The following is a 112,373-nucleotide window of genomic DNA, read 5'->3' on the forward strand; positions in this document are numbered from 1 at the left end:
ATCCAGACCATCGACCTCAATGCAAGCCAACGATAGGATGGCAAACTGTTCGCGATGTCCTCGCACACCTGTTCGCGATGTCCCCGGTCCAAACACCCCCTTGAGGGGGAGATGGCCGCGAAGCGGCCAGAGGGGGTCGGTCCGACCGGGCTCGGCCCCTTATCGCAGGCGCAAGAGGTCGGTGCTCCATGCGAGACGACCCCCTCTGTCGCCCCCGGCGACATCTCCCCCTCAAGGAGGGAGATTCGCCATCCTGTTGATGTCAGAAAACCTTCATCGTTTCGAAATGTGCCTGAAACATTGAAGCTGGAGCTTGGCGGCGACGTTCAACGCCATCCAGGAGACAGCCATGAACAAGATTTCGATGACGCGGCGCGCTTTCGTCACGTCGGCCAGCGCCGTTGGCCTGGTCGGCGCGTCGGGCCTCGCGCTTCCCTATTACTCGCGCGCCAATCAGCGCCCGGCCTTTACCCACGGTATCCAATCCGGCGACGTCGACGCGACCAGCGGCATGGTCTGGGCGCGCACGGACCGGCCGTCGCGCGTCATGTTCGAAGTGTCGCCGACGGAGAGCTTCGCCAATGCCGTCCGCCTGGCGCCGCTCGATAGCTCGCCGGCCAGCGACTATACGGTGAAGCGGCTGCTTACCGATCTCGCCTCCGACCAGGACATCTTCTACCGCATGGTCGCGGCCGATCTTTCCGATATCAACGCCGTTTCCGAGCCGATCATCGGCCGCTTCCGCACGGCACCTGCCTCGAAGCGCGACATTCGTTTCGCTTGGTCGGGCGACACCGCCGGCCAGGGCTGGGGCATCGACGACACCGGCATGAAGACCTACGCCACGATCGCCAAGCACACGCCGGACTTCTTCCTGCATTCGGGCGATACGATCTATGCCGATGGCGCGATGAAGGACGAGGTCGACCTGCCCGGCGGCGGCAAGTGGAAGAACACCGTGCTGATCGACGAAAAACGCAAGGTTGCCGAGACGCTGGATGAATACCGGGGTCAGTGGAAATACAATTTGATGGACAGGAACGTGCTGGCGCTGAACGCCATCTGCCCGACGTTCTACCAGTGGGACGACCACGAGGTGGTGAACAACTGGTCGGATTCGAAGGATCTGAGCGCCGACGACCGCTACACCGAAAAATCCATCCATGTACTGGCGGCACGCGCGGCGCGCGCCTTCCACGAAATGACGACGATCCGCTACGAGCCGTCGGAGCCCGGCCGTGTCTACCGCAAAATCGCCTATGGGCCGCTGCTCGACGTGTTCTTCCTCGACATGCGTTCCTATCGCGGCCCCAACGGTCCGAATATGCAGGAGACGATGACGCCGCAATCGCGCATCCTCGGCGAACAACAGACGAAATGGCTGAAGCGCGAGCTGGCGAATTCCAATGCAACCTGGAAAATCATCGCCGCCGACATGCCGCTCGGCCTCGTCGTCTGGAACGACGGCACCAAGAAGGTCGGGGCTGAGGCAATCAGCAATGGCGACAATGGCCCGGCCAAGGGGCGCGAGCTGGAAATTGCCGACCTCCTTCGCTATATAAAGAACGCGGGGATCAGCAATACCGTCTGGCTAACCGCGGACGTGCATTACACAGCCGCGCATTATTACAATCCGGACAAGGCGCAGTTCCAGGACTTCAATCCGTTCTGGGAATTCGTTTCGGGTCCGATCCACGCCGGCACATTCGGACCGAATGCTTTCGACATGACTTTCGGCCCGGAGCTGAGGTTCATCAAGGCACCGACCGCCGAACAGGGTCAGAACCTGCCGCCGTCGGCCGGCCTGCAGTTCTTCGGGCTCGTCGACATCGATGGAGCCACCGAGCAGTTGACGGTGCGGCTGATGGATCGCGACGACAGCGAACTCTATAAGGTCACGCTCGATCCGGTGCGGTCGGCGTGAGATTGCCTTTTAGGACCACCCCGAAGGTGGATGTGCATCAATCGGGATAGCAGACGACGGGAATCTTGGGCCAGACGGCGCTGTCGCATCCGGCGTTTTTTTGCCTTTGCTTGAAGGCGGTGCTGACCGGTCCGGTCACCACCGGGTCGACGCCGTCCGGAGCATCGGCAAAAAGCTGCTCTGCCGAGCGCTTGTCGGACGGCAGAGCAGACCGCGTCTCCTTGGACGGCGCGGCCGATTGCGCCGCGCTTGCCGCGAGGAGGACGGCGAGCGCGGTACATGCCAAAATCGGCCGGAGTTTGATGCCTGTCTCGATCATGAAATTCGAACTGTCCGGACCACGAAAGGTTCCGCCTTGGTTAATAATTCCACTTCACACCAAGATATTTAAGATTTGGTGACTTTATTTGGTGGCTCGCCTCCTCTTTCGCAAATGCGAAAAACCCTGTATGAGCCGCCCAACCGAAAGAGGCAGCGCCTTTTGGCCTGCTGCCTGCAACGCTCCCGAGACCGAAACATGAAAATCCGCAATATCGCGATCATCGCGCACGTCGACCATGGAAAAACCACCCTCGTCGACCAACTCCTGAAACAGTCCGGCTCGTTCCGCGACAACCAGCGCGTCGCCGAGCGCGCCATGGATTCAAACGATCTTGAAAAGGAACGCGGCATCACCATCCTGGCCAAGGCGACCTCGGTCGACTGGAAGGATACCCGCATCAACATCGTCGACACGCCCGGCCACGCCGATTTCGGCGGCGAGGTCGAGCGCATCCTGTCGATGGTGGATTCGGCCATCGTGCTGGTCGACGCCGCCGAGGGCCCGATGCCGCAGACCAAATTCGTCGTCGGCAAGGCGCTCAAGGTTGGACTGAAGCCGATCGTCGTCATCAACAAGATCGACCGGCCGGATGCCCGCCATGTCGAAGTGGTCAACGAGGTGTTCGACCTTTTCGCAGCACTTGACGCCACCGACGAGCAGCTCGACTTCCCTATCCTTTACGGTTCAGGCCGCGACGGCTGGGTCTCGGAAAACCCCGAAGGCCCGAAGGACCAGGCTCTGGCGCCGCTGTTCGACCTCGTCATCAAGCACGTGCCGGCGCCGACCGTTCATCCCGGCCCGTTCCGCATGATCGGCACCATCCTGGAAGCCAATCCGTTCCTCGGCCGCATCATCACCGGCCGTATCGAATCCGGCACGCTGAAATCCAACCAGGCGGTCAAGGTGCTGCACCATGACGGCACCCAGGTCGAAACCGGCCGCATTTCGAAGATCCTCGCCTTCCGCGGGCTCGAGCGCCAGCCCATCGAGGAAGCGCAGGCGGGCGACATCGTCGCCATCGCCGGCCTGTCGAAAGGCACTGTCGCAGACACCTTCTGCGACCTGTCGGTGACCGAGCCGCTGCACGCGCAGCCGATCGATCCGCCGACGGTGACGATGTCTTTCCTCGTCAACGATTCGCCGCTGGCCGGTACCGAAGGCGACAAGGTGACCAGCCGCGTCATCCGCGACCGCCTGTTGCGCGAGGCCGAAGGCAATGTCGCGCTGAAGATCGAGGAATCACCTGACAAGGATTCGTTCTTCGTTTCCGGCCGCGGCGAATTGCAGCTGGCCGTGCTGATCGAGACGATGCGCCGCGAAGGTTTTGAGATCGCCGTGTCGCGGCCGCGCGTCGTCATGCAGAAGGGCGATAACGGCGAATTGCTGGAGCCGGTCGAGGAAGTCGTCATCGACGTCGACGAGGAGCATGCCGGCGTCGTCGTGCAGAAGATGTCGGAGCGCAAGGCCGAGATGGTCGAGTTGCGCCCTTCGGGCGGCAATCGCCAGCGAATCGTCTTCCACGCGCCGACGCGCGGCCTGATCGGCTACCAGTCGGAACTGTTGACCGACACGCGCGGCACCGCCGTGATGAACAGGCTGTTCCATGCCTACGAGCCTTATAAGGGTGAGCTGCCGGGTCGCACCAACGGCGTGCTGATCTCCAACGAACAGGGTGAATCGGTGGCCTATGCCATGTGGAACCTGGAAGACCGCGGCCCGATGGTCATCGATCCCGGCGTCAAGGTCTATCAGGGCATGATCATCGGCATCCATTCCAGGGACAACGATCTCGAGGTCAACGTGCTCAAGGGCAAGAAGCTGACCAACATCCGCGCCGCCGGCAAGGACGAGGCGGTGAAGCTGACGCCGCCGATCCGCATGACGCTGGAACGCGCGCTGGCCTGGATCCAGGACGACGAGCTGGTCGAGGTGACGCCGAAGACCATCCGCCTGCGCAAGCTCTATCTCGACCCGAACGAGCGCAAGCGTTTTGAGAAGTCGGCGAAAGTGGTCGGCGCGGCATAAAGGGCAATACCGCGCAGTGAGCGGTAAACTCGTCACGGCTGTCATATACGACAATCGACGCGAGGCCGAAGTTTGCGTGTCGATGCTCGACGCGTATGGAATTTATGCTCTCGCGAATTATCTTCTCGACACGGGCAGGCTCGGCTTGATCCATGTGCAAGTCGCCGACAGCGATCTCGATGCAGCCAAGGGTTTGATCGGCTCGGCCTCCAAAGAGGGCGATTGACCCCTGGCCGCAACTGTCTCCGATTGCGGATGCCCTTGCCGTCGCCTCATCCGCCGGCAGCCGAAATGATGTCGTCCCGGTCTGGTTCGCCAGACAGGTGGATGCGGATCGCCGTTCCCGTCCGCGCCGGCCTGCGCAAGGCTTTGGCTCCGTCCGGACTAATGACCAGCAATCGTTTCTCTTCCCAAACCTGAAGCCGCGATCGCGAGACACCGAGTTCGCTGGCGAGCAACCGGTCGAGCCGCAGCGATGTCGGCGTTTCGAGCCAGAGCTGGAGTTCGAGAGCGGTGGTGTTTCCCAGCCTGTCGCCGAGCACCTCCTTTTGAACGGCGGCTTCGGCGAACTCCTCAACGCGCCCGATACTGCTTCGCAATGCGGCAACATCGAAGGCATGGCGCCGCGCCAGGACCGGATCGTTGCTTTCGAGCGCCTGCAATATTGCCGGTTCGATATCCCGGCGGCTGCAGCGCTCCAGAATGCCGAAATTCCAGGAATTGTCGCAGTCGATGCAGCGGTAGATCAACCAGGCGTCAATGCGCTTGCCATTGGCATTGACGCGGAATTTGCCGCTGCAGCGATAGGCTTTCAGGCCGCCGCAGCGATTGCAGTTGAGGTGAGGTCGAGGTGCGGTTTTGGGCGCGATCGCCCAGCGGATGAGCAGTATCGAAGGCATGCCGAAAAGCCCTTCCCGTCGGGAAGTTCGTCAGATCGGCGATATCGAGAACCCCTTGCGGGCACGGCGTGGCGAGAGACTGCGGCAGTTGGAAATCAGGTGTCGCGGGTGGTTATGCGCGACAGCGGTTCAGCAGTGCCAAACCGGTCTCGAACCGCCACCCTGAAGAACAGGTCATGTGAAAACAGGCACCGCGACTGCGACGCCCTGCTCTGTGTTGGGGGAGTTGACGAGACCGGCGGTTACGTAGGCAAAGTGAAGCTCGGAAAGGATTTCGGAACGACATCTCTAGCCGTGAGGTGCCTGGCGGACAAGCCTTCTTTCGGTAGACGCTACCGTCGCCGGAACAGTTGGGTTATGTTGAACACCCCAAACACTTCAAACGAGACCCCGTCATGCATTTCACGTCGCTGCTGATTTTTGCCGGCGCCCTGCTTGTTGCCGCCGGCTCGCCCGGCCCGTCGATTGCCGCTCTTGTGGCGCGGGTCATCGCAAAGGGCTTCCGCGACGTGTTTCCGTTCCTGCTTGCGATGTGGATCGGCGAAGCGATCTGGCTGTCTCTGGCGGTGTTTGGCCTCGCCGTGGTGGCGCAGACGTTCCATTATGCCTTTGTCGTCGTGAAGTGGGCCGGCGTCAGCTATCTCGGCTGGCTTGCCTGGAAGATGTGGACGGCACCGGTCGAGGCGAAGGAAGGTTCGCTGCCGCGCGAAGATTCTCCTGCCAAGCTGTTCTTTGCCGGCATGGCTGTGACGCTCGGCAACCCCAAGATCATGATGTTCTATCTGGCGCTGCTGCCGACCATCATCGACCTCGGTTCGGTCAGCGTGGTCGGCTGGGTCGAGCTGACGGCGACCATGGCAGTGGTCCTGGTCGCCATCGATTTGACCTGGGTGCTCGCCGCATCGCAGGCGCGCAAGCTCTTGAGAAGCAAGCGGGCGATGAAGATCGCCAACCGCATCAGCGCCGGCACCATGGCCGGCGCTGCGGCGGCGATCGCGGCGCGGTCCTGAGCCGGCGCGTCAACCCATTTCGATGATCGGCGCGATCTCGATACTAAAGGCTGGGTCGGTCAAGATAGGACAATCCTTGGCCTTGCCGACGGCATCGTCGATGTCTTTTGCTTCGATGATGGTGTAACCAGCGGTCGGATTGCTGCCGCCGTTGTTCTCGACCTTGCCGCCAGGCAGCACGGTCTTCGACATGCCGACTGGATTGCCACCGTCGACCACCGCTGAGCCGAGCTTGCCGTACCAGCCGGTCCAGGCATCCATCGCTGCCTTCCGTTCGGCCTCCTCGGTCGGCATCTTGCCTGAGCCATGATAGACGTAGAGAAATTTCGCCATGTTCTCCTCCTCTGATCGGCGGCATCGAACCGGCATGCGGTCATGCCGCATGCCGATCATCTGACCAAACCGGCAAACAAGCAACGAGAATGCGAAGTAGCTAATATAATGTGCGGTTGGCTCGCAACAGCGGTGCCCTATCGCGCCATCGCGTGGTATTCATCGTTCGGCCGCATATCGATTGCCGATGCCAGCCGGTTCGACATGTTGAAGAATGCCGCGGTCGAGGCGACATCCCATATGTCGCGGTCGGAAAAGCCGACTTGCCGCAGCGCCGCCCGGTCCGCTTCGACGATCTTTGCCGGTTGCTCGGTCAGCTTCACCGCGAATTCGAGCATGGCGCGTTGCCTGTCCGACAGCTTGGCGGCGCGAAAATTCATCACCATCATCTCGCCGAAGGCGGGGTCGCCGGAAAGCTGGCGCACCGCCGCGCCATGCGCGGCCAGGCAATAGTAGCAATGGTTGACCGAAGAGACGGCGACCGCGATCATCTCGCGCTCGAGTTTCGACAGGCCGGATTCACCCAGCATCAAATCATTGTACATGTCGGTGAAAGCGCGCAGCTTCTTCTCGTCGAAGGCATAGGCGAGTAGCACATTGGGAACGAGGCCGAGTTTCTCCCGGCATTTGGCGAAATAGGCCTTGGTCGCGTCGCTCAGCTCCGCCGGTGCCAGGTCAAGCGCGGTGATTTTGTCCGTCATGGCGGATTTCTCCTCGTTTTTCGCCAGGCTGCCGGTGAATTCCGACATTTCGTCGCAAGCCGTCAAACCTTTGTCGCCAAATACCCTCATCTGTTAGCATAGCCGCAAAAACATGCGACGGGAGGGACTCATGGCCAGTGTAAAGTCAGCGAGCCGGTTGAAAAAAGCCGGCCTGACGAGGGGTGAAGCCGCGGGTGGCGAAAAGCCCGGCAGGCTTGCCGACTACCTGCTGGCCCGAGCTCCGGCCGAAGATGTCGCCGCCTACGACGTCATCGATCTCGAACGCGCTGCCGAACTCGCCGGCCGCGCAGTGGCCAGGCACAAGAAGGACGACTGCGTCGTTGCTATAGACGTCGATTCCGGTGTCGTCCGCCAGGGCCGGCCGATGACGGTGATCACCGTCGTCAACGACAACATGCCGTTCCTGTTTGATTCCGTCCTCGGCGAAATCACCGAGAGCGCGGGCGAGCCGCTGCTGGTTACCCACCCGGTCATAGTCGTCAGGCACGGCAAAAACGGCGTCGAGGAAATCCTCGGCGACGGGGGTTATGCCAAGGGCGACCACAGCCATGACCGGCTGAGCGTCATCCATGTCCATATCGGCCGCCTTTCGGCCGAGCAGGCTGAAGGTCTGGCCGCACGCCTGACCAAGCTGCTCGGCCAAGTGCGCGCCGCCGTCACCGACTGGAAGCCGATGCTCGCCCGCCTCGACCAGGCGATCTCGGAATTCCGCTACTCGCCAGTGCCGCTCGACAAGGCCCATGTCACCGAGGCGATCGCCTTCCTCGAATGGCTGCGCGACGACAATTTCACCTTTCTCGGCATGCGCGAATTCAACTACACCGGCGGCGAGACGAGCGGCATGCTCGAGCGGGCCGAAAAGCCCGGCCTCGGCATCCTTTCCGATCCCGACGTGCTGGTGCTCAGGCGCGGCACCGAAGCGGTAAGCACGACGCCGGAAATCCGCGCTTTCCTGCATGGGCCGGAACCGCTGATTGTCACCAAGGCCAACGCCAAGTCATCGGTGCACCGGCGCATCTACCTCGACTACATCGGCGTCAAGACCTACACCGGCAAAGGCGTGCTTTCGGGCGAGCTCCGCATCGTCGGCCTGTTCACGTCGACTGCCTATACGCGCTCGGTGATGAAAATCCCCTATCTGCGCTCGAAGGCGGAAACCGTCATCGCCAAATCCGGCTTCAATCCAAGCGACCATTCCGGCAAGGCATTGATCAACGTGCTGGAGAGCTATCCGCGCGACGAGCTGTTCCAGGTTCCGGTGCCGATCCTGCGCAAGCATGCCGAAGCCATCCTGGGCTTGATCGAGCGGCCGCGCGTCAGGGCATTGGTGCGTGTCGACCAGTTCGACCGCTTCGTCTCCGTGCTCGTCTTCGTGCCGCGCGACCGCTACGACAGCGTCGTGCGTGAGAAGATCGGCACGTATCTGAAGACCGTCTTCGAAGGCCGGCTGTCGGCCTATTATCCGGCGTTCCCGGAAGGCGGGCTGGCGCGTGTCCATTTCATCATCGGCCGCTCCGGCGGCAAGACGCCGAAGGTCGAGCAGGCGACGATCGAGGCGGCGATCCGCGACATCGTACGGACCTGGGACGATGCACTGCGCGAGACCGCGACAGAGACCGGCGCCGATGCGAGACTCACGGCCATCGCCTCGCGTTTTTCGGAAAGCTATCGCGACAGTTTTCCGCCGGCCGTGGCGCTGGCCGACGCCGGGCGCATCGCCAAGCTCGATGCGTCAAATCCGATCGCCATCGACTATTACCGTCACGCCGTCCAGAAGCCGCATCAGGCTGCGCTGAAGATCTATCACCACGGCAGCCCGGTGGCGCTGTCGCGGCGCGTGCCGGTGCTGGAAAACATTGGTTTCCGCGTCATCAGCGAGCGCACTTTCGAGGTCGGCGACAATCAATCCGGCATGGTCTTCATCCACGACATGGAACTCGAGAACAGCTACGGCAGGCCGATCGACCTCGGCAATGGCGGCGCGCTGTTCGAGGATGCGTTCCTTTCCGTCTGGCGCGGCGATGTCGACAATGACGGCTATAACGGCCTTGCCCAGACCGCCGGCCTGTGGTCAGGCGAGATCACCGTCCTGCGCGCCTATGGCCGCTATCTGCAGCAGGCCGGTATCCCGCAGAGCCAGGATTTCATCGCCGCCGCGCTCAATCGCTATCCCGAGATCGCCCGCGGCCTGCATGCGCTGTTCGTCGCCCGCCTCGGCCCGACGGCGGAAACGGAAGGTGTCGTCCAGGCCAAACATTTGAAGGCCAAGATCACGGATGCGCTGGAAGACGTTCCCAACATTGATGACGACACCATCATCCGCCGTTATCTGAACCTGATCGAGGCCTCGCTGCGCACCAATCATTTCGTTGCCGATACGAAAGAGAAAGGCCAATCGCTGGCGATCAAGCTCGATTCGCAATCGGTGGACGGGCTGCCGGCGCCGCGGCCATGGCGGGAGATCTTCGTCTATGGCTCTGAGGTCGAGGGTGTGCATCTGCGCTTCGGCCCAGTCGCGCGCGGCGGCCTGCGCTGGTCGGACCGTGCCCAGGACTATCGCACCGAAGTGCTCGGCCTGGTCAAGGCACAGCAGGTCAAGAATGCGGTGATCGTGCCGGTTGGCGCCAAGGGCGGTTTCTACCCGAAAAAGCTGCCGATGAGCGCCGGGCGCGACGCCATTTTCGAGGCCGGCACAGCCGCCTACAAGAATTACGTTTCCAGCCTGTTGTCGATCACCGACAATATCGGCCTGGACGGCGTCATCCCGCCGGCGGGCGTGGTGCGGCGCGACCAGGACGATCCCTATTTCGTCGTCGCCGCGGACAAGGGCACGGCGACCTTCTCGGACATCGCCAACGCCATCAGTGAAAAGCACGGCTTCTGGCTCGACGACGCTTTCGCCAGCGGCGGTTCGGCCGGTTACGACCACAAGAAGATGGGCATCACCGCCAAGGGCGCCTGGGAAGCGGTCAAGCGGCATTTTCGCGAGATGAACCGCGACATCCAAACCACTCCGTTCACCGTCGTCGGCGTTGGCGACATGTCAGGCGACGTGTTCGGCAACGGCATGCTGCTGTCGGAGCAGACCCGACTGATCGCCGCCTTCGATCATCGCGACATCTTCATCGATCCCGATCCCGACATGGCGGCTTCGATGGCCGAGCGCCGGCGTATGTTCGCTCTCGCCCGCTCAAGCTGGCAGGATTACGACAAGACGAAGCTGTCCGAAGGTGGCATCATCGTCTCGCGCAGCCAGAAGTCGATCACCTTGCCGGCCGCCGCGGCTGCAGCGATCGGCCTCGGCAAGACAACGGCCACGCCGGTCGAGATCATGAGTGCCATCCTCAAGGCGCCGGCAGACCTTTTGTGGTTCGGCGGCATCGGCACCTATGTCAGAGCATCGGGCGAGACCAACCAGGATGTCGGCGACCGTGCCAATGACGCGATCCGCATCACCGCGCTCGACCTGCGCGCCAAGGTGATCGGCGAGGGCGCCAATCTCGGCGTCACGCAGCGGGCGCGCATCGAATTCGGATTGAATGGCGGCCGCTGCAACTCAGACGCGATCGACAATTCGGGCGGCGTGAACTGTTCCGACGTCGAGGTCAACATCAAGATCGCGCTGGCTTCCGCGATGCGCAAGGGATCGTTGACCCGGCCGGCGCGCAACAAATTGCTGGCCGAGATGACCAATGAGGTCAGCGCCCTGGTGCTGTCCAACAATTACCAGCAGACGCTGGCGCTGTCGCTTGCCCGCAAGCGGGGCCTCGCCGACATCGCCCATCAGAGCCGCTTCATGGCGGCGCTGGAGGCGCGCGGACTGCTCGACCGTGCCGTCGAGGCGCTGCCGTCGCCGGCGGCCCTTGTCGAGCGCGAGACGCGCGGCGAGCCGCTGACCCGGGCCGAGCTCGGCGTGCTGCTTGCCTATGCCAAGATCGCGCTGTTTTCCGATATCGTCGCCAGCGACGTGCCCGACGATCCGCATTTCGACCGTGATCTCATGGGCTATTTCCCCGATCGCATGGCAAAGAGATATGCGGGAGAAATCCACGGCCATCGGCTGCGCCGCGAGATCATCGCCCGTGTCGTCGCCAATGATCTGGTCAATCGCGGCGGTCCGTCCTTCGTCAACAGGCTGCAGGAAACAACCGGCCGCAGTGCCGCCGATGTCGTGCGCACCTTCGCCGTGGTTCGGGATGGATTTGCGCTGCCGGCGCTCTATCGCCAGATCGACGCGCTCGACAACCAAATCGACGGGCAGATCCAGCTCGACCTTTATCAGGCGGTCAGCCGGCTGATCTATGTGACGAGCGGCTGGTACCTGAAGAACGATGCCGGCACCGCGCCGCTCGGGCAGCGGATCGCCGAGTTGCAGGACGCGCGCAAGGCGCTGGAGTCGAAGCTGGTTTCGCTGCTGCCGGCCTTCTCGCGCGAGCGGATCGAAGAGCGGCGGCACAATCTGTCGAAGGGCGGCGCGCCGGGGAGCCTTGCCGAACAACTGGCGTTGACCGATGTGGCGGAACTCATCCCCGACATTGCCCTGACGGCGCGGACGGCGAATGCTGGCATCGTCGCTGCTGCCAAGGCGTTTTTCGCGGTCAGCGATGTCTTCCGCATCCCGCGCGTCGAAGATGCGGCGCGCTCGATCACCCCCTCGGATTATTACGATCAACTGGCGCTTTCCCGTGCCACCGACACGATCGGCGCGGCCAGGCGCGGCATCGCCGTGGCGGCACTCACCGGCCATGCCGAGGCGGCGGATCCGGTGGCGGCATGGCTGGAGGCCGGCGGCGAACGGGTCGGACGCATCCGCGAGCGGCTGCAGGCGCTGACCGAGGGCGGCGACATCACCGTGTCGCGGCTGTCGGTGGCGTCCGGCCTGATGAGCGATCTGACGGGGCTGTGAGACGTCTTCCATATCGCGCGGGATTGCCGGGAAGAACTGCGCAATAGAGCGAACGGCGCGCTGCTTTTGGGAGCGCCGGAGCATGATGCCGAACCTAACGATCGGCTTTTGGACAAGATCGTGCTCAACAACAAGGTGGAAGCGTCATTCCGATTCGATCAGTATTGAGCAAGCTCCAGCGGAGGGGACATGGCTGAGATGGCAGTGCAGCGGGCGTCGGGACGCGGCATCTGGGGATGGATGCTGTTCGACTGGGCGGCACAGCCGTTTTTCACGGTCGTCACTACCTTCATCTTCGGTCCTTATTTCGTCTCGCGCATGGCCAGCAATCCCGAGACCGGGCAAGCGGCCTGGGGCTACGGCATTGCCGCCGCCGGCCTCGTCATTGCCGTTTTGTCGCCGGTCCTCGGTTCGATTGCCGACCAGACCGGACCGCGAAAGCCGTGGATAGCCTTCTTCGCCGCGGTCAAGATCACCTGCCTCACCCTACTGTGGTTCGCCGCGCCCGGCTCTGATCTTTTTCTGATCGTGGCGTTGTTCTCGCTGGCGTCGGTCGCGGCGGAATTCTCGACCGTGTTCAATGATTCGATGATGCCCCGCCTGGTGCCGAAGAGCGACATCGGCAGGATCTCGAACATGGCCTGGGGGCTCGGCTATCTCGGCGGCATGATCGCACTGATCTTCGTCGTTACCGTCATGGCCGGCTCGCCTGAAACCGGCAAGACCGTTGTTGGGCTGGACCCGATCTTCGGCCTCGATCCCAGGCTCGGCGAGGACGCGCGCGCCACCGGACCGTTGTCGGCGGCCTGGTATTTCCTGTTCATCCTGCCGATGTTCTTCTTCACGCCGGATGCAATCAAAGGCATTCCAATCGGGCCGGCGGTGCGCGAGGGACTGTCGGAACTCAAGTCGACGCTGGCCGAAGTGCGCAAGCGCAGCGGCATTTTTCGCTTTCTCGTCGCCCGCATGATCTATCAGGACGGCGTCAACGCGCTGCTGGCGTTGGGCGGAACGTTTGCGGCGGCAATGTTCCATTGGTCGATTACCGAGATCGGCCTGTTCGGCATCATCCTCAACGTCGTCGCCATAGTCGGATGCCTGGTTGCCGCACGCCTCGACACGGCGCTGGGTTCCAAGTCCATAGTGATGATTTCGCTGGTCATGCTGAGCATCGCCACGCTCGGCATCGTCTCGACCGGCCCGGGCTATACGCTGTTCGGCGCCTGGGTGATGCCCGGCCTGGACGGCGGCGGATTGTTCGGTACGGCGGCGGAAAAAGCCTACATTTTCTACGGCCTGCTGATCGGGCTTGCTTTCGGGCCGGTGCAGGCTTCGTCGCGCTCCTACATGGCGCGCAGCGTCTCCGCGGCCGAATCGGGCCGCTATTTCGGCATCTATGCGCTGGCCGGCCGAGCGACCAGTTTTGCCGCACCTTTCATGGTGGCCACGATCACCCTGGCTAGCGGCTCGGCGCGGCTCGGCATGGCGGCGATCGTGCTGTTCCTCGGCGCGGGCATGGCGATCCTGATCGGCACGCCCTATCCGGCGGATCGGCCGGCGGAGTGATCTGCTCGTCCCTTCTCCCACAGAGGGAAGGGAGGGAGTTCAATGCCTGAAATGCCTCACGCCGGTAAACACCATGGCGATGCCGTGAGCATCGGCGGCGGCGATGACATCGTCGTCGCGCATCGAGCCGCCGGGCTGAATGACGGCGGTGGCGCCGGCTTCGATTGCCGACAAAAGCCCATCCGCGAACGGGAAAAAGGCATCCGAGGCGACGACCGAGCCTTTGGTCAAAGGCTCCGTCAGACCGGCAGCCTCGGCCGCGTCGAGCGCCTTGCGCGCGGCGATGCGCGAGGAATCGACCCGGCTCATCTGGCCGGCGCCGATGCCGACTGTAGCGCCATCCCTGGCATAGACTATGGCGTTCGACTTGACGTGCTTTGCCACGCGAAAGGCGAATTTCAGATCGGCCAATTCAGCCGGCGTCGGAGCGCGGCTGGTCACCACTTTCAGGTCGAGGTCATCGACCACCGCATTGTCGCGGCCCTGGACCAGCAAGCCGCCGGCAACCGATTTCAAGCCAAGGCCCGCCGCGCGCGGGTCGGGCAGGCCGCCGGTAACCAGCAGGCGTAGATTCTTCTTGGCGGCAATGATGCGGACTGCTTCCTCGGACGCCTCTGGTGCGATGATCACTTCGGTAAAGGTCTTGACGATCTCTTCGGCGGTTCCGGCGTCGAGGATGCGGTTCATGGCGACGATGCCGCCGAAGGCAGAGACCGGATCGCAGGCCAGCGCCTTGGCATAGGCCGCGTGCAGCGAAGCGGCTTCGGCGACGCCGCACGGGTTGGCGTGCTTGATGATGGCAATTGCGGCGGAGCGGGTCGGATCGAATTCGCCGACCAGCTCGAAGGCGGCGTCGGTGTCGTTGATGTTGTTGTAGGAAAGCTGCTTGCCCTGAAGCTGGCGCGCCGTAGCGACGCCCGGCCGCCTGTCGCCATTGACATAGAAGCCGGCGCCCTGATGCGGGTTTTCGCCATAGCGCATCACCGATTGCAGCTTGCCGCCGAAAGCGCGCCATGTCGGATGCTCGATCTCGAGCGCCTCGGCGAACCATCCCGAGATCGCCGCATCGTAGGTGGCAGTACGGGCAAAGGCCTTGGCTGCCAGCTTCTTGCGGAAATCCAGCGACAACGAGCCGAAATTCATCTCCAGCGCGTTGAGCACCGAGGCATAGTCGTCAGGGTCGGTGACGATACCGACATAGGCGTGGTTCTTGGCCGAGGCACGGATCATCGCCGGGCCGCCAATGTCGATGTTCTCGACGATCGCCGCGTAGTCGGCGCCGGAGCGGCGCACCTCTTCGAATGGATAGAGATTGGAGACGACGAGATCTATAGGCTCGATGCCGTGGTCGCGCATCGCAGCGACGTGCTCGGGATCGTCGCGCACGCCGAGCAGTGCGCCATGCACCGACGGGTGCAGCGTCTTGACGCGGCCGTCCATGATCTCGGGAAAGCCGGTGAGCTCGGATACGTCGCGCACGGCCATGCCGGCCTCGGCGATCGCCTTTGCGGTGCCGCCGGTCGAAACCAGCTCGACGCCGGCCGAAGCCAGCGCCTTGCCGAAGTCGATCAGGCCGGTCTTGTCGAAGACGGAGAGCAGCGCGCGACGGATCGGAACAAGGTCGGGCGCGGGAATGTTCTTGGCGGCGACGGCCATGGGCTGGCGGCCTTTCCAGTTCTGGTTGGAGAGCGTCCGCGGGCCGTAGCACATGAGGCCCGGAAATCAAGCAGCAAGGCTTGATCAGTGTTTGCCGTTGCCACTGGCTTCAGCTTTTTCCGGATGACCACCGATAGTAGTCCGCGTCAATTGCCAGTGGACCTCGGAAATCTCCGAGGCTTTGAACGCAAGCACGATCTGCCAGCTGCGGCGCGGGCCGCCGAGCCCGGCGAAATAGATCGATTCCTCGACCTCGGGTGCCACTTCGGTGGAGGTAAACACCCAGGTGTCGGCATGGTCGGCGGCCAGCACCAGACGGTCATGCTCATCCTGGAGCAGGTTTATGTCGGGATGGACATGGAAACGCACCGTGACGAAATCACGGCCATTGTTGCGGATAGAGGCGCCGCCCGGCCGCAGGAAGCGGTCCCTGCCGGCAAGCACATTGCCTTCGGTCGATAATTTCAGCTCGCGCTCATGCAGGAAGCCGAAGCGCGCCACATAGCCGTCATGGCGGGCGATGAAGCCCTGGCTGCCCTTCTGGTCGGTGCGCTTGCAAGGCACATGCTGCGGTCCGCCGATCAAAGGCGTGCCGAGCAGGTCGTTGACGCGCAGGGAGTGGTTGAAGCGCGCCGACGACGTGTCGTTGATGGTGGCGGTCGAATGGGCGGCGGTGGCGCGGGCAAGCGGCCGGAACTCGGCGGCGCCATAGGTGTCTATGCCGGCGTTGACGATATAGTGCTGGCGGCCCGACGACAATTCGAAGGCGAGGCACCCGGCGTGAGCGGCATTGGACACGTCGACGGGCGGCGGTGGTCCGGTATCGGCGATCACGGTGACACCCCCCATCGACAGGCGCTCATAACCCGAATGCGGCGCGTGCAGCAATGGTGCGCCGGCGGTGTCGTCGTGATGCAGGATGCTGGCGATACGGTCGTGGATGGTGGCGCCCATGCCGTTGAAGCGGGCAAGGCTGCCATCCTGATGGCGAAAGAAGCGCAGCGCCGGCAGCATCCGGTCGATGGCGCCGATCAGGGCGGCCGGCGGTGTCTCGGCCTGATTGGCGTATGTCTGGCGCAACGGCAGAAGGTCGGCGAGGATTTCAAGCACGACCATCGGATTGCGCGAGATATGGCCGCCGTCAGGCAGGATCTGGCGGTCGATCTCCTCTGCGAGACTGCGGGTGGCACCGCGCAGCGCCGAGGCCGGCGCCGGCAGCGACAAAGCGGCAAAGGCCAGCGCAATGCGCGCGCGCAGCCTGTCCTTGCCGTCCGGCATCTCGCGCGCCATGGCGCGCAGATAGCGGATCTGGACGGCAAGCGATTTCAGGAAGGCGCGGTAGAACGGAAATTCGGCGCCCTGCAACACGATCGAGGAATGCTGCAGCCAGGCAATGACGCGCTTGGCCGTCGTGCCGGGCTCCCAGGCGACGCCGGAAATATGGCTGCCATGGATTGCAATCCAGTCGGAAACCAACGCCCGCGCGTTGGCGGCGGCGAGCTCGGTACCCGCGGCACGCATGTGGCGCAGCCAGCGAAAGCCATGCAGCGTCTTTTGCCAGCCGGGATTGGGCACGTCGATCTGGAAGGGCGATTTGCCGCCGGTCTCGACCAGATGCCCCGAAAGCGGATAGCGGCCGTAATAGATCTCGAGCGCGATCTGAGGATCGGCGAAGCGCAGGTCCGGCGGGGCGATCAGGACGCGCTCCGGCGTGCGGCCTGAGTAGCGCCAGCGATAGAGTGGTCCGGCACGCAAGCGCCGGCGCGCCTTGCGCCAGAACTCCCTCGCGACAAGCGTCCACAGACGCGTCGTGTTACCGGCAGCGATTGCCAAAATCTCTCCTGATCGTCCTCACCCAGGCACAAGTTTATATGATTCAAGAACTTGTGCGAAGGCGAATTCCGCGGCAGCGTGGCCGTTCAGCCTGTTTTCCGTGCCTCCTTGCTCCAAAAGGCCGGACGCGCTTCGATATCTGCCCTTAGCCGGCTCTGCGCATGCGGGCGGCGAAGAAGCCGTCCAGCCCGGAACGGGCAGGGGAGCCAAGCTCCAGGTCGGCAGGCGTGGTGCGCAACGTGCCTTGCGGCGTCAGGAACGGGTCGATGCCGGCGATCTCACCCGGCCGAAGCGGGTCGTCGATGATTTCCGCATTGCCGGCGATAAAGCCGCGATAAAGCTCTTCGCCTTCGAGCGGATCGAGCGAACAGTTGGAAAAGACGATGCGTCCGCCAGGCTTGACCAGGGTGACGGCCCGGGCAAGCAGCCGGCGTTGCAGGTCGGCCAGTTTTTCGACGTCGGCCGCCGTCTTCGTCCAGGGAACGTCGGGATGCCGCCGTACCGTGCCTGTCGAAGAGCAAGGTGCGTCGAGGAGCACGCCGTTGAAGAGCTCCTTCGGCTCGTATTTGAGCAGATCGACGTGGGCGATCTCCGCGGACAGGCCGAGCCGTTCGAGATTCTGCGTCAGCCGCGCCAGCCGTGTTCTGGACATGTCGAGTGCGGTGACGTGGGCGCCGGCGAGGATCAGCTGGGCGGTCTTGCCGCCCGGCGCGGCACAGAGGTCGGCGATTCGCAAACCATTGATGTCGCCGAACAGCCGGGCCGGCAGGCTGGCCGCTGCATCCTGAACCCACCAGGCGCCTTCCCCAAAGCCGGGCAGTTCGGTCACGGAAGCGCTGAGCTTTTCCACGCGCACCGTGCCGGTCGGCAGGACGAAGCCGCCGAGCCGTTCGGCCCACAGCGCCGGGTCCGACTTGACGGTGAAATCGACCGGCGCCTCATGGCGATGGGCGAGCAGTATCTGCCTGGTCTTGTCGATGCCGTAGACGGTTTTCAAACGGTCGGAAAACCATTTTGGCGCCTCGTCGGTGGCCGCAACCGCCGCCGCGAGCTCATCCTGCTTGGCCCGCGCCAACGTACGCAGTACGCCGTTGACGAGGCCGGAAAAGCGCGCCGTGCGCGGATCGGACTTGGCGTGGGTCACGGCGAGGTCGACGGCGGCGCTGTCGGGAACATCGAGGAACAGGATCTGCGCCGCCGCCACATGCAAGATGTGCGAAAGCGCCGTGGCGTTGGGCGGCAGCGGCTTTTCCAGGCGGCGGGCCAACAGGCCTGATATGGTCATGCGGTAGCGCAGGGCGGTGACCAGAATGGCGCGCACCAAGGCGCGGTCGCGCAAGTCGAGCGCCTTGTATTGCGGATGGCCGTTCTCGTGGTCGGTCAGCCCGTCGAGTGGCGTTTTCGCGTCAACGACGGCGGCAAGCAGGCGCGCGGCTGCCTTGCGCGCGGCGAGACCGCGAGCTTCTGAAGCCTCACTGTGAGTTGGCCTCATTGTGTCGGCGATCGGTTGACTAGTTTAAATATGGCGCTGACAAAATCTTCTTTGCTTCCTAGGGGTGAGGTCACCTGAATGTAGTCTTTCTCAACCGTGTCAACATAGTCTGCGACTTGCTTTGGAGATGCACCATCCCCTACAAATCGAATGATGTGGTGGAGATAGGTGTCATATTCGTTTTCAGGAAGCGGACGAAATTCCAGTTCACTTGATGTTTCCATGTTCGCCATCGGTATGCCGATAGGGTTCCAGTGCCTTGCACAAAGATCGCGTATTTCCGCCAGCGAGATCCCGCCTTTTTTGTCTGTCGCGCTCGTCACGACCACGGACCTTTAGGCCCGGTCGGATTGCGTCCCCAGGGATTGGGTTTCGGCCTGGCCGGCTCGGCCGGCCTTTCGGGCCGGGCGGCCCTTTCCCACGGACCCGACGGCTGCTGCCCGATCCCGTCCGGCGCGGGGCTTGGCGTCGCGGCCGCTTCGGGTGCGCCGGCCATCTGTTGCGCCATCCGCTGCAGAGCGGCGATGCGGTTTTCGGTGCTCGGGTGGGTGGAGAACAAATTGTCCATGCGCTCGCCGGAAAGAGGATTGATGATGAAGAGATGGGCGGTTGCCGGATTGCGCTCGGCATCCGGGTTGCGGATGCGTTCGGCGCCACGGGCGATCTTGTCAAGCGCCGAGGCGAGCCACAGCGGGTGTCCACAGATTTCGGCACCGCGCCGGTCGGCCTCGTATTCGCGAGTGCGGCTCACCGCCATCTGCACGATCATGGCGGCCAAAGGCGCGACGATCATTGCCACCAGCACGCCGACGATGCCGAAGGAATTGTTGTTGTCGCGGTTACCGCCGAAGAAGAAGGCGAAATTGCCGAGCATCGAAATTGCGCCGGCGAAGGTGGCGACGATCGTCATGGTCAGCGTATCGCGGTGCTGCACATGGGCGAGCTCGTGCGCCATCACCGCCGCGACTTCTTCATGCGATAGCCGCTCGAGCAGGCCAGTGCTGGCGGCGACAGCGGCATTTTGCGGATTGCGGCCGGTGGCGAAGGCATTGGGCTGCGGATTGTCGATGAGATAGGTCCTCGGCATCGGCAGACCGGCGCGTGGGGCGAGGCCCTGCACGATGGCGTAATATTCAGGCGCGTTGCTTTCGTCGACCTCGATCGCTCGGTGCATCGCCAGCACCATCTTGTCGGCGTTCCAATAGCTGAACAGATTGGTGCCGGCAGCGATCAGCAAGGCGATCATCATGCCGCCGGATCCGCCGACCAGATAACCGACGCCCATGAACAGGGCCGTCATTGCGGCCAAAAGCATGGCGGTGCGAAGGGTGTTCATTGTCTGCTCCGTTCTGCCCAACAAAGGGGTCGATCCCTTGTGGACCCATCGCTATATGATGGGAAACAGCGGTTCTCGTTTCAATCGGGGGCCTTTTTCAATCTACCGGAAGATCGCATGATCGACGAATCCAACCAAACACAGGCTCACCACGCGCCGCAAAAGGCGCTGACGCCGGCAGCCCGGCGCGCTTTGGCGGAGGCCGAGGCCCGGCGGCAAAAATATCGCGAGACGGAAGCCACGCTGCCGAGGGAGATCGGCGGGCGCGGCGGCAAGGAGCCTGGACGCTACGGCGACTGGGAGGTCAAGGGCCTGACCAGCGACTTTTAGCCCACGCAGCGGCGCCAAACTACGCGGGCTGCGCCGTCCGCTCCGCTTCGATGGCGATCCAGCCGCTGGCATCGACGGCGATGCCGATCGCGTCATAGCCGCCGATAGCGGCATGCGGCGTCTGCAAGGGATGCCGGTGCGTGGCGCTGATCACCACGATTGCGGCACCCGCGGCTTCGGCTGCCGCTATGCCGGCCGGCGCGTCCTCGAAGACGAGGCAGTCGCGCACATCGACGCCGAGCCGTTCGGCCGCCAGCCGGAAGCAGTCGGGCGCCGGCTTGCCGCGGGCCACGTCCTCCGCCGCAACGATCACGGCGGGAGCCGGAATGCCGGCGGCCTGCAGGCGCAGCAGGGCGAGTTCCCGCGGCGCGGAGGTGGCGATCGCCCAACTCCCAGGCGGCAGCGATGCGAGGAACGCCGCGGCGCCGGCGATCGGGCGAATGCCCTCGACATCGGCTGCCTCGGCCTGCAAAAGCGCATCGGCTTCGCGGGCAGGATCGACGCCTGGCAGCGCCAGCCGGCCGATGGTCTCGATCGCCCGCACGCCGTGGATGGTCGGCAGGAATGCGGCGACGTCAAGACCTTGCCGATGCGCCCAAGCTGCCCAGACCCTTTCCGCCGCGGCAATCGAATTGAGAATCGTGCCGTCCATATCGAACAGGAAGGCCGCAAATTTTCTGCCTGCAAACATCGGTTTTCCCGGGTCATCCTGGAGGGATTATTTTCGAAGGACGCGTGTCGATCGACCGTAACGTTACCGCGTCCGTATGGGAAGCCGCGAGGCGTCGTTTTCGACGTTCGCAAGGAACCGCCGCGCACTCTCCTGCGTTGACCAGCACTATCTTCCATGACGATCGTAGGGGGACGGCGATGCTGATCAGGCTCGGCTATGAAATTGGCATTGAATGCGCTGCAGCCACGCCGATTGTTTCGCTGCTCGAGATCCACACGGATCGCCAGGTCGACATCAAGCGTCAGACCCGCGTGCTGACCTCGCCGTCGGTCCCGACCAGGGTCTACCACGATCTTTTCGGCAATAGCTGCCGCCGCTTCACGGCGCCGGCCGGAAGCTTTCGCATCCTCTATGACGCGGTGGTCGAGGACAGCGGTGAGACGGACGAAGTCAACACGCTGGCCAGGGAAGTTCCGGTCGCCGAATTGCCGGACGAGGTGCTCGGCTATCTGCTCGGCAGCCGTTACTGCGAGACCGACCATCTCGGCGACCTGGCCTGGCAACTGTTCGGCCAGCTTCCGCCGGGCTGGGCGCGGGTGCAGGCGATCGTCGACTATGTCCATAACCGCCTGTCCTTCGGCTACGGTTATGCGCGCTCGACCCGCACGGCGGCGCAGGCGCATGAGGAACGCGTCGGCGTCTGCCGCGACTTTGCCCATCTGGCGATCACGCTCTGCCGCTGCATGAATATCCCGGCCCGCTACGTGAACGGCTATCTCGGCGATATCGGCGTGCCCGCCGATCCGGCGCCGATGGACTTCTCGGCCTGGATGGAAGTGTTCCTCGACAGCAAGTGGTACACGTTCGATCCTCGCCACAACGTGCCGAGAATCGGCCGTGTCGTCATTGCGCGTGGCCGCGACGCCACCGACGTGCCGCTGTTGCACAGTTTCGGCCCGCACCGGCTCAGCCTGTTCAAGGTCTGGACGTACGAGCAGGAAGGCAACCTGTTCAAGCCGCCCTATCGCGGCCTCGACAGGACCGTCACCGCACGGGTGCTGGCCTAATCCTCCCGGAGACGTTCACAGCCCATGTTTCCACGTCCCGTCATCGCGGTCGTGCTGATCCGGTTCGAGACATCTCGTCTGTACCGGATCGGGACGCAGTCCGGCCGTTCCGAATTGCGAGCCGGATCGTGGTAAGCGCTTTGTGAACAAAGCCGCGCCGACGCGGCTTTCGTTTACCCGCTGTTTACCTTGTCGCTGCTCGAAACCGTTTGGAAACAATGCCCTGAGCGGGGGGCGCTCGCTTTCCCGCGCCCGGCGGCGCGATCCGGCCGGATTCCTGCAATGCGCGTTCGGACAGCTGCAGGCTGTAGCGAATGGAGGCGGAAGGAATGCGGCGTTTCGGGGGTCTTGTTCAGGCGATCGGCGGGTTTGCCGGGGATCGCAGCGGAAATTTCGCGGTGCTGTTTGGTATAATCGGCTCAGTACTGGCGCTGAGCGTCGGCTTTGCCGTCAACGTCTCCCAACTCTACAATGTGAAATCGAGCCTGCAAGGCGTCGTCGATGCTGCGGTCACCTCGACGGCCCGCGACCTGACGACCAGCGTCATCAGCGAGGCTGACGCCAGCAAATCGGTGCAGGCCTTTCTCGATGCCAACAGCACGGCGGGTATCCTGCAGGACAATCAGATCGTTCTCGACAAACTGACTGTCGACCGAATCGCCAAGACCGTTCAGGCGGACGTTCATGTCAATGTCAGCTATTATTTCCCGCTTTTCAGCACGGGTAGCATGCAGCGCGTTCCCGCATCGACGACGGCTCTCTATTCGGACAAGCAGATCGAAGTCGCGATGATGCTCGATGTTACCGGCTCGATGGCAGGCCAGAAAATCATCGATCTGCGGACGGCTGCGGCGAATGCTGTCGACAGCTTCCTGGGCGGTCAGGACCCGTCCAAACCGCGCGTGCGGGTTGCCATCGTGCCTTATGCCAATTCGGTGAATGCCGGTACACTTGCCACCAGCAGCGTCTATGTGGAAACCACCGCCAGCCAACGCAAACAGGCGCCGGCCAATGACGCCGTGCAGTATGTCTCGGGCTTCATCCGTCCCGATAATTGCGCCACAGAACGCAAGGGGACCTACCAGTATTCGGACGCAGGCCCCGACGCCAGCATGGTCAACCGCGACTACCTGCTGTCGTCCTTCGCCTGGCAAACCGGCACCGCCGCCTGCCCGGCCGCCACGCTGATGCCGCTGACGGCCGATGCGACGGCGCTCAAGACGGTCATCAAGAATTTCGTCGCCTCCGGCGGCACTGCCGGCCATATCGGCGTGCAGTGGACCTGGTACATGCTCTCGGAGAGCTGGGGGAGCATAATGAGGACTTCGCAGCGGCCGGCCAAGATGGATCCAAAAAAGGTCGCCAAAATCGCGATCCTGATGACCGACGGCGAATTCAACCTGTCCTACTTCGATGCGAGCACGGTGAGCGACGTTTACAATGACGCCGGCAAGGAGCCGACCCGCACGGCAGCCAAGAAACTTTGCGCTGCCATGCGCGACAAGGGCATCGAGATCTTCACTATTGGATTTGACCTAAACGAAACGAATGCCAAGGCGACGCTCCAGGATTGCGCGAGCCCGGACACCACCAAGATCAAGCACTTCTACCAAGCTGCCAATGGAACCGAACTCAACCAGGCTTTCCAGGACATAGCGCGCAACGTCGAGATGTTGAGCGTAACCAAATAAGGGACAACAGCCCAAAAAGGAAAAGGCCGCCGCTTCTTGCGAAGTCGGCGGCCTTCCGTGTTTCCGTCCATGGCGCGGCTCCTGGCTGCGACGGTTGGTCGCCAGCCGCGCATCTCGCGCCTTAACGGGAAGACTGCTTCCCGAAAGTGCGATCCGCTGAGGCCACGTTCTGGAAAACGAAATCACTCGACATCGGATCACCTCCTTTCGATTTGTTGAACACTTGCTCATGATGGGGTGTCATCCGGCAAATGGCAAGGCGGGGCACTCGAAAATCCTGAACAAGCGTGCTTGTGCACTCGGGCGGCTTGCGGCCGGCCGATCCGGCAGGCAAGATCGAGCCGCGATTGTTCCGGGCCGCTTTTTGCCGGGTAAGGGAGGATGGGGATGGAGGCAGCCGAAAGAGCGGCCCGGATTGTTCGGACGGTCATCGAAACGCTGAAACCGGGTTTCGCGGTGAGGCTGTGGACAGGCGAGCGGATCGGCCCGGCTACCGGCCCGGTGCTCACTATCAACGACCAGGACATCGTCTGGCAGATCGTACGTCGGCCCTCTTTATCGACGCTGATCGAGATGTGGATTGCCAAGGCGGTCGACGTCGAAGACGGATCGCTGTTTGATTTCTACGCCTTGCCCACGCACGGCAAGCTCAGGACGAAGCTCAAGACGTTGCCGAAGCTGGCGATCCTGCGCGACCTGCCGGCGGTGCTGTTTTCGCGAAAACAGATGACGGCGCGAACCGATCTTTCCGGCCGCAATCCTTTCGTCAGCGGTTCGAGCCGGGAGGCAATCCAGCATCACTACGATATTTCCAACGCATTCTACCGGCTCTTCCTCGACGAGCGCATGGTCTATAGCTGCGGCTATTTCAAGGATTTCGCCAACGATATCGATCAGGCCCAAAGAGACAAGCTCGACCATATCTGCCGCAAGCTTCGGCTGAAGCCCGGCGAAAAACTGCTCGACATCGGCTGCGGCTGGGGAGCGATGCTCATCCATGCGGTGAAGAATTATGGCGTCGTCGGCCACGGTGTTTCGCTGTCGGAGGCACAGACCGAGCTCGCCCGCGAACGCATCCGCGCCGCGGGGCTGGAGGACCGCATCACCATCGAGATCAAGTCCTATGCCGAGCTGTCCGGCTCCTTCGACAAGATCTCGTCGATCGGCATGTTCGAGCATCTGGGGCTTGCCAACCATGCGGCCTATTTCTCGAGGATCCATCGCCTGCTCAAGCCCGGCGGCATCTATCTGCACCACGCCATCACCCGGCGCGACAAGGGCAGCTTGAAGAAGACGCTGCGAAAGGGGCCGGAATTCAAGGCGCTGATCAAATACATTTTTCCGGGCGGCGAACTCGATACGATCGGCATGACGCTCGGCAATCTCGAGGCGCACGGCTTCCTCGTCTACGACGTCGAAAACTTGCGCGAGCACTATGCGCGCACCTGCAGGCTATGGGCAGAGCGTCTCCACGCACGTTTTGACGAAGCCATCGCTGAGGTCGGCGAAGCCAAGGCGCGGCTCTGGCTGCTTTATCTCACCGGCTGCTCGATTACTTTCGAACGTGCATCGGCGCAGGTTTTCCAGACCGTCGCCACAAGGCGCGCGCGTGGGCCGAGCGGCCTGCCGCCGACGCGGGCGGATTTGTACCGATAGCTACAGGAGGCGCATCGTGGCGCCGATCTCGACGCGGGCCGGTCGATCGACGGTGCAGTAGACGCCGAGATTATGGGCGTTGTGGCGGACCAGGCTGCGCAGGATTGCCGGGTCGTGGTCCAACCCGTCCTGGCCAATGATGGTGAAGCCGCAGCGGCGGCACGGCTCGGAGATGGTCAGGAGCAGGTCGCCGATTGCCAGCTTGCGCCCGATCCATTCCGTCTCGGGGAACGACCCCTCGACCTCCGGCATATCGACGACGATGTTGGGGCGGAAGCGGCGCGCGTCGGCGGTGCCCTCTGGATGCAGCACTTTCAAACGCGCCAGTGAGGCGGTGGTCAGCAGATGAATAGGGGCTTTGACATAGCGTTCCGTCAGCAGAGGGCCGGCGTAATCCGGAGCCGCATTTTCCCGGCGGAACGGCCGGATGGAAGCCGCAAAGCCGAGATACGCGGAAACCGCGCGATCACTTTGCGCGCCAGGTGCCGAAAGCCAGCGTCCGTCGGGGATGGCGACCTCCAGCCTGCCGGCCTGCGACAGCCGGGTGCGGATGCGGGGCACCTTGTGCCATTTCGCTTCGCGGTCGGGCCGTGCGATTTCATCGGTCGAGGTATCGACAAGACCAAACAGGCGGTCGCCTTCGACGGTATACCAGTCGACGGAGATCGCCTCCTGAAACTCGCCGGCGAGCGAGCTCGCGGGATAGCGCCAAAGCTCGGTGACGGCGCCCAATGCGGGTTGCATCAGCCCTTCTTGTTTTGCCGGTTGGCGATCAGGTCGTCGACGACTGCCGGATCGGCGAGCGTCGAGGTGTCGCCGAGCGCGGCAAAATCATCCTCGGCGATCTTGCGCAGGATGCGCCGCATGATCTTGCCGGAACGGGTCTTCGGCAGGCCGGGCGCGAACTGGATCTTGTCGGGCGAAGCGATGGCGCCGATCTCCTTGCGGACATGGACGACGAGCTCCTGGCGCAATTCCTCGCTTGGCGTCTCGCCGGCCATCAGCGTGACATAGCAGTAGATGCCCTGGCCCTTGATATCGTGCGGGTAGCCGACGACGGCGGCCTCCGAGACCTTCTCATGCGAAACCAGCGCCGATTCGACCTCGGCGGTGCCCATGCGGTGGCCGGAGACGTTGATGACGTCGTCGACCCGGCCGGTGATCCAGTAGTAGCCGTCAGCATCGCGGCGGCAGCCGTCGCCGGTGAAGTACCTGCCCTTGTAAGTCGAGAAATAGGTCTGCACGAAGCGGTCGTGATCGCCATAGACGGTGCGCATCTGGCCCGGCCATGAGTCGGCAATGCAAAGATTGCCGCTGGCTTCGCCTTCCAGTACCTTGCCGTCGGCGTCGACCAGCTGCGGCTTGACGCCAAAGAAGGGCCGCGTCGCCGAACCCGCCTTGAGGTGGGTGGCGCCCGGAACCGGCGTGATCATGATGCCGCCGGTCTCGGTCTGCCACCAGGTGTCGACGATCGGCACCTTGCCGTTGCCGACGACGTTGAAATACCACTCCCAGGCTTCCGGATTGATCGGCTCGCCGACGGTGCCCAGCACGCGCAGCGACTTGCGCGACGTTTTGGTGACATGGGCATCGCCGGCGCCCATCAGCGCACGCAACGCCGTCGGCGCCGTGTAGAAGATGTTGACCTTGTGCTTGTCGATCACGTCCCAGAAACGCGACTGCGACGGGTAGTTCGGCACGCCTTCGAACATCAGCGTGGTGGCGCCGTTGGCGAGCGGCCCGTAGACGATATAGCTGTGACCGGTGACCCAGCCGACATCTGCGGTGCACCAGTAGATGTCGCCGTCATGATAGTCGAATACATATTGGTGGGTCATCGAGACATAGACGAGATAGCCGGCGGTGGTGTGCAGCACGCCCTTCGGCTTGCCGGTCGAGCCGGATGTGTAGAGGATGAACAGCGGGTCCTCGGCATTCATCTTCTCGGGCTTGCATTCGGCCTTAACCGTGGCGACCTCGTCATGGTACCAGACGTCGCGCCCGGCGGCCCAGCCGGTCTTGCCGCCGGTGCGGCGCACGACCAAGACCTTTTCGACTTTCGTTCCGGCCTTGGCGGCGATCTCGATCGCCTTGTCGGTGTTGTCCTTCAGCGGGATAGTCTTGCCGCCGCGCAGGCCTTCGTCGGCGGTAATGACGAAGGTCGACTTGCAGTCGTCGATGCGTCCGGCCAGCGCGTCCGGCGAAAAGCCGCCGAAGACGACCGAATGAATGGCGCCGATGCGCGTGCAGGCGAGCATCGCATAAGCGGCCTCCGGGATCATCGGCATGTAGATGGTGACGCGGTCGCCCTTCTTGACGCCGTGCTTCTTCATCACATTGGCGAGGCGGCAGACATGTGCGTGAAGTTCGTTATAGGTGATCTTCCTGTCGTCGTAGGGGTTGTCGCCTTCCCAGATGATGGCGGTCTGTTCGCCGCGCTTCTTCAGATGCCGGTCGATGCAGTTCCAGGAAACGTTTGTCTGGCCATCCTCGAACCATTTGATCGAAACCTTGCCGTCGAAGGACGTGTTCTTGACCTTGCTGTAGGGCTTGAACCAGTCGATGCGCTTGCCGTGCGTGCCCCAGAACTTGTCCGGGTTCTTGACGCTGTCGGCGTACCATTTCAGGTAGGTGTCATTGTCAATCAGCGCGTTCTTCTTCCACGCCGGCTGGACGCGATGGACATGAACATCGGACATTTCTTCGCCTTCCTCCCCAAAACCAAACCGCCGGCTTGACCGCCGGCAGGATCGCAGCGATGCGGCCGCGAATTCGCGCGCATTATTAACAGTTCGGCGGTGACGGCAACATTAGACGTTGGATTCGCGCGGCGGGATGCCGCAGGTGCCTTGCCGGGTGGTGTCAGCACTCTCGTGAGGCGGCTGCTAAGCGCATGTTTTTGCGGGAGGAATCTGGTTTGATCGCAGAAATATCAATAGACGAATAAGCAAATGGGGTGCACAATTTCAGGCTGGGAGGAAGGAGAATCAACCAGGGGACCGCAATGCGCGACCATTCAGAAATGGACCTGATGCTCAAGGGCTATGGCTTGACCACGGCCAAGATTCTTTATCACTTTCCCGATCATCCGCATCTGCTGCAGAGCTTCATCTGGCAGGATTACGACATCGCCCCGAAATTTCCGGTGCTGATCCGCTTCATCGAATTCTGGAAGGCCGAGCTCGAAGGCCCGCTGCATTCGGTGAGCTACACGCACCAGAAGCTGATCGCGCCGAACGAATGGCGCAAGGTCGACGGCGAGTTCGTGCTGCATTAGCCGGGGCGGCAGCCCGGGAGCCGCCGCCAGCTTTTGGAGCGTCAGACTGCGGGCGCGTTCAGCCGGGCAAACCCCTCCTGCCGGCGATAGGGAAAATACGGGTAGGGTGCGGTGACCTCACTTGCCGTGTCGAGCTTCTTCATCTGCTCGGCTGTCAAGGACCAGCCGACGGCGCCGAGATTCTGGCGCAACTGCTCCTCGTTGCGCGCGCCAATGATGACGGAGGCGACGGTCGGCCGCTGCAGCAGCCAATTAATGGCGATCTGCGGTATGGTCTTGCCGGTTTCCTCGGCGACAACATCAAGCGCGTCGACGACCCGATAGAGATGCTCATCCTCGACGGGCGGTCCGAAGCTTGCCGTGTCGTGCAGCCGGCTTTTCTCAGGCAGCTTCTGGCCACGGCGGATCTTGCCGGTCAGGCGGCCCCAGCCGAGTGGGCTCCACACCAGCGCACCGACACCCTGGTCGAGGCCGAGCGGCATCAACTCCCATTCATAATCGCGTCCGACCAGCGAGTAGTAGACCTGATGGGCGACGTATCGGGGATAGCCATATCTATCCGCCAGGCCGAGCGACTTCATCACTTGCCAGCCGGAAAAATTGGAGACGCCGACATAACGCAGCTTGCCGGCGCGCACGAGACCGTCCAGCGTCGACAGCACCTCCTCGATCGGTGTTGCGGCATCAAAGGCGTGCAGTTGCAGCAGGTCGATGTAATCGGTTCCAATACGCTTCAGCGCGTCTTCGACGGCCTTGATCAGGCGTGAACGTGACGAGCCGGCATCGTTGGGACCGTCGCCCATCGGCAGCGAGGTCTTGGTCGAGATCAGCACGGCGTCGCGGCGGCCCCTGATGGCAGCGCCGAGCACTTGTTCGGAAGCGCCAATCGAATAGACATCGGCGGTGTCGAACAGGTTGACGCCGGCCTCTAGGCAGATGTCGACCAGCCGCCGTGCTTCCGTCGCATCGCTGTTGCCCCAGGCGCCGAACAGCGGGCCTGAGCCGCCGAAGGTTCCAGCGCCGAACGAGAGTGCCGGGACCTTCAGGCCTGATGCGCCAAGATTTCGATAATCCATGGGTTTGCTCCTTGTGGAAGGATGGCTGTTTCAAGGATTGGTTGAGGTTTGCCGTTCTATGACGGCGCGATTTCCGGTGTGGAGAGGGCAGGGTCTCGGTCGAGGCGCAGAGCAAACGCCGCCACGGCAAGCGCTGAAAGCGGCAACAGGGCCGCGACCCAGGTGACGGCGCCGAGGCCGGGACCGTGCGAGATGACCACGCCGCCGAGCCAGGCGCCGGCCGCGTTGCCGAGGTTGAAGGCGGCGATGTTGAAGGACGAGGCGAGGCTCTGGCCGGCGCCTTGTGCCTTTTCCAGCACCCACATCTGCAGTGGCGCCACGGTGGCGAAGGCGGCGGCGCCGAGCAGGCCGACATAGATAACGGCCATGACCTGGCTGTGCAGGGCGAACGTCATGGTGCCGAGCACCAGCGCCAGGACGACGAGACTGCCGAGAACGGAAGGTAGCAGCCGGCGGTCGGCGAACTTGCCGCCGGCGATGTTGCCGGCGATGAGGCCGCCGCCGAAGACCAGCAGGATAGGCGACACCGCTGCTTCCTCAAAACCGGTGATCTCGGTCAGCAACGGAGCGATGTAGGTAAAGACGGCAAAGACGCCGGCATAGCCAAGCACGGTGGTGGCAAAGCCAAGCAGGACGGGCGTGCGGCCGAGCACGGCGAGATCGGCACGCAAATTGCTCTTCTCAGGTTCTGTTCGGCTGCGCGGCACCACCAAGAGAATGATGGCGGAGGCGGCGATGCCGACCAGGGTCACCGCCCAGAACGTCGCGCGCCAGCCGAAGGCCTGGCCGAGCCAAGTGCCGAAAGGCACGCCGAGGATGTTGGCGATGGTCAGGCCGGTGAACATCAGGGCGATCGCCGAAGCTTTCTTGTTGGGCGCCACCAGCCCGGTCGCCACGACCGAGCCAACGCCGAAGAAGGTGCCGTGGGCGAAGGCGGTCAGCACGCGCGCACCCATCAGCGTCCAGTAGTCTGGGGCAAGCGCACAGGCGAGGTTGCCCAGCGTGAAGATCGCCATCAGCGACAGAAGCACGGTCTTGCGCGGCCAACGGCCGGTTGCGATCGTCAGCAGCGGCGCGCCGATGACAACGCCGAGCGCATAGCCGGAAATAAGCTGGCCGGCAGCTGAGATCGAGACGTCGAGATCGGTGCTGACGTCGAGCAGCAGGCCCATGATGACGAATTCGGTGACGCCGATGCCGAACGCACCGGCGGCAAGAGCGTAAAGAGCAAGGGGCATGGCGGTTCCCACTTCGATGACGACCAGTTTTGACGACGGGCGCCGTGTTCCTCCCACGCCCCAATTCGGAAGATCGTGTCGCGATGTGCTGTGAACCAGCCTTGCATCGGGCACATCGTCTGTGAAATAGATTCACCAATGACCAGACCCGACATCAACCGCTCCGGCGAGATCGAAGTGTTCGTCCGCGTGGTCGAGGCGGGCAGCTTTTCGGCCGCTGCCCGTGCGTTGCGGATGACCCCGTCGGCGGTGAGCAAGCTGATCGCGCGGCTGGAGGCACGGCTCGGCGCGCGGCTGGTCAGCCGTTCGACGCGCAGGCTGCAACTGACGCCGGAGGGGGCGGCCTTTTTCGACAGCGGCGTGCGTATCCTGGCCGACATGGCAGCTGCCGAGCGCGAGGCGGCGGCGGGTGCCGCGCCGCGTGGCCGGCTGCGGATCAACAGCTACGTGCCTTTCGGGCAGCATCGGCTGATCCCGCTTTTGCCGCGTTTTCTGGAGCGCTACCCCGAAATCTCGGTCGATCTGGTGTTGACCGACGATGTCATCGACCTGATGGAGGAGCGTGCTGACGTCGCCATCCGGGCCGGGCCGCTCGGCGAATCACGGCTGGTGGCGCGCAAGCTCGGACAGAGCCGGGTGGTCGTCGTTGCGGCGCCATCGTATCTCGAAGCGCGTGGCACGCCCGTGACGCCCGCCGATCTCGATCGTCACAACCGGATGGGCTTCCGTTTCGTACGCCACCTCGAGGGCTGGCCTTTTATCGATGCGGTCGGCAAGCCGATCAGCCTGTCGATCGCCGGAAATACGCTGGTCAGCGACGGCGAGGCGATGCGGCTGATGGCGCTGTCGGGGGCGGGCATCGCCCGGCTGGCAAGCTGGCATGTGGAGGCCGACATTGCCGCCGGCCGGCTCCTGCCGCTGCTGGAACAGTTCAACCCCGGCGACGAGGAGCTTACCCACGCCGTCTATGTCGGCCATGGCAAGCATCTGCCGGCGCGGGTGCGGGCCTTTTTGGACTTTTTGGTCGAGACTGTCCGGCTGAACTGAGCCCAAAACGATCGGGAGCCTGCCGGCTCCCGAAGCAACGAAGGTAAGAAGGTAAGATTGAGTTACTATTTCGGCGCAAAGGGCGCCGGCCGCCGGCCGGCCGCCTGACGCTCCAGCATCCAGCCCGGATATTCGGCGGGCAGGGCACTGGCTTCGTCGAGGCGAACAAGATCATCGGCATCGAGCTGCAACTCGGTGGCTGCAAGGTTCTGTTCCAGCTGCTCCGTGCGGCTGGCGCCGATGATGACGCTCATCACGAATGGCTTGGCCAGAACATAGCCGAGCGCCACCGTAGCGACGCTGACGCCGTGCTTGGCGGCGATCTCGCGCATGACGGCGACTGCTGCCCAGGCACGGTCCTCATTGACCGGCGGGAAATTGAAGCTGGCGCGGCGGCCCTCGCCATTGCCGGGGGCGCCCGGTCCGTATTTGCCGGAGAGCAGGCCGCCAGCCATCGGCGACCAGACCATCAGCCCGAGCTTCTCCTCGTTGAGCAGCGGCACGATCTCGCGCTCGAGATCGCGGCCGGCGATCGAATAATACGACTGCACGGTCTCGAAGCGGGCAAAGCCTTTGCGCTCGGCAATACCCAGCGCCTTGGCTATGCGCCAGGCCTGCCAGTTCGAGACGCCGACATAGCGGACCTTGCCGGCGGCAACCAGGTCGTCGAGCGCCCGCAGCGTTTCGTCGATCGGCGTCACCGTGTCGGTGCCGTGCAGCTGGTAGAGATCGATATGATCCAGCTGCAGCCGTTCGAGGCTGCCTTCGACCGAATCCATGATGTGGCCGCGCGAGGAACCACGCTGGTTCGGGCCTCCACCCATGGCGCCATGAACCTTGGTGGCGATGATCACGTCCTGCCGGTTGACGCCAAGGTTCCTGAGCGACTGGCCGAGAAGCCGTTCCGAGGCGCCAAAGGAATAGACATCCGCCGTGTCGAAGAAATTGACGCCGGCGGCGAGCGAGCGGGCAACGATCTGGTCAACGCCCTTCTGGTCGAGGCTGGCGATCAGGCCCCATTGGGCGTTCTCGCCGGCCGCGCCGAACGTCATCGTGCCGAGGCAAAGTTCGGAGACGAACATCCCCGTATTTCCAAGTTGATTGTAACGCATGGTGGCTCCAGACGGGTTGAGAATAACTCGACCCATATAGGAACGAAACGTTCCGTTTCTATATGCTGGCTTAGTCAATGTTAGCCTGTGGCCTAAGGCCGGCTGCGCCTCATCTGGCGCCGAAAATCGCCGATCCAACCCTGACACTAGTCGCGCCGAAGGCGATCGCGGTTTCGTAGTCGCCGGACATGCCCATGGAGAACTTGTCGACGCCGGCCTCAAGCCCAAGCTTTTCCAGCAGCGCGAAATGCGGACCGGGGTTCTCGCCGGCCGGCGGAATGCACATCAGCCCTTCGATGGCGAGGCCGTGAACCGAGCGGCAGCGGGCCACGAAGGCGACAGCCTCGCGCGGCTCGATGCCGGCCTTTTGCGGCTCGGAGCCGGTGTTGACCTGGACATACAGCCTTGGTGACCGGCCTTGCCTGGCGATCTCCTTGGCGAGTTCGGCGGCGATCTTTTCACGGTCGACGGTTTCGATGACGTCGAACAATGCCACCGCTTCCTTCGCCTTGTTCGATTGCAGCGGACCGATCAGATGCAGCTCGACGTCGGGAAACGCCGTCCGCAGTGCCGGCCATTTGGCTTGTGCTTCCTGGACCCGGTTTTCGCCGAAGACGCGCTGGCCGGCCTCGATAACGGGGCGGATATCGGCGGCGTCGAAGGTTTTCGAGACCGCGACCAGCGCCACCGCTCCGGCGTCGCGTCCTGCCTCGCGCTCGGCGGCAGCGATCCTTGCCTTGACCGTGAAAAGCTGTTCGACGGCGCTCGCCATGCCTATATCCTGCCTGTGTTTGGCTTTTCGCCGGATCGCCGCAGTTGACGGGTCCGGCAATCCATGGTGAACACCGCGACGACATTTCCTGAGCCGCCCGGGCATTGTCCGGCGGTTCGCGCATGCTTTTAAGTGAAAAACACCCGATGGCAACCGAACGATACAATCCGCGCGCGTCAGAGCCCAAATGGCAGAAGGCCTGGGACGCAAAGAAGCTGTTCGAAGCCGACAATGACGACCCGCGCCCGAAATATTACGTGCTGGAGATGTTCCCCTATCCGTCGGGGCGCATCCATATCGGCCATACCCGCAACTATACGATGGGCGACGTGGTGGCGCGCTACAAGCGGGCCAAGGGTTTCAACGTGCTGCACCCGATGGGCTGGGACGCCTTTGGCATGCCAGCCGAAAACGCGGCGATGCAGAACAAGGTCCATCCCAAGGACTGGACCTATCAGAACATCGCCGCTATGCGCGAGCAACTCAAGGTCATGGGCCTGTCGCTCGATTGGGCGCGCGAGTTCGCCACCTGCGATGTCGATTACTATCACCGCCAGCAGATGCTGTTCCTCGATTTCGTCGAGAAGGGGCTGGTGACGCGCAAATCCTCCAAGGTCAACTGGGATCCGGAGGACATGACGGTGCTTGCCAACGAGCAGGTCATCGACGGACGCGGCTGGCGCTCGGGCGCGCTGGTGGAACAGCGCGAGCTGACGCAGTGGTTCTTCAAGATCACCGACTACGCGCAGGACCTGCTGGATTCGCTCGATCAACTCGACGACTGGCCGGAAAAAGTGAAGCTGATGCAGGCGAACTGGATCGGCCGTTCGGAAGGTCTGCTGATCCGCTGGCCGCTGGCCAAGCCAGCAGCCGGCGAGCATGAGCTCGAAATCTATACGACAAGGCCTGACACCATCTTCGGCGCCTCCTTTATGGCGATTGCCGCCGACCATCCGCTGGCCAAAAAGGCCGCCGAAGACAATCCGGCGCTGGCAAAGTTCATCGACGAGGTCCGCCATATGGGCACCTCGGTGGCGGCTCTGGAGACGGCCGAGAAGAAGGGCTTCGATACCGGCATTCGCGTCGTCCATCCGTTCGACGAGAAGTGGACGCTGCCCGTCTACGTCGCCAATTTCGTGCTGATGGACTACGGCACCGGCGCCATCTTCGGCTGTCCGTCCGGTGACCAGCGCGACCTCGACTTCGCCAACAGATACGGCCTGCCGGTCATTCCGGTGGTGATGCCGGAGGGCGAGAATCAAGGGAGCTTCCAGGTCATCGATGAGGCCTATGTCGGCGACGGCGTGATGATCAATTCGCGCTTCCTCGACGGCATGAAGCCGGATCAGGCGTTCGACGAGGTGGCGAAGCTGCTGGAACAAAAGACCATCGGCAACCGGCCGATGGCCGAGCGCAAGGTGAACTTCCGCCTGCGCGACTGGGGCATTTCGCGCCAGCGCTATTGGGGCTGCCCGATCCCGATGATCCATTGCGAGGATTGCGGCGTGGTGCCGGTGCCGAAAGCCGACCTGCCGGTCAAGCTGCCGGACGACATCGAGTTCGACCGGCCGGGCAATCCGCTCGATCGCCATCCGACATGGCGGCGCGTCAAATGCCCGCGTTGCGGCAAGGATGCGCGGCGAGAAACCGACACGATGGACACATTTGTCGATTCTTCGTGGTATTTCGCTCGCTTCACCGCGCCGTGGGCAAATGATCCGACCGATCCCGAGGCCGCGACTGAATGGCTGCCGGTTGACCAGTATATTGGCGGTATTGAGCATGCGATCCTGCATTTGCTCTATTCGCGCTTTTTCACCCGCGCCATGCGCGAGACCGGCCATGTCGATCTCGCCGAGCCGTTCAGGGGCCTGTTCACGCAAGGCATGGTGGTGCACGAGACCTATCGGGTTGGCGGCGCCTCGAACGGCCGCTGGCTTGCGCCAAGCGAGGTCAGGCTGGAAGACGCCGACGGAAAGCGCCGCGCCTTCGAAATCGCCACCGGCGAAGAGGCGGTGATCGGTCCGCTCGAAAAAATGTCGAAGTCGAAGAAGAATACGGTGAGCCCGGAAGAGATCACCGACGGCTACGGCGCCGATACGGCGCGCTGGTTCATGCTGTCGGACTCGCCGCCCGAGCGCGATGTCGAATGGACCGACGAGGGTGCGGCCGGCGCCCATCGCTTCATCCAGCGCATCTGGCGGCTGGTGTCGACGGCTGCCGAATCGCTCGCCGGAGTCCGGCCAGAGGCGGCGAAGGACGGCGAGGCCGGGACAGTGTCCAAGGCCGCGCACAAGATCTTGAAGTCGGTCGGCGAGGACATCGAAAAGCTCGCCTTCAACCGCGCCATCGCCCGCATCTATGAGCTCGCCAATGCCTTGACCGTACCGCTGAACGAGGCGGCAGAGGGCAAAGCCGGTCCGGCGCTGCAAGCGGCCTGCCGTGAGGCCGTCGAGATCCTGGTGCACCTGATCGCGCCGGTCATGCCGCATCTGGCAGAGGAGTGCTGGCAGACGCTCGGCGGCACCGACCTTGTCGCCGAACGGCCCTGGCCGGACTACGATCCCTCGCTTGTCGTCGACGCCGAGATCGTGCTGCCGGTCCAGGTCAACGGCAAGAAACGCGGCGATTTGACAATTGCCCGCGACGCGGATCAAGGTGCGGTCGAAAAGGCGGTTCTGGCTCTCGACTTCGTTCAGAAAGCGCTCGAAGGTAAGGCGCCGCGCAAGGTGATCATCGTGCCGCAAAGGATCGTCAATGTCGTTGCCTAAGCCGCGAAGGACAGAGCTGACGGTGCGCCGTATCGTGCTTTGCGGGCTGCTCGCCTCGGTGGCGCTGGTTTCCGCCTGCACGGTGCGGCCGCTCTATTCGAGCGCGCCGCTGGTCGCCGGCTCGCAGGTTGGCGCTGCTGCCGAGCTGGCATCGATCTCGGTCAAGCCGGTCAAGACCCGCTACGCCCAGCAGGTCCGCAACAATTTGATCTTCGCGCTCGGCCAGGGCGCCGGCGAGCCAGCTTCGCCGGTCTATTCGCTTGATCTGGGCGTCTCCGAACTCGTCGAATCGGCGGCAATCGAGCAGGTCACGACCGACGAGGACGAGCCGACCGCCGGCACCGTGACGCTGACCGCCAACTATGTGCTCAGCGATGCCAAGACGGGCACGGTCATAGCGAGGGGCAAGCGCTCGATTCCGTCGTCATACGACAGGCCCCGCCAGGAATTCGCGTCATACCGAGCCCAGATCGACGCCGAGAACCGTGCGGCGCGCGAACTGGCGGATGTGCTGCGGCTGTCGATCGCCCAGGATCTGATCAAGCACGGCAAGCCGGCGGCAAGCTAGGTGTTTCCAGAGTGCGCAATCTGCAAAAAAGGCCGATTGCTCGGCCTTTTTTGTTCGCAGGATAGTCGCTTCAGCCGATCTTCTGCCCGGTCTTTGCCCAGTCGGCGAGGAACAGCTCCAGGCCCTTGTCGGTCAGCGGGTGCTTGACCAGTGCCTTGAGAGTTGCCGGCGGCGCGGTGATGACGTCGGCGCCGATCAGCGCCGCCTGCTTGACATGGTTCACGGTGCGCACCGAAGCGGTCAGGATTTCAGTCTGGAAGTCATAATTGTCATAGATGGTGCGAATATCGGCAATCAGCTCCATGCCGTCCCAGCCGCTGTCGTCGATGCGGCCGACGAAGGGCGAGATAAAGGAGGCGCCGGCCTTGGCGGCGAGCAGCGCCTGGGTGGCCGAGAAGCACAGCGTGACGTTGACCATGCGGCCGTCCGACCGGATGTCCTTGCAGGCTCTCAGGCCGTCGAGCGTCAGCGGCACCTTGATGCAGACATTGTCGGCGATCCTGGCCAGGATCTTGGCCTCTGCCATCATGTCCTTGTATTCGGTGGCGACGACTTCGGCCGAGACCGGGCCCTTGACGATCTCGCAGATCTCTCTTGTGACGTCGGCGATCTTGCCGCCGGATTTCAGGATCAGCGACGGATTGGTGGTTACGCCGTCGAGTAGCCCCAGATCGTTCAGCTCGCGGATTTCCTTGACATCGGCGGTGTCGACAAAAAATTTCATGGCGGTCTCCTGAAGATTTTTCATGTGCACGTCATGCACATTTGGGGTCGGACTTTGATCTAGACCAAAGTCGGGGCAAGGTCACGCCTCATGATCGAAGATTCGCCCTTTGTCGCGGCCGCACCGGTGCTGGTGCCGATGCCCGCCGAGCGCCCCTACACCTATGCGGTGCCGGCTGGCATGCGCGTGGTGCCGGGCTCGATCGTGCGCGTTCCGCTTGGGCCCCGCCAGGTCGCCGGCATCGTCTGGGACGGCGTCGTCGAAAAGGTCGACGCGAAGAAATTGCGGCCGATCGAGCAGGTTTTCGACTGCCCGCCGATCGACCGCGCGATGCGGCGTTTTGTCGATTGGGTGGCGCAGTACACGCTGTCGCCGCCCGGCATGGTGGCGCGCATGCTGCTCAGGGCGCCAGAGGCGTTCGATCCGGAGCCGTGGATCGAAGGGCTGCAGCGCACCTTCGCCAGACCCGACCGGATGACGGAGGCGAGGACGCGCGTGCTGGAGACAGCCGAAGGCGGACTGGCCTGGACGCGGTCCGGCCTGGCGCATGCGGCAGGCGTGTCGTCGACGGTGGTGGACGGGCTGCGGGCGCAGGGCGTATTCCAGACGGTGATGATCCCGCCGCGGCCGGTGGTCGCAGCACCCGATCCCGGCTACGCCGTGCCTTCACTGATGCCCGACCAGAGCGATGCCGCCGAGACGCTGCGCGCCAATGTCGCGACCGGTACATTCGGGGTCACCCTGCTCGACGGTGTAACCGGATCCGGCAAGACGGAGGTCTATTTCGAGGCGGTCGCGGCCGCGCTCGATCGTGGCAAGCAGGTGCTGATCCTGCTGCCGGAAATTGCGCTGACCCACGCTTTTCTCGAACGCTTCCAGGAGCGGTTCGGCGCCAAGCCGGCGGAGTGGCACTCGGACCTGCCGCCAAGAATGCGCGAAAAGGTCTGGCGACAGGTGGCGGAAGGCGGCGTGCGGGTCGTCGCCGGCGCGCGCTCGGCGCTGTTCCTGCCGTTCAGGGAGCTTGGACTGATCGTCGTCGACGAAGAGCACGATCCCGCCTACAAGCAGGAGGATCGCGTCATCTACAACGCGCGCGACATGGCTGTGGTGCGCGGCCATATCGGCGGCTTTCCAGTCGTGCTCGCTTCGGCGACACCGTCGGTCGAAAGCCGGGTCAATGCCAGCCAGGGCCGCTATAGCAGGGCGGTGCTTTCGGCGCGCTTTGCCGAGGCGGCACTTCCCGATCTCAAGACGGTCGACATGCGCCGCGCGCCGCCGGCACGCGGCGGCTTCCTGTCGCCGGTGCTGCTCGGCCATATGCGGCAGACGCTGGAGAGAAAGGAACAGTCGCTGCTGTTCCTCAACAGGCGCGGCTATGCGCCGCTGACGCTCTGCCGAGTCTGCGGCCACCGCTTTGGCTGTCCGGTCTGCTCGGCCTGGCTGGTCGAGCATCGCTTTCGCGGCCTGCTCGTCTGCCACCACTGCGGGCACAATGAACGCCGGCCCGAAGCCTGCCCGGAATGCGGCACGCTCGACCATCTGGTCGCCTGCGGGCCGGGCGTCGAGCGCATCGCCGAGGAGGTCGTCGCGCATTTCCCCGATGCCCGCACCATCGTCTTGTCGTCCGACCTGATGGGCGGCGTGCGACGGCTGCGACTCGAGCTTGAAGCCATCGCCAATGGCGAGGCCGACATCGTCATCGGCACGCAACTCGTCGCCAAGGGCCATAATTTCCCCAACATGACGCTGGTCGGTGTGGTCGATGCCGATCTCGGCCTTGCCAATGGCGACCCGCGCGCCGCCGAGCGCACCTTCCAGCTGCTCAGCCAGGTGACCGGCCGCGCCGGCCGCACCGGCAAGAAAAGCCTCGGCCTGCTGCAGACCTTCCAACCCGACCACCCGGTGATGCGCGCGATCGTCTCCGGCGACGCCGAGGCCTTCTATGAGCGCGAGATCGCGGAGCGTGAGCGGGCGGGGTTGCCGCCCTTCGGCAGGCTCGCCGGCGTCATCGTCAGCGCGGCGACACGGGCCGAAGCCGAAGGGCACGCCCGTGGCCTGCGTCGCGCCGCGCCGCAAGCCACCGACCTGTTCGTGCTCGGCCCGGCCGAGGCGCCGCTGTCATTGATCGGCGGCCGCCATCGCTTTCGCCTGCTGATCCAGGGCGAGCGGCGCGCCGACATGCAAGGGTTCATTCGCACCATGCTGGCCGAGGGACCGAAGATAAGGGGCTCGGTGCGAGTCCAGGTCGACATCGACCCGCAGAGCTTCTTGTAAGCTGTCGAATTACCCTTTCGAGACGCCTTCGGTGAATGGGTTCAGGTAAGGCACGTCGAGAATCGCAAAATGCCGGGTGTTGGCCGTCAAAACTGACAGGCCGTGCAAACGGGCAGCAGCTGCGATCAGAACGTCCGCCAGACCCGGATTGGCGCCTCTGGCGATCGTGGCATCTTCGAGTTTTCCAGCTTCTCGCGCGATAGCTAAGTCGATGGGAAGGATGCGCTGGTTGAACTCCAGAAGCAACCTTTCGAACCACTCATTGATGCGCTCTGCCTTCATATGTCCGCCCGCCCGCTTCAGTTTCGCAAGATAACTATCGACGAGAGCTGCCAAGAGCCGCGTTCTCTTTGTTCGGCAAGCCAGTTCTGCACGTGTGACGGAAGCAGAGGCCGACCAGGTGCAAATGCCGAGAGAAAAGACTTATCAAGCAGATAGCCGGTCAAAACTCCACTTACCGCGACGGCGATTCGTTTCGCTCAAGCTCGATGCCGCCTGGATACCGAAGCAGGAAATCCACGAAGTCTTTTTGGCTGTTCTGCGGATAAAGTTTCCGTCCCTCACCGATTGACACCACCATGACTGCGGGCTTGCCGTGCTTGGTGATAACCGTGGGCTCACCGTTCTCAGCAGCCTCCACGAGCGCGGAAAGGCTGGCCTTTGCCTCTCGTAGTTGCATCGTCTTCATGCGCGGAACCCCTTGTGGTATCATGTAGCCACAAATAGGAATTGTGCAGAAAAAAACAGCCGGTCGTGTAACATCCTGTTAGCCCGGTCGAGACAACGGCGCGCGCGTTGGGCTGACGCGCCCTGCATATTGCCGACGGCCATCTGGCGCATGTCAGTTGCTTCGCTAGAATGTCCGAAATTTCGACTATGCATTTACGAGGGGACAAGATGGAATTTGCGTTTCCGTGGCCGATGAGCCAGGGCGAGTGGCTGGCATGGTCGAGCGCGGTCGCGACCTTGTTGCTCGGCCTATTGCTATTCCTGGCGCCACAGCTGGCATTCCGCATCCTGCGGCTGCAGGTCAAGCCGGAGAAGGCGGCGGCGATCGCCGAGGGGCGCGGCAGGATGTCGGGCTTCTATCTCGGCGTCAGCCTATGTTGCATTCTGCTGGCACAACCATGGCTCTACATGGCGCTCGGCTTCTCCTGGCTGTTCACCGCCTTCGGCCGGCTGCTGTCGATGATGTCGGATGGCGCCAACACACCTTTCAACTGGGGTTCCATCGTCGTCGAACTGGTGCTGGCCGCCTTGCCGCTCGCCTTCGTCTTCGGCTTTTTGCCCTGAATCAGGGATCAATCCGGGGTTGGTTGCTGAACTCGGCCAGCGGATGCGACAATAGTGCCTGAAAACCATGCCGGACGACGCATTGCGGTCTGAAAATCCCTGTGCTAGACGGCAATCGACTTTCGACCGGGGATAGCGGAAGCCGCGCCTCCGTGCTTGGAAAAATGCAGTAAGGTCAAAGATTTAGCCAGAGTTTTTGCTCGCGCCAACAATCTGCGGCCTGTCAGACAAGAGAAAAGACGGTCCGTGGCCCAATCGTCATCGCCAATCTCAGGTGTCGCAGAACGCTATGCGGGTTCGCTGTTCGAACTCGCGCTGCAGGCCAATTCGGTCGCGAGCGTCGAGGCCGACCTCAACAGGTTCGAAGCCATGCTCGAAGGCAGCGCTGACCTTTCGCGGCTGATCAGGAGCCCGGTCTTCTCCAGCGAGGACCAGGCCAAGGCGATCGCCGCGATCGCCGACAAAGCAGGGATTGCCGGCCTCACCGGCAATTTCCTGCGCGTCGTTGCCCAGAATCGCCGGCTGTTTGCCGTGCCCGGCATGATCAAGGCGTTCCGCCAGATCGCCGCCGAACACCGTGGCGAGACCGCTGCGGAGGTCACCTCGGCGCATGCGCTGACGCCTGCCCAGGAAACCGAGCTGAAAGCGGCGCTGAAAAGCGTCGCCGGCAAGGACGTGGCGATCACGGTCACCGTCGATCCGTCGCTGCTCGGCGGACTGGTGGTCAAGATCGGGTCGCGCCAGATCGATACGTCGCTCAAAACCAAACTCAATTCGCTCAAGCTTGCACTGAAAGAGGTCGGCTGATGGACATCCGCGCCGCGGAAATTTCCGCAATTCTGAAAGACCAGATCAAGAATTTCGGCAAGGAGGCCGAGGTCTCCGAAGTCGGCCAGGTGCTGTCTGTCGGTGACGGTATCGCCCGCGTCTACGGTCTCGACAATGTCCAGGCCGGCGAGATGGTCGAGTTCCCCGGCGGCATCCGCGGCATGGCGCTCAACCTCGAAGCCGACAATGTCGGCGTCGTCATCTTCGGCGCTGACCGCGACATCAAGGAAGGCGACACCGTCAAGCGCACCGGCGCCATCGTCGATACGCCCGTCGGCATGGGCTTGCTCGGCCGCGTCGTCGACGCGCTCGGCAACCCGATCGACGGCAAAGGCCCGATCCAGGCCACCGAGCGCAAGCGCGTCGACGTCAAGGCGCCCGGCATCATCCCGCGCAAATCGGTGAACGAGCCAATGTCGACCGGCCTCAAGGCCATCGACGCGCTGATCCCGGTCGGCCGCGGCCAGCGCGAACTGGTCATCGGCGACCGCCAGACCGGCAAGACCGCGATCATCCTTGACACCATGCTCAACCAGAAATCGGTGCACGACCACGGCCCTGAGAAGGAAAAGCTGTACTGCGTCTATGTCGCCGTCGGCCAGAAGCGCTCGACGGTGGCGCAGTTCGTCAAGGTCCTGGAAGAGCGCGGCGCACTCGACTATTCGATCATCATCGCCGCGACTGCCTCCGATCCGGCGCCGATGCAGTTCCTGGCGCCGTTCACCGCCTGCACCATGGGCGAATATTTCCGCGACAACGGCATGCACGCGCTGATCAGCTACGACGATCTGTCGAAGCAAGCCGTCGCCTATCGCCAGATGTCGCTGCTGCTGCGCCGTCCGCCGGGCCGCGAGGCCTATCCGGGTGACGTCTTCTACCTGCACTCGCGCCTGCTTGAGCGCGCCGCCAAGCTCAATGACGAAAATGGCGGCGGTTCGCTGACGGCGCTGCCGATCATCGAGACGCAGGCCAACGACGTTTCGGCCTACATCCCGACCAACGTGATCTCGATCACCGACGGCCAGATCTTCCTGGAAACCAATCTGTTCTTCCAGGGCGTCCGTCCGGCGGTCAATGTCGGCCTGTCGGTGTCGCGGGTCGGCTCCTCGGCGCAAATCAAGGCGATGAAGCAGGTTGCCGGATCGATCAAGGGCGAGCTTGCGCAGTACCGCGAAATGGCTGCTTTCGCGCAGTTCGGCTCCGACCTCGATGCCGCCACGCAACGCCTGCTCAACCGCGGCTCGCGCCTGACCGAGCTGCTGAAGCAGCCGCAATTCTCGCCGCTCAAAGTCGAGGAGCAGGTCGCGGTGATCTTCGCCGGCGTCAACGGCTATCTCGACAAGCTTGCGATCAACCAGGTCGGCAAGTTCGAGCATGGCCTGTTGTCGCATATGCGCTCGGCCGGCAAGGACGTGCTCGACGGCATCCGCAAGGAGAAGGCGCTGTCCGACGATCTGCGCGCCAGGCTGAAGGCAGAAATCGACGCCTTCGCCAAGACCTTTGCTTGAGCAGGACGGACGGGATCAGGTTTGAAGCATGCCTTCGTTAAAAGACCTTCGTAACCGAATCGCCTCGGTCAAGGCGACGCAGAAGATCACCAAGGCGATGCAGATGGTCGCCGCGGCGAAGCTGCGTCGCGCGCAGGAAGCGGCGGAAGCGGCGCGTCCCTATTCGGAGCGCATGGGCGCGGTGCTGGCCAACATCACCCAGGCGATCGGCGACGGCGGCGATGCCCCGGCGCTGATGACCGGCACCGGCAAGGACGACGTGCATCTGCTTGTCGTCTGCACGGCCGAACGCGGTCTGTGCGGCGGTTTCAATTCGCAGATCGCCCGCTTTGCCCGCGACCACATCCGCAAGCTTCTGGCCGACGGCAAGCAGGTCAAGATCATCTGCGTCGGCAAGAAGGGGTTCGACATATTGCGCCGCGACTACGGGGCATTGATCATCGAGCGTGTCGATCTGCGCGAGGTCAAGACGCTGGGCTTCGTCAATGCCGATGCCATCGCCAAGAAGGTGATCCACCTGTTCAACGAAGGCGGCTTCGACATCTGCACGCTGTTCTATTCGCAGTTCAAGTCGGTGATCAGCCAGATCCCGACGGCGCAGCAAATTATCCCGGCGGGCACGCCTTCGGCTGCCGCGGAAGTGAAGGATGGCGGCAGCGCCGTCTATGAATACGAGCCGGAGCCGGGCGAAATCCTCTCCGATCTCATCCCGCGCAACATTTCCGTGCAGGTTTTTCGCGCGCTGCTCGAGAATGCTGCCGGCGAGATGGGCGCCAAGATGAGCGCCATGGACAATGCGACGCGCAACGCCGGCGACATGATCAACAAATTGTCGATCACCTACAACCGCCAGCGGCAGGCGCAGATCACCAAGGAATTGATCGAAATCATTTCGGGCGCCGAGGCGCTCTAGGCACGCTCACAAGGAGGTCATCGACCTCAAGCGTGTGAGAAACAAAGAGACGAAAAGGGTAAAGACGATGGCGAAAGCAGCGACCCCGAAGACGGCAGCCCCTAAGGCCGCGGCACCAGCAAACGCTGCGGCAGCAACCAAGGCCGCTCCGGCCAAGAAGGCGGCAGCAACCAAGGCCGCCGCTGTGAATACGCCGGCCGCCACCATCAAGAAAACCGGCCTGGCCGGCAAGGTTCGGCAGGTCATCGGCGCCGTTGTCGACGTCCAGTTCGGCGAACATCTGCCGGCGATCCTGAACGCGCTTGAGACGATCAACGTCGGCAATCGCCTGGTGCTCGAGGTTGCCCAGCATCTGGGCGAGAACACCGTGCGCTGCATCGCCATGGACTCGACCGAAGGTCTGGTCCGCGGCCAGGACGTCTATGACACCGGTGCACCGATTACCGTGCCGGTCGGCCCGGGCATGCTCGGCCGCATCATCAATGTCATCGGCGAGCCGGTCGACGAGGCAGGCCCAGTCGACGGCATCGAGATGCGCTCGATCCACCAGCCGGCGCCGACCTATGTCGAGCAGTCGACGGAAGCGCAGATCCTGGTCACCGGCATCAAGGTGCTCGACCTGCTGGCCCCCTATGCCCGCGGCGGCAAGATCGGCCTGTTCGGCGGCGCCGGCGTCGGCAAGACGGTGCTGATCCAGGAACTGATCAACAACGTCGCCAAGGCGCATGGCGGCTTCTCGGTGTTCGCCGGCGTCGGCGAGCGCACCCGCGAAGGCAACGATCTCTATCACGAGTTCATCGAGTCCGGCGTCAACAAGAAGGGCGGCGGCGAAGGCTCCAAGGCGGCGCTCGTCTATGGCCAGATGAACGAGCCGCCGGGCGCGCGCGCTCGCGTCGGCCTGACCGGCCTGACGGTTGCCGAGTATTTCCGCGACCAGGGCCAGGATGTGCTGTTCTTCGTAGACAACATCTTCCGCTTCACGCAGGCGGGCTCGGAAGTGTCGGCGCTGCTCGGCCGCATTCCTTCGGCCGTGGGCTACCAGCCGACACTTGCCACCGACATGGGCGCGCTGCAGGAGCGTATCACCACAACGACCAAGGGTTCGATCACCTCGGTGCAGGCGATCTATGTGCCGGCCGACGACCTGACCGACCCGGCACCGGCGACCTCGTTCGCCCACCTCGACGCGACGACCGTGCTCAACCGCGCGATTTCGGAAAAGGGCATCTATCCGGCCGTCGATCCGCTCGATTCGACCTCGCGCATGCTTGACCCGATGGTTGTCGGCGAAGAGCATTACCAGGTCGCCCGCCAGGTGCAGTCGATCCTTCAGCGCTACAAGTCGCTGCAGGACATCATCGCCATCCTGGGCATGGACGAGCTGTCGGAAGAGGATAAGCAGACCGTGGCCCGCGCCCGCAAGATCGAGCGCTTCCTGTCGCAGCCCTTCTTCGTCGCCGAAGTGTTCACCGGCGCACCGGGCAAGCTGGTCGACCTCGCCGACACCATCAAGGGCTTCAAGGGCCTTTGCAACGGCGATTACGACCATCTGCCGGAGGCCGCCTTCTACATGGTCGGCGGCATCGAGGAAGCGGTCGAGAAGGCACAGCGCCTGGCCGCTGAAGCGGCCTGATGGTGAATGGTCAATAGTGAATTGTGAATGGGGAGTAGCGGATAGGAAATCGGGGCTGAGTGAAGGTCATTCTTTCTGACCGTTCACCATTCACCATTCACCAGTCGCTAAATTGATCATGCCTGAAGCTTTCAAATTCGAACTGGTCTCGCCGGAGCGCCTCTTGGTTTCCGAGCAGGTCGAATCCGTCGTCATCCCGGGCGCCGAAGGCGAGATGACTGTCATGGCGCATCACGCGCCGGTCATGACCACAATCAAGCCGGGCGTCGTTACGCTGAAGACCGCGCAAGGCAAGGAAGAGCGCTATGTGGTGTTCGGCGGCTTTGCCGACATCGTTCCGGCCGGCTGCACGCTTCTGGCGGAATCGGCTGTGGCCGTCGGCGACATCGACCGCGCCGACCTTGCCCGCCGCATCCAGGAGGCGAGGGAAGACGCCGCCGACGCCAAGGACGACCAGACCCGCAGCAAGGCCGAGCAGTTCCTCAACCAGCTCACCACGCTCGAAGGCGCCATCCTGCCGGCGTGAGTTCCGCTCAAATGACTAACTGAAAAAGCGGGCTTGCCCCGCTTTTTTGTTTGGTGGACAGTCTGGCTGGCTTGGCGTGGGGGGTGGCCGATGACAGAACAAGCAGTGCAACAAGAAACTATCTCGCGATCCAGATGGTCGACGGCCCTCGTTTCGGCCTTTGGCGGCCCGTTTGGCGGGTTCCTCTGGATCGGCAGCGGCAAACTGGCGGTCGCCAGCCTGGTGGTGATCAGCGTCGTCGTTTTCGCGCTTGTTTACATTGGCTTTCCGGTATTGCCTGGCGTCGATCTTGCTTGGTGGGCCAATTTTTCAGGGATCGGTTTGATGGCCCTGTGGGCATCGATCGTTGTTCCCTTCGCGCACCGGTTCAAGCCGGACAGATGGTACGCGCGTGGGCTTTCGGTGCTGGTGCTCGTCTTTCTGACCTCGTATCCGGCTGCATTCGCAATACGCGCGTTCCTGCTCCAGCCTTTTTCGATTCCCTCCAGCAGCATGGTGCCGACGTTGCAGGAAGGCGACTATCTCTTCGTCTCCAAAATGGCATACGGCTACAGCCGCTACAGCGAGCCGTTCAACTTGCTTCCCGTTGATGGACGTATATTCGGCGCGGAACCCAAAAGGGGAGATGTGGTTGTCTTCAAGTTCCCGCCCGATCCGAGCGTGGACTACATCCAGCGGATCGTCGGCCTTCCCGGCGAGAAGATCCAGATCATCGACGGGGTGCTTCATATCAACGATGTCGCAGTGGGACTCGACGATATTGGTACTTTTTCGTCCGACGAGTTCTCGAGAGCCAAACTCCAAAGCGAAACCTTGCCGGGGGGTGTCACCCATTCCGTTCTCAACCTCACCGACAACTCGATCGGCGACAATACGCGCGTGTTTGAGGTGCCCGAAGGCCACTACTTCGTGCTTGGTGACAATCGCGACAATGCCTCCGACAGCCGGTTCAGTGTCGGGTTTGTCCCCTATGAAAATCTGGTCGGCAAGGCCGTGCGGCTGTTCTGGAATTCCAAAGGCGTCGACTATTCGTCCCGACAAATATTGGATTCGTCAGGCAAATAGCTCAAACCGTCAGTGCCTCTACTGCGCGCATCACGCCGCGCAGTTCGGCGAGGCCCTTCAGCCGTCCGATGCAGGAATAGCCGGGGTTCACCTTCTTGCCGATGTCGTCGACGATGGCGTGGCCATGGTCGGGACGCATCGGAATCTGCCAGTCCGCCCTGCCTGCCGCCTTGCGCCGCCGCTCTTCGCCAATCAGCGCCGACACGACCGCCACCATGTCGGTGTCGCCGTCGAGGTGCTCGGCTTCGTGGAAGGAGCCGTCTGGCTCCTTGGTGACGTTGCGCAGATGGGCGAAATGGATGTTTTCGGCGAAGGCCTTGGCCATTGCGGGCAGATCGTTCTGCGCGCCCGCGCCGTAGGAGCCGGTGCACAGTGTCAGCCCGTTTGCCGGCGAAGCGACGGCGTCGAGCAGCGCGCGGGCATCGGCTGCCTTGGAAACGATTCGCGGCAGGCCGAACAGCGAAAAAGGCGGATCGTCGGGGTGGATCGCCATCCTGAGGCCGGCCTCTTCGGCCACCGGCACGATCTCGCGCAGGAAGGCAAACAGGTTTTCGCGCAGGCCTTCGGTGGAGACGTCCTTGTAGAGGTCGAGGGCGCGGCGGAAGCTTGCCCGATCGAAGATGAATTCGCGCGCCGGGACCCAGCCGATCAGGTTGCGCTCCAGCCTTGCCTTGTCGCTGTCGCTCATCCCTTGCAGTCGCACACGCGCGGCCTCGACGCGGGCCGGTGGGTGATCGGCCTCCGCCCCTTCTCGCTCAAGGATGAAGACGTCATAGGCGCAGAGCTCGACGACATCGAAGCGGAGCGCCGTGCCGCCATGCGGCATCGGGTAATCGAGGTCCGTCCGCGTCCAGTCGGTGATCGCCATGAAATTATAGCAGACGGTGTTCATACCGGCGGCGGCGACGGCGCGGATCGAAGCCTTGTAATTGTCGATCAGGCTGCGCCAGTCGCCGCTGCGGGTCTTGATGTCCTCGTGCACGACGATGCTCTCGACCACGTCCCAGGTCAGCCCTGCTGCATCGATCTCGGCCTTGCGCCTGGCGATCTCGTCTGCCGGCCAGGCGCGGCCGTCGTTGAGGTGGTGCAGCGCGCTGACGATGCCGACGGCGCCGGCTTGACGGACATGGGCAAGCGTCACCGGATCGTCCGGCCCGAACCAGCGCCAGGTCTGTCTCATGGCTTCTCACTCCCTATGCCAAGCGCCGCCAAAGCTGCGGCAGTGCCGCCCCGCCGCAGGCGCTCGAGATGGGCTGCCGTCAGATCGATCAGTGTCATGCGGTGGGCATGATCCTTGGCGAAGCCGGCGAGATCGAACATCGCTGTCACCGTTTCACCAGCCGGCCGGCTGCCGAGCGCCGTAAGCCGAGTGTCGATCGGGTCGGTGAAATGGGCTTCCGGCAAGGTTTTGCCGCGCGCCTCGCAAGCGGTGATCCAGGCCGCCACCACCAGCATGAGATGCGCGGGCGGGTCACCGGCACCCAGCCGATCGAGGGCCGAGGCGACGATGCGCTGCGGCAGCTTCTGGCTGCCGTCATTGGCGATCTGCGCAGTGCGATGGGCGAGCGCGGTGTTCGAATAGCGTTCGGCGAGCTGGGCCGTGTAGCCGGCCGTATCGAGCCCGGCGTCCTGCGGCAGCGTCGGGATGGCCTCGGCCCATAGTCCGTCGACGAATTGCCGGATCGCCGGATTGGCAAAGGCGCGGTCGACCGTGTCGTAGCCGCTGAGCAGGCCGAGATAGGCGATTGCCGAATGCGAGCCGTTGAGCAGCCGCAGCTTCATGTCCTCGAAGGGCCCGACGTCGCCGACCATGGTGACGCCGAACTTTTCCCAGGCCGGCCTGCCAGCCGGGAAATCGTCTTCGACCACCCATTGGCAGAACGGCTCGGTCATCACCGGCCAGGCATCCTCGACGCCGAGCTCGACGGCGATACGCGCCCGGTCGGCGTCGGTAGTCGCCGGCACGATACGGTCGACCATGCTCGACGGAAACGCGACGCCGTCGGCGATGTGTGCGGCGAGCCTGGCATCGCCTGAAGTGGCGAGCCTGGCATCGCCTGAAGTGGCGAGCCTGGCATCGCCTGAAGTGGCGAGCCTGGCATCGCGCAGTGCGGCGAATTCGACCAGCAGGCGGTGCAGCGTGGCGCCATTGGCCGGAAGGTTGTCGCAGCAGAGCACGGTGAAAGGCTGGATGCCGGCGGCACGGCGGCGCGACAGCGCCTCGGTCAGGAAACCATGCGCCGTCCGTGGCATTTGCGGGTTGGCCAGATCATGGACGATGTCGGGGTGGGTATTGTCGAGGCCGCCGCCGGCTGCCCTCAAATAGGCCTTTTCGGTGATCGTCAGCGTGACGATGCGGGTGCGCGGATCGGTCAGGGCGGCGAGCACCGCAGCCGGATCTTCCGGCGCCACCAGCAGCGACAGGATCGAGCCGACGACGCGCAGCTCTTCGCCGATGCTGCTCCTGATCGCCAGCGTGTAGAGGCCATCCTGCGGCTCCAGTGCGTCGCGCGTGTCAGGACTGCGCAAGGACACGCCGACAATGCCCCAGTCCGCCTCTCCCGCCGCCAGGCAGTCGTCGACATAGGCCGCCTGGTGGGCGCGATGGAAGGCACCGACACCGAGATGGACGATGCCCGGTGCGCCGCCGCCGCGGGCGTAGCGCGGAACCGTGACCGAAGCCGGCAGTGCCTTCAGCGTGCTGTAGGAAAGGCGTCTATTGGTCATTGCGCCACGTGTCTGATCGAGATTGTTGGGTCACTGCTGTCAGGCGGCGTAACACCCGATGCCGTCACGCACAATGGGCAATGGCCGACGAAAAGTCATCATACAACAACCCAGTTTTTGTATGTTGACATTATTTCTTTCCAACCCTACCGATGTCCGGATTGGGAGGATTTGCGTGGCCGCATTGACGGATCCGGATTTGCTGTTTGCCGCCGAGGCGCGCCCGCGTTCGCTGGCCCGTGATCTCTACGCCGCGGCCAAGGACCTGCCGATCGTCAGCCCGCACGGCCACACCGATCCGCGCTGGTATGCGCTCAACGAGGCGTTTCCCGATCCGGCGCAGTTGCTGATCGTGCCGGACCACTACATTTTCCGCATGCTGTTCAGCCAGGGCGTTCGGCTTGAGGAGCTTGGGGTGCCGACGCTTGACGGCTCGCCGGTGGAAACCGACGGCAGAACGATCTGGCGGCGCTTCGCCGAGCATTATTACCTGTTCCGGGGTACGCCGACCCGGCTGTGGTTCGACCATGTGCTTGCCCATCTGTTCGGCATCGACGAGCCGCTGACGGCCGCAACCGCCGACCGCCATTACGATATGATCTCGACCTTGCTGCAGTGGGAGAATTTTCGCCCGCGAGCGCTGTTCGAGCGCTTCAACATTGAAGTCATCGCAACGACCGAAGGCGCGCTCGACGATCTCAGATGGCACCAGATGATCCGCGACAGCGGCTGGGAGGGCCGCGTCATCACCGCCTATCGGCCGGATGCGATCGTCGATCCCGACTTCGAAGGGTTCTCGGCCAATCTCGACCGGCTTGGCGAGATCACCGGGTGCGATACCGGCAATTGGACAGGCTATCTCGAGGCGCACCGCCAGCGGCGCGCCTTCTTCAAGAGTTTCGGTGCGACTTCCTCCGATCACGGCCATCCGACGGCCGAAACCGCCAATCTCTCGGATGCCGCCGCGCAGGAGCTGTTCAACCGCATCCGCCGGGGCTCGGACGACGAGCGCGAGCGAAAGCTGTTCCGCGCCCAGATGCTGACCGAGATGGCCAAGATGAGCCGCGACGACGGGCTGGTCCTGCAGATCCATCCCGGCTCCTGGCGCAATCATTCGCCGGCTATCTTTCACAAGTTCGGCAGGGACAAAGGCTTCGATATTCCGACCCGAACCGACTATGTGACGGCGCTGAAGCCGTTGCTCGACTGCGTCGGGCTGGAGCGCGACCTCACCATCATCCTCTTCACGCTCGACGAGACCAGCTATGCGCGCGAGCTGGCGCCGCTCGCCGGCGTCTACCCGGCATTGAAGCTCGGCCCGGCCTGGTGGTTCCACGACAGCCCCGAAGGCATGCGCCGGTTCCGTGAGATGACCACCGAAACGGCCGGTTTCTACAACACCGTCGGTTTCAACGACGACACCCGCGCCTTTCCATCCATACCGGCCCGCCATGATGTGGCGCGCCGGGTCGATTGCGCATATCTGGCGCGTCTCGTCGCCGAGCATCGGCTCGGCGAGGACGAGGCGCACGAGCTGGCGCAGGAACTTGCCTATACGCTCGCGAAAAAGGCGTACCGGCTCTAACGGCGCTTGCCGCCATCGTTCAAACGGGAGGAAACCAATGCTGCATTTTTCAAGACTGGCGGGAGCTACGCTACTTGCCGCCGCACTGCTGGCCGGATCGGCAAGCGCCCAGACGGTCCTGCGCTCGTCCGACACGCACCCGGACGGCTATCCGACGGTCGAGGCGGTCAAATATTTCGGCGAGCTGGTGAAGGAGCGCACGGCCGGCCGCTATGTGGTCGAGATCTATCCTTCCGCGCAACTCGGCGAGGAAAAGGACACGATCGAGCAGGTGCGTACCGGCGTGATCGATCTCAACCGCGTCTCGATGGCGCCGTTCAACGGGCTCATCCCGGAGACCACCGTGCCCTCGCTGCCCTACATCTTCCGTTCGGAAGAGCATATGCACAAGGTCATGGACGGGGCGATCGGCGACCAGATCGCGGCGGCGTTCGACCAGGTCGGGCTGGTGCTGCTCGCCTTTTACGACGGCGGCTCGCGCTCCTTCTACAATTCGAAGAAGCCGATCAACACCGTGGCCGACATGGCCGGGATGAAGTTCCGCGTCATCCAGTCCGACATCTTCGTCGACATGGTGGCGGCACTCGGCGCCAACGCGACGCCGATGCCGTATGGCGAGGTGTATTCGGCGATCGAGACCGGAGTCATCGACGGCGCGGAGAACAATTTTCCGAGCTACGACACCGCCAAGCATGCGGAAGTCGCCAAGTACTATTCGCTCGACGAGCACACGATGGTGCCGGAAGCCTTCGTCATGGCGAAGTCGAGCTGGGACAAGCTGACGCCGGAAGACCAGGCGATCTTCAAGGCGGCCGCCAAGGAAAGCGTCGCCAAGCAGCGCGAGCTGTGGACCGCCAAGGTCAAGGAATCGCGCGCCAAGGTCGAGGCGGCCGGTTCGCAGATCACGACGCCGGACAAGCAGCCCTTCATCGACGCGATGGGGCCGGTCTACGAGAAGCACGTCAAGGACGACAAGCTGAAGGCCATGGTCGAAGCCATCAAGGCCGTGCAGTGATCAAGCGGCGGCGCGGACATTCCGTGCCGCCATCCTCCTGGGGAGAAAACCGGTGACTTCCAGCCCAAGACCAACACCGCTCCTGTCCGGCGTCGCGCAAGTGATGTCGCGCGTCAGCACGGCGGCGCTGTCGATCGCCGGCATCGGGCTGGTGCTGATGACCGCCTTCGTCGCCTGGCAGGTGTTCGGCCGCTATGTTCTGAACCGCTCGCCGAGCTGGACCGAGCCGGGCTCGGTGATGCTGATGAGCTGGTTCATTTTCCTCGGCGCTGCCGTCGGTGTGCGCGAGAACTACCATCTTGGCTTCGACGTACTGCTCTACGTGCTGCCGAAAGGCGGCAAGCGCTGGCTGCGGATGATTTCGGATCTTGTCGCGCTCGCCTTCGGCATCGGCATGATCTGGTATGGCAGCCAGCTGGTCGCATTGACCTGGGGCTCCGTCTTGCCGTCACTCGGCATATCGGGGGGCTGGGACTATGTCCCGCTTGTCGCGGGAGGCGCGCTCATCGTGCTCTTCACGCTGGAGCGCATCGTGCTTCGCCTCTCCGGCGCGCCGATCGACGATGCCCTCGATGAACTGCCGCCGGCCGAAGTCGCGGCCGAACTCGACACCGCCAACGTGAAGGTCTGACGCCATGGAACTGTGGATTCTCTTCGGCGTCTTCACCCTGCTGATGCTTATCGGCACGCCGATCGCTTTCTGCCTGGGCGTCGCAAGCCTCGCCACCGTCCTCTATATGGGCCTGCCGCCGCTCATCGTGTTCCAGCGCCTGAATTCCGGCATGAGCGTCTTTTCGCTGCTGGCCATTCCGTTTTTCATCTACGCCGGCGACTTGATGGTGCGCGGCGGCATCGCCAGCAAGATCGTTGCCTTCGCTGGCTCGCTCGTCGGCCATTTGCGCGGCGGCCTCGGCCAGGTCAACATTGCAACCGCTACACTGTTCGGCGGCATTTCCGGCTCAGCGGTGGCGGAGGCAGCGGCGGTAGGCGGCCTGATGATCCCGCAGATGAAGGCGCGTGGATATGGAGCGGACTACGCCGTCAACGTCACGTCGATGGCGGCACTGATCGCGCTGCTGCTGCCGCCGTCGCACAACATGATCATCTACTCGATCTCGGCAGGCGGAAAGATCTCGATCGCCGATCTGTTCACGGCCGGTATCATCCCTGGCCTGCTGCTGGCCCTGTCGCTGATGGTCACCGCCTATATCGTGGCGCGCTCCCGCGGCTATCCGACCGAGGCGTTTCCGGGCTTCACCGCGGTCGCGCATCTTTTCGCCGTCGCCGTGCCCGGCCTGCTACTGATCGCGATCATCTTCGGCGGCGTGCGATCGGGCGTCTTCACCGCCACCGAGAGTTCCTGTATCGCCGTCATCTATGCGCTGCTCGTGACCGTCTTCGTTTACCGGCAGATGACCTGGGAAGGGTTCGTTCATGCCACCCATGGCGCCGTGCGCACCACTGCCATGGTGCTGCTTATCATCGGCATGGCGGCGGCGTTCTCGTGGCTGATGGCCTTCCTGAAAGTGCCGGCAGCGCTCATCGCCTCCATGAATGCGATCTCGGACGATCCGCTGGTCGTGCTTCTGCTGCTCAACCTCTTGATGCTGTTCCTCGGCACGTTCATGGACATGGGGCCGACGATCATCATTTGCACGCCGATCTTCCTGCCCGTGGCGCAGGCCTACGGTGTCGATCCGGTGCATTTCGGCGTCATCATGATCCTCAATTTCGGCATCGGGCTGAACACGCCGCCGGTGGGCGCAGTGCAGTTCGTGGCGTGTGCCGTGGGCAAGATATCCGTCTGGGAATCGATGCGCTCGATCTGGCCATTCTATGGCGCAGGCCTCGTGGTGCTGGCGCTCGTCACTTACATTCCGGCCATTTCGCTATGGCTGCCGAGCGTCTTCAAATAGGGGGTGCGACATGGCATCGGACACTGCCGTCGGGCTCCGCGTCGAACGAAGACCGAAGCTTTCGGAAACCGTCGTCGCGGCGATCCGCAAGCAGCTGCAGGCGGGCGAGATCCAGCCTGGGCAAAAGCTGCCGACCGAGGGCCAGCTGACGGAAACCTTCGGGGTCAGCCGCACCGTGATACGAGAGGCGCTGGCCAAGCTTGCCGCGGACGGCTTGGTCGAGCCGCGCCAAGGCGCCGGCGTTTTCGTCACCGAACATATCTCGACAGCGTTCGGTGCTCTGGCAGCGGAGATGGGCAGCAAGGATTCGATTGCCCTCAACGTGCTCGAAGTCAGATTGGCGATCGAGATCGAATCCGCCGGGCTCGCCGCCATCCGGCGCAACGCCGCGCAGGAAGCGGCAATCCAGGAAGCCTTCTTCGAGTTCGAACGGCTGCTCCTCAACAGCGAGCCGACGGGACCGGCAGACCTTGCCTTCCACCGCGCAATCGCCAGCGCCACCAACAATCCGTTCTATGTCGAGATGCTCGACGTGCTCGGCCGGCGCGCTATTCCTTGCGATGTGACCTCGCCCTGGTCGACCGAGTTCGCCCAATCGGACGCCTACCAGCGCGGCCTGCAGCGCGAACACCTGATGATCCTCAACGCCATCTCGGCAGGCGATGCCGAAGCGGCGCGGGAGGCGATGCGCGCGCATCTCGGTGCCAGCCAGCAGCGCTATCGCGAGCGCCTGCACGCGCGCCAGATTTTTTATGCCGACTCGGTCAAGGCCGCGGCAACTGAATAAGCAATTGAGGCAGCCCCATGGGACAGCAATGAATCACACTGACAATCATACGGATTTCACCTCCCGCTTCGCCATCGATCCTGTTTGTGCCGCAGCCATGGGAACGGACGAGCTGCGACACTATTTCCTGATCGAGGACTTGTTCCAGCCCGGCCGCATCAGCCTGACCTACACCCATTACGACCGCATGATAGTCGGCGGCGCCATGCCCGCCGGTACACCGCTGCCGCTGCAGGCGATCAAGCCGACCGGGACCAAGAATTTTCTCGACCGCCGTGAGATGATCATCGTCAACATCGCCGGTGCCGGCGTCGTGAAAGCCGGCGGTCAATCCTACGAGTTGCAGGCGCGCGACATGCTCTATCTCGGCATGGGCACGGATGAGGTATCGTTTGCTGCGACCAATCCGGCAGCGCCGGCTAAATTCTACCTGCTCAGCGCGCCGGCGCATCAGGGCCATCCCAACCGGCTGATCCGCATCGGCGATGCCAAGCGGCTCGATCTCGGCAGCCAGGCGACCTCCAACGAGCGCTCGATCTTCCAGTTCATCCATGCCGATGGGGTAAAGACCTGTCAGCTTGTCGTCGGCATGACGCAGCTTGCCCCCGGTTCCGTCTGGAACACCATGCCATGCCATGTGCATGACCGGCGCATGGAGGCCTATCTCTATTTCGACCTGCCGGAGGCGGCGCGGATGTTTCACTTCATGGGCGAACCGGACGAAACGCGCCATCTCGTCATGCGCAACGAGGAGGCGGTGCTGTCGCCGGGATGGTCGATCCATTCGGGCGCCGGCACCTCGAACTACGCCTTCATCTGGGCGATGGCTGGCGACAATGTCGACTATACCGATGTCGACCTGGTGGCGATGGAGGAGCTCAAGTGAGCGATCTCTCGGCCTTCAGCCTTGCCGGCAAGCGCATCCTCGTCACCGGCGCCAATACCGGCATCGGCCAGGGCATTGCCGTGTCGATCGCGCGCGCCGGCGGCGCGGTGGTCGGCGTCGGCCGCTCGGCGATGGACGAGACGGCGGAGAAGATTGCAGCGGCCGGCGGACGCTTCGAAGCCGTCCGCTGCGATCTTGGCGACGATGCCGCTGCCCAGGCCATGCTTGACCGCGTCTGGGACGATACGGGGGCGCTCGACGGCCTGGTCAACAATGCCGGCATTATCCGGCGTGCCGATGCGGTCGAACTGACCGAAGCCGACTGGGACGACGTCATCGGCGTCAATCTCAAGACGGTGTTCTTCCTCAGCCAGCGCTTTGCCAGGCGCGTGCTTGCCGAGCCGGGGCGGCGCGGCAAGATCGTCAACATCGCCTCGGTGCTGAGTTTCCAGGGCGGCATCCGCGTCGCCTCCTACACCGCCTCCAAACATGGCGTGCTCGGCATCACCCGGCTGCTTGCCTGCGAATGGGCGGCAAAGGGCATCAATGTCAACGGCATTGCGCCGGGCTATATCGAGACCAACAACACCGAGGCGCTGCGCGCCGATCCCGACCGCAGCGCGTCGATCCTGGCGCGCATTCCGGCCGGGCGCTGGGGTGCGCCGGAAGACATCGGCGACGCAGCCGTCTTCCTGCTGGCGCCGGCGTCGAACTATATGCATGGCGCGGTGATGCCGGTGGACGGCGGCTGGCTGGCGCGATGAGCAACCAAAGACGAGAGTTTGGCGATGACCGGAACCAAAATCTTCTCGCATGCCGGTGAGGGCGCATGGACGCCGACGCCGGATGGCAATCGCAGGCGCGTGCTCCTGCACACGGACGAGCTGATGATGGTCGAGTTCGGTTTCGACAAGGGTGGCGTCGGCGCGCTGCACTCGCACCCGCACGTCCAGGCGAGCTACGTCGCCGAAGGGCGCTTCGAGGTCACCATCGACGGCAGGACCGAGATACTGGAAGCCGGAAGCACCTTCATCGTTCCTTCCAACCTTATCCATGGCGTCAAGGCGCTGCAGGCGGGACGACTGGTCGACAGCTTTACGCCGCACCGCGCCGATTTCCTCGACTGAGCTGCGGGCCCGAAGATCAGGCAGCCGGTTCTCAGAACGAAAAAACCCGCGCCTCCGGAGAGACGCGGGCGTGTTGCCTGGGCGCTTGTGGCGCCGCGGTACTCAAAACATCACCGCAGAACCTGAACCTGCCGAATGATGGTGAAGATAGGATTAACCGCTCCGAGGCGGTGCGATATTCACAGCCAAAGCGAATAGGGGCTGGAAGGACGGTCTGATATCGGCCAATGAGAGAGAAGTTCGCCTCGGGCGGTGCCGCGGACAGGACCAGAGAGGTCGATAAATGTTCGAATCTGCTGTCCAGGCAATCACCTGGCGATTCGCCGGCGAATTTCGGCAGGTCGTATCCCCGAAAGTTCCCTAATGCAGATAGCGGCGAGCGTCCCGGTGGAGGATTCCAAGCGGCGCGTCCTGAAGGATGTATTCGGCTTCGATGATTTTCGTCTCGGCCAAGCGGCCGTGATGGAGGCGTTGCTGGCCGGGCATCATGTGCTGGCTGTCATGCCGACCGGCGCCGGCAAATCGCTCTGCTACCAGGTCCCAGCGCTGGTGCTGGGCGGGCTCACCATTGTCGTTTCGCCGCTGGTGGCCCTGATGCAGGATCAGGTCGCCGCATTGCGGCTTGCCGGCGTGGCGGCCGATACGATCAATTCCTCGCTCGACCGCGATGCCAATGTCGCTGCATGGCGCCGTGTCGCCGCAGGCCAGACGCGCCTGCTCTATCTTGCACCGGAGCGGTTGATGACCGTGCGAATGCTCGAGGCGTTGACCAAGCTCGATGTCCGGCTGATCGCCATCGACGAGGCACATTGCATCTCGCAATGGGGACCGGCGTTCCGGCGCGAATACGAAGAATTGTCGAGACTACGTGATATCTTCCCGAAAGTGCCGATCATTGCGCTGACGGCGACGGCGGACGAGACGACGCGCACCGACATTGCCGCGCAACTGTTCGACCGACGCGTCGATACGGTGGTGCTCGGCTTCGACCGGCCGAACATCAAGCTAGGCATTGAGCCCAAGCAGGACAGCAAGCGCCAATTGCTAAACTTCGTGCAGCGCCATGCAGGCCGCAGCGGGATCGTCTATTGCCTGTCGCGCAAAAAGACCGAAGAGATGGCGGCGTTCCTCGAGCGGAACGGCGTACGCGCGCTCGCCTATCATGCCGGCATGAGCAAGGACGCGCGTGAAGCGAATCAAAACGCTTTCATGACCTTGTCCGGCGTGGTGATGGTGGCGACCATCGCCTTCGGCATGGGGATCGACAAGCCGGACGTCGCCTATATCTTCCACACCGACCTGCCGGGCAGCTTGGAGGCCTATTATCAGGAAATCGGGCGGGCGGGCCGCGACGGGCGGGCGGCCGAGGCACATATGCTCTTCGGTCTCGGCGATATCCGCATGCGCCGGCTTTTCATCGAAGACGAGGACGCGCCGGCTGAGCACAAAAGGCGCGCGCATGGCCGACTCGATACGCTGATCGGCTACTGCGAGACGACGCAGTGCCGCCGTCAGATCCTGCTTGGCTATTTCGGCGAGAGTGCTTCGCCTTGCGGCAATTGCGACAACTGCCTCGACCAGGCGCCGCATGCGGATGGTGAGGCGGAGGCACGGCTCATCCTGGCGGCGATCGCACAGACCGGCGAGCGCTTTGGCGCCGGCCATGTCGTCGATGTTCTGCTCGGCCATGAGACCGAGAAGGTCCTGGACAGGAACCACCACAGGCTTGCTAGCTTCGGCACCGGTGTCGCGCACAAGAAAAATGTGTGGCTGTCGCTGGTCCGCCAGCTCGTCGCGGGAGGGTTTCTGACATTGGACTCAACGGGCCATGGCGGCCTCGCCGTTGCCGAGAAGGGCTGTGCGCTGGCTCGGGGCGAGGCCTCGTTCCGGTATCGCGTGGACGCGCGCCAGTCATCGCGAGGCAAGATACGGACCGCACAGGATACCGCAGCAGGCACGGAAGGTCTGGATTCGGTGCTGCTGGCCGCGCTCAAGGCTGTACGGCTGCGTCTTGCCCGGGAACGCCAGGTGCCGGCCTTCGTGATCTTTTCGGATCGTACACTGATCGATATGGCCGAACGCTGCCCGCGCGATCTGGACGCCTTCGCCGCGGTCAACGGCGTCGGCGCCGCCAAGCTCAAGGATTTCGGCGAGATATTCCTCGGCGCGATCGCTGCGCATCAATCTGGTGTGGCGGGCTGAAGACCCACTTCAGTGACGTAATCAGCACCTGCTTCGCCTCGCCGCCGCAATCGCAGCCTCCTGCTGCCGCAAGCGCTCGAGCTTCGCACTCTGACGGGCAGCCACGGTCGAGGCGACACGCTGCCCTCCCAACAGCCAGCCCGGAATGTTGGTGTGGACGACTTTGCCACGAGCGATGGCTGTCGCCGACATTTCGTCGGCGACAGCGCCCATCGCCACGTTGAGCTCGACGCAACTCATCTTGTCGTATTTCGCAGCATCGAAGGATGCAGGCAAAGGCGATGCGCAACTTCCGACAAACATCAGGCTGCATATCAGAGGCGCGGCCGTGGAGATCGCCTTCATTTTCTTTTCAAGCACGTTGACGCCGGCCGAGCGAATTTCGGAGGGTTCTCGATCTCAGGCCGCGAAGCACTCCCGAGGTTCGGCGTAACTGAAGCATGTGACCTCTACAATACTCTGTGCTGACCGTCCTGTTTATCCTCGAAGAATTCCGAGAGTGCCGCTGCCGTTTTGTCGGGGTGCTCTTCCGGGAAAAAGTGCCCGCCTTGAACAGCGCGTCCTTCCACTCTGTCGGCCCATTTCCTCCAAATGGCCAGCGGCCCGCCCTCTTGCGCATACCAGTTCTCCAGGGCGCCTTCGCCACTCCATAGCGCCACTAGCGGACACTCGATGCGACTACCGTTTACCTAGTCCAGCGCGTCATGTTCACGATCGATCGTCGCAGCGGCGCGATACTCTTCGCAGATGGCGTGAATATGCGCGGGATCGCGAAGCGCATCAACATAGGCGTCCCTGACCTCTTTGGAGACCATTTTCGCCGACGATCCCCACTGCGTTATTGCATCGTCGACGACGGCATCGGGAGCCGCGCCTATCAGACGCTCCGGCAGGGGCTCCGGCTGGGCAAGAAGGCTCCAGGGCCAGAAGCCGAGTGCCAGTCTGGCATCCGCCCGATCCCATGTTGCGGCGGTGGGGATGATGTCGAGGACGGCGATTTTGAGCACTTTGTCGGGATGGTCGAGCGCCAGGCGATAGGCAACCCGCCCGCCACGGTCATGCCCGGCAACCATGAACCGCTCAAACCCCAGTTGCTTCATGGCCTGAACCATGTCGCCGGCCATGGCGCGCTTGGCGTATGGGCTATGATCGGCAGATGAAACCGGGCATCCGCTTTGCCCATAGCCTCGAAGGTCGGCGGCGACCACCGTGAAGCGGGGCGCCAAGGCTGCGGCGATATCCCTCCACATCAGATGCGTTTCTGGAAAACCGTGAAGAAGCAGCAGCGGCGGACCGGTGCCGCCGACCCTTGCGAAAATGGTCGTATCGTCCAGTCGCAAGCTGGTGGCTCTGAAACCTGCAAACACCGTCAGCCTCCTCGGGCGCCCTTAGACAAGCTCTCCAAGGGCGCTAACGGCCGCCTGAGGCGAACCCCGGCCGCGATGGCCTGGGTTCAAGCCGGCCAGTTGCTAGAATCGAAACCAGACCCACACGCGCCTGCGGAAGCACCGCCTGCGCCGATAGCCATTTCGCCAGTAAACGCGACAGACCCTTCTCCAAGCACGCCGGCGGCGCCGACGCGGCCGGTGCCACCGGCGATGATAGACTGGTTGCAACTCGGCTTGAGTTTCGTCGTCGTCGAAGGTTTCGACATCCGGCGCCTCGAGTTCATCGAGAATGCCGCTTCTGGCAGTTGGAACGCCGGCCACTGCGTTGATTGGCCGAACTGTGCTTGCAAGGGCCGCGGCCCCGGCAATGCCAAACATTCCTGTCAAAAATAGTCGCCGATCCATGGAAACCTCCCAGTCTTCAACCAGCGATAGAACAAGGCTAACGATGGGGAGATAGCGCAGTCGGTGCAAACGCCTAGTGCCGCCCGGCGATCGCAATGATCCGGTCGACCGGAGGGCGTTGCCCTCCTCCCCGAAGTGGGATGGCTACCTCGATCGACAAACACCCGGCGCTTTCGCAGACAGACCATCAATGTCGTGGTCAGTAGCGCGACAACGGCCGCGGTCGTTCTCGCGCTGGAGGTGAGCATGAATTGGGTGCTCGGGGTGTTCGGCCTATGGGCGATCCTGTCCGGCCTGCTTCAACTCGGCACCGCAGTCCGCCGTTGGGAGAGCTATGGTGTGCACAGTGGGCGATGATCCTGAGCGGAGGGCAATCAGCGCTGGCAGGCACCTTTTTCATCGTGCAGGCGGATGCCGATGCCGCCATCCATCAGCAACGTGGCCGGCTATGCCGCAGTAGGCGCCCTCTACTTTCTGGTTTCGGCGGTGTGGCTGAGTGTGAGCCAATTGCGGCGGAAGGCTGCATAGGCCGCGATCTTAAGCCATTACCGGCGCGATGAGAGATGCAGTTATCTATGGCTCGGGTCGTACCATTCCGAAGTGGCGGAGAGGGAGGGATTCGAACCCCCGATGGGCTTGCACCCATGCCGCATTTCGAGTGCGGTGCATTCGACCACTCTGCCACCTCTCCGCGGTCATGGTCCGCCGTTGCCGGCGCGGCGCACTAGATAACGGCTGGACAGGCAGGTTACAAGGGCCAATCTGCCCCGTCGCCGCAGCTTCTGTCCCTGCTTCCTTCGAGCCTCCGGCAGCCGCTGCTCGATATTTGCAAGGACTGGGCTCAACCCGTTTGCAGCTTGCCCGCGGCGCTTGCCTTGACTCAAACCGAACCTTCGGTTAGGGACAGCGCGCAATCGGCGTGGAGGGATCTTCCGCGCCGCTTGTTTTTTGAACCCGCAGACTGACAAAAAGACGGCCGAACCGCCTTAGGCGGTTCATCAAGGCCGACCGAACAGCGAAAGGCAAAAAATGTTCGCAGTCATCAAAACGGGCGGCAAGCAGTATCGCGTTGCCGCCAACGATCTCCTGAAGATCGAAAAACTCGAAGCCAATGTCGGCGATATCGTCGAGATCGGCCAGGTGCTCGCGCATGGCGAGGGCGAGAACGTCACGTTCGGTGCGCCATTCGTCGACGGCGCCTTGGTCACCGCCGAAGTCGTCGAACAGGGCAAGAACCGCACTGTCATCGCCTTCAAGAAGCGCCGCCGGCAGAATTCGCGCCGCAAGATCGGCCATCGCCAGCTTTTGACCACCGTCAGGATCGCCGAGATCCTGCTGGATGGCGCCAAGCCGGCGAAGAAGGCCGCCGCCAAGACCGAAGCGAAGGCCGAGGTTGCAGCCAAGACCGAGGCGAAGGCTGAAGCCGCGCCGAAGGCCGAAGACAAGGCAGAGGCTGCGCCGAAGAAGGAAGCCAAGGCTGAGACGACCGAGGCCAAGGCAACCGAAACCGCCGCTCCGCTGTTCAAGGCACCGAAGGGCGAACCCGACGATCTGACCGTGATCAAGGGCATCGGTCCGGTTGCAGCCGGCCAGCTCAACGAACAGGGCATCACGACCTTCGCACAGATCGCGAAACTGTCCGACAAGGATGTCGCCAAGATCGACGAGCACATGCCGTTCAGCGCCGACCAGATCAAGGACTGGCGCGAGCAGGCCAAGGAATTGGCGAAAAAGTAAAACGAACCGGCGCAATCGTCGCCGGATCGGACTTGAAACGGAACGCGAACGCGTTCATAAGATCGTTTAGGCGCCTCACGGCGCATCGGAGTAGTTAGATGGCACACAAGAAAGCTGGCGGATCGTCGCGCAATGGTCGCGACTCCCATTCCAAGCGGCTCGGCGTGAAGAAGTTCGGCGGCGAAGCCGTGATTCCGGGCAACATCATCATTCGTCAGCGTGGCACGACGTGGCATCCCGGCACCAATGTCGGCATTGGCACGGACCACACGCTGTTTGCGCTCGAAGCTGGCGCAGTCACCTTCAACAAAAAAGCCAATGGCCGAACCTACGTATCGGTGAACCCGATGACGAAGGCAGCGGAGTAGCCGGTTCCGCACGAGAACACCGGCACCCATCTCGGGACCGGTGTCTGGCCAAGCCAGGAAAAGGATCAGGGGAGATGGGTTTCCATCTCCCTTTTTTCTTGCCTGGAGGACTGACATGGTTGCCGAAGCGGAAGACTCAGACGACGAAAGTTACACGATAGATTGCCCGGTGCTCGCGACCGAGCGGCTGGTCATGCGTGCCCCGCGTGAAAGCGACATCGAGCAATTGGTGGCGCTCGCCGACAACCGCCGTGTCGCGGAAATGCTGGCTCGCATGCCGCATCCCTATGGCGAGGCGGAGGCACGCGCTTTCCTGGCTATGACGGCATCGCGCCGGGCTGGAATCGCCTATGCGTTGACGCTGGCCGGCACCGAGACCTTCGTCGGCTGTGCCGGACTCAACACAACGGATCGCGGGCTGGAGCTCGGCTACTGGATAGGCGAGCCGTACTGGAAACGCGGCTACGCGACGGAGGCAGCGCACGCACTGGTCGACCTTGCCTTCCAGAGAACCACGATCCAGGTGCTGCACGCCTCGACGCGGGTTATCAATCCGGCCTCGCGCCGCGTCATCCACAAATGCGGCTTCCAGTATGCCGGCCAGGGCATGCTGAATTCGATCGTTGCCGGTCAGGTGCCGGTCGAACGCTACCGCCTCGATCGCAAGACCTGGACCAGTCTCAGGAACTGGGTGCATTTTTGATGGATGCGGCTCACGCCATCTCTAGCCAGACCGGCAAGTGGTCCGAACCGGCCGCTTGCCGGCTGCGCGGCAAAAGGAGATTGCGCGACAGATGGATCGGCGTCCTCGACAGCACCATGTTGCCGAGCTGGAAGGTGGTCGTGATGGCGCGGCCGTTCTCCAGGCGCGAGCCGGCGTCGGCTTCGAAATTGCTGCCGTAGACGGCAAAATAGTCGGGCAGCGCCTCGCCGAGGTCGGCCACCATGTCGCGGCCGCCATTCTTCGGGTTAGCGCGGGTGACCTCCTGCAGCGCGATCACGTCGGCGCCGCGCACGGCATCGGCGATACGGCCGACATCATAGCGGGCGTCGAGGCCGACGCCGTAGTGGATATTGTAAGTTACCAGCTTCATTCCGACATCTCGCGCTTGGAAAGCCGAGGATCGATTTTCGGCAAGGGTCAACCAAATGCTACGCGTCCAGAGCTACGCGCGACGTTACAGTAGCAAAAACGGCCCTCGCCCTTCGACCCGCCTTGGTTTAGAGCAATCCCGCAAAGCCAATAACAGAAACCATACAATCCGATGAAATTTCTCGATCAAGCCAAGGTCTACATCCGCTCCGGCGACGGCGGCGCCGGTTCGGTGTCGTTCCGGCGCGAAAAGTTCATCGAGTTCGGCGGTCCGGACGGCGGCGATGGTGGCCGCGGCGGCGATGTCTGGGTGGAGGCGGTCGACGGACTAAACACGCTGATCGACTATCGCTATCAGCAGCATTTCAAGGCCAAGACCGGGACGCACGGTATGGGCCGCAACATGACCGGCGCCAAGGGGGCCGACGTAACGCTGAAAGTGCCGGCCGGAACACAGGTCTTTGCCGAGGACAATGAGACGCTGATCTGCGATCTGACGGTCGTCGGCCAGCGCTTCCTGTTGGCCAAGGGCGGCAATGGCGGTTTCGGCAACCAGCACTTCAAGACCTCGACCAACCAGGCGCCGCGCCGCGCCAATCCCGGACTGCCAGGCGAAGAGCTCAACATCTGGCTCAGGCTGAAGCTGATCGCCGATGCCGGCCTTGTCGGGCTGCCCAACGCCGGCAAGTCGACCTTCCTGGCGGCGGTCACCGCGGCCAAGCCGAAGATCGCCGACTATCCCTTCACCACCCTGCATCCGGGCCTTGGCGTGGCCCGCATCGACGGGCGCGAGTTCGTCATCGCCGACATTCCGGGCCTGATCGAAGGCGCGCATGAAGGGGTCGGCATCGGCGACCGCTTCCTTGGCCATGTCGAGCGCACGCGCGTCCTTCTGCATCTCGTCTCGGCGCAGGAAGAAAATCCGGCCAAGGCCTACAAGACCGTGCGTGCCGAGCTCGACGCTTACGGCAACGGGCTGACCGACAAGGTCGAAATCGTCGCGCTTTCCCAGGTCGACATACTCGATGCCGACGCACGCAAGAAAAAGGCCGCCTCGCTGAAACGTGCCGCCGGCCGCGCGCCGATGCTGCTTTCTGCTGTCACCGGCGAAGGCGTCGAGGCGGTGTTGCGCGCGCTGATGGCTGTAGTGGCGGAGGCCCGCGAAGCTGTCGCTGCGCCGGTCGAGACGCGCTGGAACACATAGCCATGGCCGCGCAATCGCTGAAAAATTATCGGCGCATTGCCGTCAAGATCGGCTCGGCGCTGCTTGTCGACCGCACGACGGGCCTGAAGCGCGACTGGCTGGCCTCGCTTGCCGACGACATCGCCGTGCTGGCCAATGGCGGCGCAGAAATTCTCGTCGTGTCTTCCGGGGCGATTGCGCTCGGCCGCACCATCCTCGGCCTCGGCAAGCGAGCGCTGAAGCTCGAGGAGAGCCAGGCCGCTGCTGCCGTCGGCCAGATCGCCTTGGCCGGCGCCTGGTCGGATGCGCTCGGCAAGAATGGCTTGAAATCGGGCCAGATCCTGCTGACGCTCGGCGACACCGAAGAGCGCCGCCGCTACCTCAACGCGCGGGCGACGATCTCGACGCTGCTCAAGATGACGGCAGTGCCGGTCATCAACGAGAACGACACGGTGGCGACATCGGAAATCCGCTATGGCGATAACGACCGGCTGGCGGCGCGCGTCGCCACTATGATGGGCGCCGACCTTTTGGTGCTGCTTTCCGACATTGACGGGCTCTACACGGCACCGCCTGCGCGCGACCCGCAAGCTCGGTTCATTCCCGTCGTCGACCGCATCACTCCCGACATCGAGGCAATGGCGGGTGCTGCCGCTTCGGAATTGTCGCGCGGCGGCATGCGCACCAAGCTCGACGCCGGCAAGATCGCCACCGCCGCCGGCGCCGCCATGATCATCACATCGGGCACGCGGCTGTCGCCGCTGCTGGCAATCGAGCGCGGCGAGCGCGCCACCTTCTTCCGGCCGAGTGCCAATCCGGTCAAGGGCTACAAGACCTGGATCGCCGGGCAGCTCGAACCTGCAGGACGGCTGACCGTCGATGCCGGCGCCATCGGCGCGCTGCTCTCCGGCAAGTCGCTGCTGCCGGCCGGCGTCAAATTGGTCAGCGGCAATTTTGCGCGCGGCGATACGGTGGCGATCCTGTCGCCCGAGGGCCGCGAGATAGCGCGCGGGCTGGTTGCCTATGATGCCGCCGATGCCGTAAGGATCGCTGGCCTGAAGACGACCGAGATCGAAACCGTGCTCGGCTACGAGGCGCGTTCGGCCATGATCCACCGCGACGACCTTGTGGTGAGCCATGCCGGCGGCGAGCAAGTAGTCGGTGATCAGGTTGAATAGCGGAGGATGAGCCATGCTGACGCTGCATGAAAAATCCCGGGACGATACCGTGGCGCTGATGGCCGATATCGGCCGCCGCGCGCGTGCCGCGGCCCGACCGCTGGCTATCGCAGCGGCCGAGCGCAAGCACGCGGCGCTGGTCGGCATGGCTCAGGCGATCCTTCGATATGAGCAGGATATCCTCGACGCCAATGCCATCGACATCAGAAACGGCAAGGAGGCTGGCCTGTCGGCAGCGTCGATGGATCGGCTGAAGCTCGATCCCGCCCGCATCCGCGCCATGGCAGACGGTATAAATGAAATCGCCGGGTTGCGCGATCCGGTCGGCAATGTCATTGCCGCCTGGGAGCGGCCGAACGGGTTGCATATCGAACGGGTGCGCACGCCGCTCGGCGTCGTCGGCGTCATCTATGAGAGCCGGCCGAACGTGACCGCCGATGCCGGCGCGCTCTGCCTCAAGGCGGGCAATCCGGTGATCCTGCGCGGCGGCTCGGATTCGGCGAATTCTTCCGCCGCGATCCATGCCTGCCTGGTCGAGGGGCTGAAGACAGCCGGGCTGCCGGAGGATGCCATACAATTGGTGCCGACCACCGATCGCGCCGCCGTCGGCGAAATGCTGAAAGGGCTTTCCGGCAATCTCGAGGTCATCATTCCGCGCGGCGGCCGCAGCCTGGTCGAGCGTGTGCAGAACGAGGCACGGGTGCCGGTCTTCGCGCATCTCGAGGGCATCTGCCATCTCTATATCGACCGATCGGCCGATCTCGACATGGCGGTCAAGATCGCGGTCAATGCCAAGATGCGACGCACCGGGGTGTGCGGTGCTGCCGAGACGCTGCTGGTCGACCGTGCCGTCGCCGGCACGCACCTGGTGCCGATCCTCGGGGCCCTACAGGCGGCAGGCTGCGAGATCCATGCCGATGCCGAGGTGCTGAAGCTTTATTCCGACGCCCAGCCCGCGACCGATGCAGATTGGGTGACCGAATATCTCGACGCCATCATTGCGGTGAAGCTGGTCGACGGCATTGGCGGCGCGATCGAGCATATCGAGACGTTCTCCTCGCATCACACCGAGGCGATCATCGCCGAGGATGCAAAGGCCGTCGAACGGTTCTTCAACGAGATCGATTCGGCGATCCTTCTGCACAATGCCTCGACCCAGTTTGCCGATGGCGGCGAGTTCGGTATGGGCGCCGAAATCGGCATTGCCACCGGCAAGATGCATGCGCGCGGGCCGGTCGGCGTCGAGCAGCTGACGTCGTTCAAATACCGCGTACGCGGGTCGGGACAGGTGAGGCCTTGACCTTTTTCGCCGCTAGGGCTTGAAGTTTGCGCCCAGCCATCCCCCTCTGTCCTGCCGGACATCTCCTCCGCAAGGGGGGTGCTTAGCACGATGCTATCCCCTTCCGAGCATCCCGTCCCTCCGCGCTACCTCAAGATGCCGCATGCCGGGAAAGGCGTGGCGGTCGGGCTGTTCGGCGGTTCGTTCAACCCGCCGCACGCCGGCCATGCGCTGGTCGCCGAGATCGCGCTCAGACGCCTTGCGCTCGATCAGCTGTGGTGGATGGTGACGCCCGGCAACCCGCTCAAGAATGCCGGTGACCTGGCGCCGCTGGCCGAGCGGCTGCAGCTATCCGAAAAGATCGCCAAGAACCCGAAGATCAAGGTCACCGCCTTCGAGGCGGCCCACCGCGTCCGCTTCACCGCCGATACGCTGGCGCTGGTCAAGGCGCGTAACCCCGGTGTCGATTTCGTCTGGATCATGGGGGCCGACTCGCTTCGCGACTTCCACCGCTGGCAGCGCTGGCGCCGCATCGTCATGACGTTCCCGATCGCGGTGGTCGACCGGCCGGGCGCGACACTGTCGTTCCTGTCGTCGGTGGTCGCCAAGACGTTCGACTATGCCCGCGTCGACGAGGGCGACGCGCCGCGGCTCGCCCGCATGGACGCGCCGGCCTGGACCTTCATCCACGGCCCTCGTTCGTCGCTGTCGTCGAGCGCGATCCGCAAGGTGGCAAGGGGCTGAGCCAACACGGAAGGCAAGACCGCTGATGTCGCTTTTGCCGCTGCCTTGACGTGCTTGATGGGCGATCCTCGGTCATGACGATTCTCGAGCGCGACCAGGACAAGAACGGTCTAGGGCAGCCGGCCCCGTCGATCGCCATTGTCAGTATCCTCTTGTCGATGGCGCTGATCGCCGTCGGCAATGGGCTCATGTTCGCCTATATCCCAGTCCGGCTTGGCGCCGCAGGCTTCGATCCGACTTGGGCGGGGCTGATCGTCACCGGCCTTTCGGCTGGCGGCCTCGCCGGCTGCATCCTGACCGGGCCGCTGGTGCGGCGTGTCGGCCATGCCCGCGTGTTCATGGTGCTGTCGGCACTCATCGTGCTGTCCAACGCCGCGGTCGGCGCCGGGCCGCATCCCTTGCCGTGGATCGCTGCACGGGCGCTCTACGGCTTTGCCATTTGCGGCCTGTTCATCGTCGCGCAGAGCTGGCTGAACGATGTCGTTGCCAACGCCATCCGCGGCCGGGTCATGGCTATCTTCTACGTTGCCTATGTCGCCGGACTCGGCGTCGGCTATTCGACGCTGGCGTTGATCGATATCCGCGCGGCCGACGCGCCGCTGATCGGCATTGCCTTCACCGCGCTGTCGATCCTTCCCGTCGGGTTGACGCGGCTTGCGCAGCCGCCGGCGCCGCAAGCGGCGTCCGTGGCGCTCGGCCGCGCCTGGCGGATCTCGCCGGTCGGCGTTGCCGGCATGCTTGCCGTCGGCGGCCTGTCGATGACGATCTCGGGCTTTGCGCCGATCCATGCCACGGCCAAGGGCTACAGCCAGGCCGACGTCGCCTTGCTGCTTTCGGCAATGCCGGTCGGCACGCTGATCCTGCAGATCCCGCTCGGCTGGATTTCCGACCGCACCGACCGGCGCTTCGTGCTGATCGCGGCGTCGGCGCTTGCCGCCGCGGCGGGCCTGTTTGCCCTCGGTTTCGATGGCGGCGCGCTGGTGGCGCTGCTCGTCATCTACGTGGTCTGGGACGGCGCCTCGGAATCGATCTACTCTCTGGCCAGCGCCCATGCCGGCGATCGCGCCGGCAAGGACGACATGGTGGCGCTGTCGAGCTCGCTTTTGTTCGCCTGGTCGCTGTCCGGCTTCGTCGTGCCCGGCGTCGTGACCGGGCTTTCCGCCGTCTACGGCACGCAGGCCTTCATCTATGTGGCAATCGTCATTGCCGCCGCCTACTGCCTGTTCGTTCTTCGGCGAGTCGTTATGGTGCGGCCTGTGCCCGCCACCGAGACCGGCAGTTTCGCGCCGATGACGGCGCAGGCGCCGTTGCCCGTCGATCTCGCCTTCGCGCCCGAAGGTCAACGCGGGCGCGAAGAAATTTGAACACCCTCCAGCTGGCTTCAAATGCTCTATTGCCGTGTGGCTGAGGCATCCGCCTGCGGCGCTTTCGGTGCCGGCGCCGGGACCGAAAGGCCCTCGGCATCGAACGCCTGCTTGACACTCTTGGTGAGGTCGATCTGGGTGGCGAAGAAGTCGGCAGCCGCCGTCCAGTAGCGCAAGGTGATGGCGACGGTGCTGTCGCCGACGGTCGCGACAAAGGCGATCGGCGCAGGCTGCCGCCTGACACGCCGGTCGGCGGCGGCAACGCCAAGCATGGTCTTTTGCGCGAAGTCGATGTCGTTCCACGAGCCGATGCCGAGCGTGATGTCGCCGCGACGCACACCGTTGCGGGTGAAGTTGCGGACCGGCTGGTTCCATAGGGTCGAGTTGGGTGCAAGCACGTAGACGCCTTCGACCGTCCTCAGCGTTGTAGCGAACAGCCCGATCTCCTCGACGGTGCCGGATATGGCGCCGACCTCGACATATTCGCCGATGCGGAACGGCCGCAGCGCCAGCAGCATGATGCCGGCGGCGATGTTCTGCAGCGTGCCTTGCAGCGCCAAGCCGATGGCCAGGCCGGCGGCACCGATGGCGGCAATGATCGAAGCGGTCTGCACGCCGAACTGGCCGAGAACCATGATCACGAACAGCCCGAGGATGGCGTATCGGACGACCTGCGAGAAGAAATGGCGGAGCGTTTCGTCGAAGCCATGGATATGGCCGAGGCCGGCATAGATCGAACGCTCGGCGAGGCCGGCGACGATGTAGCCGATGACCAGCAGGATGACGGCGCCGACCGCCGAAAGCGAGTAGGAGACGATCAGCGTGCTGAGTTGCGCCAGGCCGGATTGCACGGTGAGGAGGGCGTTCTGGGGATCGATCGGCATGTCGGGATTCCGGTTCGTGGATGAGCCGATAACCGCTGCGGGGCGAGGCGGTTCCGATTTTCTCGCTCGAAAGCCTCATATTCGGCCGCTGCCGGGCGCCTGCTTGCGAACCATGTCTTGAAACTGCAACCTAACTCTGCCTATCTAAGCAATGTCACCTGATTTTAGAGGTGATTTGGTTGTTCTTGCTGCGAAAGGAAATACACTGAGAACAGCACTTCGGAAGAAGGCCGACATCGTGCCTTCGCCGGCCGGGATCAGCGTACACGACGCCGTGTCCCGCGCCATCAAGACAGTCCTTGCCAGTCTGGAAGACTCCAAGGCCGAAAACATCGTCTCAATCGACATTCAGGGGAAATCGAGCCTCGGCGACTACATGGTCGTCGCATCGGGCCGATCCCACCGTCATGTCTCGGCTGTCGCCGATCATCTCCTCAAGGCGCTCAAGGATGCCGGGCTTGGCACGGCGCGCGTCGAGGGGCTGGCTGGCGCCGACTGGGTTCTGATCGATTCGGGCGACATCATCGTCCATGTCTTCCGTCCCGAGGTCCGCGACTTCTACAATCTCGAAAAGATGTGGCAGGCGCCCGATCTCGAGGAGGAGACCCTCCACTGAGCCGTACTCGTCTTGATGCATGTCGTTGTCAGACATGCATCAGCGGCTCTTCGAGGCAGGGATGAAGATTACCGTTCATGCCGTGGGCCGAATGAAAGCCGGCCCCGAGAAGCAGTTGGCCGATCGCTATTTCGAGCGTTTTGCCAAGAGCGGTCCTGCCGTAGGCCTCGAATTCGCCGGGATCGTCGAGATTGCTGAAGGCCGCGCGCAGACGGCCAATGAGCGCCGGCGCGAGGAAGGCCAGAAGCTGCAGACGCACTTGCAACCGGGCACGGCGCTGGTGCTGCTGGATGAGCGCGGCAAGAACCTTTCCTCCGAGGATTTCGCCGGCCGCATAGGCTCGCTGCGCGATGGCGGGCGCAAGGCGCTGGTGATCGCCATTGGCGGCGCCGACGGCCATGACCAGTCGCTGCGCGACCTGGCTGATCTGACGGTGTCGCTCGGTGCGTTGACCTGGCCGCATCAGCTGGTCCGCGTAATGCTGGGCGAGCAGCTTTACCGGGCGGCCACGATCCTTTCCGGCCACCCCTACCATCGTTCATGAAGTCGGCTCGGTCGGCGAATTGATGCCAGCCGCCCGGATTTTTGCCCCAATGCTCATCGACAGTTTGGGCTCATGGGGTTTGCGGATCGCGGCCGGGCTCGAACATGGTTGATGGTTCGTTAACGAAGCCGCGCATAGAGTTAGGCTTCAATGTCTGAAGACTGGAAATCACGAACGGGCTCCTGGCGCGTGCGCTACGGCATCGCCGTGGCGGCGATCGCGCTTTCGCTCGGCGTCGCGCGGGCTGAGAACACGCTCGACCTGGCGCCCGACCCGGACCAGAGCCGCGCCGAATACGAGAAAGTATCGAAAGAGATCACGCTGTCGTCCGAGCGGCTGGCCAAGCTCGCCGCCGACATCGCGGCGGTCAAGAAGGACCACGCCTCGATCACCGCGGCGCTGATCCAGTCGGCGATGACCGAGCAGAAGCTCGGCCAGGACATCGAGGACATTGGCGGCAAGCTGGAAGGGCTTAAGGCGCAGGAGCAGAAGATCCGCGCCTCACTGGCCGCCAGACGCGACGTTCTGGCCGAAGTGCTCGGCGCGCTGCAGCGCATGGGGCTCAACCCGCCCCCGGCGATCCTGGTCAAGCCGGAGGACGCATTGTCGTCGGTGCGCAGCGCCATCCTGCTCGGTGCCGTGGTGCCGGAACTGCGCCAGCAGACCGACATGTTGCTGACCGACCTCAAGGAGCAGTCGCGGGTGACGGCCTCGATCGAGGCCGAGCGGGCGCGGCTGACGGCAGCGATCGGCGAGCAGGCGGCGGAAAAAAAGCGGCTCGGCATGCTGCTCGAAGCCAAGCAGAAGCTCGCCGCCGATACGCAAACCGCGCTGGCCGCCGAAAAGCAGCGGTCCGCGACGTTGGCGGCCAAGGCCGGCAGCCTGAAAGAACTGATCGCCTCGCTCGAGGCCGATAGGGCCCGCAAGGCGGCGGATGCGGCCAAGGCAGCCGAGCAAAAGACGGCCGACGCCGACAAGGGCCCGGCATCGGCTGCGGCGTCGACGGAATTGGCCTCGCTGCCGGTGCCGGAGAGCAACAGGCTCACCGCTGCCGCGCCGTTTTCCGCGCTGCAAGGGCAGATCGCGCTGCCGGTCACCGGCAGGATCAAGCGGCGCTTCGGCGCCGAGGACGGTAACGGCGCGGTGATGCTCGGTGACATGGTTGCGACACAATCCGGAGCCATCGTCACAGCACCGGCGGATGGAAATGTGCTTTATGCGGGGCCTTTCCGCTCTTACGGTCAACTCTTGATCCTGAATGCGGGTGACGGCTATCATGTCGTCCTGGCGGGGATGAGCAGAATCAGCGTCGCGTCTGGCCAGTCGGTGCTCGCAGGTGAGCCGGTCGGCGCGATGGGAGAGGCCCGGGTGGCGACCACCTCGGCATCGAAGAATGGAAATGCCACGCCGGAGCTCTATGTCGAGTTCCGCAAGGATGGAAAACCCGTCGATCCGGCCCCATGGTGGGCGGACCGTTTTTCTGGAAGGACGTGAATGATGCGGAAACTGTCGCTTCTGTTTGCCGGTGCGCTGATGGGTGCATCGGCGATGAGCCTGGTCTATGGCGCGCCCGGCTCGACGGCGAAGGCTGCGGGCTCCGAGACCTATAAGCAACTGGCGATCTTCGGCGATATCTTCGAACGGGTGCGGGCGAATTATGTGACGCCGCCCGACGACAAGTCGCTGGTTGAAAATGCCATCAACGGCATGCTGTCCTCGCTCGACCCGCACTCCTCATACATGAACGCCGAAGAAGCGCAGGACATGCGCGTTCAAACCAAGGGCGAGTTCGGCGGCCTCGGGATCGAGGTCACGATGGAGAACGACCTGGTCAAGGTGATCACGCCGATCGACGATACTCCGGCCGCCAAGGCTGGTGTGCTCGCCGGCGACTATATCGCCAAGATCGACGGCGAGGAGGTTCGCGGCCTGACGCTCAACGACGCCGTCGAGAAGATGCGCGGGCTGGTCAACACGCCGATCAAGCTCACCATCCTGCGCCAGGGCGCCGACAAGCCGATCGAACTGACCGTCGTGCGCGACATCATCAAGGTCAAGGCGGTCAAGTTCCGGGTCGAAAACGACATCGGCTACATGAAGATCACCTCCTTTACCGAAAAGACCTATGACGACCTCGAGAATGCCATCGACACCATCAAGAAGCAGGTGCCGAACGACAAGCTCAAGGGCTACGTGCTCGACCTGCGCCTCAATCCGGGCGGTTTGCTCGACCAGGCGGTGAGCGTGTCGGATGCCTTCCTTGACCGTGGCGAGATCGTCTCGACGCGCGGTCGCGATCCGAAGGACGTCACCCGCTTCGACGCGCGGGCCGGCGACGACATCGGCGGCAAGCCGCTGATCGTGCTCGTCAATGGCGGCTCGGCCAGCGCATCGGAAATCGTTGCCGGCGCGCTGCAGGATCTGCGCCGCGCCACGGTGGTCGGCACGCAGTCCTTCGGCAAGGGTTCGGTGCAGACCATCATCCCGCTTGGTGAGAACGGGGCGCTGCGGTTGACGACGGCGCTCTATTACACGCCGTCCGGCAAGTCGATCCAGGGCAAGGGCATCACGCCCGATATCAAGGTCGACCAGCCGCTGCCGGCGGAACTGCAGGGCAGGGATCTGACGCGCGGCGAATCCGACCTCAAGGGCCATATCAAGGGCGCCGACGAAGGCACGACCGGTTCGGGTTCGGCAGCCTATGTGCCGCCGGAGCCGAAGGACGATTTGCAGCTCATCTATGCCGAGCAGCTGCTGCGCGGCCAGAAGACCGATCCGGCGTTCCCGCCGAATCCGCAAAAGGCCGTATTGAACCAGTAAGGGCGGGCAAGCCGGGCCAAACAGGTCTGGCTGCCTGAGCGAAGCGATGCGATGCTGCCGGGGCCGCGAGGTTCCGGCAGTTTGATTCGGGGCTGCTGCCGGGCATGCTGCGCGTCCAGTGAAGCAAGGGGACGCGCCGACATTTTGAATTTTGCGCCTCCGGAGAAGGTTTACTTCGGGGATGCACGCCGGGGGTGCGGGCTTGGCTGATATCGGCAAGGACATAGAACGACCTCTCGGACAGGCGATCCGGCCGTCGCGCTCGGGCGGCGGGATCAGCGCCGGTGCGGTCGCGGCCGCGCTTGTCGTGCTGTCCGTGGTCGGCGTCTCCAGCGCGATCGCCTTGCGCGACAAGCCGTTCCGGAAGCTGCAGGAAGTAGCCGTTTCGACGCCGAAGACGCCGGCGGCGGCGGATACCGCCGCGGCGCCCGCCAAGGCGACGCCCGAAACGGCAGCGCCAAGCAACGCAAGCGGCGCCAACATAACCGGGCCGAAGACGGGCGGTCCGCAGATCATCCATGTCCAGACCGAGGAGGGCGATGGTCCACCCGAGGCGGCCATCGTCATCCGCGACCCTTCGACGATCGGCCAGAACCTCAGGATCGCGCACATTCCCGACAAGGCACTGATCGAGGCCAGCGAGACCGGTCCGCTGCCGATCCGCGCCGCCGACGGCCGGCGCCCGTTCGATGTCTATGCGCGGCCGTGGTCCGGCGCGCGCGGTGCACGCGTGGCGCTCGTCATCGGCGGTCTTGCCGTGTCGCAGACCGGCACGCAGGCAGCCATCGCCAAGCTGCCGGCGGAGGTGACGCTGGCCTTCGCGCCGCAAGGCAACAGCATCGGCCGCTGGATGCAGGTGGCGCGGCAGGGCGGCCATGAGGTCATCATGCAGGTGCCGCTCGAGCCGTTCGACTATCCGAACGTCAATCCCGGCCGCAACACGCTGACCGTGGCTGCGACGCCGGACGAGAATTTGAAGAATTTACGCTGGGCGCTGTCGCGAACGACCAACTACACCGGCGTCATGAACTATATGGGCGCCCGCTTTTCGGCCGACGCGACGGCAATGGGGCCATTAATGGCCGAGCTTGGCAAGCGTGGCCTCGCCTATGTCGATGACGGTTCCTCAGCGCGCAGCCTGGCACCCGAATTGGCGCTGAAGGACGGCGTGCCGTTCGTCGGCGGCGATACGGCGATCGACGCGGTGCAGGACCGCGGCGCCATATTGAAGAAACTGGATGGGCTGGAAGCGACGGCGCGGGCGAAAGGGTTTGCCGTCGGCATCGGCTCGGCTTTCGACCTGACGGTGGATACCGTGTCTTCCTGGGTGACCGAGGCCAAGAAGCGCGGCATCGAGATCGTGCCGATTTCGGCGGTGGCCATAGATCCGGAAAAAGGCTGAGATGGCAAAGAACAAGCTCGTTGACGCCGAGACACTGCCCTACCGGCCCTGCGTAGGGGTGATGGTCCTCAATGGCGACGGCCTGGTCTGGGTCGGCCGTCGCATTGCCGAGCCGGACAGCGAATTCGCTGGAACGACGCAGCTCTGGCAGATGCCGCAGGGCGGCATCGACGATGGCGAGGAGCCGCTGCCCGCGGCGGCGCGCGAACTCTACGAAGAGACCGGCATGCGCTCGGTGTCGCTGCTGGCCGAGGCGCCGCACTGGATCAACTACGACCTGCCGGCGCATCTGGTCGGCGTCGCCTTCAAGGGACGATATCGCGGCCAGACGCAGAAATGGTTTGCCTTCCGCTTCGACGGCGACGAAAGCGAGATCGCGATCAATCCGCCGCCGGGTGGCCACAAGGCCGAGTTCGACCGGTGGGCGTGGCGGCCGATGCTGGAATTGCCGGGCCTGATCGTGCCGTTCAAGCGCAAGGTCTACGAAGACGTGGTGGCGGCGTTCCGGCATCTGGTGGCGTAGCCGCCAGCCTTCCGCTAAAACAGGTCGGCATGAACGACATCTCCAGCAAATCTCTTCCGCCGACCGCCACCCTGGGCGAACCGGTCAGCGAAGCCGCGGCGGGGGCGATCCTGACCATCGATCTCGGCGCCGTGCGTGAGAATTACCGGCGGCTGAAGGCGCGGCTGGGCGGAGTCAGTTGTGCTGGAGTGGTCAAGGCCGACGGTTACGGGATTGGCGCGGTGCCGGTAGCCGCGGCACTGATGGCTGAGGGTTGTAATACCTTCTTTGTTGCGCATTTGGCCGGCGGCATCTTGCTGCGCAAGGCGCTCGGCTCAGGCCCGGCCATTTATGTGCTGAACGGCATTCCGCCGGGTGCGGAAAGGGAAGCGGTTGCAGCAGGGCTTTGCAGCGTACTCAACAGCGCCAGCCAACTCGCGGCATGGCGCGAAATGGCCGGACGGGTGGGCCGTAAGCTGCCGGCCGCCCTCCAAGTCGACAGCGGCATGTCGCGGCTCGGCATGACGCTGTCCGAGGTGAAGGCAGTCGCGCGGGATCCACAGGCCTTCGACGGTGTCGAACTGACCTTCGTGATGAGCCATCTCGCCTGCGCCGACGAACCCGAGCAACCGGCCAACGAACAGCAACGGCTGGAATTCGAACGGCTGCGCCGGATGCTGCCGGAAGCGTCGGTTTCGCTTGCCAATTCATCGGGCATTTTTCTCGGGCAGCGCTATCACTACGACCTCGTTCGTCCGGGTGCCGCTCTCTATGGCATCAATCCGACGCCGGCGAAGGACAATCCGATGCTGCCGGTGGTGCGATTGCAGGCCAAGGTCATCCAGGTGCGGATGCTGGAGGCTGGCGCCGGTGTCGGCTACGGCCACACTTTCCATGCCAAGGCCCCGCTTGCCGCGGCGACGATTTCGCTCGGCTACGGCGATGGCTGGCATCGTCGCGCCGCTTCCGCTGCCTGGTTCGAAAATGTGCGGCTGCCCTTCGTCGGCCGGATTTCAATGGATACGATCATCCTCGACATTTCCGCACTGCCGCCCGGCAAGCTGAAGGCCGGCGACCTCGTCGAACTGATCGGGCCGTCGTCGCAGACGGTGGACCAGGTAGCCGGCCAGGCCGGCACTATCGGCTACGAGGTCTTGACCAGCCTCGGCCACCGTTTCCACCGGCGCTATGTGAATCGCTAGGACGCAAGCTTGTTGTCCTCACGCATGTCTTTTCCCTGAGCATCGGCACTTGGCTGACGCCACAGAATCCGGCAGACAGAAGGCGGCGATGATCCCGGTCTCGAATCCCGACGAGATGCCGCCGCGGAGAACCAAACGATGAAGATCTTCGTGCTGGGCGGCGGCGTGATCGGGGTCACCACCGCCTATTTTCTTGCCGAGGCCGGCCATCAGGTGACGGTGATCGATCGCCAGAAAGGCCCGGCGCTGGAAACCAGCTTTGCCAATGCCGGCGAGATATCGCCCGGCTATGCTTCGCCCTGGGCCGGGCCCGGCGTTCCGCTGAAGGCCATCAAATGGCTTTTGATGAAGCACGGCCCACTGGTGGTGCGACCGGCCCTCGATCCGCATATGTGGATATGGCTGGTCAAGATGCTGCGCAATTGCACGGCTGAACGCTACGCGCTGAACAAGGCGCGCATGGTGCCGCTGGCCGAGTACAGCCGCGACACGCTGAAGGCGCTGCGCGAGGCGACCGGCATCGCCTATGACGAGCGTGCCAAGGGCACGCTGCAGCTTTTCCGAACGCAAAAGCAGCTCGACGGCGTCGGCGGCGATGTCGAGGTGCTGAAGACCTATGGCGTCCCCTACGAGGTCCTCGACCCCGACGGCTGCATTGCGGCCGAACCCGCGCTGGCTGGCGTGCGCGAAAAATTCGTCGGTGGCCTGCGGTTGCCCGGCGACGAAACCGGCGACTGCAAGATGTTTACCGACAGGCTTGCCGAGCTTTGCGCGGCACGCGGCGTCACCTTCGAATACGACACGGAGATACGGCGCGTCGTCAAGAAGCGCGATCGCATCACCAACATCAGCACCAGCAAGGGCTGGATGATCGCTGATGCCTATGTGATGACGATGGGCAGCTATTCGGCGCGGTTCATGCGCATGCTGAAGCGGCCCATCCCGGTCTACCCGGTCAAGGGCTATTCGATCACCCTGCCGATCAAGGACGCCGCCGCCGCACCGGTCTCGACCGTGATGGACGAGAGCTACAAAGTAGCGATCACCCGGCTCGGCGATCGTATCCGGGTCGGCGGCACGGCGGAGATTTCCGGCTTCGACCTGCGGCTGCACGAATCGCGGCGCCGCACGCTCGAACATTCGGTCGGCGACCTGTTTCCGGGCAGCGGCGACATGCGATCGGCGACCTTCTGGTGCGGGCTGCGGCCGATGACACCGGACGGGCCGCCGCTGATCGGCCGCACCGATTTCTCCAATCTCTATCTCAACACCGGCCATGGCACACTCGGCTGGACCATGGCCTGCGGCTCGGCTAAGGTTCTGGCCGACATCATCTCCAGCCGGGTGCCCGACATCGACGTCGGCGATCTCGGGCCCGGACGATACGCCAAGTAAGACGCCCACCAGCTAAGACAGCCAGCGGCCGGCAGGCTCATGCGAACAAACCCCTGTCCCGTTCGACGGCCTTGGTAATGAAGCTCGCGACGACCTGGACGCGGCGCAGCGGCCTGACCGATTCATGATAGACCAGCCAGTAGGCGCGGCGTATGGGTGCGACGATATCGAGAGGCACCAGCTCCGGCATCGAGCGGGCAACGAAGGTGTGCAGTATGCCGATCCCGGCGCCGGAACGCACCGCTTCGGCCTGGCCGAGCGCGGAGGAAATGGCGAAGCTGGTGCGCCAGTCGGCGCTGAATTCGGCCGCGTAGTCGAGCGAGGGACTGACGATCAGATCCGGCACGTAGCCGATCAGCGTATGCTGCGCTAGCTCGGCGGCGGTTCCGGGCAGGCCATGCGTGTCGGCGTAGGCACGCGACGCGAACAGGCCGAGCGTGTAGTCGACCAGCTTTCCCGCCACCAGGCGGCCTTCCGTCGGCCGCTCGACGGTGATGGCAATGTCGGCCTCGCGCCGTGACAAAGAGAAGGAGCGTGGCACCGGCACCAGCTGGATGGTGAGTTCACGGTGCAGAGCGGTCAGCGCGCCGAGGCGCCTGGCCAGGAAGGCGACGCCAAAACCGTCTGGCGCGCCGATCCGCACGGTGCCCGACACGTCGTCGCCTTCGCCTGAAACAGTCGAGCGCGCGGCGATCATGTCGCCCTCCATGCGTTCGGCGATCTCGAGGAAACGCTCGCCCGCCGGCGTCAGCTCACTGCCGGTGGTAAGCCGGCGAAACAGTTTTGTCCTGAGCGCATCCTCGAGGGCGGCGATGCGGCGCGAGACGGTCGCGTGATTAAGCTCCAGCCGCCTGGCGGCGCCGAGGATCTGACCGGCCCGCGCCACGGCAAGGAAGATGCGGGCATCATCCCAGTTCATCGGGATGGTCCGGATGATGACGATTACGGCAGCGCTCGACGGCGAAGAAACTCAATTTCTCTATCCCATGGCGTACACCACACATCTCTATCATTTGCGCGATTTGATGCACAGACACCCACTGCTATCTATTTTCTGCACAACGGTTGCGTTTTCGCTCGCGTTGCCATCGCTCTCGCAAAGGCGGACAATGCCTAATCACGAACCAGGGAGAGAGACCATGATCGAATACGGTCATTTCATCGGCGGCAAGCGCGTCGCCGGAACCAGCGGCCGCAAGCAGGACGTCATGCAGCCGATGGACGGCACGGTGCGCGGCACGGTGGCGCTGGCTTCGCAGGCGGAATTGCGCGCGGCGGTCGAAAACGCCAAGGCGGCACAGCCCGGCTGGGCGGCGACCAACCCGCAGCGGCGCGTGCGCGTCCTGATGCGGTTCCTCGAGCTGATCGCCAAGGAGTATGACGCGCTGGCCGAGATATTGGCGCGCGAACACGGCAAGACCATCGCCGACGCCAAGGGCGACATCCAGCGCGGCCTCGAAGTGGTCGAGGTCTGCATCGGTGCGCCGCACATGATGAAGGGCGAGTTCACCGATGGCGCAGGCCCCGGCATCGACGTCTATTCGATGCGCCAGCCGCTCGGCGTCGTCGCCGGCATCACGCCGTTCAATTTTCCGGCGATGATCCCGCTGTGGAAGATCGCGCCGGCCATCGCCTGCGGCAATGCCTTCATCCTCAAGCCGTCCGAGCGCGACCCGGGCGTGCCGATGCGCATTGCCGAACTGTTCATCGAGGCCGGCCTGCCGGCGGGCATCCTCAATGTCGTCAACGGCGACAAGGAAGTGGTCGACGCCATCCTCGACGATCCCGACATCAAGGCCATCGGTTTCGTCGGCTCGACACCGATCGCCCAGTACATCTACTCGCGCGGCTGCGCGGCCGGCAAGCGCGTGCAGTGCTTCGGCGGTGCCAAGAATCACATGATCATCATGCCGGATGCCGACATGGACCAGACCGTCGACGCGCTGATCGGCGCCGGCTACGGCTCGGCCGGCGAGCGCTGCATGGCGATCTCGGTGGCCGTTCCGGTCGGCAACGACACCGCCAACCGGCTGATGGAAAAACTGGTGCCGCGCGTCGAGAGCCTGAAGGTCGGTCCGTCGACAGATTCTTCCGCCGATTTCGGCCCGCTGGTCACGGCGCAGGCGCTGGAGCGGGTCAAGTCCTATGTCGACACCGGCGTCAAGGAAGGCGCCAAGCTGGTCGTCGACGGACGCGGCTTTTCCATGCAGGGTTACGAGAACGGCTACTATATGGGCGGCTGCCTGTTCGACAATGTGACCGCCGACATGCGCATCTACAAGGAAGAAATCTTCGGGCCGGTGCTGTCGGTGGTGCGCGCACCGACCTACGAGAACGCGATCAGGCTCGCCAACGAGCACGAGATGGGCAATGGCGTCGCTATCTTCACCCGCGACGGCGACGCGGCGCGCGACTTCGCCTCGCGAGTCCAGGTCGGCATGGTCGGCATCAACGTGCCGATCCCGGTGCCGATCGCCTACTATACGTTTGGCGGCTGGAAGGCGTCCTCCTTTGGCGACCTCAACCAGCACGGGCCGGACGCGTTCCGCTTCTACACCAAGACCAAGACGGTGACGTCGCGCTGGCCGTCCGGCGTGAAGGATGGCGCCGAATTCGTCATTCCGACGATGAATTAGCCGGACGGTTTTCTGTCTGCGCGTCCTCGCCTTCGGCTTCGGGCGCGCGGGCCGGCGTGAAGAACGGCGCCGAATTCGTCATTCCGACGATGAATTAGCCGGACGGTTTTCTGTCTGCGCGTCCTCGCCTTCGGCTTCGGGGGCGCGGGCCGGCGTGAAGGATGGCGCCGAGTTCGTCATTCCGACGATGAATTAGCCGGACGGTTTTCTGTCTGCGCGTCCTCGCCTTCGGTTTCGGGCGCGCCGGCCGGCGTGAAGGATGGCGCCGAGTTCATCATTCCGACGATGAACTGATCCAGATCGCGGAAAAAGAAGGCCTGGGCTCGACCCGGGCCTTTTTTTCGTCGCGGTCTTCATCGGCATGAACACTAATGTGATGGAACCAAGAAGGCAGCAATCTTCTTAGGTTGCAGTCCTGCCGCGAAGCAGACGCTGGCAGATCAACCAACGGCGCTGGTGACGGCTCCGGGGATATCGTCCGGCGCAAAGGAGGTGTCAGATGACACGTCTCATGGCGACTGCAGCTTGCGCTGCGATGGCCCTTTCCGCCGTCCCGGCAATGGCTGCCGAGCAATGTGCGGCACGCGCCGATATGGTGAAGGCGCTCGGCGAGAAGTTTCATGAAAACCCGAGCGCGGTCGGCGTCGTCAATCCGAATGTGGTGCTTGAAGTCTTCGTTTCCGACAAGGGCACATGGACCATCCTCGCCAGCGACACAAAAGGCCAAAGCTGCGTGATTTCAGTCGGCGAAGGCTGGGAGAGCGCGATGACGACAGCGGCGCTGCCAGGCACCTGATGAGGTTCCACGCTCGCGCGTAGCAGCGGCCTCGCATGGCCGCGCAGCCTGGTGGCCCATTCTTTCGGCGACAACCGTAAAACGGATCTGTAGGCGCCCGCTTGGGCGCCTGCTTGCGCTTTTCCGTTGCCGATACCATATATCGGGAACATAATGGGAACATCTAGAATCGTTCCCACCGATGGCAGACCGGAACACAGAAAGGAACGACGCGATGATGATGACGTCGGAACCGGCCTGGATCGCTCCGGCAAAGTGAGGCTGTCAAACCCCTCCTTTGCCGGAACGTGATGGCAAAGGAGGTGCCCTATGGCACACAAAGCACTGTTGGGATGGGTGAAAACCCTGGTTCTTGCTGGCGCATTGGCGGTGGGTACGAACACTGCAAGCGCGCAATATCAATACTGCGTTGAACATGGCGAGCTCGTCGCCCATTTGAGCGAGAAGTTCCAGGAAAGGCAGTTTGCTTTAGGGCTGATCGGTCATGAGGCGGTCATGGAAGTCTTTGTCGCCGAGACCGGAACCTGGAGTATCGTCGTCACCGATATCGCCGGCAGAAGCTGCATCGTCGCGGCCGGCGACAATTGGGAAAACGTGATGGCCCTGCCCGGCCAGGGCGCATGACGAAATGACAGGCTCAGCGTGTGGCAGCTGCCTCGGCATGGCCGCGCAAAAGTGCCATCAGGCGCTTGGCGTCCTTGGCCGCGGCCTCCTCGTCGCCTGCTAGGATCGAGCGGATCAGCGCGACATGATGCTCGGCGGATTCGGCCAAGCCGGTATCGGCCTTGTAGCGGAACCAGAAACGGCGGCTGTGGGTTTGCAAGGGCGCCGCCAGGCGCGCGGCGAACGGGTTGTCGGCAGCCAGCGCCAGCGCCTCGTCGAGCGCCTTGTCGGCCTGGATGAAGTAAAACACATTTTCCGAAATCACCGCCTTTTGCATGGCAAGGGCAGCGTCATGGAACAGGTCGGCGGCCTCGCGGGTGACGAAGCGAGCGGCCGAGCGGGCAAGCACCACCTCGACGCCACGGCGGGCGTCGAGGACACGCAGCCAGTCGCCGGGGTGCAGCGGGGCAATGGCAATGCCGGCGCGCGGCCGGACCTCGAGCAGCCCCTCCCAAGCCAGCCGCTGGATCGCTTCGCGAACCGGGGTGCGGCCGAGGCCGAGCCTGTCGATCAGCGCCCCCTCGGTGATGAAGCTCGCCGGCGCCAGCTCGAGAGTTACGATCATGTGCTCGAGCCTGCGGTAGGCCTTCGCAGTTGCCGGCTCGGAGCCCGGCCTGTCATATACCAATGCGGCTTCTCCATATTGTTGATATATCATATCAGATTCAACGTTGACAGTCGGCTTCTTAAGAAATATACGACTGATATATCAGATGGAGCGATCGATATGTGGGCCGGAGTCTTCCCCGCCGTTACGACCAAATTCACCGAGGACGACGGCCTCGACCATGCCGAGATGGAGCGCTGCTTTGCGCTGCAGATGGAGGCCGGCTGTGACGGCATCATCGTCTGCGGGTCGCTCGGCGAAGGCCCGATGCTGTCGCATGACGAGAAGATCGCGGTGCTGAAGACCGCCCAGAAGATCGCCGGCAAAAAACCGGTGCTGTTGACGGTCAACGAGGCCGGTACACGCGAGGCGGCGGCGATCGCACGCCGCGCCGCCAAGGAAGGCGCCAACGGTTTGATGGTGGTGCCGAGCCCGATCTACCATACCAATGCCGAGGAGACGGTCGCGGCACTCAGCGCCGTCGCCGCGGCCGGCGACCTGCCGGTGATGATCTACTCCAACCGGCTTGCCTATCGCGTCGACGTCACCGTCGACCAGATGGAGGAGTTGGCCAAGGACCAGCGCTTCGTCGCCATAAAAGAGTCCTCGGACGACATCCGCCGCTCGACCGAGATTATCAACCGCCTCGGCGACCGCTACGACCTGTTCACTGGCGTCGACAATCTCGCCTTTGAGGCGCTGTCGGTCGGCGCCATCGGCTGGGTGGCGGGCTTGGTCACCGCGTTCCCGCGCGAGACCGTCGCCATCTACCAGCTGATGAGACAGGGCCGCCGCGAGGAGGCGTTGAAGATCTACCGCTGGTTCCGGCCGCTGCTCGACCTCGACGTCTCGACCTATCTGGTGCAGAACATCAAGCTCGCCGAAGTTTTGGCGATCAACACCAACGACCGCGTGCGCATGCCGCGCCAGCCATTGTCGGGCGAGCGGCGCAAGGCAGTCGAAAAGGTCGTCAGGGATGCGCTGGCCGTGCGGCCGCAACTGCCGGCATTCTGATCCAGTGCCTTCGAGGGTGTTTGCAGATGTGCAGCGCGGCGCATGCCAATGAATGACAATGCTACGCTCGATGTCGCCATCATTGGTGGCGGCATTATCGGCATCTGCGCTGCCGCATTTCTGGCCGAGGCGGGGCGAAACGTCACGATCTTCGATCGGACGGGGATCTGCGAGGAGACCAGTTCCGGCAATGCCGCCGCCTTTGCCTTCTCCGACGTGCTGCCGCTCGCCCACAAGGGCATGATCAGGCAGCTGCCGAAATGGCTCGCCGACCCGCTCGGCCCGCTCAGCATCCCACCAGCCTATCTGCTGAAGCTGCTGCCCTGGCTGGTCCGCTTCTGGCGCGCCGGCCGAAGCGACCGCTATGAAGCCGGCCTTGCCGCACAGGCCGGGATGATGAAGCTCGCCGAGGCGGAATGGATGGGTTTGCTCGACCGTTCCGGCACACGGCCGATGCTGCACGAGGACGGCTCGCTCGAACTCTACGAAAGCGAAGCCGAGTTCAAGGCCTCACTGCCCGGCTGGGCGGCAAGGCAGCGCTTCGGCATCGGCTTCAGCCATGTCGAGGGGAGCGCTCTCGCCGCCTTGCAGCCCGGTCTGTCGCCGCGCTTCGTCAAGGGAACTTTCGTTCCGGGGTGGAAAACCGTCGCCGACCCCAAGCGGCTTGGAAAGGCGTTATGGGCCTATGCCGAGAGGTTGGGCGCCGGGTTCGAAAGGGCCCGGATCGAGCGTGTCGAGGCAGGACAGGACGGCGCGATCCTGACCATGGCCGACGGCACGAGGCGACGGGCGAAGCATCTCGTCATCGCTGCCGGGGCCTGGTCGCACCTGTTGGCGAGACATCTCGGCGACAGAATCCCGCTGGAGACCGAGCGTGGCTACAACACGACGCTGCCGAAGACTGCCTTCGACGTAAGGCGGCAATTGATCTTTTCCGGGCATGGCTTCGTCATCACGCCGCTCGAGACGGGCCTGCGCGTCGGTGGTGCGGTCGAACTCGGCGGCCTTGAGAGGCCGCCCAATTATGCGCGCTCGAAAGCGCTGCTCGAAAAGGCCCAGAAATTCCTGCCGGGACTGGATCCGGCCAATGGGCGCGAATGGATAGGGTTCCGGCCGTCGCTGCCGGATTCGCTGCCGGTGATCGGGCAATCGCAAAAAACGCCGTCGGTGGTGTACGGTTTCGGCCATGGTCACCTCGGCCTGACCCAGGCCGCGGCGACCGGACGCTTGATCCGCGAGCTCGTTCTCGGGCAGAGTCCATCGCTTGATCTCGGTCCGTTCAGCCCGCAACGATTTTGAGATCGAAGACATTCAGTTGGGAGCCGGCATGGCCAAGCATTCCTTCTTCTGCATAGACGGCCACACCTGCGGCAATCCGGTGCGGCTGGTTGCCGGCGGCGGACCGCTGCTCAACGGCTCGACGATGATGGAGCGGCGAGCGCATTTCCTGGCCGAATACGACTGGATCCGCACCGGCCTGATGTTCGAGCCGCGCGGCCATGACGTGATGTCCGGCTCGATCCTCTATCCACCGACGCGCGAGGATTGCGACATCGCCATCCTGTTCATCGAAACCTCGGGCTGCCTGCCGATGTGCGGCCACGGCACCATCGGCACGGTGACCTTTGCCGTCGAAAATGGATTGATCAAGCCGAAGACGCCGGGCGTGCTCAGGCTGGATACGCCGGCGGGCGTGGTCGTCGCCGAGTACAGCCAAGTCGGCGATTATGTCGAGGAGGTGCGCATCACCAATGTGCCTTCCTTCCTCTATGCCGAGGGACTGACGGTCGAATGCCCCGGGCTCGGCGAGGTCAGCGTCGATGTCGCCTACGGCGGCAATTTCTACGCCATCGTCGAACCGCAAAAGAACTATCGCGACATGGCCGACCATTCGGCCGGCGAGCTGATCGCCTGGAGCCCGGTGGTGCGGCAGCGGCTCAACGAGAAATATTCCTTCGTCCACCCGGAGAATCCCGGCATCGACAAGCTGTCGCACATATTGTGGACCGGCGCGCCGGCCAACCCGCAAGCCGATGCCCGCAACGCCGTCTTCTACGGCGACAAGGCAATCGACCGCTCGCCCTGCGGCACCGGCACCTCGGCGCGGATGGCGCAGCTTCACGCCAAGGGCAAGCTTGGGGTCGGCGACGACTTCGTCCATGAATCGATCATCGGGTCGCTGTTCAAGGGCAGGGTGGAGAAAGAGGTCACCGTCGCCGGCAAGCCGGCAATCATTCCGTCGATCGGCGGGTGGGCGCGGATGACTGGATTGAACACGATCTTCATCGACGACCGCGACCCGTTTGCAGACGGCTTCGTCGTCAAATAGAGAAAACGCTGACGTTAGGGAAAGACAGAGAGCGCAAACGGATTGCCTTTGACGGCGCAACGATCCCGCCCATCAACTTATTTTGACGGCGATTTCTTCGACATGGGGCGCATAGAGCGATTGAATCGTCAAAGACATTGCGTTAGGCCAATGGTAGGGTCCGCGATGGTCCAGGGGGCGGACGGGAACAAAACGGGCAATCGGACGGCGTGCGGCGAAAACACGCGTAATGATCGAAAAATCACGTTGCAATCCGGGCTCGAAACTTTACGACTAGGGAAAATACGAAAAGGAATGCGTCTGCATGGGCGACATTCCAGGGGAGCCACGACAGCATGCAGTATTTTGTCCAGCAGCTTATCAACGGGCTGACGCTGGGATCGATCTATGGGCTGATAGCGATCGGCTATACGATGGTCTACGGCATCATCGGCATGATCAATTTCGCCCATGGCGACATTTTCATGATCGGCGCTTTCACCGCACTCATCGTTTTCCTTATCCTCGGTGCGTTGTTCTATTCGCTGCCGATCGTCGTTGCGCTGCTGATCATGATGATCGTCGCGATGCTGCTGACCAGCCTGTATAATTGGACGATCGAGAAGGTGGCCTACCGGCCTTTGCGTGGTTCATTCCGGCTGGCGCCGCTGATCACTGCGATCGGCATGTCGATTGCGCTGTCCAATTTCGTCCAGGTGACGCAAGGGCCGCGCAACAAGCCGGTCCCGCCAATGGTGTCCACGGTCTACAACATCGAAGGCATCAGCGTCTCGCTGAAGCAGATCATCATCGTCCTGGTCACCATAGTCCTGCTCGCGGTGTTCTGGTACCTGGTCAACAAGACCTCGCTCGGCCGGGCGCAGCGCGCCTGCGAGCAGGATCGCAAGATGGCCGCACTGCTCGGCGTCGACGTCGATCGCACCATCTCGATCACCTTCATCATGGGCGCCGCCCTCGCCGCCGTCGCCGGCACGTTGTTCCTGATGTATTACGGCGTGGTGGTGTTTTCCGACGGTTTTACGCCGGGTGTGAAGGCGTTTACTGCCGCGGTGCTCGGCGGTATCGGCTCACTGCCCGGCGCCGTGCTCGGCGGCCTGATGATTGGCTTCATCGAAAGCATGTGGTCGGCTTATTTCTCGATCGACTACAAGGACGTCGCCGCCTTCTCCATCCTGGCGATCGTGCTGATCTTCCTGCCTTCCGGCATTCTCGGCCGGCCAGAAGTCGAAAAGGTCTGAGATCATGGCGGTTACCGTGTCTCCGGAAAGCACCGTCGTCGCCACCCCGGTCCAGCGCGCTTTTCGCGAAGCGCTCTATGCCGGCGCCATCTCGCTTGGCCTGTTCGTGCTGTTCATCGGCCTGAAGACCGACCAGAACATCTCCAACGAACTGATCCTGGTGCAGCGCTGGGGCTTGCTCGCCGGCGTCGTGATCGCCACCATGGCCGGACGCTTCCTTTATGTCGCCTATGGCCAGCCCTTCCTGGCGAACCAGAAGATCGTCGACGTCGCTACCGGCCTGCTGCCGGTCAGCCTGGCTTCGCGATTCTTCCGCCTTCCCGCGTTCATCGTGGCGCTCGCCGTCGCCGTTATTCTGCTCGCGCTCAGGGGCTTCCTGACCGAGGCTTTAGGGCCGGAACTTTCCGATTTTGTGCGGTTCCTGCGGGCACTTGCAATCATCTATGCGCTAGCCTGGCTGATATATCGGTTCCGGACCTTCATTCATTCTCATTTCTCGGCATTGGGCATAACCGCACTGGCGCTCTACCCGATTATCGTGGTGTTGGTGCTGGCGCTATATGCCGGGTCCATGGCGGCCGGTTTCCAGGGTTCGCTGAAGTATGTCGACAATTTCGGCATCCAGATCCTGATCTACGTGATGCTGGCCTGGGGGTTGAATATCGTTATTGGCTTGGCCGGCCTGCTGGACCTAGGCTATGTCGCCTTCTACGCCGTCGGTGCCTATGCCTATGCGTTGCTCGGCACGCATTACGGCCTTTCCTTCTGGATCCTACTGCCCGCCGCCGGCCTGATGGCTGCGTTCTGGGGCGTGATGCTGGGCTTCCCTGTGTTGCGCCTGCGCGGTGACTATCTGGCGATCGTGACGCTCGCTTTCGGCGAGATCATAAGGCTGGTGATTATCAACTGGCGCGAAGTGACCAACGGCTCGGCCGGGATTTCCGGCATCCCGAAGGTCTCGTTCTTCGGCCTGATGTCGTTCAACGTCTCCGACCCGAACTACATCTCCAAGGTGCTCGGCATCGCGCAGTCCGGTGCCTACTACAAGATCTTCCTCTACTACCTGATCCTTGGACTCTGCCTGCTGACCGCCTTCGTCACGGTGAGGCTCAGGCGCCTGCCGGTCGGCCGCGCCTGGGAAGCGCTGCGCGAGGACGAGATCGCCTGCCGCTCGCTCGGCATCAACACCACCACCACCAAGCTCACGGCCTTTGCCACGGGCGCGATGTTCGGCGGCTTTGCCGGCTCGTTCTTCGCCGCGCGGCAAGGCTTCGTCAGCCCGGAATCCTTCGTCTTCCTGGAATCGGCGATCATCCTTGCCATCGTCGTGCTTGGCGGCATGGGCTCGCTGGTCGGCATTGCCGTCGCCGCCATGGTGATGATCGGCGGCACCGAAATCCTGCGCGAACTGGATTTCCTCAAGACCGGCCTGAGTTGGGGCAACATTAAGGTCATACCCGGGTTCGGCCCCGACTTCACGCCGGAGCTTTATCGCATGCTGTTGTTCGGCATGGCCATGGTCATCGTCATGCTGTGGAAGCCGCGTGGCTTCGTCGGCAGCCGCGAGCCGACAGCCTTCCTCAAGGTGCGCAGGGCGGTGTCCGGGTCCTTCACCAAGGAGGGACACGGCTGATGAACGCGAGCCCCTCCGTGAACGATGCCATCCTGCAGGTCGAGCATCTGTCGATGAAGTTCGGCGGTCTCATCGCCATCGGCGATTTGTCATTCCAGGCCAAACGTGGCGAGATCACCGCGCTGATCGGCCCCAACGGCGCCGGAAAGACCACCGTGTTCAATTGCATCACCGGTTTCTACAAGCCGTCGGAAGGCATGATCACGCTCAACCGGCGCGACGGCTCGACCTTCCTGCTCGAACGCCTGCCGAACCATGAGATCCCGGCGCGGGCCAAAGTGGCGCGCACCTTCCAGAACATCCGCCTGTTCTCGGGCATGACGCTGCTGGAGAACCTGCTGGTGGCCCAGCACAACAAGCTGATGAAGGCGTCCGGCTATACCGTTCTCGGCCTGTTCGGTTATAGCGGATACAGACAGGCTTCGGCGGAATCGGTTGAACTCGCCGAGCACTGGCTGGAGAAGGCCGATCTCGTCGACCGCGCCGACGATCCTGCCGGCGATCTGCCATATGGCGCGCAGCGACGGCTCGAAATTGCTCGCGCCATGTGCACCGGCCCTGAGCTTTTGTGCCTCGACGAGCCGGCCGCCGGCCTTAATCCGAAGGAATCGGCGGCGCTCAATGCGCTGCTGATGGACATCAAGGACAACACCGGCACCTCGATCCTTTTGATCGAGCACGACATGGCGGTGGTCATGCAGATTTCAGACCATGTCGTCGTCCTCGAATACGGGCGCAAGATCTCCGACGGCAACCCGCAATCGGTGCGAACCGACCCGCGCGTCATCGCCGCCTATCTCGGCGTCGAAGACGAGGACGTCGAGACGGTACTGACCGAAGTCGGCGACGAGGACGTCATCGAGCAACTGGATACCGGTCCGGATGCCGCGCATGGACCGGGCACATCGTCTTCCTATCTCGCCGGACCGGTGGCCGATACCGTCGGCCATAGCGAGGGCGAACGCGTCACAGTGTCAAAGGGCGCTTCGAAGGCCGGGCAAATCGATGCAAGGTCGAGCGCTGCTGCTGCAAAGTCCGGATCGCCGGCCAAAGCCAAATCGGCCGCGAAATCTTCCACGGCAAAGCCGGGCAAGGCTCCGGCGAAGTCGAAAACTCCCGGCACCTCTAATCGGCGTGGGGGGCGGAAATAATGGCCGGCACAACGCTGCTCGATATCAAGGGCGTCCAGACCTACTACGGCAACATCAGGGCGCTGAACGGCGTCGACGTCACCGTCAAACAGGGCGAGATCGTGGCGCTGATCGGCGCCAACGGCGCCGGCAAATCGACACTGATGATGACTATCTTCGGTGCTCCGCGCGCTCGTGCCGGCACCATCACCTTCGCCGGCACCGATATCACCCAGATGCCAACCCACGAGATCGCACGCATGCGTATCGCGCAGTCGCCGGAGGGCCGGCGCATCTTTCCGCGCATGACGGTGATGGAAAACCTGCAGATGGGCGCCAGCCTCGACGGTCTCAAGCATTACGACGAGGATGTCGAAAGGGTCTTTACGCTGTTCCCGCGGCTCAAGGAACGCGTCAGCCAACGTGGCGGCACGCTTTCGGGCGGCGAGCAGCAGATGCTATCGATCGGCCGCGCGCTGATGGCAAGGCCGAAGCTGCTCTTGCTGGATGAGCCGTCGCTAGGCCTGGCGCCGCTGATCGTCAAGCAGATATTCGACGCCATTCGCGAGCTGAACCGCACGCAGGGACTGACCGTGTTCCTGGTCGAGCAGAACGCCTTCGGCGCACTGAAGCTCGCCACGCGTGGCTATGTTATGGTCAACGGCAATGTGACGATGAGCGGCACCGGCAAGGAACTGCTCGCCAATCCGGAAGTGCGCGCCGCCTATCTCGAGGGCGGCCATCACTGAGTTTCAGGAGTCTTCATCATGCAGGGCATTCTTTATGAGGAACCCTCGATTTGGCAGTTCTTTTTCGTCACCTGCCTGCTCGGCGGCTGGGCGGCCTGGATGACGGGCAAGGCGTGTGCCCAGACATGGCGCAGCTTCGCCCAGCTATTCGCCTATATGCTGGGGCTCGCCATCGGCGTAAGATTCATCCATCATGCGCTGTTCGGCGGAACGATGTTTTCGCTGCATTACTACGTGGTCGATACCATCGTGCTGATGATATTGGGCTTCATTGGCTACCAATACACGCGCACGAACCAGATGGTAACGCAGTATAATTGGCTTTACGAAAGAGCCTCTCTTTTGAGCTGGAAACCGAAAGGTTGACATTTATCATTAACGGCGTTTCAGGGATGAATCGGCGTGACAAGTGCCTGAAAATCGGCAAAGTACTCTTTCTGCGAGCAAGGGTGGGCATCGCATGAAAGCAACATCCACGCCCACTCGGTAAATGGGAGCGTTTCAATGAAAAAGTCACTTTTGTCCGCCGTCGCCCTGACCACGCTTGTCGCGTTCAGCGGCAACGCGTGGGCTGACATCCTGATCGGCGTTGCCGGTCCGATCACCGGTCCGAACGCAGCGTTCGGTGCCCAGCTTCAGAAGGGCGCCGAACAGGCAGTCGCCGATATCAATGCGGCGGGCGGCGTTCTTGGCCAGCAGCTCAAGCTTGAAGTCGGCGACGACGTCTCCGATCCCAAGCAAGGCATCTCGGTCGCCAACAAGTTCGTCGCCGACGGCGTCAAGTACGTCGATGGCCACTTCAACTCCGGCGTCTCGATCCCGGCGTCGGAAGTCTACGCCGAGAACGGCATCCTCGAGATCACGCCGGCCGCGACCAATCCGAAGTTCACCGAACGTGGCATGTGGAACACCTTCCGCACCTGCGGACGCGACGATCAGCAGGGCAAGGTCGCTGGCGACTATCTCGCGGCGAACTTCAAGGATGCCAAGATCGCTGTCATCCATGACAAGACGCCTTATGGCCAGGGCCTCGCCGACGAAACCAAGAAGGCGCTCGCAGCCAACGGCGTGACTGAGGCCATGTATGAAGGCATCAATGTCGGCGACAAGGATTTCTCGGCCCTCATCGCCAAGATGAAGGATGCGGGCGTCTCGGTCGTCTACTATGGCGGCCTGCACACCGAAGCCGGCCTGATCATACGCCAGCTCGCCGACCAGGGCCTCAAGGCAACCTTCATGTCCGGCGACGGCATCGTCTCGAACGAATTGGCCTCGATCGCCGGCGACGCCGTCGAGGGCACGCTGATGACATTCGCTCCGGATCCGCGCAAGAATCCGAACGCCAAGGAACTCGTCGAGAAGTTCCGTGCGGCCGGCTTCGAGCCTGAGGCCTATACCCTCTACTCCTACGCAGCGATGGAAATCATCGCGGCCGCCATCACCAAGACCGGCTCAGCCGATGACGCTCAGAAGGTAGCCGAGACCATCAAGTCGGCCGGCCCCTGGAAGACTGCGATCGGCGAGATCGGCTACGACGCAAAGGGCGATATCACCCGTCCGGACTACGTCATGTACACCTGGAAGAAGGGTGACGACGGCAAGTACACCTATGTCGAGAACGAACCCGGCAAATAACCGGACGTTGCTACATGAGAATGCCCGGCGCCTCGCGCCGGGCATTTTTTATGAGAGTTCCCGAAAGCCTGATCGGAACTGCCCAGGCGTTGTCCGGATCGACACGCAATGCGTCAACGCGATTAGATCAAACTAAATCGGTTTAATGCTCTTTTCGATTTTGTTTGCACTGCAGCATTTTCGCGCTAATCATGTCCGGCAGTTCCCTTCCCCGCATCCGGAGCCCTGTCCTTGGCAATCTCGAAGATCCTTGTCGCCAACCGCTCCGAAATAGCCATCCGCGTCTTCCGCGCGGCCAATGAGCTCGGCCTTAAAACCGTGGCGATCTGGGCAGAGGAGGACAAATACTCCCTGCATCGCTTCAAGGCCGACGAAAGTTACCAGGTCGGGCGCGGGCCGCATCTGGCCAGGGATATGGGGCCGATCGAAAGCTATCTGTCGATCGAGGAGGTTATCCGCGTCGCCAGGCTTTCGGGTGCCGACGCCATCCATCCGGGGTACGGGCTGCTGTCGGAGAGCCCGGAATTCGCCGAGGCCTGCGCCAGGGCCGGCATCATCTTCATCGGGCCAAAGCCCGATACGATGCGCAGGCTGGGCAACAAGGTCGCCGCGCGCAATCTCGCGATCGAAGTCGGCGTGCCGGTAATTCCCGCTACCGATCCCTTGCCGGACGACATGGCGGCGGTAAGGGAACTCGCCACGACGATCGGCTACCCGGTGATGCTCAAGGCATCCTGGGGCGGCGGCGGCCGCGGCATGCGCGCCATCCGCTCCGAGGCCGATCTCGCCCGCGAGGTCATGGAAGGCAAGCGTGAGGCGAAGGCGGCTTTCGGCAAGGACGAGGTCTATCTCGAAAAGCTGATCGAGCGCGCCCGCCATGTCGAGGTGCAGGTGCTGGGCGACTGCCAAGGCAACGCCGTGCACCTCTTCGAACGCGATTGTTCGATCCAGCGCCGCAACCAGAAAGTGGTTGAGCGGGCGCCGGCGCCGTATCTCGAAATGTCACAACGCGAAGAGCTTTGCGGCTACGCGCTGAGAATTGCGCGCCAAACCAGCTATATCGGCGCCGGCACGGTCGAGTTCCTGCAGGATGCCGACACCGGAAAATTCTATTTCATCGAGGTCAATCCGCGCATCCAGGTCGAGCACACCGTCACCGAACAGGTGACCGGCATCGACATCGTCAAGGCGCAGATCCATATCCTCGACGGCTTTGCCATCGGCACGGCGGAATCGGGCGTGCCGGCGCAAAAGGACATCAGGCTCAACGGTCACGCCCTGCAGTGCCGCATCACCACGGAAGATCCCGAACATAATTTCATCCCCGATTATGGCCGCATCACCGCCTATCGCGGTGCCACCGGCTTCGGCATCCGCCTTGATGGGGGCACCGCCTATTCGGGCGCGGTGATCACCCGCTTCTACGATCCGCTGCTGGAAAAGGTGACGGCGTGGGCGCCGACGCCGGCCGAGACCATTGCCCGCATGAACCGGGCGCTGCGCGAATTCCGTATCCGCGGCGTGGCGACCAATCTCACCTTCCTCGAGGCGATCATCAATCACCCGAGCTTCGCCGACAATTCCTACACCACCAAGTTCATCGACACGACGCCGGAACTGTTCGCCAGTGTGAAGCGGCAGGACCGCGCGACCAAGCTGCTCAACTATCTTGCCGATGTTTCGGTCAATGGCCATCCCGAGACGCGCGGCCGGCCGCAGCCAAAGGCCGATGCGGCGCCACCAGTGGTGCCATATCTCGACGGCAATGTGCCTCAAGGCAGCAAGCAGAAGCTCGACGTGCTCGGGCCGGAGAAATTCGCCGCGTGGATGCGCGAGCAAAAAGAGGTGCTGGTCACCGACACGACAATGCGCGACGGGCATCAATCCTTGCTCGCGACGCGTGTGCGCACCTATGACATTGCCGGAATTGCCGGCACCTATGCGCGTGCTCTGCCGCAGCTTTTGTCGCTCGAATGCTGGGGCGGCGCCACATTCGACGTCGCCATGCGCTTTCTCACCGAAGACCCATGGGAGCGGCTGAGCAAAGTGCGCGAGGCGGCACCCAACCTTCTTCTGCAGATGCTTCTGCGCGGCGCCAATGGCGTTGGCTATACCAACTATCCCGACAACGTCGTCCAGCATTTCGTCCGCCAGGCCGCTGTCGGCGGCATTGACCTGTTCCGCGTCTTCGACTGCCTGAACTGGGTCGAGAACATGCGGGTCGCCATGGATGCGGTCGGCGCCGAGGGCAAGCTGATCGAAGCGGCGATCTGTTATACCGGCGACATACTCGATCCGGCGCGGGCCAAATACGATCTGAAATATTATGTCGGCCTGGCCAGGGAATTGCAGTCGGCAGGCGCCCATATCATCGCCGTCAAGGATATGGCCGGGCTTTTGAAACCGGCGGCGGCCCGCGTGCTGTTCAAGGCGCTGCGCGAGACGACGGACCTGCCGATCCACTTCCACACCCACGATACATCCGGCCTGTCGGCGGCAACCGTGCTGGCGGCGGTGGAGAGCGGCGTCGACGCCATCGACGCGGCGATGGATTCGCTATCGGGCAACACCTCGCAGCCGTGCCTGGGTTCGATCGTCGAGGCGCTGAAAGGCACCGAGCGCGATCCGGGCCTCGACCCGCAATGGATCAGGAACATCTCGTTCTACTGGGAGGCGGTGCGCAACCAGTACGCCGCCTTCGAAAGCGACCTGAAGGGGCCGGCATCGGAGGTCTATCTGCATGAAATGCCGGGCGGGCAGTTCACCAACCTCAAGGAACAGGCGCGCTCGCTCGGGCTGGAGACACGTTGGCACGAAGTGGCGCAGACCTATCACGACGTCAATCTGATGTTCGGCGACATCGTCAAGGTGACGCCGTCGTCCAAGGTCGTCGGCGACATGGCGCTGATGATGGTCAGCCAGGACCTGACCGTCGCCGACGTCGAGAATCCGGCGCGGGACATCGCCTTCCCGGATTCGGTGGTGTCGATGTTGCGCGGCGATCTCGGCCAGTCGCCGGGCGGCTGGCCAAAGCCATTGCAGAAGAAGGTGCTGAAGGGCGAAAAGCCGATCACGGTGCGGCCGGGTTCGCTGCTCAAACCGGCGGACCTCAAGGCCAGTCGCACGGAGGTCGAGCAAAAACTCGAGCGCAAGCTTAGTGAGTTCGAGTTCGCGTCGTGGCTGATGTATCCGAAGGTGTTTTCCGATTTTGCAACCGCGCAGGAGACCTACGGGCCGGTCAGCGTGCTGCCGACCCCGACCTATTTCTACGGCATGAAGCCGGAAGACGAGATTTTCGTCGATATTGAAAAAGGCAAGACGCTGGTGGTGCGCTGCCTTGCCATGGGCGATGTCGACGAAAAGGGCATGGTCACCGTGTTCTTCGAGCTCAACGGGCAGCCGCGCCGGGTGAAGGTGCCGGACCGGGCGCATGGCGCCTCCGCTGCCAAGGTACGGCGCAAGGCGGAGCCGGGCAATGAGGCGCATGTCGGCGCGCCGATGCCTGGCGTCGTCTCGGCGCTTGCGGTCGTTGCCGGCCAGGCGGTAAAGGCCGGCGACGTGCTGCTGTCGATCGAAGCGATGAAAATGGAAACGGCGTTGCATGCCGAACGCGACGGCACCATAGCCGAGGTGCTGGTCAAGGCCGGCGACCAGATCGATGCAAAGGATCTGCTGATCGCATTCGGGTAAGGTGTGCTGATATTCAGGTGATGCCGGCCTGTAAACGCCGGCTTCCTGCGCTTCCGGTGCTCACGTACTCAGGTACGCTCCGCTCCGGTTCTCGGCAGCCATCGTTTTCGGCTCGGCCTGACCTGAATCTCAACACACCTTAAGGCGTGCCCAACCCCTTCATGCCGCATCGATAGCACCTTGACCCGCCGCGCCCGGTCGGGCATCGAACCGCTGCAATTCGCCGCTCGGGTCTCCCCGAGTCGCGGCGAGAAACGACGCGGAGAGAAGAATATGGCCGACGACATCACCGAGACCAGCCAGACTGTTGCCGCCGGCCAGTTGCGCGCCTTCATCGAACGCATCGAGCGGCTCGAGGAAGAGAAGAAGACGATTGCCGACGACATCAAGGAAGTGTTCGCAGAGGCCAAGGGCACCGGCTTCGATACCAAGGCGATGCGGTCGATCATCCGGCTGCGCAAGAAGGACCAGGCCGAGCGGCAGGAAGAGGAATCCATTCTCGACCTCTACAAGGCCGCGCTTGGAATGGTGTAGAGACTGTCTGGAAATTCTACTCCGGCGGCGATCCGATGGTGTTTCGGCGCTTCCGATGCTCACGGACCTAAAAGTCCGCTGCGCTCCGGTTCTCGAAACCACCACCATATGACTCGCCAGAGCGAATTTCGAAACAGTCTTGGCCTGATGCTGGAGCGGGCATCGAACCATGAGCGAATTCGATTTTGGCGCCCGCCGCGCCTCTGAATTCCGCCAACGCAGCTTCTGGACGCTGTTCGCGGAACGGCATCCGGATGAAAGGGCTCTGCTGGCGAGGCGCGGACCGTGGTTCTGGCAGCGTGGGCTGCCCGACTTCGCATTGGTCATTTCCATGTATGTCGCGCCTGCGCACAATCATGTCGGCGTCTTCTTCGGCCGCAACGAGAAACTCGGTGCCACGCAAGCCTGGTCACGGTTGAAGCCGTTCCAGCCGGCCATCGAAGACAGGCTGAAGCTCAGGCCAGAACAAAGTTGCGACGGCCTCGGCATCAATTCGATGTGGCGGGTGAATTGTTTTGCCGAAGACAATTGGCCGGCGATGACCGACTGGCTGGTTACGGAAGCCTCACGTTTCGAGCGCGCGATTGCCGAAGTTCTGGGTCAGGAATAAAGCAGGATTTCCAGACGCAATCCTTAGAACCGCTCTGGTGAGCAGAGCGAGGGAGCCGGTCGATCGATGACGATCATGTCGCGCGTTGCCGCCTTCTTCCGCTCACGCTGGCTGGGCGGCGTGCCGCTCGATCGGCTGTTCTGGCGCGACATGGTCGTTGTCGGCACAGCGATCAACGTCGCGTTGTCGGTGGCGGCACTCATTCTGCTTGGGCTGAAGCTGCCGCTTGCGCTAGTCCTGGCGGTGCATTTCGCGCCGGTGCCCTATAATATCTTCCTGACCTTTGCCGTTTGGCGAACTGCCGGAAAATCGAGTGGCGCCAAGGCCTCGCTGATGACGCTTGGCGCGACGTTGTGGCTGATCCTGGTGGTCGTGGCCTGACGATCAGGCGGCCGGCTCGAATTTGAGCGCCACGCCGTTGATGCAATAGCGCAGGCCGGTCGGCGGCGGGCCGTCCTCGAAGACATGGCCGAGATGGCTGCCGCAGCGGGCGCAATGGCACTCGGTACGGACCATGCCGTAGCTGCGGTCGACGGTGGTCTCGACCGAGCCCGGCACGGGATCGTTGAAGCTCGGCCAGCCGGTGCCGCTCTCGAATTTCAGGTTGGATTCAAACAAGGGCTGGTCGCAGCCGACACAGGAGAAGGTGCCGGCGCGCTTCTCGTGCAGCAGGGCGCAGCTTCCCGGCCGCTCGGTGCCATGGTTGCGCATCACCGCATATTGCTCGGGCGTCAGCCGGGCGCGCCATTCGGCATCGGTGCGGGTAACGGGGTAGGTGTGGCTGTCCATTTTTTCCTCTTAGCTTATGTCGCTATTTGGGTTGCCTTCCCAACTTCGCTTGAAATAGGCATTTGTTACGGCGTTTGCTCGTATTTCCTATCCTGCTGCGACGAATTCCTCAGGCGAGGGCCGCGAGATAGCGCGCAACCGATGCTGAAAATGCCGCCTTTGCGTCTCCGATGACATTCTGGTTCCACCATGCGCCGTAGATATGGTCGAACGTGAAAGGCTCCAGCGCGGCCTTGATGCCGAGCACTTTCGTCGCGTTGAGCGGGATATAGTTCGGGTAGCTGTACATGAAGCTGACATGACGGCGCGTAGGCGTCACCTGCAGGATGTCGCCGGCCAGCATGGCATTGCCGCTGTCGCGCTTCCAGTGCAGCACCTGGCCACCGGCAAAGTGGCCGCCGCAGCGGATGAGCGTCAGCGACGGGTTAATGGCGCGCGTTTCGCCTTCCCAGCTGATGATCGCCGGATGCGGCCGCATGATCCACTGACGATCATCGGCGTGCAGATAAATCGGCACGCCGCCAAACGCCTCGCTCCACTCGACCATTGCCGAATAATAATGGCAGTGCGAAATGGCGATGGCGGCCAGGCCGCCCCGGCGGTTGATCTCGGCCACCGCGTCGTCGCTGACCATCGAGATGCAGTCCCACAGCACATTGCCGTGCGGCGTTTGCGCCAGCAACGCCCGCTGGCCGATGCCGAAGCGCGGCTCTATGCCGAAGGCGAGCACGCCGGCATCATCCTTGATCACGACCCGGTGCCCGCCTGCGAGCTCTTCCGGCGTGGTCCAGGCCTGGCCCTCCCAGCGCACATATTGCCGCTCGTCTTCGCAGATCGGGCAATGTTGCCGCGGCGTCGCTGTCGCCGCGAACTGGACACCGCATTGCAGGCAAAGGAAACAGGTCGACCGTCCTGTTTTGCGTGGGTCCATTCAGTGCTTCCTTGAAAGTTGCTTCGTCGCGGCTTCGAGGCCGGCGAGCGTCAGCGGAAACATGCGGCCGCCAAAGATATCGCGGATCATGGCAATAGAATGGGTATAGCCCCAGTTCTTCGCGTCTTCCGGATTGAGCCAAATGGCGTTCGGCCATTGCTGCAGCAGCCTGCCGAGCCACACGGCACCGGCCTCCTGGTTCCAGTGCTCGACCGAGCCGCCGGGTTGGCCGATCTCATAGGGGCTCATCGAGGCGTCGCCGACGACGATCACCTTGTAGTCGGGGCCATATTTATGGATGAGGTCGAAGGTCGGAATCACCTCGGCATGGCGGCGGCGATTGTCCCTCCATACCCCTTCGTAGAGGCAGTTGTGGAAGTAGAAATATTCGAGCTGGCGGAATTCGGCGCGGGCGGCCGAGAATAGCTCCTCGACACTGCTGACATGGTCGTCCATCGAGCCGCCGACATCGAAGAACATCAGCAGCTTCACGGCATTGCGACGTTCGGGTTGTGTCTTGATGTCAAGATAGCCGCGCTCGGCGGTGGCGTGGATGGTGCCGGGTAGGTCGAACTCCTCTTCGGCGCCTTCGCGCACCCAGCGGCGCAAGCGCTTCAGCGCGACCTTGATGTTGCGGGTGCCGAGTTCGACGGCGTCATCGAAATTCCTGAACTCGCGTTTGTCCCAGACTTTTGCCGCACGGCGGTTGCGACTTTCATGCTGGCCGATGCGCACGCCTTCGGGATTGTAGCTATAGGCGCCGAAGGGCGAGGTGCCGCCGGTGCCGATCCATTTCGAACCGCCCTGATGCCGGCCCTTTTGTTCCTCCAGTCGTTTCTTCAGTGTCTCCATCAGCTTTTCGAAGCCGCCCAGCGCCTCGACCAGCTTCTTCTCCTCATCGGTCAGGTGCTTTTCGGCGAGCCTTCCGGGATGTTTGCGACATCGACCGGCTTTTCGCCAGCCAGCGTCTCGACACCTTTGAAGATGTGCGAAAAGACCTGGTCGAAGCGGTCGATGTGGCGCTCGTCCTTCACCAGCGCGGCGCGGGCGAGGTAGTAAAAGCCCTCGACGTCATAGTCGACCAGCCCGGCTTCCAACCCCTCCAGCAGCGACAGATATTCGCGGAGCGAGACCGGAACCCGCGCTGCCTTCAGTTCGAGGAAGAAGGGGATGAACATGGTCCGATTTTATCTGTGTCCCTCGATCTTCTCCCGTGCGGCGCTGGCGATAAAGGCGGAACGCGTCAGACCACGCCGACCCGCTTCTTCGTCGATTGCCGCCAAAAGACCTGCGTCGAGCGACAGATTGGCCCGGACAGGCCGTCCGGAATCGATCAGCACAGGGATCATCACGGCGGATTCACCGGCAGCGCTATCGACTTCGCCCAGTCGGAGCAGATCTGCCACAGTGCGCGCGGCGGGCAAGGGCAAGTTCTTCGCCATTCGTGTCTCTGCCCATTCGCGAACGGCAGAAGTCGCATCGGCTATCGCCTCTTCGGGACTTGCGCCACCGCCGTGACATCCGGGAAGATCAGGCACCCGCACTCCCCAGACTTCATCTGCGCCGTCAAGAATTCCGACATAGTGCGTCATGATTCGTCCTTAAATCCATCCAGCAAGCCGGGCGATCGACCGCGCAACACCCAGAGATTGTTCGCGATGCCGCGGCACAATGATCATGATCTCCGGCCTTTCCGGATGCTCGTATTTCTCGTGTTTGCCGCCGCCTACGTTCACCCAGCCGTCACGTAAAAGCCTCGTGACAATCTTGCGCGTGTTGGTCTCGATCAGCGGCACGGGCAGTCCTGATCATGCGCAATATATTGCGCAACAGTGGCCATTTCAATCGTCAGCAGCCATCACATCAAATCATATTCGATGAAGCCGGTCCTGCGCGCCACGTGGTCGTAGAGCTTGCGTGCGGTGGTGTTGGTCTCGTGGGTCATCCAGTAGACGTTCTTGACACCGATCTTGCCGGCTTCCTGCTTGACCGCTTCGATCAGGGCGGCGCCGACGCCCTTGCCGCGCACATCGGGGTCGGCGAACAGGTCCTGCAGATAACAGTTGTTTATCTCCGACCAGCAGGAGCGATGGTAGAGATAGTGCGTCAGGCCGACGGCCTTGCCGTCGAGGGTGGCGATGAAACCTTTCGGCTCGAACTCGCCCGCCGTGAACAGCCGCTTCCAGGTGACGGCGTAAACCTCTTCCGGCAGCTTGGTTTCGTAGAAGGTGAGATAGGCGGTCCACAGACGTCGCCAGTCGGTATGGTCGGATTGCGCCAATGGGCGGACGGTGATCTCGGTCATTTCGTTTCCCTCTGAGGTCGGCAACCCGAAGCTGCCTCCGTGCCTGGCCAAGGGCAACGGTCCAGCGACGGGAAAGCACTGTCCGGGGGCTTTCGTCGGCTTCCGACTGACCGGCCCTTCACCCTTGCCGTCTCGCCATGAAGGCCAGGCGCTCGAACAGATGCACGTCCTGTTCGTTCTTCAAAAGCGCACCGTGCAGCTTGGGCAGCGCGTTCCTCGCGTCGGCGCGCAGATCCTCGGGCGCGATGTCGTCGGCAACCAGCAGGCGGATCCAGTCGAGTGCCTCGGAGGTCGACGGCTTCTTCTTGAGGCCCGGCACATCGCGGATTTCATAGAATTGCGTGAGTGCGGCGCGCACCAGGTTCTGCTTGATGCCGGGATAGTGCACGTCGACAATTTTGTGCAGCGTCTCGACGTCGGGAAAGCGGATGTAGTGGAAGAAGCAGCGGCGCAGGAAGGCGTCCGGCAGCTCTTTTTCGTTGTTGGATGTGATGATGACGATCGGCCGGACGGTGGCGCGGATGGTCTCGCCGGTCTCGTAGACAAAGAACTCCATCCTATCCAGTTCCTGCAACAGATCGTTGGGGAATTCGATATCGGCCTTGTCGATCTCGTCGATCAGAAGCACCACCTTCTTGCCGGCGGCGAAGGCGTCCCACAGCTTGCCGCGCTTGATGTAATTGCGGATGTCGTTGAAGCGCTCGTCGCCGAGCTGACTGTCGCGCAGCCGCGAGACGGCATCATATTCATAGAGGCCCTGCTGCGCCCGCGTGGTCGATTTGACGTGCCATTCGATCAGATCCAGGCCGAGCGCTGCCGCCACCTGACGGGCAAGTTCGGTCTTGCCGGTGCCGGGCTCGCCCTTGACCAGCAATGGCCGCTCAAGCGCGATCGCCGCGTTGACCGCCACCATCAGATCCTTGTCGGCAACATAGGCCGCCGTGCCTTCGAAACGCATTTTTGCTCCCGAGTTCATCGCGCGACCCTAAGGACGCGGCCTTCGCTGTGCAAGGCGTCGCTGGCGAAGCGGGGATCTTGCCGGCGCGGCCCTCGCCGAGGGGTTCTGCGTCGAATTACGCGTCGAAACATGTCGCCTCTCTGGCGCTTGGTCTGGCGTCAGCCTATATTGGGCATGACGGTCTGCGCTTCCCGGCAGGAGAACATTTTCCCCGGGGCCTTAATGATCCCTAGGGAGCTGTCCCTGGGAAGACCCGTGGGTTTTCTCATACGGCGCCCACCTACTTTGTAGGTTCCCGGGATCGCTCTCTCCACCGGTTGTGTGGATCGTCACCTATCGAAAAGGCCATCTGGCGGATATTGTCGTCGCGCCGCTTTGTGCGGTGCTCTCGAACGAAAAGTTCGCCCCGCTCCTCCAAAACGTCGCTCGTAACACTCCATCCAAATCTGACCCTTTCTACCGTCGGCGCATGGCATCCCCAAAAGACCTGAAAAAAAATCTCCGCAACCAAGCCCTCGGGCGCCGCGATGCGCTCGATCCTTTCTGGCGTGTGGAGGCAGCACTCGAAATGGCCGAGACGGCGCGCGATCGGATCACGGTCGAGCCGGGCCAGATCGTCTCCGGTTTCTGGCCGATGCGCTCGGAAGTCGACGTCCGGCCGCTGATGTTTGCCCTGCGCGAGAAGGGGGCAAGGCTCTGCCTACCGGCCATCCTCGACAAGACCACCATCGTTTTTCGCGAACTGGTGCGCGGCGCGCCGATGATCGACATGGGTTTCGGCACAGTCGGGCCGCATGAGGAAGCCGAGGTGCTCGATCCGCAGCTTATGCTGGTGCCGCTTGCCGCCTTCGATGCGCGCGGGCACCGAATCGGGTACGGCGCAGGCTATTACGATCGGGCGATCGGGCGGCTGGCCGACAAGGGCCAGCAGCCGCGGCTGATCGGCATTGCCTTCGACTGCCAGGAGGTGGCCCTGGTGCCGGACGAGCCGCATGACGTGATCATTCCCGAAATACTCACCGAGAGCGGGTTGCGCCGGTTCGCGCCGAAATTGTAGATAAGTTCCTGGACGCATGGTCTTTTCCGAAAGTCATGCAGCTTTTGCTTCGCTGACCTTCGGTTCGGGATCGCGCTTATATGAGACTTCTCTTCCTCGGCGACATGGTCGGCAAGACAGGACGTACGGCGGTGTGGGAACAACTGCCCGGCCTGATCTCGGATTTCAAACTCGACTTCGTCATCGTCAATGGCGAGAACGCCGCCGGAGGCTTCGGCATCACCGAGGAGATTTTTCGCGAGACGATCTCGGCCGGCGCCGATGTCGTCACCACCGGCAACCATGTCTGGGACCAGCGCGATGCGCTGATTTTCGCGCCGCGCGAAGAACGCTTCCTGCGTCCGTCCAATTTCCCCAAGGGTACGCCGGGGCGCGGCTCAGGCGTCTATATCGCCAGGAACGGCGCGCGCGTGCTGGTCGCCAACATCATGGGTCGGGTGTTCATGCATCCCGAGCTAGACGATCCGTTCCAGGCCGGCGAGCGCGAACTTGCCGCTTGTCCGCTTGGCGAGCAGGCCGATGCAATCGTCATCGATTTCCATGCCGAGGCGACCTCGGAAAAAATGTGCTTCGCTCATTTCGTCGACGGCCGTGCCAGTCTTGTTGTCGGCACCCACACCCATCAGCCGACCGGCGATCACCAGATTCTCAATGGCGGCACCGGTTATATTTCCGATGCCGGCATGTGCGGCGATTACGATTCCTCGCTCGGCATGGACAAGGAGGAGCCGCTCAACCGGTTCTTGTCCAAGGTGCCGAAAGGCCGCTTCGAGGCGTCGACCGGACCGGCGACATTGTGCGGCGTCGGCGTCGACATTTCCGACCGTAGCGGCCTGACAGAACGGATCGCGCCGTTTCGCCGCGGCCCGCGGCTCGAGGAAACGGCTCCATCCTTCTGGTCGTGACATTGATATAGACGCTTGCAATACCCAATTGCCGGCGAAACTGCTCTAGATCGTAGAGGGGACGACCTCCATGCAGCTAGTCGAATTCCTGGCGCCGCATTTCGCTTTTGTCTCCGACCCGACTGCGTGGGTCGCGCTGCTGACACTGATCGTGCTGGAGGTCGTGCTCGGCATCGACAATCTGATCTTCATCTCGATCCTGACCAACAAATTGCCGGTAGCGCAGCGGGCCCGCGCCCGGCGGCTCGGCATCTCCGCCGCGCTGGTGATGCGGCTGATCCTGCTGGCCACCATCTCGATCATCGTCCAACTGACGACGCCTATATTCACCGCCTTCGGCCACGGGTTTTCATGGCGCGACCTGATCCTGATCGCCGGCGGCCTGTTTCTCGTCTGGAAGGCGACCAAGGAGATCCACCACACGGTCGATCTCGATGATCACCAGGACACCATGATGGGCGAGACGCTGCAGCTTTCGCTGGCCGGCGCGATTTTCCAGATATTGCTGCTCGACCTCGTCTTCTCGATCGACTCGATCATCACCGCCGTCGGCATGACCGACGAAATCGCGATCATGTACATCGCGGTGATCGTGGCGGTGAGCGTGATGATGCTGGCGGCCGGGCCGCTGGCCGATTTCATCGCCAAGAACCCCAGCATCGTCATGCTGGCGCTGGGTTTCCTGCTGATGATCGGCATGACCCTGATCGCCGACGGCATGGGTTACCATGTGCCGAAAGGCTATATCTACGCCGCCATGGGTTTTTCGGCCCTGGTCGAAGGGCTCAACATGCTGGCGCGGCGGCGGAAGAAGGCAAAGGGCGGCGGGCACTGAAGATGACCCACCGCGGCTGACCTAATGCCCCGGCACGCCTTTCGGATGGCGGTCGCCGATCAGGTTGAGCGTCACGCCTTGCTCCAGCCACGCCTTGGCGCCGGCGAGCACCAGCGCAAAACCGCCGGTCGAGTCGATCGCCTGCGTGACCTGCTCATCGCGGCTGCCGACAAAGCCAAAATTGCGGACCTCGACAAAGGTCGTGGCGCCCGGCATCGCGGTAAAGGTCCACACCACCGTGGTCGGCGGATCGCTCCATTGCATGACGATCTTCTTGTTTTCGACGATCTCACGGATATTGACCGTCGTCGAGACGCCATACATGCGCCATTCCCAATGGATTTCCTTGCCGCTGTCCAACCTGTCGCTGCCATGGGTGAACCAGAACTTCGTCGTGATCGCCGGATCGACGAAGGCCTCGAATACGTCGGCGACCGGCCGCCTTATCAGCATGCCGGCTTCGGCGGTCGGTGTTTCGCGGATTTCCATATCGTCCTCCTTTCCACGGTGCCGCCTGTTCACCAGGCATCGGGTTCGCGCACCAGGTGAATGATGTCGGCCGGGTTGGTGATCCAGCCGCCGCGAAAGCCTTCACCCAGTGCCTCGATGGCGTCGCAGCGCACGACACCGGCCTTGGCGAGATGCTCCGCTGCGGCCGGAAAATCATCGGTGAACAGTTCCAGCCATATCTCGGCCTGGTTCATCATCGGCGCCTCGTCGATCCACAGTCGATTGGGACCGAGTTCGAAGCCGACGGCCGGCGGTTTGGCCGTGAATGGCTTCAGGCCGATGACGTCGCGATAGAAGGCGATCGTTGCCTGGTATTGATGCGGCGGGACTTTCATCGCGATGTTGATGCCGCCGGTGATCTTCGCGGTCATTCTTACTCCATTTGCTCTCAGATGTTGTTCTCGTTGGCCGGCTCGCCCTTCATCTCGCTGCGGTAATAGCCGTCGCGCAGATTGATGCCGTATTCGACATAGGCCTTCATGCAGGCCAGCATCTGCGACCAGCCCTCGCAATTGAGGTAAGATTTCTTCAGGCCGACCGCGTCCTCTTGCCAGCCGGTTTCGGCGATGGTGACGAAGGTGCCGCCGTCGTCGAGCGGCTCGAAATTCATCTCGATGCGGGTCTTGTAGGCGGGCTCGCCGTCGGCGTCGGTCGCATCCCAGCGCAGCACGATGCGGCTGTCTTTCTCCACCTGGTCGACCTCCACGGGAACCTTGCCCCACCAGATGACGGTGGCGCCCGCCAGCAGCGGTGCGCTGGCGCCGCCGATCGTGGTGAAGTAGCCGCTGAGCTTCTTCGGATTGACGACCGCATCGAAGACTTCGGCGACGGGTTTGCCGATGCGGCCAGAAACCCTGAATCCAAGAGACATATCCACAGCTCCTTCCTTGAAATGCAACGGCATTATGTTATAAAAACATAACATGTCAAGCACGGCGCAGGACGACGATGTTTTCAAGGCGCTGGCGCATCCGCGCCGGCGTGCGTTGCTGGACCGGCTGAAGGATGCGCCGCAGACCACCGGCATGCTGTGCGATGCCTTCCCAGACATGGACCGCTGCACGGTCATGCTGCATCTGAAGGTGCTGGAGGAGGCCGACCTGGTCGTGGTGCGCCGCGAGGGGCGCGAACGCTGGAACCATCTCAACGCGCTGCCGATCAAGCACATCCACGACCGCTGGATCAGTCAATATGCCACGCACGCGATCAGCATCCTCGACCGGCTGAAATCCGATCTTGAGGGATGAAAGGTTGCCGAAGCCTGCCACTTTCGGGCCTTGAGACCCTTGCGTGTCCGACGCAATGGCGCGGCTGGACGAATTGAGCCGATTTATCTATAAGCCGGCCATTCCGACAGAGAGCGCCGTACGTCCGTCCGGACGCAGCAGGACGTTCTGAAGTTTTGAATTCGAGCATTTTGCAAGGCGCCGGGTGGTTCACCAGGCCGCAGATGCTCTAGCCGAGAAAACGACAGGGGTGCCATGGCTGGCCATTCACAGTTCAAGAACATCATGCATCGAAAGGGCCGCCAGGATGCGGTGCGATCGAAAATGTTTTCCAAGCTGGCGCGCGAAATCACCGTCGCCGCCAAGAGCGGCACGCCTGATCCATCGATGAACCCGCGCCTGCGCCTTGCGGTGCAGAACGCCAAGGCGGTGTCGATGCCGAAGGACAACATCCAGCGCGCCATCAACAAGGCGTCGATGGGCGATGCCGAGACCTACGAAGCCGTTCGCTACGAGGGTTACGGGCCAGGCGGCGTCGCGCTGATCGTCGAGGTGCTGACCGACAACCGCAACCGCTCGGCGTCGAATGTGCGCGCTGCCTTCACCAAAGCCGGCGGGGCGATGGGCGAGACCGGCTCGGTTTCGTTCATGTGGGACCGCGTCGGCGAGATCTACTATCCGGCATCGGCCGGCAGCGCCGAGAAGGTGATGGACGCAGCGATCGAGGCCGGCGCCGACGATGTCCAGTCGGACGAGGAAGGCCACACGATCTATTGCGCCTTCGAGAATCTCGGCGAAGTGTCGAAGGCGCTGGAAGGCGCACTCGGCGAGGCTGAATCAGTGAAGCCGATCTGGAGGCCGCAGACCAATATCGCGGTCGACGAGGAGCGGGCACAATCGCTGATGAAGCTGGTCGCGACGCTCGAAGACGACGACGACGTGCAGAGCGTCTACGCCAATTTCGAGGTCGACGAGGAGACCTTGGCGAAGCTCAGCGCGGCGTAAGTTGAGAACGCCGCGCATCGACCACGTATCTTTCTTCTAGAGCTGTCAGTTACTGATGGGGGACGGATGACTGACACTGACGAGGCTCGTTTTTCTGACGCGATGTCCTGGCCTCGCCGGGGTGGCATATGGCGCCGGCTGTTCGCTTCGATCATCGACTATCTTATCGTCCTGATACCTCTTTACGGACTTGTAGCGGGTTTGTTTCTGCTAACTGACGGCGGAGTCAAAGGCAGCTTTTGGTTGAACTGGAGACTATGTCAGGCGGCTACGTTAAACGGAGCAAGTGATCCATCATTTGCCCGTTACGATTGGCAGATATGCAGAACGTCGCTGTTCGGTTTGACGGTCGCCGAATGGGCCCTGGGAACGGCTTCGGGCTCACAGTCTGAAGGAAATCCCTCCATCTCATTTGATTTGGATTCGCAGGGCAATATCCGACCGGCAGCATTGGATCTGGGTTTCCTCGAACTGGTCGTTCTCGCGTCTTATCTCCTTGTCATGGAGTTGACCTCTGGCCAGCCAATCGGCAAGCGGTTCGCGGCGCTCATAGTGCATGACCAGGATGACAAAAATAGAATCGGACTACCCGTACGAAAGGCTGTTCGGCGGCAGGGAATGAAATTTCTCGGCGCTTTGCCCATAATGTTCATGGGAGGGTGGTACACTGTTCAGGCTTGGGGCAGCGCTCCTGGGGTCGCGCAGGACTTCTCCCGGCTGGAGATTGTCGGTGCATACGCCGCGTTGGTCTTGGTTATGGTCTGGCCGATCTGGATCGCAATATCCATAGCTCTTGGCAACGACCCGATACACGATCGATTTGCCGTAACCACAGTTCGCGCAGATGAGACCGAGACATGAACGTGTCAGACAAAGCCCGCGTCCGCATCACCTATTGCACCCAGTGCCTGTGGCTGCTCAGGGCCAGCTGGATGGCGCAGGAGCTGCTGTCGACCTTCGGCACCGATCTGGGCGAAGTGACGCTGGTGCCCGGCACCGGCGGCATCTTCACCATTTCCTGCAATGACACGCTGGTCTGGGACCGCAAGCGGGACGGCGGTTTCCCCGACGCCGCAAAGCTCAAGCAACTGGTTCGCGACGTCATCGATCCGGATCGCGATCTGGGCCATGCCGACCGCAAGGGCGATAAGTCAAAAGACCCTGCCTGAGGCCTTTTACACTTCCGTCCTGCATTCACCGCCAGGCGAAGATGAAGCAGCCCAGCGCCACGATGGCGGTGATGGTGCGGACATGGTTCCACATCACCCAGTCCCTGAGATAAGTGGCCCATACTGCAGCGCCGTTGGCGCTTGTCGGATCGACGGCGGCCAGGGCGTTGTTGAGCGGCACGTTGAACATCATCGTCACGATCGGGTTGCCGACGAGGTAGATCAGGGCGCCGGCGAGGAGCCAGAATGCACCCGGTTGGCTCCAGCCGATAAGAGCGCCGGCGGCAAGGACAAGACAGACCAGCCCGGTGCCGAAAAGCGCGGTCATGAATGCCGGCGTAATCACGGTGATGTTGATCGAATTCATGGCGGCGATGCCGCCTCCGGCAGGCAAGCGGCCGAGCGCCGGCATGATAAAGTTGGAGAAGGCGAAGAAAACGCCGCCGACAACGCCTGAGCCAATGGCAGCGACGAAAGTGAGGGTGGGAAGCAGTTTCATGATCATGTCAGTTGCTCCAGATGCCGGTTGAGGCGGTTTCGGTTGCGTAGGCGGAAAAGTCCTTTGGGGCGCGGCCGAGCACGCGCTCGACGCCGTCTGTCAGCGACTCGTTGCGGCCGTCGAGGACTTCGGTGAACAGCTCGTTGAGCAGCCACGCGAACTCGGCCGGCAACTCATGCTCGGCGATGGCGGCGGTGAACTCGGCGTGTGAAATCCGCTTGAAACGAATGTCGCGGCCGACGGCCCTGCCGATTTCGGCGACCGCGTCGGCGAAGCTCAGCAGCCGCGGCCCGGCCAACTCGTAGAGCTGGCCGATATGGCCCTGCCGGGTTAGTACGGCAAAGGCGGCGTCCGCGATATCGTCGGCATCGACGAATGGCTCACCGACATTGCCGACCGGCAACGCCACCTCGCCCTCGCGCAGGGCATCCACGAGAAACCCCTCACTGAAGTTCTGGGAAAACCAGGCGCAGCGCAGGATCGTCCAATCGGCGCCTGAGGCTTT

106 protein-coding genes, 1 tRNA gene, 1 other RNA gene and 4 pseudogenes (1 of these 112 running past the window's edge) are annotated in these 112,373 nt (G+C 63.0%); 72 read left to right on the forward strand and 40 right to left on the reverse strand.

Features of this window, described 5'->3' with window-relative positions:
• Nucleotides 1–349: 349 nt before the first annotated feature.
• On the forward strand, nt 350–1,924 hold the full coding sequence (locus NKH78_RS18205) for an alkaline phosphatase D family protein (RefSeq protein WP_352504858.1): 1,575 nt from the start codon (nt 350–352) through the stop codon (nt 1,922–1,924).
• Nucleotides 1,925–1,961: 37 nt separating this feature from the next.
• Here the strand turns inward: NKH78_RS18205 and NKH78_RS18210 are convergent, their stop codons facing one another.
• Nucleotides 1,962–2,243 carry a hypothetical protein gene (locus tag NKH78_RS18210; RefSeq protein WP_352479551.1) on the reverse strand — a complete coding sequence of 94 codons (282 nt, stop codon included), beginning with the start codon at nt 2,241–2,243 and terminating at the stop codon, nt 1,962–1,964.
• Between the two features lie 198 nt (nt 2,244–2,441).
• Here NKH78_RS18210 and typA point away from each other — a divergent pair, with 198 nt between their 5' ends.
• Together typA and NKH78_RS18220 are read left to right on the forward strand one after the other, a co-directional pair.
• On the forward strand, nt 2,442–4,271 hold the full coding sequence (typA, locus tag NKH78_RS18215; protein ID WP_254817743.1) for a translational GTPase TypA: 1,830 nt from the start codon (nt 2,442–2,444) through the stop codon (nt 4,269–4,271).
• 16 nt (nt 4,272–4,287) lie between these two features.
• Nucleotides 4,288–4,497 (forward strand): hypothetical protein, encoded by a 210-nt coding sequence (locus NKH78_RS18220; protein ID WP_352504860.1) that lies wholly within the window; start codon nt 4,288–4,290, stop codon nt 4,495–4,497.
• Nucleotides 4,498–4,543: 46 nt separating this feature from the next.
• Here NKH78_RS18220 and NKH78_RS18225 read toward each other — a convergent pair whose 3' ends face one another.
• Nucleotides 4,544–5,170: a DUF1062 domain-containing protein gene (locus NKH78_RS18225; protein ID WP_352504861.1), complete on the reverse strand. Its 627-nt coding sequence runs from the start codon at nt 5,168–5,170 to the stop codon at nt 4,544–4,546.
• A gap of 395 nt (nt 5,171–5,565) precedes the next feature.
• On the opposite strand from NKH78_RS18225, the gene NKH78_RS18230 reads away from it, so the two are divergent.
• Nucleotides 5,566–6,180: a LysE family translocator gene (locus NKH78_RS18230; protein WP_352504862.1), complete on the forward strand. Its 615-nt coding sequence runs from the start codon at nt 5,566–5,568 to the stop codon at nt 6,178–6,180.
• A 9-nt stretch (nt 6,181–6,189) separates the two neighbouring features.
• Here NKH78_RS18230 and NKH78_RS18235 read toward each other — a convergent pair whose 3' ends face one another.
• On the reverse strand, nt 6,190–6,513 hold the full coding sequence (locus tag NKH78_RS18235; protein ID WP_254817740.1) for a YciI family protein: 324 nt from the start codon (nt 6,511–6,513) through the stop codon (nt 6,190–6,192).
• A 137-nt stretch (nt 6,514–6,650) separates the two neighbouring features.
• Nucleotides 6,651–7,214: a peroxidase-related enzyme gene (locus tag NKH78_RS18240; RefSeq protein WP_254817739.1), complete on the reverse strand. Its 564-nt coding sequence runs from the start codon at nt 7,212–7,214 to the stop codon at nt 6,651–6,653.
• 130 nt (nt 7,215–7,344) lie between these two features.
• On the opposite strand from NKH78_RS18240, the gene NKH78_RS18245 reads away from it, so the two are divergent.
• Entirely contained in the window at nt 7,345–12,141 is a 4,797-nt protein-coding gene (locus tag NKH78_RS18245) for an NAD-glutamate dehydrogenase (protein WP_352777846.1), read from the forward strand.
• 189 nt (nt 12,142–12,330) lie between these two features.
• A complete protein-coding gene (locus NKH78_RS18250; RefSeq protein ID WP_352740051.1) occupies nt 12,331–13,707 on the forward strand; it encodes an MFS transporter in 1,377 nt (458 codons plus the stop codon).
• Nucleotides 13,708–13,746: 39 nt separating this feature from the next.
• Here NKH78_RS18250 and purH read toward each other — a convergent pair whose 3' ends face one another.
• From purH to htpX, 5 genes are all read right to left on the reverse strand, one after another.
• Nucleotides 13,747–15,363, reverse strand: coding sequence for a bifunctional phosphoribosylaminoimidazolecarboxamide formyltransferase/IMP cyclohydrolase (gene purH / locus NKH78_RS18255; protein ID WP_352740049.1), 1,617 nt, complete (start codon nt 15,361–15,363; stop codon nt 13,747–13,749).
• Nucleotides 15,364–15,447: 84 nt separating this feature from the next.
• Entirely contained in the window at nt 15,448–17,196 is a 1,749-nt protein-coding gene (locus tag NKH78_RS18260) for a heparinase II/III family protein (protein ID WP_352740047.1), read from the reverse strand.
• A 145-nt stretch (nt 17,197–17,341) separates the two neighbouring features.
• Nucleotides 17,342–18,688 carry an RsmB/NOP family class I SAM-dependent RNA methyltransferase gene (locus NKH78_RS18265; RefSeq protein WP_352740045.1) on the reverse strand — a complete coding sequence of 449 codons (1,347 nt, stop codon included), beginning with the start codon at nt 18,686–18,688 and terminating at the stop codon, nt 17,342–17,344.
• Nucleotides 18,685–19,011 (reverse strand): hypothetical protein, encoded by a 327-nt coding sequence (locus NKH78_RS18270; protein ID WP_352740043.1) that lies wholly within the window; start codon nt 19,009–19,011, stop codon nt 18,685–18,687. Before NKH78_RS18270 ends, NKH78_RS18265 begins: the two co-directional genes overlap by 4 nt.
• Entirely contained in the window at nt 19,008–20,024 is a 1,017-nt protein-coding gene (htpX, locus tag NKH78_RS18275) for a zinc metalloprotease HtpX (protein WP_352883428.1), read from the reverse strand. The genes NKH78_RS18270 and htpX overlap by 4 nt, the downstream gene beginning before the upstream one ends.
• A 117-nt stretch (nt 20,025–20,141) precedes the next feature.
• On the opposite strand from htpX, the gene NKH78_RS18280 reads away from it, so the two are divergent.
• A complete protein-coding gene (locus tag NKH78_RS18280) occupies nt 20,142–20,354 on the forward strand; it encodes a DUF1674 domain-containing protein (RefSeq protein WP_352648896.1) in 213 nt (70 codons plus the stop codon).
• Nucleotides 20,355–20,373: 19 nt separating this feature from the next.
• On the opposite strand, the gene NKH78_RS18285 is transcribed toward NKH78_RS18280, so the two are convergent.
• The gene (locus NKH78_RS18285; RefSeq protein WP_352648897.1) at nt 20,374–21,045 is read right to left on the reverse strand and encodes an HAD-IA family hydrolase; all 672 of its coding nucleotides are present in this window, start codon (nt 21,043–21,045) and stop codon (nt 20,374–20,376) included.
• A 179-nt stretch (nt 21,046–21,224) separates the two neighbouring features.
• On the opposite strand from NKH78_RS18285, the gene NKH78_RS18290 reads away from it, so the two are divergent.
• From NKH78_RS18290 to NKH78_RS18300, 3 genes are all read left to right on the forward strand, one after another.
• Nucleotides 21,225–22,094 (forward strand): transglutaminase-like domain-containing protein, encoded by an 870-nt coding sequence (locus NKH78_RS18290; protein WP_352740041.1) that lies wholly within the window; start codon nt 21,225–21,227, stop codon nt 22,092–22,094.
• 329 nt (nt 22,095–22,423) lie between these two features.
• A complete protein-coding gene (locus NKH78_RS18295; protein WP_352479566.1) occupies nt 22,424–23,785 on the forward strand; it encodes a pilus assembly protein TadG-related protein in 1,362 nt (453 codons plus the stop codon).
• 387 nt (nt 23,786–24,172) lie between these two features.
• Entirely contained in the window at nt 24,173–25,441 is a 1,269-nt protein-coding gene (locus tag NKH78_RS18300; protein WP_352504874.1) for a class I SAM-dependent methyltransferase, read from the forward strand.
• Here NKH78_RS18300 and NKH78_RS18305 read toward each other — a convergent pair whose 3' ends face one another.
• Nucleotides 25,442–26,185 (reverse strand): MOSC domain-containing protein, encoded by a 744-nt coding sequence (locus tag NKH78_RS18305; protein ID WP_352504875.1) that lies wholly within the window; start codon nt 26,183–26,185, stop codon nt 25,442–25,444.
• Nucleotides 26,185–28,140, reverse strand: a complete 1,956-nt coding sequence (acs, locus tag NKH78_RS18310) for an acetate--CoA ligase (protein ID WP_352504876.1) — start codon at nt 28,138–28,140, stop codon at nt 26,185–26,187. Before acs ends, NKH78_RS18305 begins: the two co-directional genes overlap by 1 nt.
• Nucleotides 28,141–28,445: 305 nt before the next feature.
• On the opposite strand from acs, the gene NKH78_RS18315 reads away from it, so the two are divergent.
• Complete coding sequence (locus NKH78_RS18315; protein ID WP_254820441.1) at nt 28,446–28,718, forward strand: usg protein; 273 nt, start codon at nt 28,446–28,448, stop codon at nt 28,716–28,718.
• A 41-nt stretch (nt 28,719–28,759) separates the two neighbouring features.
• Here NKH78_RS18315 and NKH78_RS18320 read toward each other — a convergent pair whose 3' ends face one another.
• Together NKH78_RS18320 and NKH78_RS18325 are read right to left on the reverse strand one after the other, a co-directional pair.
• Nucleotides 28,760–29,794 carry an aldo/keto reductase gene (locus tag NKH78_RS18320; protein ID WP_352504877.1) on the reverse strand — a complete coding sequence of 345 codons (1,035 nt, stop codon included), beginning with the start codon at nt 29,792–29,794 and terminating at the stop codon, nt 28,760–28,762.
• A gap of 56 nt (nt 29,795–29,850) precedes the next feature.
• Nucleotides 29,851–31,032 carry an MFS transporter gene (locus NKH78_RS18325; RefSeq protein WP_352740039.1) on the reverse strand — a complete coding sequence of 394 codons (1,182 nt, stop codon included), beginning with the start codon at nt 31,030–31,032 and terminating at the stop codon, nt 29,851–29,853.
• Between the two features lie 138 nt (nt 31,033–31,170).
• On the opposite strand from NKH78_RS18325, the gene NKH78_RS18330 reads away from it, so the two are divergent.
• The gene (locus NKH78_RS18330) at nt 31,171–32,079 is read left to right on the forward strand and encodes a LysR family transcriptional regulator (RefSeq protein WP_352883433.1); all 909 of its coding nucleotides are present in this window, start codon (nt 31,171–31,173) and stop codon (nt 32,077–32,079) included.
• 65 nt (nt 32,080–32,144) lie between these two features.
• Here the strand turns inward: NKH78_RS18330 and NKH78_RS18335 are convergent, their stop codons facing one another.
• Nucleotides 32,145–33,191, reverse strand: a complete 1,047-nt coding sequence (locus tag NKH78_RS18335) for an aldo/keto reductase (RefSeq protein WP_352504880.1) — start codon at nt 33,189–33,191, stop codon at nt 32,145–32,147.
• Between the two features lie 109 nt (nt 33,192–33,300).
• The gene (locus NKH78_RS18340; RefSeq protein WP_352504881.1) at nt 33,301–33,963 is read right to left on the reverse strand and encodes a YggS family pyridoxal phosphate-dependent enzyme; all 663 of its coding nucleotides are present in this window, start codon (nt 33,961–33,963) and stop codon (nt 33,301–33,303) included.
• A gap of 146 nt (nt 33,964–34,109) precedes the next feature.
• On the opposite strand from NKH78_RS18340, the gene leuS reads away from it, so the two are divergent.
• Both leuS and NKH78_RS18350 read left to right on the forward strand, forming a co-directional pair.
• Complete coding sequence (gene leuS / locus NKH78_RS18345) at nt 34,110–36,734, forward strand: leucine--tRNA ligase (protein WP_352740037.1); 2,625 nt, start codon at nt 34,110–34,112, stop codon at nt 36,732–36,734.
• Complete coding sequence (locus NKH78_RS18350; protein ID WP_352740035.1) at nt 36,721–37,302, forward strand: LPS assembly lipoprotein LptE; 582 nt, start codon at nt 36,721–36,723, stop codon at nt 37,300–37,302. The genes leuS and NKH78_RS18350 overlap by 14 nt, the downstream gene beginning before the upstream one ends.
• Before the next feature lie 70 nt (nt 37,303–37,372).
• Here NKH78_RS18350 and fsa read toward each other — a convergent pair whose 3' ends face one another.
• Nucleotides 37,373–38,026 (reverse strand): fructose-6-phosphate aldolase, encoded by a 654-nt coding sequence (gene fsa / locus NKH78_RS18355; RefSeq protein ID WP_023678103.1) that lies wholly within the window; start codon nt 38,024–38,026, stop codon nt 37,373–37,375.
• Between the two features lie 90 nt (nt 38,027–38,116).
• On the opposite strand from fsa, the gene NKH78_RS18360 reads away from it, so the two are divergent.
• Nucleotides 38,117–40,300 (forward strand): primosomal protein N', encoded by a 2,184-nt coding sequence (locus NKH78_RS18360; RefSeq protein WP_352740033.1) that lies wholly within the window; start codon nt 38,117–38,119, stop codon nt 40,298–40,300.
• 9 nt (nt 40,301–40,309) lie between these two features.
• On the opposite strand, the gene NKH78_RS18365 is transcribed toward NKH78_RS18360, so the two are convergent.
• Together NKH78_RS18365 and NKH78_RS18370 are read right to left on the reverse strand one after the other, a co-directional pair.
• A complete protein-coding gene (locus NKH78_RS18365; RefSeq protein ID WP_352701318.1) occupies nt 40,310–40,636 on the reverse strand; it encodes a PIN domain-containing protein in 327 nt (108 codons plus the stop codon).
• A 118-nt stretch (nt 40,637–40,754) separates the two neighbouring features.
• On the reverse strand, nt 40,755–40,988 hold the full coding sequence (locus tag NKH78_RS18370; RefSeq protein WP_254820451.1) for a type II toxin-antitoxin system Phd/YefM family antitoxin: 234 nt from the start codon (nt 40,986–40,988) through the stop codon (nt 40,755–40,757).
• Nucleotides 40,989–41,197: 209 nt separating this feature from the next.
• On the opposite strand from NKH78_RS18370, the gene NKH78_RS18375 reads away from it, so the two are divergent.
• From NKH78_RS18375 to lepB, 7 genes are all read left to right on the forward strand, one after another.
• Entirely contained in the window at nt 41,198–41,593 is a 396-nt protein-coding gene (locus NKH78_RS18375) for an AGROH133_08824 family phage infection protein (protein WP_352701319.1), read from the forward strand.
• A gap of 246 nt (nt 41,594–41,839) precedes the next feature.
• Nucleotides 41,840–42,400: a F0F1 ATP synthase subunit delta gene (locus NKH78_RS18380; protein WP_352648921.1), complete on the forward strand. Its 561-nt coding sequence runs from the start codon at nt 41,840–41,842 to the stop codon at nt 42,398–42,400.
• Entirely contained in the window at nt 42,400–43,929 is a 1,530-nt protein-coding gene (gene atpA / locus NKH78_RS18385; protein WP_352648923.1) for a F0F1 ATP synthase subunit alpha, read from the forward strand. The genes NKH78_RS18380 and atpA overlap by 1 nt, the downstream gene beginning before the upstream one ends.
• Nucleotides 43,930–43,957: 28 nt before the next feature.
• Nucleotides 43,958–44,842 (forward strand): F0F1 ATP synthase subunit gamma, encoded by an 885-nt coding sequence (locus NKH78_RS18390; protein ID WP_352701321.1) that lies wholly within the window; start codon nt 43,958–43,960, stop codon nt 44,840–44,842.
• A gap of 67 nt (nt 44,843–44,909) precedes the next feature.
• Nucleotides 44,910–46,475, forward strand: coding sequence for a F0F1 ATP synthase subunit beta (gene atpD, locus NKH78_RS18395; protein WP_352740031.1), 1,566 nt, complete (start codon nt 44,910–44,912; stop codon nt 46,473–46,475).
• A 118-nt stretch (nt 46,476–46,593) separates the two neighbouring features.
• Nucleotides 46,594–47,001, forward strand: coding sequence for a F0F1 ATP synthase subunit epsilon (locus tag NKH78_RS18400; protein WP_352489184.1), 408 nt, complete (start codon nt 46,594–46,596; stop codon nt 46,999–47,001).
• Between the two features lie 90 nt (nt 47,002–47,091).
• Nucleotides 47,092–48,066 (forward strand): signal peptidase I, encoded by a 975-nt coding sequence (gene lepB / locus NKH78_RS18405; protein ID WP_502899819.1) that lies wholly within the window; start codon nt 47,092–47,094, stop codon nt 48,064–48,066.
• Between the two features lies 1 nt (nt 48,067).
• Here the strand turns inward: lepB and uxuA are convergent, their stop codons facing one another.
• Complete coding sequence (uxuA, locus tag NKH78_RS18410; protein WP_352883440.1) at nt 48,068–49,246, reverse strand: mannonate dehydratase; 1,179 nt, start codon at nt 49,244–49,246, stop codon at nt 48,068–48,070.
• The gene (locus NKH78_RS18415) at nt 49,243–50,793 is read right to left on the reverse strand and encodes a mannitol dehydrogenase family protein (RefSeq protein WP_352740027.1); all 1,551 of its coding nucleotides are present in this window, start codon (nt 50,791–50,793) and stop codon (nt 49,243–49,245) included. The genes uxuA and NKH78_RS18415 overlap by 4 nt, the downstream gene beginning before the upstream one ends.
• A gap of 175 nt (nt 50,794–50,968) precedes the next feature.
• On the opposite strand from NKH78_RS18415, the gene uxaC reads away from it, so the two are divergent.
• From uxaC to recQ, 9 genes are all read left to right on the forward strand, one after another.
• The gene (gene uxaC / locus NKH78_RS18420; protein WP_352740026.1) at nt 50,969–52,378 is read left to right on the forward strand and encodes a glucuronate isomerase; all 1,410 of its coding nucleotides are present in this window, start codon (nt 50,969–50,971) and stop codon (nt 52,376–52,378) included.
• A gap of 37 nt (nt 52,379–52,415) precedes the next feature.
• Entirely contained in the window at nt 52,416–53,393 is a 978-nt protein-coding gene (locus NKH78_RS18425) for a TRAP transporter substrate-binding protein (protein ID WP_023678091.1), read from the forward strand.
• Nucleotides 53,394–53,496: 103 nt separating this feature from the next.
• Nucleotides 53,497–54,024 (forward strand): TRAP transporter small permease, encoded by a 528-nt coding sequence (locus NKH78_RS18430; protein WP_023719697.1) that lies wholly within the window; start codon nt 53,497–53,499, stop codon nt 54,022–54,024.
• Nucleotides 54,025–54,028: 4 nt separating this feature from the next.
• The gene (locus NKH78_RS18435; protein ID WP_023678089.1) at nt 54,029–55,309 is read left to right on the forward strand and encodes a TRAP transporter large permease; all 1,281 of its coding nucleotides are present in this window, start codon (nt 54,029–54,031) and stop codon (nt 55,307–55,309) included.
• A gap of 10 nt (nt 55,310–55,319) precedes the next feature.
• Nucleotides 55,320–56,096 carry a FadR/GntR family transcriptional regulator gene (locus tag NKH78_RS18440; protein ID WP_352618125.1) on the forward strand — a complete coding sequence of 259 codons (777 nt, stop codon included), beginning with the start codon at nt 55,320–55,322 and terminating at the stop codon, nt 56,094–56,096.
• A 28-nt stretch (nt 56,097–56,124) separates the two neighbouring features.
• Entirely contained in the window at nt 56,125–56,982 is an 858-nt protein-coding gene (gene kduI / locus NKH78_RS18445; RefSeq protein WP_352740024.1) for a 5-dehydro-4-deoxy-D-glucuronate isomerase, read from the forward strand.
• Nucleotides 56,979–57,746: a 2-dehydro-3-deoxy-D-gluconate 5-dehydrogenase KduD gene (kduD, locus tag NKH78_RS18450; protein ID WP_352740022.1), complete on the forward strand. Its 768-nt coding sequence runs from the start codon at nt 56,979–56,981 to the stop codon at nt 57,744–57,746. Before kduI ends, kduD begins: the two co-directional genes overlap by 4 nt.
• Before the next feature lie 24 nt (nt 57,747–57,770).
• Complete coding sequence (locus NKH78_RS18455; RefSeq protein WP_352740020.1) at nt 57,771–58,109, forward strand: cupin domain-containing protein; 339 nt, start codon at nt 57,771–57,773, stop codon at nt 58,107–58,109.
• Between the two features lie 363 nt (nt 58,110–58,472).
• The gene (gene recQ / locus NKH78_RS18460) at nt 58,473–60,311 is read left to right on the forward strand and encodes a DNA helicase RecQ (RefSeq protein ID WP_352777843.1); all 1,839 of its coding nucleotides are present in this window, start codon (nt 58,473–58,475) and stop codon (nt 60,309–60,311) included.
• Between the two features lie 21 nt (nt 60,312–60,332).
• On the opposite strand, the gene NKH78_RS18465 is transcribed toward recQ, so the two are convergent.
• Together NKH78_RS18465 and NKH78_RS18470 are read right to left on the reverse strand one after the other, a co-directional pair.
• Complete coding sequence (locus NKH78_RS18465; protein WP_352777840.1) at nt 60,333–60,656, reverse strand: hypothetical protein; 324 nt, start codon at nt 60,654–60,656, stop codon at nt 60,333–60,335.
• 104 nt (nt 60,657–60,760) lie between these two features.
• Nucleotides 60,761–61,678 (reverse strand): annotated as a pseudogene (locus NKH78_RS18470) (alpha/beta fold hydrolase).
• A 600-nt stretch (nt 61,679–62,278) separates the two neighbouring features.
• Between NKH78_RS18470 and NKH78_RS18475 the strand changes: the two are divergent.
• Nucleotides 62,279–62,632, forward strand: a pseudogene (locus NKH78_RS18475) (DUF308 domain-containing protein); the annotation flags it as partial.
• Nucleotides 62,633–62,705: 73 nt separating this feature from the next.
• Here NKH78_RS18475 and NKH78_RS18480 read toward each other — a convergent pair.
• Nucleotides 62,706–62,795 (reverse strand) — tRNA-Ser (locus NKH78_RS18480).
• A gap of 338 nt (nt 62,796–63,133) precedes the next feature.
• Between NKH78_RS18480 and NKH78_RS18485 the strand changes: the two genes are divergently transcribed.
• The 3 genes from NKH78_RS18485 to NKH78_RS18495 all read left to right on the forward strand — a co-directional run bounded on the left by NKH78_RS18485 (nt 63,134) and on the right by NKH78_RS18495 (nt 64,912).
• The gene (locus NKH78_RS18485; RefSeq protein ID WP_352737827.1) at nt 63,134–63,841 is read left to right on the forward strand and encodes a 50S ribosomal protein L21; all 708 of its coding nucleotides are present in this window, start codon (nt 63,134–63,136) and stop codon (nt 63,839–63,841) included.
• Between the two features lie 98 nt (nt 63,842–63,939).
• The gene (gene rpmA / locus NKH78_RS18490; protein ID WP_023678077.1) at nt 63,940–64,209 is read left to right on the forward strand and encodes a 50S ribosomal protein L27; all 270 of its coding nucleotides are present in this window, start codon (nt 63,940–63,942) and stop codon (nt 64,207–64,209) included.
• Between the two features lie 115 nt (nt 64,210–64,324).
• A complete protein-coding gene (locus tag NKH78_RS18495) occupies nt 64,325–64,912 on the forward strand; it encodes a GNAT family N-acetyltransferase (RefSeq protein WP_352737826.1) in 588 nt (195 codons plus the stop codon).
• Between the two features lie 58 nt (nt 64,913–64,970).
• Here NKH78_RS18495 and NKH78_RS18500 read toward each other — a convergent pair.
• A pseudogene (locus NKH78_RS18500) lies at nt 64,971–65,303 on the reverse strand (endonuclease/exonuclease/phosphatase family protein); the annotation flags it as partial.
• Between the two features lie 171 nt (nt 65,304–65,474).
• On the opposite strand from NKH78_RS18500, the gene obgE reads away from it, so the two are divergent.
• The 5 genes from obgE to NKH78_RS18525 all read left to right on the forward strand — a co-directional run bounded on the left by obgE (nt 65,475) and on the right by NKH78_RS18525 (nt 71,050).
• Nucleotides 65,475–66,506 carry a GTPase ObgE gene (gene obgE / locus NKH78_RS18505; RefSeq protein ID WP_352737825.1) on the forward strand — a complete coding sequence of 344 codons (1,032 nt, stop codon included), beginning with the start codon at nt 65,475–65,477 and terminating at the stop codon, nt 66,504–66,506.
• A gap of 2 nt (nt 66,507–66,508) precedes the next feature.
• Complete coding sequence (gene proB / locus NKH78_RS18510) at nt 66,509–67,663, forward strand: glutamate 5-kinase (protein WP_352737824.1); 1,155 nt, start codon at nt 66,509–66,511, stop codon at nt 67,661–67,663.
• A gap of 13 nt (nt 67,664–67,676) precedes the next feature.
• The gene (locus NKH78_RS18515; protein WP_352737823.1) at nt 67,677–68,963 is read left to right on the forward strand and encodes a glutamate-5-semialdehyde dehydrogenase; all 1,287 of its coding nucleotides are present in this window, start codon (nt 67,677–67,679) and stop codon (nt 68,961–68,963) included.
• A 135-nt stretch (nt 68,964–69,098) separates the two neighbouring features.
• Nucleotides 69,099–69,686: a nicotinate-nucleotide adenylyltransferase gene (locus tag NKH78_RS18520; protein ID WP_352687105.1), complete on the forward strand. Its 588-nt coding sequence runs from the start codon at nt 69,099–69,101 to the stop codon at nt 69,684–69,686.
• 74 nt (nt 69,687–69,760) lie between these two features.
• On the forward strand, nt 69,761–71,050 hold the full coding sequence (locus NKH78_RS18525) for an MFS transporter (RefSeq protein ID WP_352737822.1): 1,290 nt from the start codon (nt 69,761–69,763) through the stop codon (nt 71,048–71,050).
• Between the two features lie 26 nt (nt 71,051–71,076).
• Here NKH78_RS18525 and NKH78_RS18530 read toward each other — a convergent pair whose 3' ends face one another.
• Nucleotides 71,077–71,934 carry a mechanosensitive ion channel family protein gene (locus NKH78_RS18530; protein ID WP_352883452.1) on the reverse strand — a complete coding sequence of 286 codons (858 nt, stop codon included), beginning with the start codon at nt 71,932–71,934 and terminating at the stop codon, nt 71,077–71,079.
• Nucleotides 71,935–72,172: 238 nt separating this feature from the next.
• Between NKH78_RS18530 and rsfS the strand changes: the two genes are divergently transcribed.
• The 8 genes from rsfS (at nt 72,173) to NKH78_RS18570 (ending at nt 80,415) form a co-directional block, all read left to right on the forward strand.
• A complete protein-coding gene (gene rsfS / locus NKH78_RS18535; RefSeq protein WP_352701337.1) occupies nt 72,173–72,550 on the forward strand; it encodes a ribosome silencing factor in 378 nt (125 codons plus the stop codon).
• Nucleotides 72,551–72,611: 61 nt separating this feature from the next.
• A complete protein-coding gene (gene rlmH / locus NKH78_RS18540) occupies nt 72,612–73,094 on the forward strand; it encodes a 23S rRNA (pseudouridine(1915)-N(3))-methyltransferase RlmH (protein ID WP_352701338.1) in 483 nt (160 codons plus the stop codon).
• 150 nt (nt 73,095–73,244) lie between these two features.
• The gene (locus tag NKH78_RS18545; protein ID WP_352737821.1) at nt 73,245–74,588 is read left to right on the forward strand and encodes a murein hydrolase activator EnvC family protein; all 1,344 of its coding nucleotides are present in this window, start codon (nt 73,245–73,247) and stop codon (nt 74,586–74,588) included.
• Nucleotides 74,589–75,914 carry a S41 family peptidase gene (locus NKH78_RS18550; RefSeq protein ID WP_023719673.1) on the forward strand — a complete coding sequence of 442 codons (1,326 nt, stop codon included), beginning with the start codon at nt 74,589–74,591 and terminating at the stop codon, nt 75,912–75,914.
• 202 nt (nt 75,915–76,116) lie between these two features.
• Nucleotides 76,117–77,316 (forward strand): divergent polysaccharide deacetylase family protein, encoded by a 1,200-nt coding sequence (locus tag NKH78_RS18555; RefSeq protein WP_352737820.1) that lies wholly within the window; start codon nt 76,117–76,119, stop codon nt 77,314–77,316.
• A 1-nt stretch (nt 77,317) separates the two neighbouring features.
• Nucleotides 77,318–77,839, forward strand: coding sequence for an RNA pyrophosphohydrolase (locus NKH78_RS18560; RefSeq protein WP_352737819.1), 522 nt, complete (start codon nt 77,318–77,320; stop codon nt 77,837–77,839).
• Nucleotides 77,840–77,868: 29 nt separating this feature from the next.
• Nucleotides 77,869–79,020, forward strand: coding sequence for an alanine racemase (gene alr / locus NKH78_RS18565; protein ID WP_352504912.1), 1,152 nt, complete (start codon nt 77,869–77,871; stop codon nt 79,018–79,020).
• Nucleotides 79,021–79,086: 66 nt separating this feature from the next.
• Nucleotides 79,087–80,415, forward strand: coding sequence for a D-amino acid dehydrogenase (locus NKH78_RS18570; RefSeq protein ID WP_352505150.1), 1,329 nt, complete (start codon nt 79,087–79,089; stop codon nt 80,413–80,415).
• A gap of 37 nt (nt 80,416–80,452) precedes the next feature.
• Here the strand turns inward: NKH78_RS18570 and NKH78_RS18575 are convergent, their stop codons facing one another.
• On the reverse strand, nt 80,453–81,334 hold the full coding sequence (locus tag NKH78_RS18575) for a LysR family transcriptional regulator (RefSeq protein ID WP_352504913.1): 882 nt from the start codon (nt 81,332–81,334) through the stop codon (nt 80,453–80,455).
• A gap of 220 nt (nt 81,335–81,554) precedes the next feature.
• Here NKH78_RS18575 and NKH78_RS18580 point away from each other — a divergent pair, with 220 nt between their 5' ends.
• The 3 genes from NKH78_RS18580 to NKH78_RS18590 all read left to right on the forward strand — a co-directional run bounded on the left by NKH78_RS18580 (nt 81,555) and on the right by NKH78_RS18590 (nt 84,471).
• Nucleotides 81,555–83,051 (forward strand): CoA-acylating methylmalonate-semialdehyde dehydrogenase, encoded by a 1,497-nt coding sequence (locus NKH78_RS18580; protein ID WP_352737818.1) that lies wholly within the window; start codon nt 81,555–81,557, stop codon nt 83,049–83,051.
• 499 nt (nt 83,052–83,550) lie between these two features.
• Nucleotides 83,551–83,847 (forward strand): hypothetical protein, encoded by a 297-nt coding sequence (locus tag NKH78_RS18585; RefSeq protein WP_352648973.1) that lies wholly within the window; start codon nt 83,551–83,553, stop codon nt 83,845–83,847.
• Between the two features lie 309 nt (nt 83,848–84,156).
• Complete coding sequence (locus tag NKH78_RS18590; protein ID WP_352687134.1) at nt 84,157–84,471, forward strand: hypothetical protein; 315 nt, start codon at nt 84,157–84,159, stop codon at nt 84,469–84,471.
• 13 nt (nt 84,472–84,484) lie between these two features.
• Here NKH78_RS18590 and NKH78_RS18595 read toward each other — a convergent pair whose 3' ends face one another.
• On the reverse strand, nt 84,485–85,168 hold the full coding sequence (locus NKH78_RS18595) for a GntR family transcriptional regulator (RefSeq protein WP_352737817.1): 684 nt from the start codon (nt 85,166–85,168) through the stop codon (nt 84,485–84,487).
• Between the two features lie 69 nt (nt 85,169–85,237).
• Between NKH78_RS18595 and NKH78_RS18600 the strand changes: the two genes are divergently transcribed.
• The 13 genes from NKH78_RS18600 to NKH78_RS18660 all read left to right on the forward strand — a co-directional run bounded on the left by NKH78_RS18600 (nt 85,238) and on the right by NKH78_RS18660 (nt 100,060).
• On the forward strand, nt 85,238–86,131 hold the full coding sequence (locus NKH78_RS18600; RefSeq protein WP_352504915.1) for a dihydrodipicolinate synthase family protein: 894 nt from the start codon (nt 85,238–85,240) through the stop codon (nt 86,129–86,131).
• A gap of 48 nt (nt 86,132–86,179) precedes the next feature.
• Entirely contained in the window at nt 86,180–87,430 is a 1,251-nt protein-coding gene (locus tag NKH78_RS18605; RefSeq protein ID WP_352687137.1) for an NAD(P)/FAD-dependent oxidoreductase, read from the forward strand.
• Between the two features lie 28 nt (nt 87,431–87,458).
• Nucleotides 87,459–88,460: a 4-hydroxyproline epimerase gene (locus NKH78_RS18610; protein ID WP_352701348.1), complete on the forward strand. Its 1,002-nt coding sequence runs from the start codon at nt 87,459–87,461 to the stop codon at nt 88,458–88,460.
• A 335-nt stretch (nt 88,461–88,795) separates the two neighbouring features.
• Nucleotides 88,796–89,698 (forward strand): branched-chain amino acid ABC transporter permease, encoded by a 903-nt coding sequence (locus tag NKH78_RS18615; protein ID WP_254816418.1) that lies wholly within the window; start codon nt 88,796–88,798, stop codon nt 89,696–89,698.
• 4 nt (nt 89,699–89,702) lie between these two features.
• Nucleotides 89,703–91,331, forward strand: a complete 1,629-nt coding sequence (gene livM, locus NKH78_RS18620) for a high-affinity branched-chain amino acid ABC transporter permease LivM (protein WP_352737816.1) — start codon at nt 89,703–89,705, stop codon at nt 91,329–91,331.
• Nucleotides 91,331–92,482, forward strand: coding sequence for an ABC transporter ATP-binding protein (locus NKH78_RS18625; protein WP_352504919.1), 1,152 nt, complete (start codon nt 91,331–91,333; stop codon nt 92,480–92,482). The genes livM and NKH78_RS18625 overlap by 1 nt, the downstream gene beginning before the upstream one ends.
• The gene (locus NKH78_RS18630; protein ID WP_352504920.1) at nt 92,482–93,210 is read left to right on the forward strand and encodes an ABC transporter ATP-binding protein; all 729 of its coding nucleotides are present in this window, start codon (nt 92,482–92,484) and stop codon (nt 93,208–93,210) included. Before NKH78_RS18625 ends, NKH78_RS18630 begins: the two co-directional genes overlap by 1 nt.
• An 18-nt stretch (nt 93,211–93,228) precedes the next feature.
• Nucleotides 93,229–93,576: a DUF6867 family protein gene (locus NKH78_RS18635; RefSeq protein ID WP_352737815.1), complete on the forward strand. Its 348-nt coding sequence runs from the start codon at nt 93,229–93,231 to the stop codon at nt 93,574–93,576.
• 138 nt (nt 93,577–93,714) lie between these two features.
• Entirely contained in the window at nt 93,715–94,845 is a 1,131-nt protein-coding gene (locus NKH78_RS18640) for a branched-chain amino acid ABC transporter substrate-binding protein (protein WP_352883466.1), read from the forward strand.
• Between the two features lie 231 nt (nt 94,846–95,076).
• Nucleotides 95,077–98,535, forward strand: a complete 3,459-nt coding sequence (gene pyc, locus NKH78_RS18645) for a pyruvate carboxylase (RefSeq protein WP_352737814.1) — start codon at nt 95,077–95,079, stop codon at nt 98,533–98,535.
• Nucleotides 98,536–98,808: 273 nt separating this feature from the next.
• Nucleotides 98,809–99,069, forward strand: a complete 261-nt coding sequence (locus tag NKH78_RS18650; RefSeq protein WP_023719653.1) for a DUF2312 domain-containing protein — start codon at nt 98,809–98,811, stop codon at nt 99,067–99,069.
• 169 nt (nt 99,070–99,238) lie between these two features.
• Nucleotides 99,239–99,679 carry a DUF4268 domain-containing protein gene (locus NKH78_RS18655; RefSeq protein WP_254816424.1) on the forward strand — a complete coding sequence of 147 codons (441 nt, stop codon included), beginning with the start codon at nt 99,239–99,241 and terminating at the stop codon, nt 99,677–99,679.
• A 66-nt stretch (nt 99,680–99,745) separates the two neighbouring features.
• Entirely contained in the window at nt 99,746–100,060 is a 315-nt protein-coding gene (locus NKH78_RS18660; RefSeq protein ID WP_254816425.1) for a hypothetical protein, read from the forward strand.
• A 3-nt stretch (nt 100,061–100,063) separates the two neighbouring features.
• Here NKH78_RS18660 and msrB read toward each other — a convergent pair whose 3' ends face one another.
• From msrB to NKH78_RS18695, 7 genes and pseudogenes are all read right to left on the reverse strand, one after another.
• A complete protein-coding gene (gene msrB / locus NKH78_RS18665) occupies nt 100,064–100,468 on the reverse strand; it encodes a peptide-methionine (R)-S-oxide reductase MsrB (protein ID WP_352737813.1) in 405 nt (134 codons plus the stop codon).
• A 109-nt stretch (nt 100,469–100,577) separates the two neighbouring features.
• Nucleotides 100,578–101,399 carry an MBL fold metallo-hydrolase gene (locus NKH78_RS18670; protein WP_352737812.1) on the reverse strand — a complete coding sequence of 274 codons (822 nt, stop codon included), beginning with the start codon at nt 101,397–101,399 and terminating at the stop codon, nt 100,578–100,580.
• Nucleotides 101,400–102,577 (reverse strand): annotated as a pseudogene (locus tag NKH78_RS18675) (vWA domain-containing protein). It abuts the gene before it with no gap.
• A gap of 9 nt (nt 102,578–102,586) precedes the next feature.
• On the reverse strand, nt 102,587–102,991 hold the full coding sequence (locus tag NKH78_RS18680) for a type II toxin-antitoxin system HicB family antitoxin (RefSeq protein ID WP_254816428.1): 405 nt from the start codon (nt 102,989–102,991) through the stop codon (nt 102,587–102,589).
• A gap of 9 nt (nt 102,992–103,000) precedes the next feature.
• On the reverse strand, nt 103,001–103,195 hold the full coding sequence (locus NKH78_RS18685) for a type II toxin-antitoxin system HicA family toxin (protein WP_126104508.1): 195 nt from the start codon (nt 103,193–103,195) through the stop codon (nt 103,001–103,003).
• 62 nt (nt 103,196–103,257) lie between these two features.
• On the reverse strand, nt 103,258–103,704 hold the full coding sequence (locus NKH78_RS18690) for a GNAT family N-acetyltransferase (RefSeq protein ID WP_352737811.1): 447 nt from the start codon (nt 103,702–103,704) through the stop codon (nt 103,258–103,260).
• A 118-nt stretch (nt 103,705–103,822) separates the two neighbouring features.
• Entirely contained in the window at nt 103,823–104,662 is an 840-nt protein-coding gene (locus NKH78_RS18695; RefSeq protein ID WP_352737810.1) for an AAA family ATPase, read from the reverse strand.
• A 176-nt stretch (nt 104,663–104,838) separates the two neighbouring features.
• Between NKH78_RS18695 and ssrS the strand changes: the two genes are divergently transcribed.
• From ssrS to NKH78_RS18715, 4 genes are all read left to right on the forward strand, one after another.
• Nucleotides 104,839–104,994: non-coding RNA, 6S RNA (gene ssrS / locus NKH78_RS18700), on the forward strand.
• 137 nt (nt 104,995–105,131) lie between these two features.
• Nucleotides 105,132–105,719, forward strand: a complete 588-nt coding sequence (locus tag NKH78_RS18705) for a 5-formyltetrahydrofolate cyclo-ligase (RefSeq protein WP_254816432.1) — start codon at nt 105,132–105,134, stop codon at nt 105,717–105,719.
• Between the two features lie 80 nt (nt 105,720–105,799).
• Complete coding sequence (locus tag NKH78_RS18710; RefSeq protein WP_023678036.1) at nt 105,800–106,624, forward strand: TIGR00282 family metallophosphoesterase; 825 nt, start codon at nt 105,800–105,802, stop codon at nt 106,622–106,624.
• A 70-nt stretch (nt 106,625–106,694) separates the two neighbouring features.
• Nucleotides 106,695–107,459 carry a TerC family protein gene (locus NKH78_RS18715; protein WP_254816433.1) on the forward strand — a complete coding sequence of 255 codons (765 nt, stop codon included), beginning with the start codon at nt 106,695–106,697 and terminating at the stop codon, nt 107,457–107,459.
• 21 nt (nt 107,460–107,480) lie between these two features.
• Here the strand turns inward: NKH78_RS18715 and NKH78_RS18720 are convergent, their stop codons facing one another.
• Genes NKH78_RS18720 through NKH78_RS18730 form a run of 3 tightly spaced genes read right to left on the reverse strand, consistent with a single transcriptional unit; the run spans nt 107,481 to nt 108,840 of the window.
• Nucleotides 107,481–107,948, reverse strand: coding sequence for an SRPBCC family protein (locus NKH78_RS18720; RefSeq protein ID WP_352737809.1), 468 nt, complete (start codon nt 107,946–107,948; stop codon nt 107,481–107,483).
• A 29-nt stretch (nt 107,949–107,977) separates the two neighbouring features.
• The gene (locus NKH78_RS18725) at nt 107,978–108,340 is read right to left on the reverse strand and encodes a VOC family protein (protein ID WP_352737808.1); all 363 of its coding nucleotides are present in this window, start codon (nt 108,338–108,340) and stop codon (nt 107,978–107,980) included.
• Nucleotides 108,341–108,357: 17 nt separating this feature from the next.
• Nucleotides 108,358–108,840: an SRPBCC domain-containing protein gene (locus tag NKH78_RS18730; RefSeq protein WP_352737807.1), complete on the reverse strand. Its 483-nt coding sequence runs from the start codon at nt 108,838–108,840 to the stop codon at nt 108,358–108,360.
• A 52-nt stretch (nt 108,841–108,892) separates the two neighbouring features.
• Here NKH78_RS18730 and NKH78_RS18735 point away from each other — a divergent pair, with 52 nt between their 5' ends.
• The 4 genes from NKH78_RS18735 (at nt 108,893) to NKH78_RS18750 (ending at nt 111,369) form a co-directional block, all read left to right on the forward strand.
• Nucleotides 108,893–109,216: an ArsR/SmtB family transcription factor gene (locus NKH78_RS18735; protein WP_352737806.1), complete on the forward strand. Its 324-nt coding sequence runs from the start codon at nt 108,893–108,895 to the stop codon at nt 109,214–109,216.
• Between the two features lie 234 nt (nt 109,217–109,450).
• The gene (locus NKH78_RS18740; RefSeq protein WP_352737805.1) at nt 109,451–110,200 is read left to right on the forward strand and encodes a YebC/PmpR family DNA-binding transcriptional regulator; all 750 of its coding nucleotides are present in this window, start codon (nt 109,451–109,453) and stop codon (nt 110,198–110,200) included.
• A 66-nt stretch (nt 110,201–110,266) separates the two neighbouring features.
• Nucleotides 110,267–111,061 (forward strand): RDD family protein, encoded by a 795-nt coding sequence (locus NKH78_RS18745; protein ID WP_352504928.1) that lies wholly within the window; start codon nt 110,267–110,269, stop codon nt 111,059–111,061.
• Nucleotides 111,058–111,369: an Rdx family protein gene (locus tag NKH78_RS18750; protein WP_352737804.1), complete on the forward strand. Its 312-nt coding sequence runs from the start codon at nt 111,058–111,060 to the stop codon at nt 111,367–111,369. The genes NKH78_RS18745 and NKH78_RS18750 overlap by 4 nt, the downstream gene beginning before the upstream one ends.
• Nucleotides 111,370–111,394: 25 nt before the next feature.
• Here NKH78_RS18750 and NKH78_RS18755 read toward each other — a convergent pair whose 3' ends face one another.
• Together NKH78_RS18755 and NKH78_RS18760 are read right to left on the reverse strand one after the other, a co-directional pair.
• Nucleotides 111,395–111,874, reverse strand: coding sequence for an anthrone oxygenase family protein (locus NKH78_RS18755; RefSeq protein ID WP_254816440.1), 480 nt, complete (start codon nt 111,872–111,874; stop codon nt 111,395–111,397).
• 1 nt (nt 111,875) lies between these two features.
• Nucleotides 111,876–112,373 carry the 3' portion of an NAD(P)H-binding protein gene (locus NKH78_RS18760; RefSeq protein WP_352504929.1) on the reverse strand. 336 nt of this gene lie beyond the right edge of the window, so 498 of the gene's 834 nt are visible here — the last part of the coding sequence; its start codon lies beyond the right edge, outside the window — the gene reads right to left on this strand; it ends in the stop codon at nt 111,876–111,878.

This window comes from Mesorhizobium sp. M0910 (assembly GCF_040319465.1).
In the GTDB taxonomy this organism is placed as follows: Bacteria; Pseudomonadota; Alphaproteobacteria; order Rhizobiales; family Rhizobiaceae; genus Mesorhizobium.

What these genes read in the sequence shown, in the direction of transcription:
- kduI (WP_352740024.1), top strand. Translation starts at nt 56,125, where the DNA reads ATGAATCACACTGACAATCATACGGATTTCACCTCCCGCTTCGCCATC.
- NKH78_RS18530 (WP_352883452.1), bottom strand. Translation starts at nt 71,934, where the DNA reads ATGCCGATCGATCCCCAGAACGCCCTCCTCACCGTGCAATCCGGCCTG.
- NKH78_RS18230 (WP_352504862.1), top strand. Translation starts at nt 5,566, where the DNA reads ATGCATTTCACGTCGCTGCTGATTTTTGCCGGCGCCCTGCTTGTTGCC.
- NKH78_RS18600 (WP_352504915.1), top strand. Translation starts at nt 85,238, where the DNA reads ATGTGGGCCGGAGTCTTCCCCGCCGTTACGACCAAATTCACCGAGGAC.
- NKH78_RS18755 (WP_254816440.1), bottom strand. Translation starts at nt 111,874, where the DNA reads ATGATCATGAAACTGCTTCCCACCCTCACTTTCGTCGCTGCCATTGGC.
- msrB (WP_352737813.1), bottom strand. Translation starts at nt 100,468, where the DNA reads ATGGACAGCCACACCTACCCCGTTACCCGCACCGATGCCGAATGGCGC.
- NKH78_RS18710 (WP_023678036.1), top strand. Translation starts at nt 105,800, where the DNA reads ATGAGACTTCTCTTCCTCGGCGACATGGTCGGCAAGACAGGACGTACG.
- NKH78_RS18390 (WP_352701321.1), top strand. Translation starts at nt 43,958, where the DNA reads ATGCCTTCGTTAAAAGACCTTCGTAACCGAATCGCCTCGGTCAAGGCG.
- NKH78_RS18655 (WP_254816424.1), top strand. Translation starts at nt 99,239, where the DNA reads ATGAGCGAATTCGATTTTGGCGCCCGCCGCGCCTCTGAATTCCGCCAA.
- NKH78_RS18265 (WP_352740045.1), bottom strand. Translation starts at nt 18,688, where the DNA reads ATGAGGCCAACTCACAGTGAGGCTTCAGAAGCTCGCGGTCTCGCCGCG.
- NKH78_RS18455 (WP_352740020.1), top strand. Translation starts at nt 57,771, where the DNA reads ATGACCGGAACCAAAATCTTCTCGCATGCCGGTGAGGGCGCATGGACG.
- NKH78_RS18690 (WP_352737811.1), bottom strand. Translation starts at nt 103,704, where the DNA reads ATGACCGAGATCACCGTCCGCCCATTGGCGCAATCCGACCATACCGAC.
- NKH78_RS18300 (WP_352504874.1), top strand. Translation starts at nt 24,173, where the DNA reads ATGGAGGCAGCCGAAAGAGCGGCCCGGATTGTTCGGACGGTCATCGAA.
- NKH78_RS18240 (WP_254817739.1), bottom strand. Translation starts at nt 7,214, where the DNA reads ATGACGGACAAAATCACCGCGCTTGACCTGGCACCGGCGGAGCTGAGC.
- typA (WP_254817743.1), top strand. Translation starts at nt 2,442, where the DNA reads ATGAAAATCCGCAATATCGCGATCATCGCGCACGTCGACCATGGAAAA.
- NKH78_RS18285 (WP_352648897.1), bottom strand. Translation starts at nt 21,045, where the DNA reads ATGTTTGCAGGCAGAAAATTTGCGGCCTTCCTGTTCGATATGGACGGC.
- NKH78_RS18745 (WP_352504928.1), top strand. Translation starts at nt 110,267, where the DNA reads ATGACTGACACTGACGAGGCTCGTTTTTCTGACGCGATGTCCTGGCCT.
- NKH78_RS18425 (WP_023678091.1), top strand. Translation starts at nt 52,416, where the DNA reads ATGCTGCATTTTTCAAGACTGGCGGGAGCTACGCTACTTGCCGCCGCA.
- NKH78_RS18615 (WP_254816418.1), top strand. Translation starts at nt 88,796, where the DNA reads ATGCAGTATTTTGTCCAGCAGCTTATCAACGGGCTGACGCTGGGATCG.
- atpD (WP_352740031.1), top strand. Translation starts at nt 44,910, where the DNA reads ATGGCGAAAGCAGCGACCCCGAAGACGGCAGCCCCTAAGGCCGCGGCA.
- proB (WP_352737824.1), top strand. Translation starts at nt 66,509, where the DNA reads ATGGCCGCGCAATCGCTGAAAAATTATCGGCGCATTGCCGTCAAGATC.
- NKH78_RS18610 (WP_352701348.1), top strand. Translation starts at nt 87,459, where the DNA reads ATGGCCAAGCATTCCTTCTTCTGCATAGACGGCCACACCTGCGGCAAT.
- NKH78_RS18735 (WP_352737806.1), top strand. Translation starts at nt 108,893, where the DNA reads ATGTCAAGCACGGCGCAGGACGACGATGTTTTCAAGGCGCTGGCGCAT.
- NKH78_RS18320 (WP_352504877.1), bottom strand. Translation starts at nt 29,794, where the DNA reads ATGGATTATCGAAATCTTGGCGCATCAGGCCTGAAGGTCCCGGCACTC.
- leuS (WP_352740037.1), top strand. Translation starts at nt 34,110, where the DNA reads ATGGCAACCGAACGATACAATCCGCGCGCGTCAGAGCCCAAATGGCAG.
- NKH78_RS18495 (WP_352737826.1), top strand. Translation starts at nt 64,325, where the DNA reads ATGGTTGCCGAAGCGGAAGACTCAGACGACGAAAGTTACACGATAGAT.
- purH (WP_352740049.1), bottom strand. Translation starts at nt 15,363, where the DNA reads ATGGCCGTCGCCGCCAAGAACATTCCCGCGCCCGACCTTGTTCCGATC.
- NKH78_RS18430 (WP_023719697.1), top strand. Translation starts at nt 53,497, where the DNA reads ATGTCGCGCGTCAGCACGGCGGCGCTGTCGATCGCCGGCATCGGGCTG.
- NKH78_RS18295 (WP_352479566.1), top strand. Translation starts at nt 22,424, where the DNA reads ATGCGGCGTTTCGGGGGTCTTGTTCAGGCGATCGGCGGGTTTGCCGGG.
- rpmA (WP_023678077.1), top strand. Translation starts at nt 63,940, where the DNA reads ATGGCACACAAGAAAGCTGGCGGATCGTCGCGCAATGGTCGCGACTCC.
- NKH78_RS18305 (WP_352504875.1), bottom strand. Translation starts at nt 26,185, where the DNA reads ATGCAACCCGCATTGGGCGCCGTCACCGAGCTTTGGCGCTATCCCGCG.
- NKH78_RS18720 (WP_352737809.1), bottom strand. Translation starts at nt 107,948, where the DNA reads ATGGAAATCCGCGAAACACCGACCGCCGAAGCCGGCATGCTGATAAGG.
- NKH78_RS18650 (WP_023719653.1), top strand. Translation starts at nt 98,809, where the DNA reads ATGGCCGACGACATCACCGAGACCAGCCAGACTGTTGCCGCCGGCCAG.
- NKH78_RS18435 (WP_023678089.1), top strand. Translation starts at nt 54,029, where the DNA reads ATGGAACTGTGGATTCTCTTCGGCGTCTTCACCCTGCTGATGCTTATC.
- NKH78_RS18370 (WP_254820451.1), bottom strand. Translation starts at nt 40,988, where the DNA reads ATGAAGACGATGCAACTACGAGAGGCAAAGGCCAGCCTTTCCGCGCTC.
- NKH78_RS18290 (WP_352740041.1), top strand. Translation starts at nt 21,225, where the DNA reads ATGCTGATCAGGCTCGGCTATGAAATTGGCATTGAATGCGCTGCAGCC.
- obgE (WP_352737825.1), top strand. Translation starts at nt 65,475, where the DNA reads ATGAAATTTCTCGATCAAGCCAAGGTCTACATCCGCTCCGGCGACGGC.
- NKH78_RS18520 (WP_352687105.1), top strand. Translation starts at nt 69,099, where the DNA reads ATGCCGCATGCCGGGAAAGGCGTGGCGGTCGGGCTGTTCGGCGGTTCG.
- NKH78_RS18465 (WP_352777840.1), bottom strand. Translation starts at nt 60,656, where the DNA reads ATGAAGGCGATCTCCACGGCCGCGCCTCTGATATGCAGCCTGATGTTT.
- NKH78_RS18350 (WP_352740035.1), top strand. Translation starts at nt 36,721, where the DNA reads ATGTCGTTGCCTAAGCCGCGAAGGACAGAGCTGACGGTGCGCCGTATC.
- NKH78_RS18640 (WP_352883466.1), top strand. Translation starts at nt 93,715, where the DNA reads ATGAAAAAGTCACTTTTGTCCGCCGTCGCCCTGACCACGCTTGTCGCG.
- NKH78_RS18315 (WP_254820441.1), top strand. Translation starts at nt 28,446, where the DNA reads ATGCGCGACCATTCAGAAATGGACCTGATGCTCAAGGGCTATGGCTTG.
- NKH78_RS18235 (WP_254817740.1), bottom strand. Translation starts at nt 6,513, where the DNA reads ATGGCGAAATTTCTCTACGTCTATCATGGCTCAGGCAAGATGCCGACC.
- NKH78_RS18630 (WP_352504920.1), top strand. Translation starts at nt 92,482, where the DNA reads ATGGCCGGCACAACGCTGCTCGATATCAAGGGCGTCCAGACCTACTAC.
- NKH78_RS18525 (WP_352737822.1), top strand. Translation starts at nt 69,761, where the DNA reads ATGACGATTCTCGAGCGCGACCAGGACAAGAACGGTCTAGGGCAGCCG.
- NKH78_RS18585 (WP_352648973.1), top strand. Translation starts at nt 83,551, where the DNA reads ATGACACGTCTCATGGCGACTGCAGCTTGCGCTGCGATGGCCCTTTCC.
- NKH78_RS18740 (WP_352737805.1), top strand. Translation starts at nt 109,451, where the DNA reads ATGGCTGGCCATTCACAGTTCAAGAACATCATGCATCGAAAGGGCCGC.
- NKH78_RS18325 (WP_352740039.1), bottom strand. Translation starts at nt 31,032, where the DNA reads ATGCCCCTTGCTCTTTACGCTCTTGCCGCCGGTGCGTTCGGCATCGGC.
- NKH78_RS18545 (WP_352737821.1), top strand. Translation starts at nt 73,245, where the DNA reads ATGTCTGAAGACTGGAAATCACGAACGGGCTCCTGGCGCGTGCGCTAC.
- NKH78_RS18715 (WP_254816433.1), top strand. Translation starts at nt 106,695, where the DNA reads ATGCAGCTAGTCGAATTCCTGGCGCCGCATTTCGCTTTTGTCTCCGAC.
- NKH78_RS18575 (WP_352504913.1), bottom strand. Translation starts at nt 81,334, where the DNA reads ATGAACTGGGATGATGCCCGCATCTTCCTTGCCGTGGCGCGGGCCGGT.
- NKH78_RS18750 (WP_352737804.1), top strand. Translation starts at nt 111,058, where the DNA reads ATGAACGTGTCAGACAAAGCCCGCGTCCGCATCACCTATTGCACCCAG.
- NKH78_RS18625 (WP_352504919.1), top strand. Translation starts at nt 91,331, where the DNA reads ATGAACGCGAGCCCCTCCGTGAACGATGCCATCCTGCAGGTCGAGCAT.
- NKH78_RS18330 (WP_352883433.1), top strand. Translation starts at nt 31,171, where the DNA reads ATGACCAGACCCGACATCAACCGCTCCGGCGAGATCGAAGTGTTCGTC.
- rlmH (WP_352701338.1), top strand. Translation starts at nt 72,612, where the DNA reads ATGAAGATTACCGTTCATGCCGTGGGCCGAATGAAAGCCGGCCCCGAG.
- livM (WP_352737816.1), top strand. Translation starts at nt 89,703, where the DNA reads ATGGCGGTTACCGTGTCTCCGGAAAGCACCGTCGTCGCCACCCCGGTC.
- NKH78_RS18335 (WP_352504880.1), bottom strand. Translation starts at nt 33,191, where the DNA reads ATGCGTTACAATCAACTTGGAAATACGGGGATGTTCGTCTCCGAACTT.
- htpX (WP_352883428.1), bottom strand. Translation starts at nt 20,024, where the DNA reads ATGAACACCCTTCGCACCGCCATGCTTTTGGCCGCAATGACGGCCCTG.
- NKH78_RS18245 (WP_352777846.1), top strand. Translation starts at nt 7,345, where the DNA reads ATGGCCAGTGTAAAGTCAGCGAGCCGGTTGAAAAAAGCCGGCCTGACG.
- lepB (WP_502899819.1), top strand. Translation starts at nt 47,092, where the DNA reads ATGACAGAACAAGCAGTGCAACAAGAAACTATCTCGCGATCCAGATGG.
- NKH78_RS18595 (WP_352737817.1), bottom strand. Translation starts at nt 85,168, where the DNA reads ATGATATATCAACAATATGGAGAAGCCGCATTGGTATATGACAGGCCG.
- NKH78_RS18670 (WP_352737812.1), bottom strand. Translation starts at nt 101,399, where the DNA reads ATGGACCCACGCAAAACAGGACGGTCGACCTGTTTCCTTTGCCTGCAA.
- fsa (WP_023678103.1), bottom strand. Translation starts at nt 38,026, where the DNA reads ATGAAATTTTTTGTCGACACCGCCGATGTCAAGGAAATCCGCGAGCTG.
- NKH78_RS18400 (WP_352489184.1), top strand. Translation starts at nt 46,594, where the DNA reads ATGCCTGAAGCTTTCAAATTCGAACTGGTCTCGCCGGAGCGCCTCTTG.
- NKH78_RS18550 (WP_023719673.1), top strand. Translation starts at nt 74,589, where the DNA reads ATGATGCGGAAACTGTCGCTTCTGTTTGCCGGTGCGCTGATGGGTGCA.
- NKH78_RS18695 (WP_352737810.1), bottom strand. Translation starts at nt 104,662, where the DNA reads ATGCGTTTCGAAGGCACGGCGGCCTATGTTGCCGACAAGGATCTGATG.
- NKH78_RS18680 (WP_254816428.1), bottom strand. Translation starts at nt 102,991, where the DNA reads ATGACGCACTATGTCGGAATTCTTGACGGCGCAGATGAAGTCTGGGGA.
- NKH78_RS18485 (WP_352737827.1), top strand. Translation starts at nt 63,134, where the DNA reads ATGTTCGCAGTCATCAAAACGGGCGGCAAGCAGTATCGCGTTGCCGCC.
- NKH78_RS18705 (WP_254816432.1), top strand. Translation starts at nt 105,132, where the DNA reads ATGGCATCCCCAAAAGACCTGAAAAAAAATCTCCGCAACCAAGCCCTC.
- NKH78_RS18205 (WP_352504858.1), top strand. Translation starts at nt 350, where the DNA reads ATGAACAAGATTTCGATGACGCGGCGCGCTTTCGTCACGTCGGCCAGC.
- atpA (WP_352648923.1), top strand. Translation starts at nt 42,400, where the DNA reads ATGGACATCCGCGCCGCGGAAATTTCCGCAATTCTGAAAGACCAGATC.
- NKH78_RS18590 (WP_352687134.1), top strand. Translation starts at nt 84,157, where the DNA reads ATGGCACACAAAGCACTGTTGGGATGGGTGAAAACCCTGGTTCTTGCT.
- NKH78_RS18725 (WP_352737808.1), bottom strand. Translation starts at nt 108,340, where the DNA reads ATGACCGCGAAGATCACCGGCGGCATCAACATCGCGATGAAAGTCCCG.
- uxuA (WP_352883440.1), bottom strand. Translation starts at nt 49,246, where the DNA reads ATGAGACAGACCTGGCGCTGGTTCGGGCCGGACGATCCGGTGACGCTT.
- NKH78_RS18440 (WP_352618125.1), top strand. Translation starts at nt 55,320, where the DNA reads ATGGCATCGGACACTGCCGTCGGGCTCCGCGTCGAACGAAGACCGAAG.
- alr (WP_352504912.1), top strand. Translation starts at nt 77,869, where the DNA reads ATGAACGACATCTCCAGCAAATCTCTTCCGCCGACCGCCACCCTGGGC.
- NKH78_RS18660 (WP_254816425.1), top strand. Translation starts at nt 99,746, where the DNA reads ATGACGATCATGTCGCGCGTTGCCGCCTTCTTCCGCTCACGCTGGCTG.
- NKH78_RS18515 (WP_352737823.1), top strand. Translation starts at nt 67,677, where the DNA reads ATGCTGACGCTGCATGAAAAATCCCGGGACGATACCGTGGCGCTGATG.
- NKH78_RS18340 (WP_352504881.1), bottom strand. Translation starts at nt 33,963, where the DNA reads ATGGCGAGCGCCGTCGAACAGCTTTTCACGGTCAAGGCAAGGATCGCT.
- NKH78_RS18360 (WP_352740033.1), top strand. Translation starts at nt 38,117, where the DNA reads ATGATCGAAGATTCGCCCTTTGTCGCGGCCGCACCGGTGCTGGTGCCG.
- NKH78_RS18250 (WP_352740051.1), top strand. Translation starts at nt 12,331, where the DNA reads ATGGCTGAGATGGCAGTGCAGCGGGCGTCGGGACGCGGCATCTGGGGA.
- acs (WP_352504876.1), bottom strand. Translation starts at nt 28,140, where the DNA reads ATGTCCGATGTTCATGTCCATCGCGTCCAGCCGGCGTGGAAGAAGAAC.
- NKH78_RS18415 (WP_352740027.1), bottom strand. Translation starts at nt 50,793, where the DNA reads ATGACCAATAGACGCCTTTCCTACAGCACGCTGAAGGCACTGCCGGCT.
- NKH78_RS18635 (WP_352737815.1), top strand. Translation starts at nt 93,229, where the DNA reads ATGCAGGGCATTCTTTATGAGGAACCCTCGATTTGGCAGTTCTTTTTC.
- NKH78_RS18560 (WP_352737819.1), top strand. Translation starts at nt 77,318, where the DNA reads ATGGCAAAGAACAAGCTCGTTGACGCCGAGACACTGCCCTACCGGCCC.
- NKH78_RS18375 (WP_352701319.1), top strand. Translation starts at nt 41,198, where the DNA reads ATGGAATTTGCGTTTCCGTGGCCGATGAGCCAGGGCGAGTGGCTGGCA.
- NKH78_RS18210 (WP_352479551.1), bottom strand. Translation starts at nt 2,243, where the DNA reads ATGATCGAGACAGGCATCAAACTCCGGCCGATTTTGGCATGTACCGCG.
- NKH78_RS18730 (WP_352737807.1), bottom strand. Translation starts at nt 108,840, where the DNA reads ATGTCTCTTGGATTCAGGGTTTCTGGCCGCATCGGCAAACCCGTCGCC.
- NKH78_RS18280 (WP_352648896.1), top strand. Translation starts at nt 20,142, where the DNA reads ATGATCGACGAATCCAACCAAACACAGGCTCACCACGCGCCGCAAAAG.
- recQ (WP_352777843.1), top strand. Translation starts at nt 58,473, where the DNA reads ATGCAGATAGCGGCGAGCGTCCCGGTGGAGGATTCCAAGCGGCGCGTC.
- NKH78_RS18225 (WP_352504861.1), bottom strand. Translation starts at nt 5,170, where the DNA reads ATGCCTTCGATACTGCTCATCCGCTGGGCGATCGCGCCCAAAACCGCA.
- NKH78_RS18605 (WP_352687137.1), top strand. Translation starts at nt 86,180, where the DNA reads ATGAATGACAATGCTACGCTCGATGTCGCCATCATTGGTGGCGGCATT.
- NKH78_RS18580 (WP_352737818.1), top strand. Translation starts at nt 81,555, where the DNA reads ATGATCGAATACGGTCATTTCATCGGCGGCAAGCGCGTCGCCGGAACC.